The following is a 115,343-nucleotide window of genomic DNA, read 5'->3' on the forward strand; positions in this document are numbered from 1 at the left end:
TAAAGAGATTTTATTTTGTAATTATGGGTAGTTAGCTCAGTCGGTAGAGCAGTTGGCTTTTAACCAATTGGTCACAGGTTCGAATCCTGTACTACCCACCATTATTTATTTTTATAAAAGCATGATCGTTATACATAAACTTATTTTTATGCTGTTAATTTTGCATGTTGATAATAATTTTTTTAGAAAGAAAACATATATGGAAGAAGTTCTTTAATATTTGTTTCTTTTATATCTGTTTTTCTGATATTTGATAATATGATTGGACATTCAAGATCCAAAAGTTCTGACATAACTTGTCGGCAAGCACCACATGGCGAAACTCCTTCTGGAGTGTCTGCAACTACCGCAAGTTTTTTGATATCTTCTTTACGATAACCTTGGGCGTAAGCGTAGAATAATACTGTTCTTTCAGCACAGTTGCATAGTCCATAAGAAGCATTTTCTACATTAGCACCTTTTAAAATAGAGCTATCTTTCATTAATAGTGCAGCACCAACATTAAACTTAGAATATGGAGTATAAGCATTCTCAGCTGCTTGTATAGCTGCATCAATTAGTTTGTTGTTAATATCATTGCTCATTAGTATTTATTTTTCCTTAGTTTTCGAAATTATTTTCAATCGAGTGTTTTATAATTGACATTATATTCTGCATACCTTCATCATATCTGCTTTTATTGACTGATTCTGAGGTTGTTCTCTTTGCTAGAACTGTACATATACAGCTGGCTTGCAAGCCAAAAGTAGCGCATACTGTAAGCAAAGCAGAAGACTCCATTTCTAGATTAAGAACATTCAATTTTCTCCACTCATCTAGAGATTCTCTAAAATGTTTTCTTACATAACCACTATAGCTATCTCTTCTCTCTTGGCCCGGATAAAAAGTATCTGAAGATCCTGTTATTCCACAATGAATATCTATATTTAATGATCTTGCTGAGTTGTATAAAGAACTATTTAACTTAAAGTCAGCAACCGCAGGATACTCTATTGGAGCATAATGATATGATGTGCCATCTAAACGAACAGATGCAGTGGTTAATATTAAATCACCAAAATCAATATTTTCTTGAATAGCGCCGCATGTTCCCACACGTATTAGTTTTTTGATTCCTATCATAGCTAGCTCTTCAATACATATTGCAGTTGAAGGACCACCCATACCAGTTGATATCACAATAGCATTTCTGTCAGCTATTTTGGCCAAATACGATGTATATTCTCTATTAGTAGCAAGAAACTTAGCATTTTTATCTAACATTTTTGCTAAAGGTTCAGACCTTTTAGGATCTCCAGGAAGAATTGCGATTTCTGCGCTATATATCATCTCTTCACTTAACCCTATATGATAAAGGACTTCATCTTTTGCTACGCGTTTATTAGCTATATTTATATTACTCATAACTTTAAATATTCAGATTTACTCATATAAACATTCTACTCTTAATAATTTTAAATAGAATATATTAAGCAATTTTTTTATAATACTTCAAAAAATAAATTTATAAGCTATTATGAAGCAGCAGTATGCAGACTTTGCAACTATTGAGAATTTTTTGTTATGTGAAACACCTGAACAGTGGATACAGAAAGCATTAGCTAATATAGAATTAATGCTGATAGATCATGCTCACTGTGAGATGAAAGCAGCATCTTCAGCTATGACATACATATATAGGCATCCAGACAAATATGAACTAGTAACAAGAATGTCTAAGATCGCTAGAGAAGAGTTAGTACACTTTGAACAAGTGATGCGTATTATGAAAAAGCGGGATATACAATACAAAGCTATATCAGCATCTAGATATGCTAGTCAGTTAATTAAAGCCGCTCGGACAGATAAAGAAGGGCGCTTTATCGATGCTTTGATCATTGGAGCATATATAGAAGCTCGTTCTTGTGAAAGATTTGCAAAAGTTGCTCCATATTTAGATTCTGAGTTACAGAAGTTTTATAATGGATTATTAGAGTCAGAAAAAAGACATTTTACGATATATCTACATTTTGCAGAAAAATATTCTTCTACAGATATTGGCAAAGATATCAAAAGAATAGGTGAAATAGAAAAGGATCTTATATTATCTTCAGATTCAGAGTTTAGATTCCATAGTGGTATTTAGTTATATAGCTGAAATCATCTAAAAGTAGTAGGTTATAGTATAGATTAGAGATCTATTATTAGATAATGGGTAATTTCCATTTATATACTATCGACATAACTCTTATAGTTAATCCAAATCCGATAATTATTGCAGCACTAATATATAAATTCACATCCAAATATATAAAGATAATGTTCATACCTCCAACAACCGCTGCTACAGATGCGTATAATTCTGCCTTGAAGGCAACAGGGATATCATTACAGATCATATCTCTCATAATACCACCAGCTACACCATTAATTATAGCAATAACAATTCCAACTATAAAAACACTAAAGAACTTCATATGAAATACTTCTGTACAAATTTGGTACGCTATACTACTACCTATATATGCAAATGCAATAAGACCAATTGAGTCTAAGATCAAAAATATTTTATAAAACTTATTGATATACTTTTGTGTAAAAATAGCAATAATAGAGAAACATAAACATATCACAATATAGTGAGGATGGAGCATAATCGTTACTGGTAGATTACCGAGTAGCAAATCTCTAACTACACCACCACCTAGAGCCGTTGTTAATGCGATTGCAACTACTCCAAAAGCATCCATGTTTCTTCGAGATGATGAGATTACTCCAGTCATGCTTTCAGCAATTATGCCTATTAGGAACATAATAGTAAAAATAAAAGGGCCTGATATTCCAACGTGGTACATAATTATTTCCAAAAGCTAGAGTTGGCTATATTTTAGAGATTATTTTTAGAATTTAAATCATTTTTTATTATTAGTTTTGCAGAAATGTTTGAAGTTATTTTTTCTTTTAATATATCGAAACCATCAAGGTTATATTCAGCAGTTTTTTCAGTTTCTACATATACTAATGTTTCATTAGGGATATTATGATTTTTTAATATCGATTCTAGAACTTTGGGAATAATATTTTTATTAAATGGAGGATCTAAAAATATAATTAGCTTAGAATTGTTGGCGTCAAAACTTGCAAGGGCCTTTATGCTATCAGTTTTATATATTTCATAATTCTGTATTTCTAATGTATTAATATTTTCTTTGATTTGCTGCAAAGCTTTAAAATTAAGTTCATAGAATATGGCTTTTGAAGCACCTCTTGATATGCTTTCTATACCTAGGCTACCACTACCAGCAAAAGCATCAATGCAAATGATATCATGTATATATGGAGCTAACCAATTAAAGATAGTTTCTTTAAGCTGATCAGAAGTTGGACGTAAGCCATTAACATTGGGAAATTTTAGTCTTCGATTTCTGTATTTCCCAGATATTATACGAATAGTATTTGTCTTCACTTATTCGATATCTCCAACCATTACTGTAATTATGTTATTTTCTTGTATAGCTTGGTAAGCATCATAAATTTGTGTAGCAGTAACATTATTGATATGCTCAACATAAGTATCAAAAAAATCTAAAGGCAGATTTTTATTTGCGATTGAAGATAGCATATTTAGCTTAGAGCTATTTTTTACACAGCTTAATAAATGTGTGCCTTCAATATGCTTTTTAGAGTTTGTTAGAGTTTGTTCATCTATAGTAGAGTTGATGAAATTACTATAGACACTATTTATAGTTTCTAAGGCAAGATTTGGATTGCTTGTTTGAGCAGATATTACAAAGCTACCATAATCAGGATTAATATTAGCTGTGCTTGAGATATTATAAACTAATCCAAGCTCTTCACGAACTTTATTGAAAAGCAGAGAGTTTAGACCACCACCGCCAAGTATTTCATTTCCTAGTTTTAGTGGGAAATATAATGGATCATTAATATCAAGTAACAATTGATGACCTGTTAGTATAGCAGTTTGTTTACTTGAGAACTTATTTTTAATTATTTGAGAGTTGTTTTTTTGTTGAGCAAATTTTTGCGTATTTTTTTTACCTTTTGGTAAAAAACTAACTAGGCTCTGAGAAATATCTTCAGCCTGTATTTTATCAATAGCACCAACTATACATATATTGGCATTATTTGCACAAATATTTTCACTAAAGAAATCTTCAATATCTTTTTTTGATATTTTTTTAATAGTTTCTTTGTAGCCAATTGTTGGCTTGCTATAAGGATTATTTGCAAAAATATGCTTTGAAAATTCAAGTGAAGCCAAGTAGTTAGGCTGTTGATATAAGTAATCAATATGAGTAAGAGTCTGAATCTTTTCTCTTTCTAATATATCAGCATCAAAGTCGGGGAAGGTGAAAATTTCTTGTAGTATATTAATAGTATTATTAATAATATTGAGGTCATTTAATAGACGAATTTTTATATTAAAAAATTCTTTAGTAGTTTCTGAGTGTATAGATATTCCACTATCAGTTATTTTATTTATAAGCTCTTGTTCACTAGATTTTTGAGTTTTTGTAGCGAACATTCCTACTGCTAAATCAGCTAAGCCATTTAGATTGCTATCAAATGCTGATCCAGCTCTAAAGTTAAGCTGAATATCAACTATTGGTAGACTAGGAGATTCTTGGAAATATACTGTTGTATTATCTATATCAAATTTATGGATCATAGTTCCTAATCCTTTAATAAGTGAAGAGATGTAAGATTGTTTTTGCCAAAATACCTATCAAGTACACGGTTAACATCGTTAATTGACACATCATAGAGTTTCTCAAGATACTTATAGTAGTCAACATCTAGATTTATACTAGCAAGAGAGCCTATCAAATTTGCTTGAGTTTCAAGTGAATCCATAGCAAATACTTTATCAGCTTTTATGGTTACTTTTGCTCTATTTAATTGTTCTTGAGTTACGCCATCGTTTTTAAGTTTAGCAATAGAGTCTTCTATTTTATCCTGAATTTTATCTAGGCTTTGATCATGGTTTGCTATTGCTGTGATAGTAAAAATATCTTCTCCTTTTATAAAAGGGGAGTATTCGCTATCTATATGACAACAAAGATTTTCATCTCTAACTAGTTGCTGCTGTAATATTGATGCATCAGCACTACCAATAATATTATTTAGGATCATTAAAGCAAAAGGATCATTATCATGATAATCAGTTGTTAACGAGGGTGTTATGTATCCTAATATCGCAGCATCTGTATCATTTGGTGATTTTTGTACTTTTGAGTGTCTATAGCCAATATTTATTAAGCTTGGCTCTTTTGCTATATTCATCAATTTAGATTTGGGAATACCACCAAAGTAATCTTTTATCATAGGTATAGCAGATGATTTATCAATATCACCTACAAGAACAATACTAGCATTGTTTGGAGCATAGTTTTGTTGGTACCATTTTTTTAGATCATTAAGTGTATAATTTTCAATATCTTCACGCCAGCCAATTATTGGAGTATGTCGAGAGTTATTTTGATATGCAAGTTTCATAAATTGTTCAAAAGCATAACTAAATGCTTTGTCATCTACGCGTAGATTTCTTTCTTCAAGTACAACCTTTCTCTCTGGAATAAATTCATTTTCATCAAATAGTAAGTTTGACATTCTTGATGATTCAATAGATAGGCTTAGTTCTAGATTTTTTTTATGCCAAAACTGATAATAAGCAGTATAGTCAAATCCTGTGAATGCATTTTGCACACCACCATTATTTTCAACTATACTGTTTAGCTCATCTTTAGTATATTTATCAGTACCTTTGAACATCATGTGTTCAAGCATATGAGATATGCCGGTTAGTTTAGTAGGTTCGTATGTTGATCCTACCTTATACCAAATTTGAGCGAGAGCAACAGGTGCTCTAGAGTCTTTTTTTATATATATATTAAGATCATTATCAAGGGAGTATTTATCGATGCTCATATAAGTTTCTTATGTTTCTTTAGATTTTATAAATAGATAAATTAGTAATATCAATGCAATAACTGTAGGACCTGCGGCACCAAGTATAGTTGGTAGGTGTAGAATTAATGCAATTGGACCAAATATTTGGTTAATGATAAAAAATGCAAAACCAAAAAATGCACCTAGTAGTAATTTAAGTATCAGTGTTGATGATCTGGTTGATCCGATACTTAATGGTACAGAAAGTAATATTAATACCATTAATGCTAATGGTTGAAAAATCTCTTGCCAGAATTTTAGTGATATTGAATCTTTAGCTTGGCTATTAGATAACATATATCTAGTCAACTGGGTGAAATTTAGATAATCATTGTCATTGATAGTGATAACTTTGGCTACAGATATTGGTATAGGGTTAGACCAGATAGCTTTATAAACATTCTCTTTAACATCTATATGTTTAACATCTTTATTAGGAAATGTGACGACACTGACATTAAATACATTCGCTGTAGCATCGTTCACATATTCAGCTTTTTCAGCATATCTAACTTCCTGTACTTGGTTATCTTTAGTTATAAACTTTCTTATACCGTATGCTTTTCCTTCATTTGGATTGATGTTTGATATATTCATGAAGCCATCAGGAGTTTTTAGCCATAAATCATGAGTGTTATATGCCACAGTATTTGAATCAGCAAGTTTTTGTAAAACTGGGGCAATATACCCACCAAAAACCATAGTAACTATAGAGCCTATGATACCAACTAGTACAACTCCTTTTGCGATTTGAGCTGTAGAGCGGCCAAAAGATCTCAATACTATTATCTCGGAGTTGTTTGCAAGTAAGCTAAGTCCCATTAGAGCGCCCACCATAGCACAAGCGGGAAGTAGTGTGTATAAAATTCCTGGTAATTGGTATATGGTTATTATAATAAGCTCTATATTACTTGCTCCTGTATCATTGTTACTTACTTGTGCTAGATAAGTAAAAATAAAAAACAAGATACAAAAAATTAAACTTACAATCAGAAAGCTACTAAATACTGTTTTGAATATGTAGCGATCAATACGGTTTAAAAACATTTATTTTTCCTTCTTAGAAGATCCATTATCTTTTCTTATAGTTCTGATAGCATAAATTATAAAAAAGATGTGAGGAAGCCAAAGTCCGACCCAAACTGGTAATTTACCACCAGTCATAAGAGTGTTTACAAACATGTTGCTACACAAATATACTGCTAGAACAACAACTGATGGTAGTAGTTTAGCATATTTGTTCTGTCTTGGTCTTAGCCGACAAAGCGCAAGTGCAAGTAGTGATGCTACTATAACAGAAATAGAGTTGTTAATACGCCCAAAGAACTCTCCGCGAGAGACTGTACCATCATCTTTGTCAGTAAAGTTTTCTATAAGAGTGTGCATATATAATCTATCAACTTTATCATGATTGTAATCACGATCAGATGTATCAAAGATTGTATAGATAGCATTTTTAGCCGTGTCATAAGTATGTTCGTATGTTTTGGGCTCTTTTGTATATATGTGAGCATCATGGAAGTCTACATATGCAGCGCCCTTATCTGTTATAACTTCTGCGACAGGTGCAGTTACTACTTTATACTCATCACTATTATCTGTAGCCATATACAAAAATACATCTTTAAGAGTATTTCCTGATTTACTTTTTATATATATGACTTTTCCGTCAGTAGTTTTAATTATTTTGTCATCGGTTATTGAGGACAAAAGAGCTTTTGCTGTTAGTGAAGCTTGATAAATATCCTGAGTTTGTTTGGATAAGGGGTTAATGTACATTACGGTTAAAAATGTAATGATGGTCAGAGCATACACCGGCTTCATGGTATTTTTGACTATTTGCATCCATGTAACTCCACCTGCTAGAGTTACAAACATCTCATTATTTGCAAAGTACTTACCAAAACAAATCACAATAGCTAGAAATATTGCGATAGGAGCTACTAGACTTACGTTCCCAGGTATTGTTAGTGTCACAAACTTTATAATTGAGTCAATACCTAAACCTTGCGAGTATGCTTGTTGAAAAAGTCGAATAAGTAAGTTAGCCGATACAATAGATATTATGAATAATGTAATCGATGTAAAGGTGTTAACTATGTCTTTATTGTAATATTTTTCAAGAATCAATGTATGTCACTATGTATATATAATAATTATGCTATCTGCAATTCTATATTTTTTATAAGCAAAAGTCAGTAGATAAGAATAGCTAGCTTTTAATTTTAATGCGATAAATATTCTTTTTTGATATTATGTTTATAAAATTGTGTTACAAATAATATAGGATATCTAATGAAAATTGTTGTAAATAATCAGTCGACGTTGTCTGCTGAAGTATTAATCGTTGCTCAAGAAAATCTTAAAAAATTAGTTGCTGAAACAAAGTGCCCAAATTCCAAATCTTTATTGGATAAAAAAGTTTTTAAAGCTGAGTCTGGTGAGGTTCTTCCTTTGCTACATGGTGATAAGGTTGTGATTCTTTTAGGTCTTGGTCTTAGACAAGATTTTATAGCATCAGAATACGATAAGATTATTGCTAAAGCAGCTGAGCAGCTTAAAAAGCTCAATATAAAAGAAGTTTCTGTAAACATAGATTATATATTTGATAATGCTAACGTGAAGCAATTTGCATTAGACACTGTTAGAGCATTTATCTCTGAAACTTATGTTTTCGATCAGCTAAAATCTAAAAAAGAAAATTTCTCATTAGAAGCGATTGAGTTGGTGTATTCAGGCAATCAAGATCTTGAAGATGCTGCTAAGATTGGTTCAGCGATTGCATGTGGTCAAAATTATGCTAAAGATTTACAAAACCTTCCTGCTAATATCTGTAATACTGACTATATGTTAAATGAGGCGAGAGATTTAACATCTAAATATGAAACATTTAATCTTAACTATCTAGATCAAGATGCAATGGCAGAGCTTGGTATGGGTTGTGCTCTAGCTGTAGGTCGTGGATCTGATATGTCTAATTATACTGTTTGTATGGAGTATAATGGTGGAGATGAAGATGAAGCGCCTATAGTACTGGTTGGTAAAGGTTTAGTCTTTGATAATGGCGGTATTTGTATTAAGCCAGCAGCTGGGATGGACTCTATGAAAATGGATATGGGCGGTGCTGCAGCTGTTATGGGTACAATGAAAGCTCTAGCAATGTTAAACCTTCCTATAAATGTTGTTGGAGTTATGGGGTTAGCAGAAAATGCTGTAGATGCTAGATCTTATAGACCTGGTGATGTACTTAAGAGTATGAAAGGTATAACAGTAGAAGTAAGCAACACAGATGCAGAAGGTCGTTTGGTGCTTTGTGATACATTAACTTATATCGGTAAATATAATCCCAAAGCAGTTATTAATATGGCAACTTTAACAGGTGCTATGATTATATCTTTAGGTGATGCTTTTTCTGGATTGTTTGCAAATAGTGATAAGTTAGCTAATAGTCTTCAGCAAGCAGCTGATGTTTCTAATGATTTGGTGTGGAGATTACCTTTGCATAAGCCATACCTTAAGAAATTAGAAAGTAAAGTTGCTGATATGGATAACTGTGGTCGTGATAGATCGGCTGGATCGATAGTTGCTGGATTATTCTTATCAAAATTTACGGAAGATTATGAATGGGCTCATCTTGATATTGCAGGGTCTGCAATGGGAGATTTTGCTAGCTGTAAAGCAACAGGTAGACCAGTACCGCTACTAGTACATTATCTTTTATCTCAAGCTAAATAGTAGATTATTAGCTTATCTATCTCTAGTATATTTTTTCTAATATGATAGAATATTTCTGTAATTAAATATCACCTCTTTTAGATTTTAATTACGGAGATTAAAAATGTTAAGAATTACTCAACAAGCAATCACTTTTGATGATGTGTTGCTTTCGCCTAGATATTCAAACGTACTTCCACATCAAGTAGATTTGAAGACAAATATTACTAGAAATATTCAATTGAATATTCCTTTAGTTTCTGCGGCTATGGATACCGTTACTGAATCTCGTCTTGCTATAGCTATAGCTCAAGAAGGTGGGATTGGTATTATTCATAAAAATATGTCTATACAAGCTCAAGCTCAAGAAGTTAAAAAAGTAAAAAGATTTGAAAACGGAATGGTAATTGATCCAATTACTATAAAGCAAGAAAGTTCAATCAAAGAAGTTATGCAGCTTGCGAAAGAGCATAACTTTTCTGGTTTTCCAGTTGTTGATGATAATAATATGATTATTGGTATTGTTACTAAGCGTGATTTTAGATTTGCTAAAGACTTGGATGAACCAGTAAGTTCTATAATGACGCCTAGAGATCAGTTAGTAACAGTAGCAGAGGATGCTTCTCAAGGCGCAATCAAGAAAAAACTTCATGAACATAAAATAGAGAAGTTGCTTGTAGTTAATGAACAAGGTGAGCTAGTTGGTTTGATAACAACAAAAGATATCGAAAGATCACAAAACAAGCCTAATGCTTGCAAAGATTCGCTTGGCCGTCTAAGAGTCGGTGCTGCTGTTGGTACTGCTGCAGATACAAAAGAGCGTGTTGCTGCGTTAGCAGCAGAAGGTGTTGATATAATTGTGGTTGATACTGCGCATGGTCATTCTCAAGGTGTGCTTGATATGGTTAGATGGGTCAAGGATAACTATCCAAATATTGAGGTTGTAGGTGGTAATATTGCTACAGCAGAAGCTGCAAAAGATCTTGTTAAGGCTGGTGCTGACGCTGTGAAAGTGGGTATAGGTCCTGGCTCAATATGTACTACAAGAATAGTTGCAGGAGTGGGTGTACCACAGATTACAGCGATATCAAATGTTGCTGAAGCTTTAGAAGGCACAGGAGTCCCAGTTATTGCTGATGGCGGTATCAAATTCTCTGGAGATATAGCAAAGGCTATAGTTGCTGGAGCATCGGTTGTTATGATTGGTGGTCTTTTTGGTGGTACTGAAGAGTCGCCTGGTGAGGTTGAACTTTTTCAGGGACGTTCTTATAAGTCATATCGTGGTATGGGGTCACTAGGCGCCATGGAGCAGGGTTCTTCTGATAGATACTTCCAAGGTAATACTGATGCTAAGAAGTTCGTTCCGGAGGGTGTCGAAGGTAGAGTGCCTTACAAGGGTCATCTAGCTGCAGTTATTCACCAGTTAATAGGTGGTTTGAGATCTAGTATGGGATATACTGGTTCAAAAGATATCCAAACAATGCGTACAGAACCTACATTTGTTCAAATTACTGGAGCTGGTTTGAAAGAATCACATGTCCATGATGTAACAATTACAAAAGAGCCACCTAATTATCAGTCTTAAAATTTCTTGATTATTGTCATAGTAAGTTATAATTTACTATTATTTTCTAAATATAAAAACAATGTCACAAGCTATACTGTTCTTAAATGGTAGTATTGATTTATTTTTTTGTGAAAAGTATATTCAGAGCAGTATTAATGATCTTGATATATTTTGTGCAGATGGTTCTTACGAAAAGATCAATAAATCTAAATATTTAAACTCAAAAGTCAAAAAAGTTATAGGCGACTTTGACTCGTTTGCTGTTTTAAATGATGAGCTATTTCTCATTGATAAGGATCAATATTCTACTGATTTTGAAAAATCACTAGAATATATAATATCTCTAGGTGTTTCAAAAATCTATGTGTTTGGTGCATCAGAAGGAGAAATGGATCATTTCTTATGTAATATTACTATTGCTAAAAACTATATGCAAAAGATAGAAATTGAGTTTATAGATATATATTCTAGATATTTCTTTATACCTAAAAAATATACTGTAAGTGGTGTATTGGGTAAGATGTTTTCAGTTATGCCTTTTGGATATGCAGAAAATATATATTATAATGGTCTTAGGTATCCTTTAAGCGGAGCAAGCTTGAGTATAGATACTGGTACAGGTGCAAGAAATTATGCTACAGAGGATAAGGTTGAGATATCTTATTCACGTGGGGATATTTTATTGTTTATATCGCATGCAAAATATAAGGATAGATTAAATGCTATTTTGTAATGATTCTAATAAAGAGCTAAAAGAACAGAAAGTAAGCTTATCGCATGAGTTTGCTACAGATAATCACAGAGTTGAGAAATTATCTTTAAAGTTTGAGAATATATATTTTGATTATTCAAAAAATCTTGTAAATGACAATATATTGAAAACTCTTTTGGAGTCAGCTAGTAAATCTAATCTTAAAAATAAAATCCAGCAGATGTTTGCTGGAGAAAAAATTAACTCTACCGAGAATCGATCGGTTTTACATACTGCATTACGCGATTTGTCTAATTCTCCATTAGTTATAGATGGACAAGATATTCGTAAAGAGGTAAATGAAGAAAAACAACGTGTAAAAGCTCTTGTTGAAAAAGTAACATCAGGAGAGTGGAAAGGTTTTTCAGGTAAAAGAATTACGGATATTGTGAATATTGGAATTGGTGGTTCAGATCTTGGACCTAAGATGGTTGTCAGAGCATTACAACCTTATCATTGTACTGGATTAAAAGTACATTTTGTTTCAAATGTTGATGCTGATTCATTGCTACAAGCTTTGCATGTTATTGATCCTGAGACAACCTTATTTATTGTGGCTTCTAAATCATTTTCAACAGAGGAGACTCTGCTAAATTCTATTTCAGCTAGAGAGTGGTTACTTGATCATTATGAAGATGAAAAAGCTGTAGCTAACCATTTTGTTGCTATATCTAGTAAATTAGATAAAGTAGAAGAGTTTGGTATAAATCTTGAACATTGCTATAAAATGTGGGATTGGGTTGGTGGTCGCTATTCATTATGGTCATCAATAGGGATGTCGATAGCTTTTGCAGTTGGTTATGATAATTTTGAGAAACTTTTAGCAGGTGCCTACTCTATAGATAAGCACTTTAAAGAAACCGAGTTTGATAAAAATATTCCTGTTATTATGGGGCTATTAGCAAGCTACTACTCTTGTGCTTATCAGAGTCAATCACAGGCTTTACTCCCTTATGATGAGAGACTTTGTTATTTTGTCGACTATCTTCAACAGGCCGATATGGAAAGTAATGGTAAATCAGTAAATCTTGCAGGTGAGGGTGTTGATTATCAAACAGGTGTTGTGCTTTGGGGTGGTGTTGGCACAAATGGACAACATGCTTTTCATCAACTTCTACATCAAGGTAATGTTTTTATTCCGGTTGATTTCATTGCTGTAGCGACAAGTCATCATAATTATGATAATCATCAACAGGCTTTACTAGCTAATTGTTTTGCTCAGTCACAAGCGCTAATGTTTGGACAATCTTATGATATGGTTTATAATGAGCTCTTAAATTCTGGTTTGAGTGAAGTTCAAGCAAAACAGTTAGCACCTCACAAAGTGATTCCAGGAAATAGACCAAGTACGACAATTTTACTAGATGAGTTGAGTCCATATACCCTTGGAGCACTTATAGCCTTGTATGAACACAAGATATTTGTTCAAGGAGTATTGTGGGATATCAATAGCTATGATCAATGGGGTGTTGAGCTTGGTAAAAAACTTGGTAAAAATATTTTAAAGGCAATGAGCGATGACTCTTCAGCGGAGTATCAAAATTTAGATGAGTCAACTAAATGGCTTATAGCGAAGGTAAAAAGTAAATAATGGTTATTAGTAAGGGAAAAGGTTTTTCTTTAGTTGAGACAATGGTTGTTATTGTCATTATGACTATATTGATGATGGCAGCAATTAGTTCCTTTTCTTTTTACTATAAAACATTTGCCGAAACTAGATTAACTAATTTACAAAAACTTATTGAGTATGGTGTTATCAAAGCTCGTTCAGATGGCAAGACTGTAATTGTTTGTGCTGCTAATTCAGATAGTTTTGACGGAACGGGTAAGTTAGATAAAAATAGTTTTTCTTGTTTAAACTCAACTTCATGGAATGATGGTCCAATAGTAGCTTTTGAAAGTGCAGATGGTACTGAGTTATATGATGGGAATACCGATGAAATAATAGCTAATCTTCCTCAAGGTAATGGAGGAAATATCTACGTTAATTTAGCAGGTAATTCTGGTTTTATAAGGATATCATCTAATGGATTTATGGCTACGGGCAATGGTAACGTCACATATTGTGATAGAAATAATAAATACCAAGCAGCATTAGTTATTAACTTAGTGGGCAGAGTAGTTTATACTGACAGTCCTACAAGAGAGGGCGGTGGCGCGTATACTTGTGAATAATTTAATTTGTGTGTTATTAAAAGGAGAAAATAAATAATGACAAATGGTAGAGTGCCTATGACTCCAGCAGGAGAACAAGCATTAAGAGCAGAGTTGAGTAGATTAAAGAAAACTGAAAGGCCTGCGATTATTGAAGCTATAGCAGAAGCTCGTGATCATGGGGATCTAAAAGAGAATGCTGAATATCATGCTGCTAGAGAGAGACAAGGTATTATTGAGGGCAGGATTAAAGATATAGAATCAAAATTATCTAACGCTCAGGTTATTGATGTAACAAAACTTCAAGCTAATGGTATGGTCATTTTTGGAGCTACTGTCACAGTTATTAATGTTGATACAGAAGAAGAAACTACATACCAGATAGTGGGCGAAGATGAAGCTGATATAGATAATCATAAGATATCTGTTGTAGCGCCATTAGCTCGTGCTTTGATTAAAAAAGAAGTAGGTGATGAGATTATCTTAGATACTCCTAAAGGTAAAGTTACATACGAAATTGTAGAAGTAGAATATAAATAATCTTTAACCTAATGGATATTCCTCTAAAAAATTCTTTATGAAAAAAATTATCATCAAGGGTGCAAAAACCCATAATCTAAAAAATATCGATGTTGAAATACCTAGAGATAAGCTTACTGTTATTACAGGATTAAGCGGTTCTGGTAAATCTTCACTAGCATTTGATACTTTGTATGCAGAAGGACAAAGACGTTATGTTGAGTCGCTATCTTCCTATGCTAGACAGTTTTTATCGATGATGGATAAGCCAGATGTTGAGCATATAGAAGGTCTATCTCCTGCTATTTCAATTGATCAAAAAACAACATCTCATAATCCGAGATCTACCGTCGGTACTGTTACTGAGATATATGATTATTTGAGGGTATTTTTTGCTAGGGCAGGAACGGCTAAATGTCCAGTTCATCAAATAGAACTTAAAGCACAGACAATCAGTCAGATGGTTGATAAAATCCTAGAGTTTGATGAAAATACACGCTTAATGATATTAGCTCCAATTATTTCTCAAAAGAAAGGTACTCATCATACTCTGTTAGATAAGATATTAGCGCAGGGGTATATTCGTGTACGTATAAATGGAGAGTTTTTTAATTTAGATGAAGATTATCCAGAGTTAGATCGCTACAAGAAACATAACATAGAAGTTGTGGTTGATAGGTTTAAGCCTAAAAAAGATAATGAGCAACGAATTGCAGAGTCTATAGAAACTGCTTTAGATCTTGGTAATGGTATCGTCAAATTAGTAGATATGACTAACGAAACTGCTGATGATATTTTATTCTCATCTAAGCATGCCTGTCCGTTGTGTGATTATGCTCTCAAAGAGTTATCACCAAGAATTTTTTCATTCAATAGTCCGTTAGGAGCTTGTAGTAGTTGCGATGGTCTAGGAGTCAAAGAATTTTTTGATGAGAAAAAAGTAATAATAGATCCAACAATTTCACTTAAACATGGAGCAATTGTTAAGTGGAATAAGACAAATCAGTATTATTACTCACAATTGGAATCTTTAGCTGAGCATTATAAGTTCTCATTAGATGAACCTTTTGAAAAATTATCTAAAAAGATTCAAGAAGTAATCTTATATGGCTCAGGTGATGAGGCTATTAAGATGACTGTTGATTCAATTAGGGGTGGTAGGCAAACTAGGGTCAAGCCATTTGAGGGAGTTATACCTCACTTTGAGCGTAGATACTATGAGTCTGATTCTGATATGGTCAAAAAAGACCTATATGAGCTTATGAGTAATCTCAAATGTAAGTCTTGTAATGGTGCTAGAATTAATGAATATGCTAGAAATATATTTATAGAAGATAAAAATATAGCAGATGTATGTGCTTTGTCTATAGATGATTTATTAAAGTGGCTTGATAAATTAGAATTTGTCGGACAGCAAAAAGTTATTGCAGAGAATTTACTTAAAGAGATTAGATTAAGAGTCGAATTTTTAGCAAATGTTGGTTTGGAGTATTTAAGCCTTTCAAGACAAGCTGATACTCTTTCAGGTGGTGAAGCACAGCGCATTAGGCTAGCTAGTCAAATTGGTGCTGGTCTAGTGGGAGTTATGTATATATTAGATGAGCCATCTATCGGACTTCATCAAAGAGATAATCAACGTCTTTTAGATGCGTTGCATAATCTTAAGGATCTAGGTAATACAGTTATCGTCGTTGAACATGATGAAGATGCAATTAAACAAGCAGATTATATTATTGATATGGGACCAATGGCGGGTGTTCATGGTGGCGAAGTAGTAGCATCTGGGGATTATCAGGCAATTATCAAAAATAAAAAATCTTTGACTGCTGATTACTTAAGTGGTCGTAAGAAGATAGAAGTTCCAAAGACTAGGCTAAAAGCTAGTAAAAATCGTCATATTGAAATAAATGGTGCTACTGGAAATAATTTGCAAGGCGATAATTTAAAAATTCCAGTTGGAGCTTTGACTTGTGTAACAGGGGTATCAGGTTCTGGTAAATCAACTTTGATAAATAGGACACTATACCCTTTGGCATCTAGATTACTAAACAGAAGTACGCTTGTACCTATGGAATATAAATCTCACAAAGGATTTAACCACTTAGATAAGGTTATTGATATTGATCAGTCGCCAATAGGACGTACTCCTCGTTCTAATCCAGCTACATATACAGGCGTTTTTACTCCTATAAGAGAGTTATTTACAGCTACTGCAGAATCAAGATCAAGGGGTTATACTGCTGGAAGATTTAGTTTTAATGTGCGTGGCGGTAGATGTGAAGCTTGTCAAGGTGATGGCGTTATAAAAGTTGAAATGCATTTCTTGGCAGATGTTTATGTTGCTTGTGATGTTTGTGAAGGAAAGCGTTATAATCGTGAAACTCTTGCCGTACAGTACAAAGGAAAAAATATATACGAAGTATTAGAAATGACTGTGGAGGAGGCTCTAGAGTTTTATGAAGCTGTTCCGAGTATCAAAACTAAATTAGAAGCTTTGATGAACGTGGGATTATCCTATATTAAGTTAGGCCAAAGTGCGACTACTTTATCTGGTGGAGAAGCTCAAAGAGTTAAGCTAGCTAAAGAGCTCTCAAAACGCTCAACGGGTAAGACTTTATACATTTTAGACGAACCAACAACTGGGCTACATTTCTATGATATTCATCAACTGCTAAAAGTAATTATGGATTTACGTGATAGAGGTAATACAGTAGTAATTATTGAGCATAATCTTGATGTTATTAAAATGGCTGATTGGATAGTAGATTTAGGTCCAGAGGGCGGAAGTAAAGGTGGGCAGATAATTTTTGAAGGAACGCCTGAGGATATTACTAAATGTAAAAAATCTTATACGGGGAAGTACTTAAGTAATTTACTTTGATTAAGATGTTGAAACTTTATTTAAGTTATTAGGTTTGCAAAGTATCACATAAGCTAAGATAGCTAATAAGCCTAAAAAGTATATAACCTGAACCCATGCAAAAGCAGAAGAAGATATAATAGAATCAAAGCTTATATCTTTAACCCCAGAAAGCATTGCTAAAACCACACTCGCCCATGATATGGCAAATGCATTTGTTAGTTGAATTATTGAACTGTTAACAATTGTCGCAGGACTCATGTGTTCATCATTTTCAATGGAGTTATAAATTCCTGCATTACAAACTATAGTAAACATCCCAAAACAAATACCGATTATTATAAGTAAAACTGAGAATGCAAAAAAGTTAAAGTCAATAAAGACTATTCCTAGGCTCAAATATGTAAAAGCCATTATTGTAAGAGTTATCACAAAAAACTTATAAAAATGTAAGCTGATTAGTACTTTTTTTACTATCTTTTTAACATACCATGCTGGCATTATAAAAAACATTAATGCTAGGCCTGATTCAAAAGCAGAAAAGTGTTGCTTTGTCTGTAAATATAATGGCAGAAGGAAAGACATCCCCATTATCAGTAAGCGAGTCGTAGAGCTTATAATAGTAAGATATTTAAAGCAGTTGTTTTTGAAAATGTTTAGATTAATAACGGCATTATCACCTAATCGTATTGCATGTCGAAGATATACTACAAATAAAATTATAGATGATAAAAGTATTAACCATTTAATATTTGGAAGTATGCTTGCATCAATCATAAGATCAATAAAGAACATTAATAAAGCTATTGATATTCCAAGAATTAGAAAACCTTTAAAATCAAACTTTCTAATTTTTGCTACCGAAATATTAGGTAAGTAGATGCTTATTAGTATTATACAAATTAGCACAATAGGAAAGTTAATAAAGAATATCATTCTCCAGCCAATATAAGTTGTCATCGCACCTCCAACTAAAGGTCCAATAACGGGTCCTAATGTAGCAATAACTGCAACTATTGACATCGCTGTCAGTCGATCATTTTTGAATATTCTAACCATAGCCAAACGAGCAACTGGAGCAGTAAATGCTCCAAAGGCTCCTTGAAAGGCTCTAAATATTACTAAGCTAATAATATTTGTTGATAGTCCACAAGCTACAGAAGAAATAATAAACCCTATTAAAGAGATGATTAGAAGTTTTTTGCAACCTATTTTATCTGAGATCCAACCAGATGCAGGGATAAATAGCCCCAGAGCTAACAGATAAACAGTTACAGCTACCTTAAGAGCTAACGCATTTACTTGAAAATCATTTGCTATTTGAGGTAGGGCAGTATTAAGTGCAGAACCATCAATTAACTCTATGAGAAAAACTATACCAATTGTATAGGCTATTATTTTATTTTTATCCATTATAAATTTAAGAATTACGTTCGTTTTGACAACAATTAAGTATCATCAATAGATTAGTATATATTTATATTGCTCAATATCATATTGATATTTATACAATTATTTGGCAAAACGACTAGCTAATAATCGAATTTTTTACTATAGTATTAGTTGGATTTTAGTATTAAAACTTCATAAGGAAGAAAAAGGTAAAATAAATATATGGCACAAAATAATGATAATAAAAATAATATGCTTAAAAATATTATTTTTTGGATTTTAATCATTGGTGGGATGCTACTGCTTTTCAATGGTATCAATGATACGAATAGCTCATCTAAAAGTATTAACTACTCCTCATTTGTAACTAAGCTAAAAGATAACAAGATTAGCGTAGTAGACGTTGATGGTAGAACTATCACTGGTAAGACAGAAGATGGTGAAAGCTTTGTGACTTATGCTCCGCTACTTGATGGTAGTTTAGTCAATAAGTTAGAGGATAGCAAAGCTGTTATTAAAGCAAAAGCACCTGAGAAGCCAAATATATTTTTAGCATTCTTGCTGAATTGGTTGCCTATGCTACTAATCTTTGGTTTCTTTATCTATATGATGATGAAAGCTGGTGGTGGTAGCAAAGGAGGTCCTTTCTCTGTAGGTAAGAGTAAAGCTAAACTTTTAGGCGAAGATGAAATCAAAGTAACTTTGGAAGATGTGGCTGGTGTTGATGAGGCTAAAGAAGAAGTGGCTGAGATCGTTGATTTCTTACGTGAGCCAAAAAAATATGAAAAAATTGGTGGTAAAATTCCAAAAGGTGTCTTAATGGTAGGACCTCCAGGAACGGGTAAGACACTTCTAGCAAGAGCTATAGCTGGTGAAGCTAAAGTACCATTTTTTTCAATTTCAGGTTCTGACTTTGTAGAGATGTTTGTTGGTGTCGGTGCATCTCGTGTGCGCGATATGTTTGATCAAGCTAAGAAAAAAGCACCTTGTCTGGTATTTATTGATGAGATAGATGCTGTAGGACGTCATCGTGGCTCAGGTATGGGTGGCGGTAATGATGAGCGTGAACAGACTCTAAACCAAATGCTTGTTGAAATGGATGGTTTTGCTGATAATGAAGGCGTTATAGTAATTGCTGCTACTAACAGACCAGATGTTTTAGATAAGGCATTATTAAGACCTGGTAGGTTTGATAGACAAGTAAATGTAGGTTTGCCAACTGTTAAAGGCCGTGAAGCTATACTTAAAGTTCATATGAAAAAAGTAGCTTTAGGCGATGATGTTAGGGCTGATTGGATAGCGCGTGGTACTCCAGGATTTTCTGGTGCTGAACTTGCTAACCTTGTAAACGAAGCAGCACTATTTGCTGCAAGAGAGTCTAAAAATAAGATTAGCATGGCAGATTTTGAAAAAGCTAAAGATAAAATCTTGATGGGCTCAGAAAGAAGAAGTATGGCTATGACTGAAAAAGAGAAAAAGCTTACTGCATATCATGAAGCTGGTCATGCTATTATCGGTAAACTGATGCCTGAACATGATCCAGTTTATAAGGTAAGTATCATACCTAGAGGTAGAGCTCTTGGTGTGACTATGTATATGCCAGAGGGTGACACTGTTAGCCAAAGCAGGCTTATTCTACATGGACGTCTATGCAGTATATTTGGTGGCAGAATCGCAGAAGAGCTTATATTTGGATATGATCATGTTACTACAGGAGCATCTAATGATATTCAAGTTGCTACAGATATCGCTCGTAATTATGTAGCTCGTTGGGGCTTGTCAGATGCTATGGGAACAGTCTTATATGATGTTGAAGATGAGGGTCCATTTGGTGGAAGTGGTGGTAAATCTGTCAAGATGTCAGATTCTACTATCCGTGAGGTAGATACAGAAGTACGTAAATTGATTGATAAGAGCTATAACAAGGCTAAGAAGTTATTGGAAGATAATGTCGATATACTTCATGCTATGGCCGATGCTCTTATGAAATATGAGACTATAGATGCATTACAGGTAGATGATTTGATGGCACGACGCGATGTGCGTGAACCAGGTGAGTATGGAGATAGCTATAAGCCTAGTACTGATGATGATATGGTTATCGCTCCTGCTTTACCCGATGAGGATATTCCTGATTCATCTGATGAATCTAATCCCAGAAATGATCTTTAAATATACAGACTTAAATCTTTTATTAATCAAAACAAACATATTTTAATTCTAGAAATATTCATAACAAAATCCAACATATATGAATAATAATTTTAAAGTTAATACTTTAATTAAAGTTAATGATATTAAAAGCTATAAAATTAAGATTTTTGTGGAATTTATGCTAATATATCTTCAGCGAAATTAAGATAAAGGGAACAGATATGTCATTACCTACTCCTCATATAGAAACATTAAGAAAAGAAGAATTTGCAAAAACTGTAATTATGCCAGGCGATCCTTTAAGAGCTAAATATATTGCAGATAACTATTTAGAAAATGTTACAAGAGTTAATGCTGTAAGAAATATGTTTGGTTACACAGGTACTTACAAAGGCAAAAAAGTAAGTGTTATGGGTTCTGGTATGGGTATGGCGAGCATGGGCATTTATGCTTATGAGCTTTTTAAGTATTATGATGTTGATAATATCATTAGAGTAGGCTCAGCAGGTTCATATAAAGAAGAGTTCAAAGTCTATGATGTAGTACTTGTTGAAGAAAGTTACTGTGAATCTGATTTTGTTGAAATTGTAACTGGTGATAAGGCACGTGATGTTAAGTCTTCAGAAGAGCTTAATAAGGATCTTGAAGAGTCTGCAAAAAGACAAAATATAGAACTTAAAAAAGCAAAAGCACATTGTACAGACGTTTTTTATAGAAAAAATTCTGATGATTATAAAAAAATTATCAAAAAGTATGGCTGTGATTTAGTTGAGATGGAAACTGCTGCTTTATTTGCAACAGCAAATGAGTTGGGTAAAAATGCATCTGCAGTTGTAACTATATCTGATAGCTTCATAACAGGTGAATCAACTACTGCTCAACAAAGAGAGCAATCTTTCACTAACATGATGGAAGTTGCTTTAGGTACTATTACTGAGAAATAGTATATTTATTCTTTTAATTTATTAATTTCTAGTTTTATTTTTTCTAATGCTTTCTTAGCTACTTTATTTGGTGGATTTATATCAGCTTTTTTTGTTTGATGGTTTGAATAGTCTACAACAAGCTCTATTTTCTCAACCCTTGAAAATAGAGTTGTTTGGTTTAATTTTGTAATAAACTGGTTATGTAGTTCTTTTATTTTTGATTTTAGTATTTCTTTGTCACTTTGTACTATTATCTTAGTTGGAGAGTAGAAGACTAGCTGAGTATCTTTTAGGTATGGTAGGTTTAGTTTATGTAATTGTTTATTTGCTACTTCTATAGTAGTACTTAGATTAACAGCTTTTGCTATTAAATCTTTGCTAGCGTAAGTTGATTCAGTAATTTTTTTTCTAGTTCGGTGTGAATCTATATTAGCAACTTTTTCTGGAATAATTTTTATGCTCATAATAATCTAGTATATTTTGGTAGCATTACTTAGTTGAGAATAGAATATTTCAATAGCATTGTCTATAGCGGATTCTCTTCCTTTACTTGAACAAGACTTTACTACATATTGCTTAGGAGCTAATTGGCTAGATAAATTATCAGTTATTTGTAGCTCAATAGTTGTATTGATACAGTAACTATTGTTAATCAATCGGTTATCATAGTCTTTTAATTTTAGAGATATACTGATATTTGCAGAGTTTTTATTATCTGTGGTTATGTAGTTATTTACTTGTAGATATTTTTCTAAAGAGCTATAAAAAAAGCCACTATTTTGTTTATCAATATATATTTGTATAGTTCGCTTAACATTTAAAAGTTCATTATCTATATGATTTAGGGCTTCCATGTAGTCATTAATATCAATACTAGGAGATAACACTACTAGTACTCTTAGGCTAGATTTTATTATTTTGATATTTTTATCTACTTGTTGGGTAATATTAAATCTATAAATAGAGCTTTTGTTATATGTAGTGGAGAGTAGTTGACTTGCTTGTTTGATATTACTACTAATTAAATCTTTTAAGTCATTTATGGTTTGTGATTTATTTATTTGAATTTCTATATAGAATATATTATCGGTTAGTGATTGATTTATTACTTGATAATTTGGAATTGTAACATCTGCAGAAGAAGTAGTGACCTCTTGGATAAGTTTCTGAGATACCTTATTATTGTTAGAAATATTAGTGAAACTTGTTGTTGTTGACACAGTCACCTGAAGTCTTTGAATCATATCAGCTAGAGCATTTTGAGTCGCCTGTTGTGAGGTTTTACCTGAACCAAAGCCATATAAAACTTCATCTGTGTTTAATTGATTTGCTATAAACCATTGTGGAATATATTCTATATTTGTATCTTCTATTTTAGATGGTTTATTGCTAGTTTTTTGCGCCTTTTGAATATCAGCATTTGTTCTAATATCATATTTCTTTTGAGTATTTGTGGAGCAACAAGATGTTAATAGACTTAATGTTATTAACATTGGCAGCTTTAGCTTAAAATATCTCATTATGACAGGTATATGGTCTAAATTCGTACAATTAATGTATCTATCTTAATTTAAATTTCTTATAAACTCTATATAATGTACATTTAGGTTATTATTTTTATTTAAAACTATTAAGTATTTGGTTAGTTAACAATGTTAAATTTAGTACAAAAAATTATAGGTAGTCGCAACGATAGATTCATCAAAAAAGTTTCTAAAACGGTCCAAAAAATTAACTCTTTAGAGACTGAGTTTGAGAAACTTAGCGATCAAGAGTTAAAAGCAAAAACTCAAGAATATAAAGATAGAGTAGCAAAAGGTGAAGCATTAGATAATCTTCTTCCAGAGGCGTTTGCTACAGTTAGAGAAGCTGGTAAGCGTACCAAAAATATGCGCCATTACGATGTGCAACTTATTGGTGGTATAGTACTTCACCAAGGCAAAGTAGCTGAGATGAGAACAGGTGAAGGTAAAACTTTAGTTGCGACGTTACCAGCATATCTAAACGCTTTGACTGGTAATGGGGTGCATGTGATTACAGTTAATGATTACCTTGCAAAGCGTGATGCGGAATTAATGAGTGATATTTATGAATTCCTAGGATTATCAGTAGGTGTGATAGTGGCTGACCTAAATCCTGAGCAACGAAGAGAATCTTATGCTTGTGATATTACATATGGAACAAATAATGAGTTTGGTTTTGACTATCTTAGAGATAATATGGCTTATGATAAAGAACAGCAAGTTCAAAGAAGTCGTAACTATGTAATTATAGATGAGGTTGATTCAATCTTAATTGATGAAGCTAGGACTCCTCTTATTATATCTGGGGCATCTGATGATAGTTCTGAGATGTATAATCTTTTCAATAGATTAGTTCCATTTTTAGAAAAGCAAGAAAAAGAAGAGTTAGACGAGGATCAAGAGCAAAAAGATTTTTATGTTGATGAGAAGTCTAAAAATGCATATTTAACTGAGAAAGGTTATGCAAAAATTGAAAGTATGCTTAAAAAAGAAGGCATCCTTGAAGAAGATGATAATTTGTATAGTCCGCATAATATTACAAAAATGCACTATTTAAATGCATGTTTGAGAGCTCATTCATTGTATCAGCTTAATATTGATTATATTGTGCGTGATCAGGAAATTGTTATTATCGATGAAAGTACTGGTAGAGCTATGCCAGGACGTAGATGGTCAGATGGTTTGCATCAAGCGATAGAAGCTAAAGAAGGCGTCAAAATCAATGCTGAAAATCAGACAATGGCATCTATCACATTCCAGAATTTCTTCAAGTTATATAACAAAATCGCAGGAATGACTGGAACGGCAGATACAGAAGCTTTTGAGCTTCACTCTATTTATGGATTAGAAGTAATAATTATTCCTACTAATAAACCATTAATTAGAAAAGACCATCATGATGAAATCTATGGTAGTGTAAGAGAGAAGTTTGATGCTATAGTTGAAGATATCAAACAAAGAATATCTAAAGGTCAGCCAGTATTAGTTGGTACTGCCTCTATTGAAGCATCTGAAGTTTTATCAACTTTGTTGAAGAAAAAGAAAATTAGACACAATGTATTAAATGCTAAGCAGCATGAGAAAGAGGCTAGTATTATTGCCATGGCAGGTTATCCAGGTAATGTAACGATCGCAACAAATATGGCAGGTCGTGGTACTGATATCATTTTAGGTGGTAATTTGGAAGTTGAGATTGCACAGCTTGAGGATCCTACAGCAGAAGAGGTTGCCCAAATTAAGGCAGAATGGGTTAAGCGTAACGAGGTTGTTAAAAATGCTGGTGGATTATGTATTATTGGTTCAGAAAGACATGATTCACGTAGGATTGATAATCAGTTAAGAGGTCGTGCTGCTCGACAAGGTGATCCAGGTGAGAGTAAATTCTATCTATCAATGGATGATAATCTTTTGAGGATTTTTGCTTCTCAAAGTATGGCTGAAAGAGTTAAGAAAGGTCTAAAAGGTGGTGAATCATTAGCTTTTGGTTTTATGTCAAAAGTTATATCAAAAGCTCAAGGTAAAGTTGAAAGTTATCATTTTGATATCCGTAAAAACTTACTAGAGTATGATAATGTTGTGAATACTCAACGTAAAGTTATTTATGAGCAAAGACAAGCATTTTTAGATTCTGATGATGTTAGTGAAATTCTTGCTGATATTCGTATAGACGTGGCGGAACAGTTATTTCATGATTATGTGCCTGCTGGCTCTATGCATGAACTATGGGATCTTGAGGGTCTAGAAAAGGCACTTAAGTCTGATTTTATGATAGAGATTGACTTACAAAAGCTTTATGAAGAAGATGATAATCTAGGAGAAGAAGATCTTAAGAAGTTTGTAAGAGAGGCTATAGAGTTTGAATTTGCTGAGAAAACTAAAAACTTAGAGGTCGGTGCAGTTAGACAATTTGAGAAGTTCTCATTATTACAGTCATTAGATAGTCACTGGCGTGAGCATTTAAGCTCAATCGATCATTTACGTAATAGTATAAATTTACGTGGTTATGCTCAAAAAGATCCAAAAAATGAGTATAAGAAAGAAGCTTTCGAGTTGTTTTCAACTATGCTAGATAACTTTAAGTATGAGGTTATATCTTCACTTGCTAAGATAAGAATTGCTACAGAAGAAGAAACTCAAAGAGCTCAAGAAGAATGGAAAGAGTCTATGAGTGAAATCAAAGCTGAGCATGAAAGTGTTATTGATAATAACCAATCAGAAGATGATAAAGAGCAAGAAGAAGCACCAAAAGTTCAGCAAGTTAAGAGAGAAGGTCCAAAAATAAAAAGAAATGATCCATGTCCTTGCGGTTCGGGTAAGAAATATAAACAGTGTCATGGTAAAGTAGTCGATTAACTTTTTCTAATTTCATTAAAAAATGATGCGAATATAGATTTTTAAATCCTTGATTTGGTTGTTATTTGAAGTCGATCTGTAGAATCTCGATGAGATTGTAATTTAAATCAAAGTGTGAGCTATATTAATTAATGAGAATTAGATAGTTTGGAGTAAGTATAGAAAGCTTTTAAATAGGAGTACTGTGTGTCTTTAAAGGCGAATTATCTTCTATTTCTACACGAGCACCACTAATAAAGCATGCAATAAAAATATATAAGCTAAGAAGGACTATAATTTCTGTTGATGTTTGATAATCAAAATTAGTATAAAGTTGATTTAATGTTTCATCTGAGACTTTAAAATTGGAACAAAGTTCATCTGCTACTTTACAGATTAAGTTTTCTTCAGTAGACAGATCTGTAACAGTGAAGCTTGATTTTATGATTTCTACGTCCTCGTCTGTTACACCTGAAGCTTTTGAAAGATAATAATGCTGGTAGTTTTCATATTCTGATTTAGTGTTTCTAGCGATTCTTAGTATCCCTATTTCTCTCAGTCTGTCAGGAATTTTTCTTTGATCAGAGTAGATGACAGCAATGAGATCAATCATTTGTATAAAGCCTTGCGGATAACCTGTAGCCATCTTTTTATATAAATTGATATTGGGAAGAGTCTTTAATTTTTCCTGAACATTTTTAGGAAGTGTATCAATTGTTGGGAATTTTATGTCCATAATTTTTATCCTTTATTTGAAACTTACAACAGTTTGTATCTTTGATCTTTTTTACTATTTTATATAGAGACTATATTTTAATATATACCCAACTACACTAACGTATTTACTGGAGTCATAAATATCTTTATTATGTCTTTAATACTATAAATCCAATAATAAACTAGTAAATCTTATAATATGGTAGATAACAAAACAAGGTGCTTTGGCTCAAACTCACAGATATATGCTGACTATCATGATAATGAATGGGGTATTCCTAAATATGATGATAGGGAGCTTTTTGAGCTTTTGATATTAGAAGGAGCTCAAGCAGGTCTTAATTGGGAAACTATTCTAAAAAAACGTCAAGGTTATCGTGATGCTTTTTATAATTTTGATCCTATTAAAGCTACAAGTATGTCAGAATCTGAACTTGAATCTCTTCGAGACAATCCAAATATTATCCGTAATAAATTGAAAATCTATTCTGTTAGAAAAAATGCTCAAGTATTTCTTCAAATTCAAAAAGAGTTTGGTAGCTTTAGTGATTATCTATGGAAATTTGTTAATTTTAAGCAGATTAAGAATAGCTGGAGATCTCGTAGTCAAGTTCCGATATCAACTACTATCAGTGAGAAAATATCAAAAGACCTAAAAAAAAGAGGAATGAGTTTTGTTGGGCCAACTATTATTTATGCTTATATGCAAGCAACTGGCTTAGTTAATGATCATCTAGTTGATTGTTGGTGCTATACTCGAGAGATATAAAAAGTACATTTATAAGATTAAAAATTTATAACTATTTTCCTCAAGCAGGAAGCATTTAATACATAGTCGTAATAGAATCAGGCTTGTGATTTTTGGGTTTTTTGTTATAATATGGTGTCTAGTTTTGTAACTAGGTACTATGGAATAATAACAAAAAGTCAGAAGTCTATTGATTATAGGCAGTTCTGAGGATTTAAAATCTAATAAATGGAGTAATAAATGTACGCGATAATTAAAAATGGCGGTAAGCAATACAAGGTTAAAGAAGGCGAAGTTGTTAAACTTGAGAAATTCGATCTTGGTATTGGCGAAAAAGTTGAGTTTGATACAGTTTTGATGGGTCAAACAGCAGAAGGCGAAGTTAAAATAGGCGCTCCTATTGTAGAAGGTGCTAAAGTTGTAGGCGAAGTTGTAGAACAAGGTCGTAACAAAAAAGTTAAGATCATGAAGTTCCGTCGTCGTAAGCACAGCATGAAGCAACAAGGTCACCGTCAGTATTTTACAGCGGTAAAAGTTTCATCTATTAGTTTATAATTTTATTAAGAATATTTAAGGAGTATACAAATGGCTCATAAGAAAGCTGGTGGTAGTACTAGAAACGGAAGAGATTCAAACCCTAAGTATTTAGGTGTTAAAAGATATGGTGGTGAATTTGTTAAAGCAGGTACAATTATTCTGCGTCAAAGAGGTACTAAGACTCATCCTGGTGTGAATGTTGGTTGTGGTAAAGATCACACTTTATTTGCTCTTAAAGATGGTACTGTTAAGTTCCATGTTGGCGGTGCTTTAAATCGTAAGTTCGTTTCAATTGACGAATAATCTATCTATTTATCTATATCTATCTTTTTGAAAATATCATCATTTCATAATGAGTATTTGCTGAAAAAAGATATTATAATTAATTATTTTCTAGATATAATCTTTACTTTAAAACTTAAAGTTAATTATATGAGTTTCTACATACCTTTGTTTTTATTTTGTATATCATCTACTATTACACCTGGACCAAATAATTTGATGTTGTTGATATCATCGATAAGATTTGGTGTGAGAAAGACATTATCTCATTATTTAGGAGTTTGTCTTGGCTTTCCTTTTATGGTTTTAATCATAGGGATTGGCTTAGAGTCAATCTTTATAAATCATCCAACACTACATACAGTGATAAAAGTTGTAGGCGGTATTTATATGTTATGGCTGGCTTTTAAGATAATTCTATCATCTAATTTTGATGATGAAAAAAGTAGTAAGCCACTAAGCTTTGTTCAAGCAGCATTATTTCAGTGGATAAATCCTAAAGCTTGGATTATGGCAATTGGAGTTGTATCTACTTATACGGTTGTTAGTGCTGATATGAGCTTGATGTTTCAAGTACTTATTATAACAATTATTTATATGATAGTTTCATTTCTATGTACAGGATTTTGGTTATTTGGAGGTAGCTCAGTCAAAAGAATTTTAAATAATGAAAATCATTTAAGAGTATTTAACTTAATCCTAGGATTATTGCTTATACTTTCAATTGTACTTATGATTTTTGAGTAATTACTTTAGCCTTGTCTTTTTTGGAATTTAGCAGAAATAAACATACCAAGTAATACGCCTATTATGATAATTGCTATCATAATTGTCGCTAGGGCATTTATTTCTGGAGTAGGGCCATTTTTGACAGTTGAGTAAATATACATTGGCAGAGTAGGGTTATCACTACCAGCCACAAACTCTGTGACAACTAAATCATCAATAGATAATGTAAATGTAAGTAATGCTGATGTAATCAATGCAGGTATAAGTTGAGGTAAAGTTATTTTAAAGAAAGTCTCTATAGGACCAGCACCTAAATCTAGAGCAGCTTCCTCTAATGATATATCTACACTAGCTATACGTGATTGCATTACTATTGCAACATAAGCTGTACACATTGTTACATGTGCTATAACTACCGTAGTAGTTCCTCTCTCATGAGGCCAACCAATAAGATGCTGTAATGTTGAGAACATTAATAATAAAGCCACCCCAAGAATGATATCAGGTAAAACAAGTGGAGTTGCCACAAGACCATATAAAAAACTTCTAGATCTAAAAAATTTAAATCTAGTCATAGCGTAGGCTACTATAGTTCCAAGTATTGTTGCAATAATTGATGTTATTGTTGCTATCTTTAGGCTAGTAAAAGTGGCATTTATAATATCTTCATCATTAATTACTTCATGATACCAGTCAAAAGTAAAGCCTCCCCATAAGTTTATAATCTGAGAGTCACTAAATGAGAAAACTACTAGGATTACTAGAGGTATGTATAAAAATACCAAGCCAAATACAAGCATTATGCTACTAAATGAAAATTTTTTCATTGCTTATACCCCCTAAACAAAAGTTCTCTTAGCTTGTATACGTTGCATCCACAGAATAGGCAATACTAGAACGACTATTAGTACTACAGATATTGCAGCAGACATACCCCAGTTGTTAGATGTGAAGAACTCTTCCCAAATAACATTTCCTATCATTAATGAATTCATCCCACCCATAATCTGTGGTACTACTACTTCACCAATAGCTGGAATAAATATTAACAAGCTACCGGCAATCAAGCCAGGCATAGATAATGGCAGAGTTATTTTAAAGAATGAGTTTATTGGTTTAGAGCCTAGGTCTTCAGCTGCATCATATATACTAGGATCAATTTTTATCAATGTGCTATAAAGTGGCAATATCAAAAATGGTAAATAACAATAAACCATACCTAAATACATTGAAAAATCATTATATAACAAAGCCATACTTGGTAGACCTAGATCCATTAAGAATTGGTTAAGAGTATGATTGCCTAGTAATGTTACCCAAGCGTAAGTTCTAAGTAAAAATGAAGTCCAGTATGGAATAATAATCAAGACTAAGAAGAAGATTTGAGTATTTTTTTTAGCTCTAGATAAAGCTAAAGCCATAGGGTAACCAATTAAGATACACAAAGCAGTGGTTATAAAGGCAACTTTAAAAGATTTAAGTAATGATATGAATATAAGATTGTAATGAATTAATTCAATGTAATTACTCAGATATAGGGTGAAGTTTACAGTTGAGTCTTTGAATTGCATCAAAGATGTAACTGGTGGAGTACCATCTGTTGGCAATGTAAAACTGATACCTATAACAAATAAGAAAGGTATAAGTAAAAATACCATAAACCATACAAAAGGAACTAAGTACACTAAAGTATGTCTAAAGCTTTTTTCTAAGTTTTGCATTATGAGTATAACACCATGATATTTTCTGATTCCCAAGTGAGATATACTTCATCATCCCAAGATGGATGATCTGCATTTCTCTCAATATTAAAGTCAGTAGACTTAATTATATTGCCATTAGCTGTCCTAACATGGTAAGTAGATAAACCTCCCATATAAGCAATATCTTCAACAATACCTTTAATACAATTTACAGGTTTGTTAGGATTGTAATCTTCTGGTTTGTCTTTACTTATAACAATCTTTTCAGGACGTAACCCAACCCAGATTTCTTGATCTTCAATAGCTTCTATGTTTCTTCTTAACACAAAATTAGTGCCAGCTTGTTCTGAAGTTATGATACTTCGAGTTCTACTTACTGCTTCTACGCGACCTTCAAAAATTGTACTTTTACCAATAAAATTAGCTACAAATCGACTCTTAGGGAATTCATAAATTTCAGAAGGAGTACTTACTTGCTCTAGCCAGCCGTCAGTCATGATACCTATTCGAGTAGACATAGTCATAGCCTCTTCTTGATCATGAGTTACCATTATAAATGTACTGCCTGTCTGTTCTTGAATATCTACAAGTTCAAACTGCATCTGATCACGCAAGTTTTTATCTAGAGCTGATAATGGTTCATCTAGGAGAATTAATTTAGGTCTTTTTGCCAAGCATCTTGCTAGAGCTACACGCTGACGCTGCCCACCAGATAATTGATGTGGTTTTCTTTTAGCAAGATGATCCATTTTTATGATTTTTAGAGCAGCATCAGTAGCTTTTTCTATTTCTTCTTTTTTTAGAGATTTCTCTTGTTTTAAACCGAACATAATATTTTGTTTAACATTCATATGCGGAAAAAGAGCATATGATTGAAACATCATATTAACAGGTCTTTTGTATGGTGGAGTATTAGACATATCTACACCATCAATAATTATTTTGCCATCAGTAGGTCTTTCAAAGCCTGCTAGCATTCTAAGAAGAGTACTTTTACCACTTCCTGAGCCACCTAGCAAAGAAAAAAACTCTTTTGGATAAACATCAAGATTAACAGAATCAACAGCTAAATGACCATCATCAAACTGTTTTGAAAGGTTCTTTATAGAAACCAAAGGTTTTTTTGAAGATTTTTGCATCTTTAGTTCTATATAAATTAGTTAAGATTCTTAATAATAAGCAATTTTTATATAGAAAAAAAGTAAATATTAGAATTAATAACTATTATTTATATTATTGTATCTTTATCGTTTTGTTAAACTAGCTAAGAATAATAAGTATAATGTAAATAGTAGCATTATATTTGGTAGTCAAATATGAACAAATTATCATCAGTTTTTGTTAATGTAGATGAAGAATTTACTAGATATATATTAAAACCTGAAATATCAAACTTACCTGATTGGTTTGATGGAAAGGTTTTGAGAGTCGGGCCAGCTAAATTTGAATATGGGAATATTAAATTGAATCACTGGTTTGATGGACTGGCTATGTTGTATAGCTTTAGATGTAATGATAGGGAAATTTATTTTTCAAATAGATATTTAAGATCTGAGCAATATCTAGCTGCTACTAAAGGACGTATAAAGTTCGATGAGTTTGGTACAATTGTGCCTTATAAATTTGCCAGAATAAGATCATTAATCAAAACTATATTAGGAGTTAAGGTAGAAAAACCAAGTTGTAATGTAAATATCCTAAAAGTGAAAGATAGTTTATTGGCAACTAGTGAAGTAACTACTATGATTGAGTTTGATAAAGATGATCTGCAAACATTAAACGAATTTAGATTTGGTGATAAAATCAAAGGGCAGTTTAGCTGTGCGCATCCTCAATTCGATCCTATAACAAAAGAGCAGTTTAACTTTGTCGTCGATATATCAAAAAAATGTAAATATACTATTTATAAAATTGCGAAAAACTCTTCACAAAGAACAAAAATATATGAGTTCTATGATAATCAATTTATATATAACCATACGCTATTTCTTACAGAGAGCTATGTTGTTTTATATTTAGGCCCATTAAGAGCAAATCCACTTGATTTTTTGACTAAGCCTGTTTCAGAAGTGATCTCCCATGATCCAAATGCAAAATGTAAATTAGTGCTTATCAATCGAAAAAACACATAAAGTGAGCATGTTGGATATTTCAAGTATGGTCTTCCTTCACAGTGTTAATGCTTTTGAACAAAATAACAAAATATATCTAGACTTTATTGAGTATACCGATAATCTTGAACCATATAAGAAGTTCTATTTTAAAAATATTGAGAGTAATGATTGTAGGCTAAAAACACAGCTAACACGGATGGTCGTTGATATCGGTCGTAACACTATAGAGAAAAGTATTATTACAGCTCTTAATGTTGAGTTCCCAAGGATTAATGAGAAATATCTAGTAAAAAACTATCGTTATGTTTATCTAGCTAAGCGTACAGATCAAGCAGAATTTTTTAATAGCATAATAAAAATAGACTTATCAAATAATGATATGGTTGAATATTGCTTTGGAAATGATTTTGTCTCAGAACCTATATTTATAGCTAATCCACAAGCTCAAACTGAAGATGATGGTCTTATATTTGTAAATGTTATCGATACAGACAAGAAACTTAGTTATATTGTCTATTTAAATGCAACTGATTTAAGTTTAGTATATAAAGCATATTTACCAATCTTAATTCCTCCAGCGCTGCATGGGGTATACTTAAAGTAGTATTTTATGAAAAATGTAATTTTTGATTTTGATTCAACATTGATTAAAAAAGAATCATTAGAGTTAATCTTAGAGCCATTATTAGATCAATCTCCTTCAAAGCTAAAAGAAATTGAGCATATTACCAATTTAGGTATGCAAGGAGATATTTGTTTTAGAGAATCTCTTGAAAGAAGATTAGCTATTGCAAGTCCAACAAAGCAAAGTATTAAAGATTTTGCAGATAAGTATTGTCCTGATTTATTGACAAGTGGTATCAAAAAAATAATCGAAACACTTAGAAATAAAGGTTATCAAATATGGATTTTTAGTGGTGGATTAACGGAGAGTATCGAGCCATTTGCAGATTATTTGCATATTCCACGAGACAATATATTTGCAGTAGATATTATTTGGAATGACGATGGAAGCTTTAAGACTCTTGATAACTCTAATGGAGCATGTGATTCAAAGTTAAGTGCTTTTGATAAAGTTAAAGATTTGATAAATGGTGAAATTATAGCTGTTGGTGATGGTTATACAGATTATCAGCTATATGAAAGCGGTTATGTTAATAAGTTCATAGCATATTTTGAACATGTTGAAAGAGAAAAAGTGTCACAATTATCTAAATATATAGCTAGAAATGTAGATGACTTAGAGCTATTGCTTTTCTAACTTTTTGGCAGATATTACCGAGTGAATAAATGCTATAAACAATACTAGTATTCCTATAGAACCACTAAACCATTCTGGAATATGAACGAATATCTTTAGTAATAGTACAGCTGCTAAAAAACCAATAGCGTAGTGAGCACCATGTTCTAAATATATATATTTTGCCAGAGTTTTCTTTTCTACAAATAGTATGGTCAGTGATCTTACAAACATTGCACCAATACCAAGACCAATCATAATTATGATAATATTTGCTGTAATAGCGAATGCACCAATTACACCATCAAAACTAAATGATGCATCTATTATTTCAAGGTAAATAAATCCCATTATGCCGTTGCGAGCAACTGTCGAATTATCTATATGCGATGTATCAAATATGGAGTTAAGCATACCAATGCTTTCATGTACAACTATACCTAAAAAGTAAGCAATTGCTAAACTGCCTTGATAATCAGGTTCTGCATCATAGATGATTATTAAGCCAATAAAGATTGCAAATAGAATATATCCACCATTATAATCACGTATTTTTCTTGTAATCTTATTGTTCTCAATTATAGGTATCCAATGATGACCCTCATTTTCACTGAGAAAAAAGTTCAGAAAAACCATAAGTAAGAAACTACCACCAAAACTGCAAATATAGGGCATCGAATGTTCTAATATATTTTGATACTGTTGAGGATCGTTTAGAGCAAGTGTAACTACGTTAGTAAAATTAATACCACTTGTGACACTTACCAATAAAATTGGGAATAATAAACGCATACCAAAAACGGCAATCGGTAAACCTAAGTAGATAAAGATCTTTTGCCATTTTTGTGACATTTGTCCAAGAATTTTTGCATTGATGACGGCATTGTCAAAACTAAGAGAAATTTCAAGTATGGCCAGAATTAATACCGAGTATATTGTTTCTAATGGAGCAGTTGGATAAATAAATATAGCAATACCGATACCAATAAGAGTTACAAAGAAAGAACCATAGAAGTATTTTAAAATTTTCAAAGCGATCAAAAAGTATGTTTTTAACGAGTAGATTTTAACATATAATGATATTTTACAAGATATTTTCAAGGTAGTTATATGTCGTTAGCATTGTATACGATTATTTTTTTAGGATTATGTTTCTTTTTATGGCGTAATTTTATGAAAAATAAGGAATATGCTGTAGATGTTGCTCAACGTTCAACGGCAAAATATGATTTAGAGTTGCTAGATGAAACTGTTTGTTTACGTAAAATAGATGTTAAGCTTGAGAATAGGCGTTTAGTTTTTTATAGAGTATATTCATTCGACTATAACAGTTCATTATCTGATGACAGATTTAGAGGATATATAGTAATAAGAAACGGTAGGCTTGATGATATTGTTATATCAGAATTTGAGAAGGCTGATGTTATTAGAGAAAATATAGTATCTGAACAATTTGAGGATTCTCAATCAGGATCATCAGTACATAATATTATAAATTTTGATGAAGAAGGAAAATTATGATTATTCATTTACACCAGTTACCAAAGTTAAAAGGCAGAAATTATAGCTGTAGTCCTTTTTGTCTAAAACTTGAACTATATCTAAAAGCTACTGATTTGAGTTATCAGAATCATTTTAGTTTGGAGTTTAATAAGTCACCAACAGGTAAGATGCCATATATAGAAACTATGGGTAAGAAATTCGCTGATAGCAATCTCATTATCGAAATGTTAGATAAGCAAAATCACAATAATTTGGATGAGCATCTAAATTCTGAGCAAAAAGCTATATCTACAGCATTTATAAGATTATGTGAGGATAGCTTGTATTGGATTGGAGTATATAGTCGCTGGGCTGATAAAGATAATTATGCATGGAAGAAAGAGTTTCTAGAATCAACTAAACTACCAAAGGCTATGGCGAGTATAGTTTATCCTGTTGCTAAGAGAAACATTCTGCGTCAACTAAAGGCCGCTGGTGTTACAAACCTAACTAATAATGAAATTTATTCAAAAGCGGAGCGTGATTTAAAGGCTATAGCAGACTATTTGGGTGAAAAAGAGTATTTCTTCAATTCTAAACTATCATTAGTAGACTTGGTAGTCTTTAGCTTTCTAATTAATATTGCTGACGGCAGTTGTGGGCAAAGATTGCAGAACTTTTTGATTAGTCTTAAACTTGATAATTTTATTAAAAATATGCAAGAATCATTTGAGCTTGATTTTTAATCTACGCGACTACTTTTCTACTAAGTAGTACTTTAAAGAGTAATAATTTAACACGATTTACTGTTTGACTAGTTCAAATAGCTTTAAAACAGCTTGTCGCTAATATGAGGAGGATCTGTAAGTGCAGCATATAGAAGAAAAACAAAGAACAAAATATTTTATTTCATTATTTTTGTTACAATTATTTGAAAGGTTTAGTTTTTTTGGTTTCTTTTATATCTTAATATTCTTCTGTATAAATAAGTTAAATCTTACAGAGTCGTATGCTTCAACTTTTGCAGGCTCATTTACTGCGCTTTGTTATGTTTTAAGTTCATTAGGGGGATTTATTTCTGATAAAGCTTTAGGTGTTAGAAGAACCTTAATAGCTGGAGGTATCTGTTTACTATTAGGATATTCATTATTAGCAACTAGCGATATGCTAATGAATTTTTCGATTTATATTGGGTTGGCAATGATTATCGTTGGAGCATGTTTATTTGTGCCTATGACTTTAAATAGTGTGTCTAGATTATATGCAGGAGATCCAGCAAAGCTAGATTCTATATATGCGTATTTTAATATGGCTAACAATATTGGGGCATTATCAGGTGCTATTCTAATACCTTATTTAAGCAGTGCAGATTCATATGGTTTAGAAAATAGACACTATGGAATTGCTTTAGGGGTGTGTGCTTGTGGAGTATTGTTAGCTCTTGGTAATATATTTATGAATAAAAAGCTATTTTCAACAATAGCAGCTCCTGTAGGCAAAAAAACACTTAGTTTTCAGCAGTTAGTTTTAGCTATAGTAGGTATAATATTTTTTGTATCAGTAGTTACAGGATTACTTTATTTTAGTAGTCTAATTATTATCGTGCTGGTTTTAGCAGTAGTTATAATTGTTGGCTATTTTATAAATATTACTTTTCAGCAAGATAAAGAGTATCGTTTGAAAATGTTACTTTTATTAGTATTTATATTTTACGCAACAATATTCTTTATGACCTATGCTCAAAAGACAACGTCATTTTTCTTATTTAATGTTCACCATGTGGATTTGAATGTTTTAGGTATTAAGCTAAATTCGCAAACTGTACCAGGACTATTAAATACTTCAGGGATTTTAATTTTCTCTCCAATTCTTGCTATGTATTTTAACAAGATGGGCGATAGATTAAGATCAACTAGTAAGTTTGCTTTATGTTTATTATTTGCTGGTATATGTTACGCGTTTTTGTACTTCGTTTGTGTATTTAATGATCCATCTTCGAAAGTTTCATTTTGGTGGGAAGTAGTAGCAGTTGGAGTATTTTTTTCATGGGCTGAGATTATGGCAACAGCTGTTGGTTTATCTTTGATAACCCAACTTGTTCCCACTAAGGTAAGAGGCTTTTGTATGGGGATGTGGTTCTTAACTTGGGCTGTTGGGATCAAGCTTGGTGCATACGTGGCTTCGCTTTATGCTAGTAAAGATTTAGCCAACTCTAAAAGCTCTCTACTAGTTGGTCAAGCTAAGATTAATAGCTATTTGGGATATGAAAATTTGTTTATGTGGATAGCTATAGTTACTATAGTTGCAGCTTGTTCACTTCTGGTTTTAAAAAATAAAATTAATAATGTAATTTATAAATAATGTGGGAAATTTATGAATATTCTAAAAATTAGTAAACAAACTTTGAGAAATAACATTAAGATTATTCGAGAATATGTTGGCAACGCTAAGATATGTTTTCCTGTTAAGGCAAATGCTTATGGGCATGGTATAGAAGAGATAGTAGAAAATACGCATGATTTAGTTGATTTCTTTGCTGTGGCTAACTCTCTAGAGGCTTTTAGAGTTACTGCTATCACTAAAAAGCCAGTGCTAGTATTTGGAGTAATATACTATGAGTATCTTGAAAGAATGGTCTCTGAAAATATTAGAGTTAGTATCCAAGATTATGACGATATTGAAAAGCTAGAGCAAATAGCCAAAGAGCTTAATAAAAAGATATATGTCCATATTAATGTAAATACCGGCATGAACCGTATGGGTGTTTGTTACAATGATGTTTGTAGAACTATCAAGAGAGCTTATAATTCTAAATGGATTATACTTGAAGGTGTGTACAGTCATTTGGCGTGTGCTGATAATAGAGATCATCCAACTAATGCTAAGCAGAAGAAAAGATTTTCAGAAATTGTTGAGTATGCTAAAGAGTTATCTCAAGACATAATTTGTCATTTATCAAATTCTTATGGTTTTCTTGGTGACAAAGAAATTTGTTACGATATGGTTAGACCAGGAATCCTCATTTATGGTTTTCTTCCAGAGTTCTATGTTGAAAGATCAATTAGAGAAATAAAACCGATCGCAAGGTTATTATCAAAAGTAGTTAAGATAATCGAATTAGAAGAGGGCGATGGGGTAGGTTACTCTATGATATACAGAGGTTTCGATGGCGAAAAAGTTGCAGTGATACCTATTGGTTATGGTGATGGATTTCCAAGAGAACTTGGAGATCGAGGTTTTGTTAATATTGATAATGTAATGTATCCAATGGCTGGTAGAATGAGTATGGACGGTTTGACAGTCTCATTAGGTCATAATGAGCATAATGTTAAAGTTGGAGATGTTGTAGAGTTAATATCTGATATTCCACGCAATAGAAACAGTGCTTTTTTAATGGCTAAACAAGTCAATACCATTGAATACGACATTATGAGTACACTAAATGATAGAATTATAAGAGAGGTTATATAATAGCTAAAGTATTTACATAGGAGATTATTCGCAGTAAACTCATAGTTACTATTTAGTAATTTGTTAATCAAAGGATAACATGGAAAAGAAGAGTCTTTCTACCATTAGCTTAGTAGCTATGGGTGTTGGTGCTATTATGGGATCAGGATGGATGTTTGCAGCACAGTACACGTCTCAAGAGGCAGGGCCTGGATCTATTCTTTCTTGGGTAATAGGTGCTATTTTAATGGTCTTTATAGCTTTAGTATTTGCCGAGGTTTGTACAATTGTGCCTGTTGAGGGATCTACTTCACGTATTCCTCATATCACACATGGAACTATGACAAGCTATATGTTTGCATGGATTACTTGGATATCATACTTGGTCTTAGCGCCAATCGAAGTTCAAGCAGTTATTCAATATTTAGCAGTATTTTATCCTTCGCTTATCGATGCTAGTAGAGATGGTGCTTTGTCCATGGCTGGATTACCTTTAGCGATAATCTTTCTTTTGGGATTCTGTGTTATTAATTTTTATTCACTTAAATGGTTAGCAAAAATTAATAATATTGTTACTTTATTTAAAGTTGCTGTACCAATATTTATATCTATTGTATTTATTATATTTTGTTTTACATTACCTGCTCTAAAAGATATAAAGACAGAAGAGTTATCATTTATGCCATTTGGTTTTAATGGTGTATTAGCTGCAGTTTCAGTTGGTGGTATTGCTTATGCGTTTACAGGATTTAAGACTATTGTAGAATTAGCAGGTAGCACAAAAAATCCTAAGAAATCAATTCCGGTGGCAACAGTTGGTGCTGTTTTGATTTGTTTGGTTATTTTTCTATTTTTGCAAGCCGCATATTTACTAGTTATGTCAAAATTTGTACATAACAATGATTGGCAAGGTGTTGTTATGCCAGGTGCTACTTCATCTAGTTTTGGACCATTTGCTGTGATGGCTCAAAGTTTTGGAGTTAAGTGGGTTATGTATCCATTGTACTTTGGAGCTATAGTTTTTCCACTTATGGCTGGTTTAATTTACTTTAGTATCGCAATGAAGTCGTTAGGTGCAATGGTACATAATGGTTATCTTCCGAGCATTTTAGGAAAGTTAAGTCCAATCATGCAAAAACCAATTTATGCTATTGCTCTTAATTTCTTGATAGCTTTAGTTATGTTTGCACCATTTCCTGGTTGGAAGGAAATGGCTACTTTCTTAACATCTTTGATAGCACTTACATATATTACTGGTCCAACATCTACTATGGCACTTAGACATCATTTACCTGATATGCATAGACCATTTAGGCTTAAAGGCGCTTATTTGTTGTCAACTTTAGGTATGTTTGCAGCTACTTTAGTATTTTTATGGAGTGGTTGGGCAATAGTTTCAAAGGCTGGTATTGCTTTAATCATTGCTTTGGTTATGCTTGGTGTTTATAGAACGTTTAGAAGGGATAGATCAGAAGAGATTCATTGGAATCTAAGAGAATCTGTATGGTTTTGGATATATATAGTTTTAGTAACATTAGTTTCATACTTTAGTTCATTTGGGGGGACTGGAGATCTCGATTTATACTGGAGTTCGGCAATAGTTCTTGTGATTAGTTTTATTGTTGTTACTGTTGCAAAAAATCTATGCTTACCAGCAGAAGATATGCAAGAAGGAATCAAAAAAGCTATTAGTGATGACAATTATATCTAAATAAATATTTCTATCTTATTATTTCATAATGTATTATATTGTTTAGACAAGCTTATTAATAACATATTATGATTAAAGTATCTTTTCAGGGTGAGCATGGAGCTTACTCTGAGCAGGCAATAACTAGTTTTTTAAATCAACAAAATATCAAAGATTTTCAGACCATTCCGTGTTTCTCGTTTTCTGAAGCTATTGAACACACAATAGCTGGTAAGTCAAATTTTGTCATGATCCCTGTTGAAAACTCATTAGCAGGATCTGTTGTACCAGCTTATGATGAGTTAATCAAAAGTAATTTAAAAGTAAAAGCTGAAGTAGTGTTAAAAATTAAGCATTGCTTAATGGGATTAGAAGGGGTGCAGTTTTCTGATATTAAAAGTGTAATATCTCATCCGCAAGCACTATCACAATGTTCAAAAAGTCTTAATAAATTAAAGCTTGTTCCAGAAGCATTTGTTGATACTGCAGGAGCGGCAAAGTATATTTTTGAGAAAAATATAAAAGATCATTTAGCAATAGCTGGAGAACTTGCTGCAAAAACATACGGATTAAAGATTTTCCAAGATGAGTTTGAAGACGAGCACTTTAATTATACACGCTTCTTATTAATGGGATATGATGATATCCAGCTCGACTCGGATAACAATAAATATAAAACAACATTAATTTTTTCTGTTGAAGATAAGTCAAATGCGCTTGTAAATACTTTGAATGTATTTGGTAAACATAACATTAATCTTACAAAAATAGAGTCTAGACCATCAAGAAATCGAGCTTGGAATTATCTGTTTTTTATAGATTTTGAGGGATCTGAGGATGATGAAAATGTTCAAAAAGCTTTATTAGAAGTACTAAAGAAGAGCACTTTCTTAAAAGTTTTAGGTTCATACAAGAGTTATCATTATAATTAATGGAAATAATTATGAAAAAAATATTTAGTTTTATAATAATTTTTTTTAGTGTTGTTTTTGGATATGCTCAAGATGATATAACAGTTTTATCTTTAAATGACTTTCATGGTCAGGTTGAGCCCAATAAAGACATGGTTGGAGCAGCAAAGATAGCTAGTTTTATCGATGATTACAAAAAAACACATCCGAACTTAGTAGTTGTAGCAGCAGGAGATAATTATCAAGGTACTGGCATATCAAATATCTCACATGGTGATGTTGTCAATGATTTCTTTGATTATATCGGAGTTAAGTACTCTGCTGTAGGTAATCATGATTTTGATTATGGTCAAAAGTGGTTTAAGCACTGGTATGAAAAGAATGGTATCAGATTTTTAGCTGCAAATATTAGTTATAAAGATGACTCTTTATTTGATTATTTTTATAGAAAATATACAAGTCAGGATTCTTTGGCTTATATTAAGCCATTTGGCTACGAAACATTGCCTAGTGGTAAAACAATATACTTTATAGGGCTAGCAACCTTAGAAACTCCTGAAACCACAGCAGAGAAAAATATTTCTAATCTCAAATTCACAGATCCAGTTACAGGCGCTAATAAATGGGTTAAATATATAAGTAACTATAATAGACATAATATTCCAAAACCAGATACGATAGTCTTGCTTACACATATTCCTACTGATCAACAAAACTCAGAAGTCTTTTTCACTAAGAGAGCTGATTTAGGCGATGAGTCAGAAATATATGCAGTAGTAAATGGCGTTGATGGTATTTCAGCGGTATTGACTGGACATAGCCATAAATTTGTTAATGGTATTAAAAATGGTGTTGTAGTAGAGCAAGGAGAGAGTCAAGGTAAAGACATAAGTGTCTTGCACTATGATTGTCACACATCAGATGTATGTAAGGTAACTCCAGAGGTTATTAATCTATCACAAGCAACAAAAAATCTTGAGCCAAATAAGGATGTTAACAATATACTAGCTAAGTATAATGACTCTGTCAAAGCTGAGCTTGATAAGGTCATAACTAATGCCCCTAGAGAGTTGTCAGATGAAGCTCAAGATGGTTATTATAATATCCCTTTAACATATACACTAGCAAATATCATCAAGGGTCAAACAGCTTCTGACTTAGCGCTCGTCAACTCACATGGTGTTAGAAGATCTCTACCTCAAGGTGATATTACTTATGGAATGATCTATGAAACAATGCCTTTTGATAATATGGTTGTTACATTAGATATCAAAGGCACTGATTTGCTTAAGCTTATTGAGCATAGTATACAGCCACTTGGAGATAAACAAGTAGGAGTGCTTGCAGGGTTGAAAGTTTCATTGGATAGCGCCGGTAATATAAATGATGTCTTAATAGATAGTAAACCATTAAATGAAAAGCAAACATATAAGCTTGCAACGATTGATTTTTTAACTACTGGTGGTGATGGTTTTGTATTTGATAATATTAAAAATTATAAAGACAGTAATATTACGATAAGAGATATGATAGCCGATTATTGGTCAAAAAATAGTGCAGATATTGCTCAAGGTTGGCAAAATATAGTAGTAGAATAATTGATGTCATATAAAGTTGATATAGTCTATAAAAATGTTAAAAATCTTAAAATCTCTTTGAGCAAAGATGGTTTAATTACTGTAGTTTCACCGAAAGGTATTGCAAAAAAAGAGATTTTAGAGTTATTACAAACAAAGAAAGCATGGATAGATAAACAAACTCAAAGATTGCAGAACAATCAAAGATTTGACTACAATAATTATAGTTTGAATGATGGCGATCTTATTTATTTTTTAGGTAGAGAGTATCCTATCCAAGTTATTCAATCAAAGCATAATGTAGTTAACTATTATGATGATTACATTGAATTTCTGTTAAATCCCAGTGTTATCAGTAATAAAGAATTTAAATTACAACTGCTAGAAGAGTTTTATAGAGATCAGGCAGATATTATTCTCAATAATCTAGTGGCAAAGTATTTAAAAATCACTAATCAAGAAATCAACAGAGTAACTATTAAAAAAACAAAGACTCGTTGGGGATCATGTAATTATATCAAAAAGACAATTAATCTAAACTTCAACCTTATATTAAGAGATATAGAAGCTATAGAATATGTGGTATTACATGAAATAGCTCATTTAACGCATCCAAATCATTCAAAAGAATTTTATAACTATATTTCATGCTATATGCCTGATTGGAAAGTTAGAGAAAAAAGATTAAAATAAGATATAATTTGAGTGGTTTTATTGTTTTATTTCAGCTTTCTGGAGGAGTTTTATGGAAAGTACTTTTGAGCTTTTTTCTATTGGTGTTGGGCCATCTTCATCTCACACTATAGGCCCTATGAGAGCTGGATGCAATTTTATTGATTTGTATAAAGATAAGTTACCTGAAACTACTAGAGTCCAGATTGATTTGTTTGGCTCATTAGCTCTTACAGGTAAAGGTCACAAAACAGATTATGCAGTTGTTTTAGGGGTTATGGGCTTTTTGCCTGAATCAGTCGATATTGAATTAGCAAAAAAACTTTATGAAACCTGCTTAGAGCAAAAAAAACTTAATCTAGCTCAAAAGTTTGAAATTAAGTTTGATTATGATAAAGATTTAATATTTCACTATAATGAATTTCTTCCAGAACATTCTAATGGAATGCGTTTTTCATTATTCAATGGTGAAGATCTTCTTTGTGAAAAGGAATACTTTTCTATAGGCGGAGGATTTATTGTTGATAAAAAACAAATAAGAAAAGATGAGGTTCCTACAGAAATAGAATGTAATAAACCTTATAGATTCACAAGTATGGCGGAATTAAAAGATATTTGTTATAAAGAGAATATGTCTATTGATGAGATAATGTTTCAGAATGAAAAAACAGCTTATGGAGAACAGTACTCACTAAATAAATTAGCTGAAATTTGGCAAGTTATGGATACATCTATAGAAAAAGGTTTAACTTGTCCAGAAGCAATACTTCCAGGAGGACTTAAAGTTAGAAAAAGAGCTCCAAGTATGATAAGAAAACTTAAAGAGCAAAATATTGTTAATACCGATTTTAACTATTTGAATGCTTTTGCAATTGCTGTGAATGAGCAAAATGCTTGTGGTGAACGGGTGGTTACTGCACCAACAAATGGAGCTGCTGGAGTGATCCCTGCTGTATTGAAGTATTATTTACAGACTCATGAGATTATTAATCAACAGGAACTTAAAAAAGTAGTTAATAAGTATTTACTTGTATGTGCTGCTATAGGTATTTTATATAAATCAGGAGCATCAATATCTGCTGCAGAAGTTGGATGTCAAGGTGAAGTAGGAGTAGCTTGTTCGATGGCTGCTGCTGGTTATTGTGCACTGCTTGGTGGTGACATTGAGTCAATCGAATCAGCAGCTGAAATAGGTATGGAACATAATCTAGGATTAACTTGTGATCCTATTGGTGGTTTAGTACAGATACCATGCATAGAGCGTAATGCAATGGGGGCAGTGCAGGCTATAAATGCTGCAAAGCTTGCTCATTTAGATACCGGTGAGAAGCGTTTTGTTGGGTTGGATTATGTTATCAAAGTTATGTATGAAACAGGCTTGGATATGTCTAGTAAATACAAGGAGACATCTTTAGGTGGTTTAGCTACTAATGTTCCTGTATGTTAATTAATTTTAATTATTTTTCTTAGATCAAAAAAGTATCATTTACTGACAAAGTTATACTAATTTAGTATAATTTAATCGAGTTATATATCTAATTGGACAAATACAATATGTATGATGTGAAAAAAATTCGAGAAGATTTTCCATTTCTTAGTCAAACTATTAACGATAAACCAGTTGTTTTTTTTGATACTGGGGCTTCAGCTCAGAAGCCACAAATAGTTATTGATGCTGTGGCAGATGCATATAAATTTAACTATGCAAATGTCCATAGAGGTGTTTATGAGCTAAGTCAAAAAGCAAGCGATAAGTATGAAAATGTGCGTGTAAAAGTTCAACATTTTATAAATGCTAAATCAGCAGATGAAATTGTATTAACTAAAGGAACTACAGAATCAATCAATTTATTAGCGAGCTCGATTGGTAAATCTATGGTTTCTAGTGGTGATGATATTATTGTTACTGAAATGGAGCATCATGCTAATTTTGTACCATGGCAAATACTTTGTGAAGAGAAACAGTTAGTTTTTAAAGTTGCAAAAGTTGAAGATAACGGTGAACTTAATATACAGAATCTTTTATCTCTGGTTACAAGCAAAACTAAAGTTATAGCACTGACATTATGTTCAAATGTATTAGGAACTATTAATCCTGTCAAAAAGATAATACAAGAAGTCAAAAAAATTAATCCGAAGACATTAATAGTTGTTGATGGGGCGCAAGCAGTAATACACTCAAAGGTTGACGTTCAAGATTTAAACTGTGATTTCTTTGTATTCTCTAGTCATAAATTATATGGTCCAACTGGAGTAGGAGTCTTGTATGGTAAATACGAATTGTTAGAGAAAATGCCTCCGTATAATTATGGTGGAGATATGGTTAATGATGTAACAATCGATAAAACAACATTTGCATTACCGCCGTATAAATTCGAAGCAGGAACACCTGACATAGTTGGTTCTATAGGTTTCGGTGAAGCCATAGATTATGTTAATTCAGTTGGTATGGAAAATATCGCAAGTCATGAAAAAAAATTATTAGAATATGCAACAAATGAATTAAAAAAAATTGATGGTTTAAAAATAATAGGTGAAGCACCAAATAAGGCAGGTGTTATAACATTTGTAGTTGATGGTTGTAATGCCGGAGATATAGGAGAGTTGTTGGCAATCAAAGGGATGTGTGTTAGGACAGGTAAACACTGTGCACATCCTCTACTATACAGAATGGGTGCTACATCAACAGTGCGTATGTCATTTGGTATGTATAATACTATTGATGAAGTAGACTTATTTATTAAAGCATTGAAAAAAGTAATATCTCAATTAAAATAGTCAAATAATTAAAAGGATTAGGTTAGTATGGTTGAAGTTTTTGATCCTAATAATAGTATTTTAGAAGTTACTGTGGCAGCAGCAAAACATTTCGAAAAGCACTTAGCGAAGGATTCTAATAATATTGGAATATATGTAGGCACAAAACTGATGGGATGTTCTGGTTTAGCTTATGATATTGATTTTGTTACACAGCAGCCTGCTGATACAACAGTAGTAGATCAGCAAGGGTTGAGATTTTTTGTATCGAATAAATCTATGAATTTTTTAAATGGTTTAAGAATTGATTATGTTAAACATGACTTTGGATTGTATAAGTTAGAATATACTAATCCAAACGAATCTGCTCGCTGTGGTTGTGGCGAAAGTTTTACAGTTTAGGGAATTATATAATGAAAACAACAGATGTAACTATAGTTAGAAGGCAAGTAAAAGCTGTAGCAGTACCATTTGGTAACGAAATTGAACTTATGCCTGGTCAAGAAGTTTTGGTAACTCAAGATAAAGGCGGTAGTTTTACGCTAAATGTAAATGGTAACTTACTTCACTTGGATGGTAAAGATGCTGATGCGATTGGTAAACAAATAGTCAAATATCCAGTCGATAATTATGATATAAAGCCGGGTGATCCAATAAATATGGATGCTGTTTGGGATCAAATGAGAACAGTATATGATCCGGAGATCCCTGTTAATATTGTCGATTTGGGTTTAATCTACAATGTTGTTACTCGAAAGTTGGAGAGTGGTAATTTTCATGTGATTATAGATATGACTCTTACAGCTCCTGGTTGTGGCATGGGTCCTGTATTAATGACTGATGTTGAAAAACGTGTTGCAATGCTACCAAATGTTGATAAGGTTGATGTTGTTATGGTTTTTGATCCACCATGGAACTCAGAGTTAATGACAGAGGAAGCTAAACTAGAGCTAGGATTATTTTAAGTAAATTATGTCAAAAGTAGCAATTTATCCAGGCACATTTGATCCTATAACAAATGGTCACGTTGATTTGGTTGATAGAGCATTGAATATCTTTGATAAAATAGTGGTTGCGGTATCAACAGCATATGGTAAAAAAACTCTTTTTGATTTAGATACAAGAGAGTTAATGATTAAAGAAGTTTTCAAAGACAATGATAGAGTAAAAGTTGTTAGCTTTGAGGGGCTTCTTGTTGATACGGCGGTGAAGCATGGTGCATGTGCGATTGTGAGAGGATTAAGAGCAGTTTCTGATTTTGATTATGAGTTTCAAATGTCGAGTATGAATAATAAGCTTAATAGTGATATTCAAACTATATTTCTAACTCCTAGTGAAAAATTTTCTTGTATATCGTCTACTTTAGTTAGAGCTGTTGCTATTCATAATTATCAAAGAGTAGGTGAGTTTGTTCCTGAATGTGTATTTGATAGAATAGAATTAAAATATTCAAAGGATTAGTATGGCACTATTAATTACTGATGACTGTATAAATTGTGATATATGTGAACCAGAGTGTCCTAACGAGGCAATATCACAAGGCGAAGAATATTATGAAATTAATCCGGATAAATGTACAGAGTGCGTAGGGCATTTTGAAGAATCTCAATGTACAAAGGTATGTCCTATAAGATGCATAATTACAGATCCAAATCATATTGAAACTCAAGAACAGCTATTGTCAAAATATAAAATATTAACTTCATAAAAGTTAAAAAAAACTTGGAAAGAGTGTTTTAATTTTGTATAATGTTTCAGTCTTATAATTTACTATTAAATAAAATAAAGAGTTTTTAAAGGAGCTTTTGATGAAATTAAAGAACATTGTTATCGCTACGTCAGTACTATTTGGTACAGCTACGTTTTCATTTGCAGCAGGTTCTGACAATATGGATATGTCAGCAGATACAAGTGCAACAGCAACTCAAAATAGTTCAACTAATTCCTTTATTGCTCCTTTTGCTAACACTTATAGCTCTTTAACTAACAAAAATAATACTTGGGGTCCACAAGATAGAACTGGTCAGTGGTACTTTGGTGTTGATGCTAACGGTCTTGCTGGTACACCAAACTCTCCTTCAGGAGCTGGCGCAAATATGATAGTTGGTTATAACATTAATAAGTACTTTGCAGTTCAATATAACCAATTAGTTGGTAGAGTATTTGCTGGTTTGGGTGAAGGCGTTATAAATTTCAGTAATAGCACAATGGTTACTCCATATGCTGCAGGCGGTGCTGGTTGGGCTAATTTAGCTGGTCAAGCTACTGGTGCATGGGATGTTGGTGGTGGTCTTAAATTTGAACTTTCTAGAGATGTTCAGGTGAGTGCTGATTATAGATATATTCAGACAATGGCTCCAAGTGGTATGTCTGGTGCTCAAGGTAGAGCAGGTACTAACATGATTGGTGGAGGTATTACTTGGTTCTTTGGTGGTAAAGATGATACTACTAATGATACTGGTAATATTCAAGATAATGGAGCTACTACAGCAGCAGAAACTACTGCTATGCCAACAATCGATGAGTCTAAGTATGTTTTGCCTCAAGGTATTAAGCAGTGTGAAGGTAACTTTAACTTAACTAAAGAAGGTGTTGCTTGTTATACTGTGAATGGTGATGATGTAACAGTTTATTTAGATACTAAATTTGCTTATGATAGCGCAAACTTAAACTCTAAAGGTAAAGAAGCAATAGCATCATTTGTCAACTTTGTAAAAAATAGTGATATTAAAACTGTAACAGTTAAAGGTTATGCTTCTCAAGGAACTACTGGAAGCGAATTTGAGATCTATAATCAAAAACTTTCTGAGAGAAGAGCGGAAGCAGTTGCTGACTATATGAAACAATTAGGTTTAGATAATGATAGAATTATCACTAAAGGCTTTGGTTATGAAAATACTTTAGATGGTATTCATAAGTCAGATGCTCGTAATCAGCGTGTACAAGCTAGCGTTTCTGCTCCACTGAAGCAAGAATCTTAATTTTATATATTTTTTTATTTAATCTTTTTCTTATTCCTACGCATTTTAGCATTTTTTAGTTTGAATTGTTAGTAGCTAAAATGACTTAAAATAAACTTAATTAGATTTCTATTAAAAACTAGTTAGTTGAAGAATTGGATAGTTATTCCTTAATATATAAGTTTAATTTGTCGTAGTTGTTATTAATATATTTATCTTTTGAGAAGATAAAATAATAAATTTATAATTAGATAAAAATAGATCAAAAGTTTATATAATCACGTTACAATATCGACTAACACTTAACAAAAGAAGATAAAGATTTATTCGAGCCTTTCCAAATAAGTGTGTAAATTCACTTACATAAATCTCTGAATTCTATCTTCAAATTCTATAGCGAAATAAGGCATAGCCTCACTCCAATATCTCACAGGCATAGACCATTTTTTAGTCAAATAATCTATAGTCAAATATAAAGATTTGAACACAGAGTCATCTTTAGGAAATACTTTTTTATTTTTAATAACTTTCCTAAACTGACTATTAAGCGACTCTATCGCATTAGTAGTATAAATTACTTTACGAATTTTTGGAGGGTATTGCAAGAATACAGTCAGATTATCCCAGTTATTTAGCCAAGATTTTGAAATTAATGGGTATTTAGCATCATACTTGCTTGCAAAGTTTTCAAGCTCAGATTCAGCTATATCAATGGTTTCAGCGTCATATATTTTCTTTAGCTCTCTTGCCACTTCTTTTTTATCTTTGTAAGGCACATATTTTAAAGAGTTTCTAATTTGGTGAACAATACAAAGCTGATGTTTTGTTTGAGGGTATACAGCTTGTATAGTATCAGACATACCCTTTAAATTATCTGTACATGCTATAAATATATCCTCTAAGCCTCTATTCTTTAATTCAGTAAAAACTCCTAGCCAATACTTAGAACCTTCATTTTGACTTATCCAAAGACCTAATACATCTTTGTGACCACTTAGTGCAACATATACTGCCTTGTTAATAATACGCTTATCCTCTCTAACTTTAACGACTATGCAGTCAAAAAATACTATTGGGTAAACGGACTCTAACGGTCTATTTTGCCATGCTTTAACATCATTAATAATAGCTTCTGTAACATCACTTATAAAGCTTGTACTTATCTCTGTCTCATACAGCTCAAATAGTTGCTGTTGGATATCTGTAGTACTCATGCCTTTAGCATACAGAGATATGATTTTTTGATCTAAGCCATTTATTTTTGTTACTCTTTTAGGAACTATTTGTGGCTCAAATTCACTTTCTCTATCTCTAGGTACTAATATATCTATATTGCCACTATCTGTAGATAGGCTTTTATTGCTATAGCCATTTCTAGCATTTGAAGAATTGCTTCGTTGATGCTTTGAATAGCCAAGATGACTATTCATCTCTGTATCTAATGCTTTTTCCAATAACCTTTTTGTCAGTTGCTTGAGTAAACCATCTTTCTCAAACATCTGGTTAACATCAACTCTAGAATCTAGTATCTGGTCTGCTAGCATTGAGTAAATATCTTCTGATTTCTTATTTTTAGACATTGTTTTTATCCTTAATATTTTGCTAGAAATAATCTAGCATCTTAATTAAGAATTTACACAGTTAATTGGAAAGAGCCTAATTTTTTTATAATAAATTTATTTTATCCTTATTAATTGCTTTAATTATCTTCTAAAAACCAGATTAGGGTCTTAAATAACTTTACTTTGAGCTCTTTCTAATGAGTATTTAGCTTGGTCTTTGTTTCCCTTTAAAAGTAAAGAATACTTTAATCAAATTTATAGTTATATTTTTTTAAAAAAAAGTAAAATATTCTTAAGTAATGCAATTAGATTTCTTTAGATGATTTATATGTTGCGTCATTGTAAAAGCTCTGTATATCACTTTATTATCATGTTTTTTGTAGAAGGTTAGTACGGCTATAATCTTACAATGCTTAGATTTAAAAACTATACAGTTTGGTTGTAATTCTTTCTGTGATAACTCTAAAGTATTATTATTAGTATCTTTAACTATGAATATTAAATTCTTTAAAAGTATGCTAAATACTCTATCTTGGTTATAGTAACATATGACTAGATTGCCTTTTACAAGTTTCTCTAAAGTAGTAATAAATTGTAAAAGTCATCGTCCTTATTTACTATGGCTAATTTTTATGTGGCTCGTGCTATATTTTATAAATAATTTAATGTTTGTATAAACTCAATCAATCTATTTCCTCTAATTGAAATTGTTCTAATACATCAGACAAAAATGTTATGTGAGTCTTGAAGATTGACATACAAATAAAAAATTAACGTGCATAATAACGAGTATAGAAAATAAAAGTTTCTAATTTTATCCTATTGCATCACCCATTTGGAACATTGGCATATACATACTTACTACAAGGAAACCAACAACTCCACCCAAAACAATCATAATTAGTGGCTCTAACATCGAACTTAAGCTTCCTACAAGCGTGTCAACTTCTTCTTGATACACTCTATTTAAATTTCCAAGCATAGTTTCTAATGCGCCTGATTCTTCGCCAACGGCTATCATTTGTTCTACTAGGAAAGGAAAATTTCCTGTTTCAACAATAGCTTCTTTAAATGATGCTCCTTCACTAATACTTTTTTTAATGTCTATAGCTGCTTGATCATATTTTGCATTACCTGTTGCTAGTGAAACCATGTCTAATGCTCTTGTTAAGCTCATACCAGATTGAACAGTAATTTCTAAAGTGCTGGCAAATCTTGCTAAAGCTGATTTAAAAATAACTTCACCAATTATTGGTACTTTAAGCATAAAATGATCTTGGGCAATTTGTATCTTTGGAAATCTAAATTTTAATGATTTAAATACTGATATTGATACAAATATTACAAGGATAATCTTCCACCATGAATCTTGCATAAAGTTTGATGCATTGACTGTAATTTGTGTAATTGCAGGGAGTGGTTTACCTGAGTTTATAAACATTGCTGAGAATGCTGGAACTGCGAAAGTTAAAAGTATTCCTGTTACCCCAGCAGCAATGACACATACAACAATAGGATAAGAGAGGGCTTTTTTAACTTTCTTTTTTATACTTTCTAATGCTTCACGTTGATCTGCAATTTTATTAAGCATCAAATCTAAATTACCTGACTCTTCACCAGCAGTGATAAGTCCGACGTATAGTTTATCAAATACTTTTGGGAAATTACTCAATGCTTTTGAAAATGATTCTCCACCTTCAATTGCTTGTTTAATTTGAATAGCTAGTATTTTTAGACGAGGATGCTTACGTATACCCATTATAAATACTTCAAATGATTTAATAATAGGAATACCAGCTTTAGTCATTGTAGCTAGCTGACGAGTCATTTCAGTAATATCTTTGTAAGATATTTTCTTAGGGAATAAGTCCTTAGGTTGTTTTTTTACTTTTATATCGGAGTAACCTTTTTGTCTTATTTGAATTTCTGCTTTTTCCTTAGTATCAGCATCAATAACTCCTTTTATCGTTTTACCATTTTTAAGTTTGGCCTTAAAACTCCAAGATATAATAGTTATTTTATTCTTGTTTTTATTTCCAAATAGCATATTTATTCCTTTAACTTACTCTGTAAGCCTCTTCCATAGATGTTAACCCCTCCGAAACTCTCACAAGGGCAGATTGTCTTACTGTAGCAATACCTTCTCTTTGTGCTTGTGTTGCTAGATCCATAGTGTTTTTATCTTCTAGTATCATTCTGGCAATTTCTCTAGAAACAGGCATCACCTCATATAAACCAAGTCTTCCTTTGTAGCCTTTGAAACATCTTGGACAACCTTTAGGATTGGGCTTATATATCTTTGAATTTTGAACTTTTTCAAGTGTTGTACCAAAAGTTTTTATTAAAATTTCATCATTAAGACCACTATCTTGAACAAGTAATTTAAATTCAGTTTCTGTATCTTCTAGTTTACATTTTGGACAAAGTTTTCTAGTTAGACGCTGTGCAATAATTAATGTTACAGAGGTAGCAATATTATATCTAGGCAATCCCATGTCTACTAATCTGTTTAGTGTTTCTGGAGCACTATTGGTGTGTAGAGTTGACATAACTAAGTGACCTGTCTGAGATGCTTTAATCGCAATTGAGCCTGTTTCAATATCCCTGATCTCACCAACCATGATTATATCGGGATCTTGACGTAAGAATGATTTAAGAGCTGCGGCAAATGTTAGACCTTGTTTATTATTAACATTAACTTGGTTGATACCTTTTACAAAAAGCTCAACAGGATCCTCAGCTGTAGAAATATTTTTCTCAGGTTTATTAAGAATGTTAATCCCAGTATATAGAGTAACTGTTTTACCTGAACCCGTCGGACCTGTTACTAATACCATGCCTTGAGGCTGTTTGATGTACTTTAAGTATGTCTCTTTTTGAGTTTCTGAGAAACCTAATTGTTCAATAGGTATTTGAGTTGAGCTAGAGTCAAGGATACGAAGTACAACTTTTTCACCAAAACTTATTGGACATGTACTAACACGAAAATCGATGGCTTTTTCTCGTGAAAGAGAGATTTTAAATTTACCATCTTGAGGAATCCTCTTCTCTGCAATATCTAAACTAGACATGATTTTTAGTCTCGATATGACTTTGGGACCGAGATTTTTTTTAGTATTAAAAGTTTCTATTAATAAACCATCTATTCTATATCTTATACGGAAGTTTTTCTCATATGGTTCAAAGTGTATATCCGATGCTCCTTTTTGTATTGCATCAACAATTGTATTATTAATAAATCTAATAATAGGAGCTTCTTCGTCTTCACCACTTCCTATTATCGAATCACCTTCACGCTCACCCTCATCAACAAAATCAATATCAAGTTCTGCACCTGCATTCATCTGCTCTTCAAGTTTTGACTCGCTCTCGACATGTCCTTCATCTTTTAGATATTGATCATATTCTTCAATTTTCTCTCGAATAAGATTTATTTCTCCAACTACTAGAGTAAAAGAGTAATTATATTTACTACGAAGTTTTTTTAATATTTTTTGACTATCGATAGGGTTTGCTATTGCTACATACACACTTTTTTTTCTTTTGAATAGAGGTAAGCATTTATTTTCATTACAAAATTCGGTATCAAAATAATCTTGAGGTAAAAATTTTACATTTATAGCTGTTAAGTCAATATACTGTAAGCGCAGTAAAGTCGCTGACTCAATCATAAATGATCTACTATCAATCAATTCATTATCTATTAAGTAGTCTAAAAAGTCTTGTTTAGCCAGTGACTTATCTAAGCTTATTTCTTCAAGCTGCTGTCTTGTTATGAGTTTACGATGTAGTAATAAAGAAGCCAGCTTCTTATTAATATACGGACTGTCAATCATTTATACTAAAATAAATCACAAAATTAATGAAAATTATATCATGATTAAGATAATTATTAAAAAACAAAATATTTAATATAAATTAATAAAAAGGAATTATTTTAATAATGTTTTTTGATGTATAATTCGAGTCGAAGTTTAATAATCTTTTTTAACGTATGCGTGTAGATAAATATATTTCTCATAGAGGTGCTAATAGTGATGCTGTTGAGAATACAATAGAAGCTTTTCAAATTGCTAAGAGTGCTGGTTTTAACTGGTTTGAAACAGATGTGCAAATGAGTTCTGATGGAGAATTATTTTTATTTCATGATGATACTCCACAAAGATTTTCTAGTATTTCTGAAAATGTCACAAATATGTTATGGTCTGAACTAAAAGCTATAGAACTTATTCATCCTGTAGTCAAATCAAAGGCAAAGGTATTAGCTTTGAAAGAGTATCTTGAGTGGGCAGAGCATAATAATGTTTTTTTGAATCTAGAAATTAAAGTAAGCAATGAAAACATAAATTATCAAAAGATCTTAGTCAATAAAGTTATAGGGCTTCTTGGAGCTTATCCAAATATGAAATCAAAGATTCTATTATCAAGCTTCTCAAAAGTGGTAATGAGAGAATTAAGAAGACATAAAGATTTTACTCAAGGCAAACTTTTTTATACCACTAACTGGGTTAAGGATTTTGAGTATATTGATGGTAAGCTTTATAGAGACTTTATTAAAAACAGATATATAGCAGTCATAATAAATTATAGTTGCTTAACTCATCCAAGAGTTAAATATTTAAAACGCAAATTTGGTAAAGTTTTTGTTTATTCTGTTTACACAGATGATGAAATTAAACAATTACTTGAATGGCAAGTTGATGCTATATTCATTGATAAAAAAGAACAGTTAAACCTTAGTATTTAAATACTCTTTTAAACGGTGCTCCACATTTATGATAATATCTTCACTATATGGACAGCCTTCAGGGTAAAAATATTTCAGCTCTATGAATCCTTCAGCAATTCTATATTTGAAAGTAACAAATGAATATTTTTCTTTTATAGTTTCAAGCTTTTCGGCAAGCAGGCTCTCACCTATATTATGAATATGCCATCGTTTACGGATTATTTTTCTGTTTTTTGATTTATTGGTTAAACTTAAGGCTTCAAGCATTGGTATACATTCTTTAGGAGGTCCTGGGAAAGCAAATATAAATCTATTAGAATCGAACTCTAGTTTGAATCCATTGGCAGTACCATTTTGATTTATTATAATCTTTGCATCAGTAGGGAACATAGCTTGTTTTTTAGTTCCCAAAGTGATTTTGCCATATTTAGCTAGCATTCTTTTTTCTAATTTATGCCATGATGAATCATCCAAAAGCATGTCTTTTTTGAAGTATTTTGCTATGGACTCTGTGGTTAAATCATCTTCAGTTGGTCCTAAACCACCGATAGTAATAATATTTTTATGATTAGATCTTAGAAAATCAATGCTAGAAATAATATCTTCATAACTATCTTTGCAACTGATATGAAATCCTATTTCAAACCCATTACTTACTAGATATTTAGCAAAGTTACTTGAGTTTGTATTAACAATATCACCGTCAACAATCTCATCACCAATAGCTATAAAGCCAAAGTCATATCTCATATTCTTCCTTATGATTTTTTATTGATTTATTAAAATCCGCTATTCTTGAACATGATTTTTATGTATCATGATTTGTGAAGTATATATTATCTGTATACAACATTGAATATCTAAGGAGTCTTAAATGAAAATACTATCTACTAATGTTTATGTGGGACCTAACATCTATGCAAACTTTCCTGTTATAAAGCATGAGATTGATTTAGGCGTACTTGAAAACTGGCCATCTGCGAAGATTGGTGAGGATTTTATAAATCGACTTGTGGATAGTTTACCAGGATTGGAAGAGCATGGTTGTTCTTATAGAGAGAAAGGCGGATTTATCCGCAGATTAAGAGAAGATGATGGAACTTGGATGGGACATATTTGGGAGCATGCAATACTTGAGCTTCAAGATATGGCTGGTAGTGATGTTACCTATGGTCGTACAAGATCGACAGGCGAAGCAGGTCACTATAATATGGTTTATGAATATAAACAGAAAGATGTTGGTCTAAGAGCTATGGAGTTAGCTAGAGACTTATTAGTATCTTTATTACCTGAAGAGCTCAAGAAACAAGTAGAACATAAGAATGAAGACTTTGATTTTGAATATGAGAAGGTTAGATTTATTAAATTTGCTCAAAGCAAAGAGTTTGGACCAAGTACAGCCTCATTGATTGAAGCTGCTAAAAAAAGAGATATCCCATATCTTAGACTAAATGATCAGTCATTAGTGCAATTTGGTTATGGTAAATATCAACAGAGAATTCGAGCAACAATAACTGGTAAAACAACTAGTATTGCGGTTGATTTATCATGCGATAAAAATCAAACTAATACTATATTAGAAGGTCTAGGGCTTCCTGTTCCTAAGCAGAAAATGGTAACTACAGATGAAGGTGCTTTAAGAGCAGCAAAAATTTTAGGATTTCCATTAGTAGTTAAGCCTTTAGATGGTAATCATGGTCGCGGTATATCTATTAATCTAAAGACTATGCAAGAAATTAAAGATGCGTTTGTTGAAGCAAACAAAGTATCAAGATATGTTATAGTAGAACAGTTTGCTACAGGCTTTGATCATAGAATGTTGGTAGTTGATGGTAAGCTTGTTGCAGTTGCAAAAAGAGTACCTGGACATGTTGTGGGTGATGGGAAGCATAACATAAAAGAATTAGTTGATATCGTGAATGAAGATCCGCGTAGAGGTGTCGGACATGAGAAAGTCTTAACAAAATTAGAGTTAGATTATCAGGCTAAGACTTTGTTAAAGGCAGCGGGATATGATGAAAACACTATCCTTAAAGAAGGAGAGATTTTCTATTTAAGATCTACAGCTAATCTTTCAACTGGTGGTACTGCTATAGATGTGACGGATATAGTCCATCCGGATAATAAAGATATGGCTGAAAGAGCTATAAAGGCTATAGGACTTGATGTTGGAGGAGTTGATTTCTTGATAGATGATATTTCTCAATCATACCATGATATTGGTGGTGCTATTTGTGAGTGTAATGCTGCTCCAGGATTTAGAATGCACGTAGCTCCTAGTGAAGGTAAACCAAGAGATGTAGCGGGAGCTGTTATTGATATGCTAATTCCTAAAGAGTATGGTAACGCTAGAATTCCTATTGCTGCTATCACAGGAACAAATGGTAAAACTACAACTTCGCGCATGGTTGCCCATATGTGGAAAAATGCTGGTAAGATCGTAGGCTTAACAACTACTGATGGTGTATATATCAATGGTAAGTTGACAGTTGCTGGAGATACTACAGGCCCAACTTCTGCACAGATGGTTTTAAAAGACCCATCAGTAGAAATGGCAATCTTAGAGACAGCTAGAGGTGGATTACTAAGAAGTGGTATGGGATATGATTATTGTAATGTTGGAGCATGTCTAAATGTTTCATCTGATCATTTAGGTCTTAAGGGGATAAATACACTAGAAGATTTGGCTAAAGTCAAGAGTATTGTTCCTCAAGCAGCAAAAGATGTTGCAGTATTAAATGCTGATGATCCAAACGTACTTAAGATGTCAGCTAAAGTAACAGCAAAGCACATATTATATGTAACGATGAATCCAGAACATGCTTTAGTCAAGCAACATATACGTGCTGGAGGAAAAGCTTGTATCATCGAGAAAGGTGTTAATGGAGACATGATTACAATTTTTGATAATAATGTTCACATACCAGTTTTATGGACTCATTTAATACCAGCTACTATGGAAGGCAAAGCTATTCATAATGTTCAAAACTCTATGTTTGCTATTGCAATATGTTATAGTATGGGTATGAGTTTAGATGATCTTAGAGATGGTCTAAGAACGTTTGTTACATCATTTTATCAAGCACCAGGGCGTATGAACTGGTTTGAAGAGCATCCATTCAAAGTGCTTATGGACTATGGCCACAATCCTGCTGCAATCAAACTTGTAAGTCAGATGATTGATAATATGGAATTTTCTGGTAAGAAAATATGTGTATTAGCATCACCAGGTGACAGACGAGATCAAGATGTCTACGAGATAGCAAAAACAGCAGCACCTTATTATGATTATTTTATATGTAAAGGTGATGATGATACTCGTGGAAGAGCAGATGGTGAAATTCCTAGAATGCTTAAAGAGGGATTGATTGAGGCTGGTGTTGATGCTTCTAGAATTGAAACTATTCAAAGTGAGCAGAAGGCTGTAGATCATGCTCTTAGTATTGCACAGGATGGCGATTTGGTTGTTATATTTGCTGATAAGCTCAAGAGAACTTGGAAACAAATCATTTATTTTAACAAGAATGAAGATGATGATAAGAAAGAGCACAAAATTGAAAAAAGAGAGATGTTCTCTGCTTCAGTAATAGCTCAAGATCCTAGTCTATCATTGGAGATCTCTGAGGTTATCAAAGCTGGTGTTATAGCTGATGAAAGTGGTGTTAGAGTTATTTTCGATGAAGAAGATAATGACTAATTGTTTGGTTTTTATTATTTAATGGAGCCTTTGTATGATTCCTGAAGGTTATTCACGTAGACTTGTTGGACCTAATCTGTTTTTTAAAGAAACTGGAACAGTTCTAGATGTACCACTTATAGATAATCGCGATAAATTAACAAAACTTTTCTACCAAGAGGCAGAAAGGATACTTCCAGCTCTTGGTTGGGAGTATATAAAATTGACACATAAGTTTTTTAATAATGGTGTCCGTTATGCGATGGTCGCGCCTGTAGATATTACTATGCCAGCGTGTGATGTTATTGACTTTATTTGGTTATCTGTCAGAGAAGGTTTTGAAACTGGTGTTTTTAAGTCTCTTGATGAGGCGAAAGACAAGTTATTACCTTTGATAAATGAAGATAAGAACTTAACTTATAGAAAACTCTATGATTTAGCTAAATCTAAAGGTTTTAATGCTTTTAGAGATAAAAATAAAGCTTTTGTTGGTTCTGGTACTGGTTGTTATGAGTTTGATCTAGACAACGACAAAATTGAAGATGTTGACTGGTCAAAAGTTTATGATATTCCAGCTGTAATTGTGACAGGTACTAACGGCAAGACAACTACAGTTAGATTGACTGATTATATTTGTCGCACTGCTGGTAAGCTTACTGGTTACACATCTACAGATTGGGTTAAAGTTAATGATGAGTTGATAGATGAGGGAGACTATTCTGGTCCAACAGGTCATCAATTTGTTTTGACAAACAAAAAAGTAGAAGTTGCTTTGCTTGAGTCTGCTCGTGGAGGTCTCCTAAAGAGAGGCTTGATAGAGACTTATGTAAATGCAGCAGCTGTTACCAACGTTTCTGCAGATCATCTAGGTGAAGATGGGATTGAAACAGTTGCAGAACTAGCAGAAGCGAAAGCGATTGTATTTCGAACAATGGGCAAAGACTCTCATGCTGTAATCAATTTAGATAATTTCTATATGAAACAGCAGTTTGATAAATTAAGTTGCGCTAAAATCATTGTTACACAAGATCCTGATCAACATGATATGGATTACTACTTGTCAAAGGCTGATTATGCTTGTGTAGTGGAGAATGGTATTTTCACATGGATTGATAAAAAATCTAAAAAGCAAATTCTTCCTGTGGTGGATGCTCCTTTAACAGTTAAAGGCTTTGCTAAGCATAATATTGAAAATGCTATGATTGCTATAGCTTTATCATTTAAGCTTGGCATTGATTTTGATTATATTGAAAAGGCGCTTAGAAGCTACAAGAATGATCCTAAAGTTAATAGAGGCCGAGCAAATATTTTTGAATTTGATAATAAAGTTGCTGTTCTTGATTACGCCCATAATGAAGCTGGTATGGAAGCTTTATTAAATATGATAAAAGCCTACGATAAAGGTGGTAAGAAATATTTAATGATAGGAACCACAGGGGATCGCAAATACTTAATTTCTGGAATTAATGACATTATACTCGAACATGGTATAGATTTCGTGGTTATCAAAGAAACTGAGAAGTATCTTAGAGGAGCAAAACCTCTTGAGTTACCTACGCTAATCCGTGATGATTTAGAAAGAAAGGGCTTTGACATCTCAAAAACTTATATTTCACATGGAGAGTTAATAGGGGTTAAATATATACTAGATATGCTTGAAGATAATGATATAGGTATTTTTTGTTGCCAAGCAGAGCTAGAAGAAGTTGCAAATTATCTTGAAAATTTAGCCGATAAATAACTATCTATTTAGTAGGCAAACAACATGTGTTGCGATGCCTTCTTTCCTACCTATAAATCCTAGTTGTTCAGTAGTTGTTGCTTTTATGTTTATTTGATTAATTTGTATTTCAAGTACACTTGCCAAGCAAGCTTTCATTTTTTCTATATGAGGAAGCATTTTAGGTGCTTGTGCAATGATGGTACAATCAATATTGCTTATCGAGTATTCTTTGTCATCCAGCATTTTTTTTATTTCAGCTAAGAAAAATTTACTATCAGTATTTTTATACTCCATATCAGTATCTGGAAAATGTTTACCTATATCTCCAAGACTTAATGCGCCTAAAATAGCATCACAAAGAGCATGAATTAATACATCACCATCAGAATGAGCTTCTAGTCCCATTTCATATGGAATCTCGATTCCACCAATAATAATATTTTTCTTTGAAGATGTGAACTTGTGCACGTCATAACCATGACCTATACGAAATGACATTATATAAATCCTAATCTTGTGTTACAGGGAAGTTATTATTTAACCATCCATTGATTCCACCTTCTACAGATATAATATTTGTATAGCCCATACTTTTTAAGCTTTTAGCTGCTAATGCTGATCTGAAGCCACTACCACAGTATAAATATATTTTTTGATTTTTATTTGGAATTAGACTTTCAATTTTAACTTCTATTTGTCCTTTGCTAAGATGGGTAGCACCTTGGATATGGAATCTATTGAACTCAGAATCTTCTCTAACATCAAAAATCACACCATCTAGCTCATTAGAGTTTATCTTATCGTATAAATCTGTTACAGAGCATTCTTTGATATCAGATTTAGCATTATTGACAAGCCTTAAAAACTCATGAGGTCTAGCTTGATTAGGTGATTTAGTAGGATAGCCTTTAGCATTCCATGCTCTCCAACCACCATCAACAGAGATTACATTTTTATAACCCATCTCACGTAGTTTATCAGCTACGATAGCAGACCTAAAACCACCACCACAATAAAAATACATCTTTTGATTTTTGTTAGGAACTGCTGACTCAATAGCACTTTCGATAATTCCTTTACTAATATGAATAGCATTAGGAATGTATCCATTTGCAAATTCTGACTCTTCACGTGTATCAATAAGCAAACCATCAAGAGTTTCTGTTTCATTCATTTTGTTGATATCATCAACTGTACATTCTTGTATTCTACTTTTTGCATCGTTTACTAAATCTAAAAAACCTGACGTGTGTTGCATATCTATACCTTATAGTTTTGTGATTAAATAACTATTTATATTTTATATTTTTATTTGCTTAAAGAGAATATTTAAAGAATATAATCAATAATTTGGAATACAATAATAATAATGGCAATAGCTAGAGCAAAGTTGTTAAGCTTACTATTTTTCATTGATTTGTAAATTATTTCAAAATTACGGTTACGAAGTATTCTAACCATATTTAGTGGACACGAAACAAGCATTATTAGAGAAAATAGTCCAACAACAGATAGTGCTATTAAAAAAAGCTTTTTAAAATAATAGTTCAGGATTATAGGTAGCATAAAAAGCAGAAAGCTTAATAATATGTTTTTGCTTAGTGTTGATAGGTTGTTCATTTTGAATCTATCAAGTATTAGATCTTTTAATGCTAATGATAGAGTTATAAAAGCAGTTGTTACAGAAATTGTAATAAAGGTATAAATTAAAGTTATAACCTTAGAGGACTGAATATTAGCTTTGAGGATATATATAAGTTGAGTTACACTATCTTCAGAGCTAAGGGATTTTAAGAATTCAGCAAAACTATTTTTATCACCATAGATAGCTATATTGCCAAATATTGATACTATCCAGCATACATATATTACTAATATTATTAGAGATGCAACTATAATAATTCTTCTAATATCTTTTGGATGTGGTCCAACATAGTTGACAACACTAGGAACAATTATATGAGCTGAGAATGTTGTAGCTAGTATTGGTAAAGTAACTATAACTTCTTTGAGAGTACCAAAACTATAACTATCTAGCTTGGAGATACTTATAGACTTGAAAAGTAATAATATTGTAAATAATATGATAATAAGCTTTATGGTAAGAAAAACCCTATTAAGCCATTCTGCAGGTCCTGTACCTTTTAAAATAAATCCACCAAAAAGTATAACAAAACTAATTTCTATAATAATATAATTTATATCTAGTAGGCTTTCAAAAGATGAGCCTATTGCAGAGATATATGCTGCAAGCATTCCGTAAAGTATTCCAAAAGCACATATATAAACCAGAATGACTCCTGGTTTTTTAAAGAGTTTATGAGCAAGTCCTAGATAACTAATACCACTTTCAAAATGTAGGCATGCTTCTGCAACAGCTAATGTTGAATATGTCATTAAAAGCCACATCAAAAACATTATGATGCAACCAATAACAACACCAAAGCTTGAAAGAATCATAGGAATAGCAAGGATACCTCCACCCAAAGAAGTACCTATAATTAAGAAAATACTACCAATTTGCTTATTTATACTTGTCAATTTTCAGAATAGTAAGTTTTATGTTTGAATAAATTAAAGCATATAAATCAACGATTATAAATTAATAAATGAAAGAAATAATTACCAAGCTGGTATAGCAGCACCATTCGGATAAAGTTTTTCAGCTAATTGTTTAACTTCATCTGTATTAAATGCTTGTACATACTCTTTAAGTTTAGGATTATCTTTTTGTGATTCTTTAACGGCAATGACATTTGCAAATGGAGAATCTTTAGGTTCTACAAAAAGAGCATCTTTTAGACTTAATCCTGCTTTAGGGATATAGTCATTATTTACAATACCAAGATCGACATCTCCTAGGTTATTAGGGATTTGATCTGCTTGTAGAGCTATAATTTTTAGATTTTTTGGATTACTAGCTATGCTATCTGTAGTGGCTTTCCAAGTTATACCATTTTTAAGTTTGATTAATCCAGCATCTTGAAGAATCATTAGTGCTCTACCTTGGTTAGTAGGGTCATTAGGGATTGCTACTGTAGCGCCGTTTGGAATATCTTGGATATTTTTATATTTTTTAGAGAACATTCCCATTGGGTATAAGAAAGTCTTACCAATATAAGTAAGTTTATAACCAAACTGTTTGATTTGATTTTCTAAGAATGGAATGTGTTGGAAGACGTTTGCTTGCAACTCACCATCATTAAGTGCTCTATTAGGAATATTGTAATCACCAAATGTTACTAGATTTACGTCAAGATTATATTTTTCTTTAGCTATTTTTTTACTTAGCTGCATGATTTTATCTTGAGGAGGACTGGTAATATATCCTACAGTTATTTCATTTGTATTGGTAGTAGCTGCAGCATTTACATACAGCTGTGTACCACATGCACTCAATAGAATAGCTGTAATAATCCAAAGTGAAGTTAACTTCTTGGCTGTAACTAGATAGTTGCCGTATGATTGTGTAATTTGAACAAGCATAACTAACATAATTACACCACCAAGTAATAAAGTGTAATTACCGTAATTATAACCTTTGAAGTAAGTCAAATCACCTAGGCCACCACCACCAACGATACCAGCCATAGCTGAGAAACCGATTAGTGAAATACATGTTAAAGTAGCAGCATCAATTAACAAATTTTTTGATTCAGGAAGTAATACTTTAAAAATAATCTGTCTTTTAGTTGCTCCCATTGATTTGGCTGCTTCAATAAGCCCGTTATCAACTTCACGCAAAGCTGATTCAGTTAGTCGAGCATAAAATGGCAGAGCAGCAATAGCCAGAGGTACTATTGAAGCGGTAGTCCCTATTGTTGTGCCAACTATAAGTCTTGTTAGAGGGTATAGAAGTATTAGCAATATGATATATGGGATACTTCTAGTTATGTTTATAATAATACTGAATGTTTTGTTAAATCCTTTAACGGCAACATTTTTACTATCTTGTGTGATATACAGTAATATGCCTAATAATATACCACCTATAACAGCTACCAAAGTGGCTATAAAAACCATAAAAATGGTTTCCCATGTTGACTGAGCTATTATGCTAAGCTCATGTAAACTAAATATTGTCTGCTGTTGCATAACCTAACACCTTTAAATTAACATCTTGGTTTGAAAGAAATCTTAATGCATTTTCCCAGTCTTGACGCTCACCTGTAATATGACAAATGGCAATTCCAACTATCTGTTCTTGGATTGTTTCTATATTCGCTTGGATAATACTTGCTGTAGCATTAAACTGACGAGAAATTTCAGCAATGATAGGCATCTTACCTTTGTCTCCATAGAATGTTAGTTGTACTACTGGGTATGTATTATCATAACTGTAAGGATTATCATAAATTCTTTTAGCAATAAAATCTGGGACTTTTGTATGTATGCTTGTCTCAACAAAAGATTTTGTTACAGGAGCTTGAGGATCTAGGAATATGTCTAATGTTTTGCCCATTTCTGCAATACGACCTTTATCAATAATTGCTACACGATCACAGATTTTTCTTACAACATCCATTTCATGTGTAATCAAAACTATTGTTAAGCCAAGTTCTTTATTTAATCTTTTAAGAAGTGCCAAAATCTGTTTTGTAGAAGTTGGATCTAGTGCCGATGTCGCTTCATCAGATAATAAAACTAAAGGATCTAAAGCTAAAGCTCGAGCAATAGCAACTTTTTGTTTTTGACCTCCACTAAGCTCTTGAGGATATGCATTTGCTTTATTTGGAAGCTCTACCAGCTCTAAAAGCTCAAAAACTCTTTTTTTGATTTCAGCTTTTGGTATTCCTTGAATCTCAAGTGGAAGGGCAATATTCTCAAAAACATTGCGAGATGATAGCAAGTTGAAATGCTGAAATATCATTGAAACTTTTTTGCGAAATTCTCTAAGCTGTTTTGGATTCTTCTTTGTAATATTCTCATCAGCAATGAATATTGAACCATCAGTAGGTTGCTCTAGAAGATTTAAGCATCTTAAAAGTGAGCTTTTACCGGCACCACTATGACCGATTATACCGAATATCTCGCCTTGCTTAATATCAAGGTTTATATTGTCAAGCACGAGATTGCTAGTATTATTTGATCTGTACTCTTTTTTTAAATTTTTAATTTGAATCATTTTTCGCCTTTGCTTTATCGCCAATTTTACTTTCTTGACCGCTAATTAATCTTTGGATATTGCCTTTATGTTTTACAAGTATAATTATTGCTATTATCAAAAATGGCGTTGCTACCTGCAAATCAGATGTAAATATTACTGAAAAACTTGCTATAACAGTAGCTACTAATGCTGATAAAGATGAATAACGAGTAATCACAGCAACACATAACCAAGTAACAACAAATATTAAACCTAAAATCCAGCTAAATCCAAATAGTGTACCTATTAAAGTTGCAACACCTTTGCCTCCTTTGAAGCCAAAAAATATTGGGAATATATGGCCAAGAATTGCATATAATGCAGTACATGCAGTTATAAATTCATTACCAGTTAATACTTTAGCTAAAACTACAGGCACTAGACCTTTTAGTATATCAAAAGCAAGGGTGATGATTGCTGGAACCTTGCCACCTATTCTTAGAACATTTGTAGTTCCTGGGTTGCCAGAGCCAACACTTCTTGGAGATGGTAATCTAAATATATAACAGACAATAATTGCACTATTAATTGATCCCAAAAGATAAGCAAACACTAGCATGCTAAAATTTAAAAAGTTCATTGTTTTCCTTGATGATTTTAAAACTATTTGAGTTATTATAAGAGATAATACTATCTAGGCAATATCTTCGCTAGCTATTTTTATAACTTTGTTATAGGATTAGTAGCTTAAAAAACTTATTCATTAATTTCTGTTTCAAAAGGTTAAATTTTATGACTGTAATGAAGTTCGACTTGATCAAAAAAGAAGGCAAAGCTAGAAGAGGAAAAATAAGCTTCCCAAGAGGAGATATTCAGACTCCTGCATTTATGCCAGTAGGGACTTATGGAGCTGTTAAATCACTATCTCCAGTTGAGTTAAAAGAAATGGGTGCTGATATTATCTTGGGTAATACATTTCATTTATGGTTACGTCCTGGTACTGAAATTATCAAAAAACATGGTACTTTACATGATTTCAACGGTTGGGATAAGCCTATACTTACAGACTCAGGGGGATTTCAAGTCTTTAGTTTGGGTAAAATGCGTAAGCTTACAGAAGAAGGCGTTACATTTAAATCACCAATTAACGGTTCAAAAGTTTTTTTATCTCCTGAGATATCAATGCAAGTCCAAAGAGATCTTGGCTCTGATATTGTAATGTGTTTTGATGAGTGCACACCATATCCAGCTACTGAAAAAGAAGCAAAAGATTCTATGGAACTATCTATGCGTTGGGCAAAAAGATCAAAAGATGCTCATGGAAATAATCCATCTGCATTATTTGGAATTATTCAGGGTGGAATGTATGAGCATTTACGTGATGAGTCTCTAAAAGCTTTAAAAGAAATAGATTTCGATGGTTTTGCTATAGGTGGATTATCTGTTGGTGAGCCTAAGGAAGATATGATTAGAATCCTTGATCATACTGCTCATCAGATGCCAGAAGATAAGCCGAGATACTTGATGGGTGTTGGTACGCCAAAGGATTTAGTAGAGGCTGTTTATCGTGGTGTTGATATGTTTGATTGTGTAATGCCGTCACGCAACGCTCGCAATGGTCATATGTTTACATCAGAAGGTGTTGTTAGAATTAGAAATGCCAAACACAAGGATGATGTGTCTCCATTAGATCCAAACTGTGATTGTTATACTTGTCAAAATTTTAGTCGTAGTTATTTGCACCACCTAGATAAAACTCAAGAGATATTAGGTTCAAGATTAAATACAATCCACAATTTAACATATTACCAAAATCTGATGAAAAATATTCGCCAAGCTCTAGAAGAGGGTAGGTTTGAAGAGTTTAGGAAGGAGTTTTTGGAGAACTATAAAGGCTAAATTTTATAGAAAATTTTATGTAGCATTATAAACATAGAGTTAAAAATAAGAACTCAATAATTTTTTAATAATATCAAAATTAGTTGTTTCAGAATCTCTAGCCAAAAGATAATAGGATTTTCCAGTGTGATAGCTTTTTTGTGGTGGTACATAAAGAAATCCATTTTTGATGTGTTCCTGAATTAAAAGTCTATCTGTAACAAAAAATCCAATACCTGAAAAGCAAGCCTGAATTGCTTGAAGAGAATTTTTGAAGATTATATTTTTGTTAGGCTTTTTTAAGATGTTGTTGTGCTGTGCCCAGAGTTGATAATCATCAATACGAATTTTATCATCTACATAAATTAACTTTTGTTTTGATGTTATTTCTGAGTAACTTTCACCAAAGTGTTTATTATTGCAAACTAGTATTAATTCGCCATCTGCTAGTTTGAATTTGTGCTTATTATTAAAATCACTATCTATACCATATTCTATGCTTATATCTATATCATCATAATTAAAATCGACTTTTTTACCCAAAGTTACAAGTTGTATTTCAACGTTTGCTAAAGAGTCTATTAAGTCATCTAGTTTTGGGATTAGCCAATTTGCACAAAGTGTAGTCATACAGTTTATTGATAATTTTTTAGCACGTTGTTTTTTTAGTACCTCTGTTGCATTGTGAATTTCTGATACTAGAGGGTCTATCATTGTGTAGTATTCTTTGGCTAAGTCAGTAATAACTAGATTTCTTTTATCCGTGATAAATAGTTTTTTATTTAGGTGGTTTTCTAATTTTTTTATAGATTGGCTTACAGCAGAGTGAGTCATAAATAGCTGTTCTGCAGCTTTAGTATAACTTTGTGTTTTCATTACTGCTATAAATACTGGTAATGAGTTTAAGGGAGGTAAGTCATTTTTTTTAATCATATTGTGTAAGAAAAACTTACTTATAATGTAAGAATAAAGCGTTTTACAGATTGGTGCAAGAGTTATATTATTCTTATATCTTAAATTCATGGAGTAAAGAAAAATGAACCGAATAAATAATTTTATAAGCTTATGGTTTATGACAGTTTCTGCAGCTCTTATAGCTTTTGGCTCATTTGCACGCAAGTATCTGATACAAATAGATGGGATCTACTTAACCATGTTAGTTTCATTTGTTGGTGGAGGCATACTTATGTGGTGGGTTGTAAGTATTTCTTCCTTTTCAAGGGTTGCTCCTTTCGCTTGGCGTTCAATATTTATTAGGGTGGTGTTTAGTCTATTTGCACAGTTATTTTTCTTTATAAGTTTAAGTAATGGCTCATTATTGATTACCATTTTACTATTTAATACTAGTCCTTTATTTATTCCAGTTATTAGGTTTTTGTTTTATAAGCAGAGTGTTAGTTACTTTAATTTTGCTTGTATTATTATTAGCTTTTTGGGAATTTATCTTATACTGGGTGTTGGAGAAGGTAATGTTAATACATATAATCTTTGCGCTCTTTTTGCGGGAGTTTTAAATGCAGCATCTCAAGTTGTTTTATACAATGCAAGCAAAAAAGAAGATGTGTTTATTATAAATCTTTGGATATATACATTTATAGGAATATTTTTATTGTTATTGCTACCGTTTAACATGTCTGCTATATCTAGCTTAAATGAGGTGTCAATGAAGCCTGTAGTCATTTGGGTATCAGTAGCTATAATTATATTTGGCATTAGTTCACAGATTTTTAGAGTAAAAGCCTTTAAGTACACTAAAGATCCTTCACTAATAGCCCCAGCTATGTATTTTTCAGTAATAGTTGCAGCACTGTTAGATGTTGTGTTTTATGATGGCTCTATAGGTTATATGGAGATGATAGGAATTTTGATGGTGTGTGTTTCGAGCATATTGTCTTTAATAAGAAAATAATAAGAGGAAAAGAAATGAAAAATAAAATCGTGATTGTTGCAGACTTTATAAATGAGATAGTCGATGAGAAAGGTGTTTTTGGAGCTCATAACGCTAAGAGAGTTAAAGATGATAAAACTATGGAAAAGGCAAATCAATTAATTGCATGGGCAAGAGAGAATAATATTATGATTGCTCATGTTAAAGTTGGTTTTAGTAAAGATTATAAGGAGTGTTCAAAAGTTTCTCCTATGTTTAAACAAGCTCCTGAATATGGTGTTTTGCAGTTAGATACTTGGGCAACAGATTTTCATCCAAATATGGACGTCCAAGAACATGATATGATAATTACAAAGCATCGTGTAAGTGCATTATATGGAACTAATCTTGAAGTTATATTACGAGCAAATAATGTTCGAGATGTTATTATTTGTGGAGTATCGACTAGTTATGTGATAGAGTCTACAGTTAGAGAACTACATGATCGTGATTACAGTGTTACAGTTGTAGGTGATGCTTGTAATGCCAGTAGCCAAGAAGCGCATGAAGCAAGTTTGTCAAATCTAAATAAAATTGCTAGAATTATATGCGTAGATAATTTATTGAAGGGAGAGTGTTTTGGTAATTAAACTTACTCCCTTTTTGCTGTACCATGATATAATACACCGTATTGCATATAGAGAGTAAATAATATGAAACAAATAACTTCTTTCTTTGTTGGGACAATGATCTCAATTTCATTATTCAGTTTCTCGTATTCATTCAATGATACTGAGAATTTGCTGTATCTTCAGGCTTACTATAACAAACAAAACGTTGAAAAAGTTAATACTTTTAAGCAAGGTTCCAGAATGTCTAGATATTCAACAAATTTGAAAGTTGACGATTATAGATAATTGTAGTCATAAAATTTTTAAAGCTATTCCAAAATAAAAACTACTCAATTAATCTAATAAGTCTTCCGGTTATCTTAATTTAGCTATATAGTATTTAGTTGATAAAACTATTTATATGGGTATTAATTTAGCTAAGGACTTGTTATGGCATCTATAGATATATCTCCAGATATTAAAAAAAGTTTGTTTGATAAAGATATCGATCGTAAAAAGGCTATACTTCTTACGTTTGTAGCATTTTTGTTTACTGGTTTTCAGTGTGCTATTTATGGCATGTTGACAGTACCGATTTCACAGCATTTTAATATTGATTCTAATACTATTATATTTTTTGATGGTTTCGGTTTATGGGGGCAGATTTTAGCAATGGCGACTGGAGGCATCCTTATCAAAAAATTTAAAGGCAAAAATACTTTAATAGTTGCTGCGTTATTTATGATTATAGGGTCAATTTTATCGATATTTGCTCCAGATATTTATGTTTATACAGCAATGACTTTTATATGTAATATGGCTGTTGGTTATGTGTTAGTCTCATGTAACTATATTGTGATGGGAACTGTAGAGAAACAAGGTGAATCTGAAGGTAAACTTAGCCTTTTAAATGTATTTTTTAGTCTTGGCTTTTTATCTAGTGCTTTTATAGTTGGGAATATTCTTTTTTATACTAGTTGGCAGTCAGTATTTGTGGTTGTCATGGTTTTATTTATCATATTTATATTATTTTTGTTATCTCTTCGAATTAATGAGAAAATTGAACAGGGCGTAATCACTAAAGCAGGAAACACATCACAGCCTAGATTCATATTTTTGTCTAAGCCTATTATTTTAATGGCTATAGCACTATTTTGTATAGTTTATACAGAGCAGATAATGAACTACTATAATCAACCGCATTTACATTTTGATTTGGGCTTTAATATGAAAGATGTAGGTCTGCTAGTGGCTGTTTATACAGGTTCTCAACTTTTGGGTAGGATCTTTTTTGGTAAATTTTTATTACCTAGAGTAAGGATTGAGCGTTATCTTGTGGTGTCAGGGTTAGTTTTTGCTTTTGCGATATTCATTTTCATATATACAAAATCATTTGTCCTAGTACTAATTTTAATGGCTATACTAGGGCTTAGTGACTCATGTATATATCCATCTGTTTTAGGTTATGCAATGGATAAACTTCCACATGTATCAAGTGGAGCAACATCATTTTTAGTAACTGTAGGTGCAATAGGTATTCCGTTAGGAACATCCCTATCTGGTATGCTTGGTAACTTATTAGGGCGTGAGCCTGCAATGTTAGTAGGGCCAGTTATGCTTTTGGTATTGGTTACATTGGTAGTGATTGTACACAATTTAAAAGTCGTGAAATAGTGGGAGTGTTATGTCTAATATAGATCAGATAAAAAAATTTATTCAAAGCTCAAAATGTGTATACAAAAATATAGAGATACCAGAGGGTGGTAGTATTAACTATATGAATGAGGATTTGAAGCCTATCCTTGAAAATAAACTTACATCTGCTCAAGCAAAAATCATACTAAATAAATATCATAAAGCTTTTGATATAGGTTTAACTAAGACAGGTTTTCCTAAAGCAGCGGAAAGAGATACAAACGATGATGCTACAAACTATGATGCTGTATGGGTGCGTGATGCAATTTGGGTGTATTATTACTTTAGTGAATTTAGAGAAAGTGATGCTAAAACTCTAATTAACAAGCTTTATGAATATTATGATTCGCCGGCACAACAGAGACGTTTTGAAGATATCATAGCAAATTTAGAGTTAGCAGCAGATAAAATGGCTGTTCCTCATATCCGTTTTGATAGCTCTAGTGATTGCTATGATGATGTGATGATAAATGGTAAACCACAAATATGGAACCATAAGCAGATGGATGCTCATGGACTTTTTTTGTTAGCTCTAAAGGATGCTTATCAAAAACAGATATTTAATTTAAATGATTCAGAATTGTTAGCGTTTTTAGAGAGGTTTTTTGGCTTCTTAAAGGCAATAAAATATTATGAATATGCTGATGCAGGTGCATGGGAAGAAATTGATAGGGTAAATACAAGTAGTATTTCTTTGGTGGCGAATGCTGCTAGGCAATGGAAAAGTATTTTAGATAATAAAAACCTTAAGTTATCAGTAAATTTACAACAGCTAAGTGATTTAGGTATAAATAAAGTTAAAACTCAAATAGCTAGAGGTGGTGAATCACCACTTTATGATGCGGATGATATTTGTTACCGTGAGAGTGATGCTGCGATGTTGCATATTTTTACACCATACTTTAGTGATGATTTAGAATTTGCTGAATATCAAAAAACTTTAGCTCTAGTAGGAGATCTTGTCCGTGATTATGGAGTGATACGTTACAAAGGGGATAGTTATCAATCTGGTAATTTTTGGTTTGAAGATGATAGTATAGCAAAAGAAAGCTTAACAGATGATGCCTCAAGTGTAGAAGAATTTGCAAAAAGAGCTAAAGGTAGATTTGAAGATTCTGAAGCGCAATGGTTTTTTGATAGCATGTTAGCTTTAGCGATGATGAATCTATATGATAAATATTCACAAGAATTTAACAAAGATAAGTATTTTAATAAAGTTGCTTGGCATCTCAAAAGAGCTTTAGCTCAAATGACAGCTAGTGATTATATAACAGCAGATGGACAGCCCGTTAATGCAGAACTGTTACCCGAGAGTATAAATGTTATTATTTTTGATGAGAAAAGGTATTATTTACCATCTCCTATTACTCCACTTAATTGGGCGAAAGCTTCATTAGCAACAGCGCTTAAAAAATTTAGTAATTATAATATTGAATAAAAGCCAAAAATTAGAATGTCCAACTTTCTAATAAAACACTTATTCTAATCTTATTATTAGTCTTTAATTGATTAAGTACTACTACTAATGTAAAATTCCTACGTTTAAAAATTAAAAATTTTCGGGAGAAAAAATGAGAAAGTTACTATTATCATTATCTGCAATTGTATTATTTGCATCAACTTCATTTGCAGAAGGTGCTGAGCAAGCAGCTGGTAGTCCAATAAGCTCAATCTTAATGCTTGTGGTATTTTTTGCAATATTCTGGTTCTTGTTAATCAGACCGCAACAGAAAAAAAATAAAGAACTACGCAAAATGTTATCTGAGCTTTCAAAAGGTGATGAAGTTGTCACAAATGGTGGTATGATAGGAAAAATCGCTAAAATTGATGAGTCTTTTGTAGACTTAGAAATTGCAGAAAATGTTGTTGTTAAAATTCAAAGAAACGCAGTAGCTAATATTTTACCTAAAGGTGCTACAAAAGCTTAATAAGCTAAATTTCTATAAAGTCTTTTAATTTTTTTCTTTTTAGTAAAGGAATTTTCAATGAGTAATAACAGAAGCCTACCTATAAATCAATTTCCTTTATGGAAGAATCTTTTGATAGTGATTGTATTAGCTCTAGCACTTTTCTATGCCTTACCAAATGTGTTTGGTAAAAGTCCAGCTTTACAGATATCTCAGAAAGATGGTAATGTAAGTGCACAGCTTGTCAAAAGTATCGAAGATACTCTTAATACTGACAAAATTGTATATCAAAAAGCTGAACTATCCGATGATAAAAGTAATGTTGCCATTATCTTCAAAGATGTCGAAGAGCAGCTAAAAGCTAAAAAAGCTCTGAAAGAAAGCCTAGGGGATCAGTATATTATAGCGATGAATATGCTTTCGAATTCTCCAAGCTGGTTGTCTGCGCTAGGCGCTAACCCTATGAACTTAGGATTAGATTTACGTGGTGGTATGTATTTGATGTTAGAAGCTGATACAAATACTGCGATTAATGCTCAGTTAGATAATTCTTTAAGTACAATTCTAAGTACTGCGAAAGATAATAATATAAATATTGTTGGCTCTACAAAAGCTGAAGAGAAATCAATAGTAAAAGCTCCACAAGATTATATAGATAATGGTTTTGTTTCTGTTACTATGGCAAACTCAACAGGTGTTGATCAGCTAAAACAATATTTGAATAATGAATTTAGAAAAACGCAAGACCCTAATATAATTTATAGTGTAAAAGATAATACGGTATTTATATCTTATAATAGTGCAAAAATTTTACAACTTAGACAAGATGCTATATCACAAGTTGTGACAGTTATGCGTAATCGTATTAATGCTTTAGGTGTTGCAGAAGCATCTGTGGCTCAGGCTGGTGATAATCGTGTAGTAATTGAAATACCAGGTATGCAAGATGCGACTCAGGCTAAGCAAATTCTAGGTGGTACATCCACAGCTAGTTTTTATTTAGTTAGTCCTGTTACAGATAGGTTAGCTGCAGAAGAGCAGGGTTATAAGGTTTATGCTTTAGATAATGGTAGAGGCTATCAAAGTTACTATAGTCTAAGAGGAGCACCTGTAGCTGGAGGAGCTGATATTATTGGCGCAAGTCCTTCTATCGATCATCAGACGGGTACTCCGATTGTTATGGTTGAGTTAGATAGAAGTGCAGCAAGCCACTTTAGACAAATAACAGGTAAGAATATTGGTAACCCAATGGGTGTAATGCTTGTTAATACAACTTATGAAAAAGTTAAAGATAAAGATGGTAAAGAGAATAATGTAGTAAATAAAACTGAAAAGCTAATCAACGTTGCTACAATTCAGTCAGCACTAGGATCTCAGTTCCAAATTACAGGATTAAATCAAAAAGAAGCAAATAATCTTGCGTTGATGATTAAATCAGGTGCGCTACAAGTGCCAGTACATATAGTACAGGAAACACAAATTGGTCCAAGCTTAGGTAAAGATAATATCGAAAAAGGTATGTTATCTATTGTGGTAGCTCTGATTGCAGTTATAGTCTTTATATTAGTTTATTATAGAGTCTTTGGTGTTATAGCTAATATAGCTCTTGTAATGAACTTAGTATTGATTGTTGCTGTGATGTCAATCATACCAGGTGCTACACTTACATTACCTGGTATAGCAGGTATTGTACTAAACTTGGGTATGTCAATAGATGGTAACGTGCTTATATTTGAGAGAATCAGAGAAGAAATTAGAGCAGGTATGCCACGCCAAAGCGCGATTCATATTGGCTACGAAAAAGCATTTACAACTATTGTAGATTCAAATATTACAACTTTGATTGTTGCTGTTATTTTATTCTTCATAGGTAGTGGTGCAGTCAAAGGTTTTGCTATAACTCTAATGATAGGTATTGTAACATCTATGTTTACATCAGTAACTGTCTCTAGAGCAATGACAAACTTTGTGTATGGTAAGAGAAAGAAATTAGAAAAAATTTCTATAGGTATATAATTTTAGGTTGGATTTATAATGGAATTTTTTAAACAAAAAACAAATATAGACTTCTTAGGAATAAAAAAATATACAACAGCTTTCTCTGTTCTAATGATTGTTGTGTCATTATTTTTCATATTCACAAAAGGACTAAATCTTGGTTTAGATTTTACAGGTGGTTATCAGGTACAGATTCAAGCAACTAGTGTACAAAACTCAGCAACAATATCTGAAAAATTGGCTAAAGTTGGTTTTGAACATACTACAGTTACAACTTTTGGCGAAAATAGTAATTATCTTATTAAGTTCACACCAGATGAAATTAATTCAAAAACTAGTAGTTTAGATAGTGCTCAACAGTATCTTAAACAACAGGTTGAGAGCTCTCTAGATGCTAAAGTTTTGAGTGTTAATTATATCGGTCCACAAGTAGGTAAAGAGCTTGCTAGTAATGGTGTTTTAGCAATCATAATTGCGATGGTATGTATTTTGATATATATCAGTGCTAGATTTGAGATGAAATTTGGTATTAGTGCATGTGTTGCGTTGATACATGACCCTATTGTGATTCTGGGCATATTTGCAGCATTTCAACTAGAATTTGATTTGACTGTGTTAGCAGCTATATTAGCAGTGATAGGTTACTCACTAAATGACACAGTTGTAATCTACGATAGAGTGCGTGAAAACTTTAGAAAAATGCGTAATGCCAATGTAGTTGAAGTAGTTAATAAAAGTATTAACGATACTTTATCTAGAACAATTTTAACTTCTGGATTAACGATGTTGGTTGTAGTTGTGCTTTATCTATTCGGTGGTAGCTCTGTGCATAACTTCTCATTAGCTTTAATTTTGGGTATTGTAGTTGGAACATACTCATCTATATATGTTGCAGGTGTTGTGGCTGTAGCACTAGGTTTAAATAGAGAATCTTTGCTTCCTAAGCAAGTATCAAAAGAAGATATGCCAATACTTTAATATTTATTAATGTCTCTTATATAGTCAAATAGTGTATAATTTAAATGAGAAATTGAATTAAGGATTAATAAATGAGAAAAATAATATTAGCTTCGTTAGCTATATCTTTGGGTATGTCATCTAGTTTTGCAATGTCAAAGAGTGAACCTGCACAAGCTCCTAAAGTTATTGAGGCTTCGCAACAGTCAGACAAGCTTGTAGACATATATGCAAAGGATGATCAGTCTTCTGAAGTGACTGGGCAAATTTATTTCAAAAGCCAAGATAATTACAACATTTTTTATTGTAAGCAAAATAACTGGTGTGAAGTGGTTAATAAAGACAATGGCAATACTGGTTGGATAAGCTTGGAGCAGTTAAAACAAGCTCAACAAAAAGTTGCTAAAATAATGCAGAAGAAAAATGCAGTTAAAAGATTAGAGGAGTATATGGTTATTCAAGATCAAAAAATTGCTCAATTATATGCGATGATGACTCAACAACAGCAAGAATTTGCTAAAATTATAGAGCAACAACAAGCTCAAATCAATCAGTTGAAGCAGGCATATTACTACCGATAGTATATTCTTGTCTTATGGGAGCTATATGACCACAAAAAAATTATTACCAGTTGCAAAAGGCAAATCGTTACCAGTTGTATCTGATAATAACCTAAATTCATACCTTAACTTTGTTAACTCATTGCCGATACTATCTGTAGAAGAAGAGCAGGAACTTGCTAGACGCTATAAATATCAAAAAGATTTAGATGCGGCACAACAACTTGTTTTATCGCATCTACGTTTTGTTACTAAAATCGCGCGTAATTTTTCGGGTTACGGCTTATCGATAGCAGATCTTATCCAAGAAGGTAATATTGGTCTTATGAAAGCTGTGAGTAAGTTTGATCCAGATCAAGGTGTTAGATTAGTATCATTTGCAGTGCATTGGATTAAAGCAGAGATGCATGACTATGTTCTTAAAAACTGGAAGATTGTTAAAGTAGCTACTACAAAAGCTCAGCGTAAGCTATTTTTTAACCTCAGAAGTAGTAAAGATAAGATTGGTTGGTTAAGCTCAGAGGATATCAAGCAATTAGCAGAAGAGCTAGGTGTCAAAGAAGAAACTGTTATCGAAATGGAAAAGAGAATGTGTCAAGGTGATGCAAGTCTTGATTTACCATATACTGATGATGAGGGTGGGCAGTCTAATCAGCAAAGCTTATATCTAGAAGATAAAACATCAAATATAGAACATCAAATAGTTCAACAAGATTATTATGATAATTTTAAAGCAATAGTAAAAGATGTAATAAGTGGTTTTGATAAACGTACAAAAGATATTATCATATCGCGCTATTTACTTGATACAAAAGCAACTTTACAAGATCTGGCCGCTAAGTATAATATTTCTGCCGAAAGAGTACGACAAATCGAAGAAGAAGCGCTTGTTAAGCTCAGAAAAGCTATCAAAAATAAGTCTTAGTTTTTATTATTGTGGATGGTTAATTATTCAAAAAAATAGTACCACTTATGTTAATATAATCATCAATATAGTTTTTATTTATTTGTTAAATGAAAGATTTTATACCTAAAGTAAAATCAAAAGTAAAACACTCAGTCTATCTAGATGGTTCAAAGAGTATATCTAACAGATCTTTGATAATTGCTGCTATGGCACAAGGTCAAACAACATTTGAAAATCTGCCTAATAGTGCTGATGTATTAGCATGTGTCGGCGCGTTAAAAGAGCTAGGCTGCCAACTAAAGCATAATCAAGAATCTAAAACTTTGGTTATCCAAGGGTGTATTGGAAAATTTGCCAACTCGAATGCAAAAATATTTTGTAATGAGTCAGGTACTTTGACAAGATTTATAATTCCTATGTTGGCTATACAAACTGCAGGTCAGTACTATGTATATGCAAAGCAAAGAATGATGGATAGACCGTTAGCAGATCAGTTAATACCACTTGAAAAGCTAGGCATGTCAGCACTTTATCATCAAAAAGAGCATGCTATGCCTCTTACAATTGAGGCGAAGTCTTTAAATGGTGGAGATATCGAAGTAGATGGTGCTAAGAGTTCTCAGTTTGCATCAGGTTTGCTTATGGCAGCACCATTTATGACAAAGGGCTTGCAACTAAACTCTATCACAGATCATAAACAACCATATTTAGACATGACAGCTAAAGTAATGGCTGAGTTTGGTATAAATGTAAATATTGATGGAAATATTTATAGTGTAAATAACTCTAGTTATGTTTCTCCAGATAAATATGTTGTTGAGCCTGATGTTTCGACTGCATCGTATTTTTGGGCGTTTGCAGCTATTACAGGTTCAGCTATTAAGGTTATGAATGTTACTCAAAAATCTAAGCAAGGCGATATTAAATTTTTAGAAGTGCTAGAGAAAATAGGTTGTCAGGTTAATTACTTTGATGATGGTATAGAAGTTATAGGTACAGATAGTTTAAGTGGTATAGAAGTTAATATGCGTAATTTTTCTGATACCTTTATGACACTTGCTGCCATTGCATGCTTTGCAAATTCTGATACTCATATTTCAGGACTTAGTCATACTAGAGGACAGGAGTCAGATCGTGTCGATGCTATAGCAGAAGGACTAACAAAGCTTGGTATCTATGTTGAGACAACTCAAGATAGTATCTTAATATCCTCAACAAGAAGTAAATTTAAGCCAGCTGAAGTTGATAGTCATAATGATCATCGTATCGCTATGTCGTTAGCATTGTTAGGATTAAGATATGATGGTGTTGTGATAAATAATGCAGGGGCGGTTAGCAAAACATGTCCTGACTATTTTGATAGAATGAGAAGCTTAGTAGGTTCGTGATGACAAATAAAGAGCGTATTATCACCAGATACTTGAGTCAAAGATGGTATAAGAAGGCTCTTATTATCACAGCTAAAGAGCAAAACTATTTTTATAAGATAAATGTTCTGAAGCTCGTGGCTTGTTCGGGCTATCTAAAAAATGAGCCTCCGCTCGGGTGTGTATTTGATGTTGAGGCTTGGCCCTTTGAGCATAAGTTTTTTGATCTTATCATATTAGATGAGAGTTTTATAAATTGTCCTGCTTTAATGAAAGCAATATTCAATCAGCTTCATTTCTGTCTAGCAGATGATGGTGAAGTTATTGTCGCTTGTTCAGGCAGTATTAGCCTATACAGTTTATTATCTAGATTTATCTCAAATGGTTTTATTAGTAAGCGAGTTAGGTTAATAAACTATACTGGTAACTTTATAGTAAATATTTTCAAAAGAATTTTTAGTAAATATTTTGTAGTGGTTTTTAAGAAAGATAATTACTTCTCCGTTGATCCGCTTAGTGTCGGAGAGCTAATCAAAGAACCTACAAAGTCAGAAGTGGCTAAAATATACAGTGGTGGTTGTGCTAAGGAAGTATATGGGAATTTTCACAAAGAAAAATAATGTAATTGCTTATACAGATGGAGCATGTAAAGGTAATCCAGGTATAGGTGGTTGGGGAGCTATCTTGAGTTATAACGGTGTTGATAAAGAGATTTATGGTGCCGAAAAAGATACAACAAATAATCGAATGGAGCTAATGGCAGCAATCAAAACTCTACAAGCGCTAAAAAGAAAATGCGATATAACAATCTATACAGACTCTAAGTATCTTCAAAATGGTATTAACCAATGGTTAGCAAATTGGAAGGCTAATGGTTGGAAGACAGCAGCTAAAAAAGAAGTCAAAAATAAAGATCTCTGGCAAGAGCTAGATAGTTTGACAACTAAACACAATGTAACTTGGAGCTGGGTAAAGGGTCATAGTGGTAATCAAGGTAATGAAAAGGCTGATGAGTTGGCAAATAAAGCAATCGCTGAATTGACAGGAAAATAAATATGAATAATTACTCTAATAAAAAAATTCTAGTTTTATATACTGGTGGTACTATCGGGATGATTAGTACTGAGCAAGGCTATGATGTTGAAGCAGGCTATCTGACAAAAACAATCGCTGGGATTAGAGATTTTTATCATTATGATATGCCAGAGTTCGAGATCAAAGAGTATAGTGATCTTATTGATTCATCAAATATTGATCCTAAAAGATGGATTTCGCTAGCACAAGATATATTGGATAATTATGCTAATTATGATGGTTTTGTGATTTTGCATGGTACAGATACTCTTGCTTATACGGCATCAGTATTATCTTTTATCTTGGATGAAATTGATAAACCAGTTATTGTTACAGGCTCACAAATACCAATCTCCAAAATCAGGTCAGATGCTATAGCAAATATCCTTAATAGTCTAATTTTTGCATGTAATGATAATATCAAAGAAGTTTGTGTCTATTTTAATCAAAAGCTAATGCGTGGTAATAGAACTACGAAAATATCAGCGACAGATTTTGATGCTTTTGGATCTCCGAATTATCCTACTCTAGCAAAAGTTGGTATAGACATCGCAGTCAAGCAAAAGAGATTATGGCAGAGACAAGAGTCATTTGTTGTACCAAATTTAGATACATTTACAATTCCTAAAGTTGCAATATTACAAGTTTATCCTGGTATGAATAGTAATATGCTATCAGCTTTTGTTGAGCAACCACTACAGGGATTAATCCTCAAGACTTATGGTTCTGGTAATATGATGAATGATCCAGAAATTTATGCGACTCTCAAGAAGGCTAGTGATAGGGGTATTGTGATAGTGAACTGTACGCAGTGCTTGTATGGTAGTGTCAAAATGGCTACATACAAAGTTGCAAGAGGGCTGATTGATGTTGGTGTGATTTCAGGTCATGATATGACTGATGAAGCAGCGTTTGCTAAGCTTTTTTATTTACTAGGTCAGTCTAATATTTCTCTACAAGAGATCAAAAATGCTTTTGATACTTCTTTGCATGGCGAAGTAACATTGCTATAGCAATTATAAAAAATTGTTTATTTTATAGTACTAATATAGTATATTAATACATGAAAAAAAATTCACTTATATATAAGGGGACTAATAATGAGCAATATTTCTGAATTAATTAAAGGCAACAGAGCTTGGGCTGAACAAATCAAAAAAACTAATCCTGAGTTTTTTGAAACTCTATCAAAAGGCCAATCTCCAGAATATTTTTGGATAGGTTGTTCTGATAGTCGTGTACCTGCTAACCAAGTTTGTGGTTTGGTTTCTGGTGATGTTTTTGTACATCGTAATGTTGCAAATGTTGTCTCACTTACAGATTTAAATTGTTTGTCGGTGTTGCAGTACGCGGTAGAAGTTTTAAAAGTCAAAAAAATTATAGTATGTGGTCACTATGCTTGTGGTGGTGTTGAGACTGTTGTTAAAGATAAGAGCTATGGCTTGATTGATAACTGGCTAACATCTATACATGAAGTTAAAGAACAGAATAAAGAATTTATTGAAGAAGCTCTAGCTTGCTATAAAGGTAATGAAGAAGAGTATATGAAGAAAAAAGTTGACATGATGTGTGAGTTAAACGCGATTCATCAAGCTTTAAATCTTTGTAAAACTACAGTTGTTAAGAATGCTTGGGCAAAAGGTCTTAATTTCACAATTCATGCAGCTATTTATGGCGTAAGTGATGGTAAATTATTTGAAATTGGTGGTGGGGTAGGCTCCAGAGAAGAGATGGATATTATCTATGTAGAAGCTCTCGAAGCTATCAAATCTAGATATTGTCAACCTGAAGCTTGCTCACTGTAACTCTTAATTTTCTATAGAAAAATCCTATCATTAATCATATTATATAAAATATAATGTGATTAAAAATCTCCCAAATGTCATATTCTGAAGCAGATACTAAAGCAAAATTATAAAATAAATATACATATTGCTTCAGGTTTGGTTATGCTTGGGAGAGTTCAAAATGAGCTACCAATAGAGTTTTTTGATACTTTTGAAAGAAATAATATTATTTTTACAATAGAATATGTTGATTATACAATAGCTATAAGCTTTAAAACGTTGTTTGATGAGTGGGTTAATGAGATTAGTCACAAAGATAATCAGATGTTTAATTTTTAAAATACAAATAGAAAAAACATTTCTTTTTTTCTAAGGTGTTTCTTATTTTCTCAGCCTTTTTAGTTATATTTGGGGGGGATAGGCTTATTTAATATCAACAGTTATACAAAAGTTTTTATAAAAAAATTAATGAATTTGCAAAATTACTCATCAATATTATTAACTGAAAAAGATAGAAAAGAATATAAAAATTTATAAGACAAAGAAAAAATATAAATTGATAAAATCTATCTTTGTATTTGTGGCTAACTTAGTTATAGGCACACTACTTACAGTTTTAGCAAATAAGTTTTTTAGGATGTATAAATCCATTTCGACTCTAATTATAAAAATGAGGGATTGCACTTACGAAAAATCCTACCCCGTCAGCTAGCGACTGCTACCCCTTCAATATTTTAATGGGAATTGGTTTTTAGCTAAAATTTGAGTTATTCCCCTTCGAGTGTCGAAGGGGTGGCCGCGAAGCAGGTCGGGGTAGTTATAAATCAAGCAAAATACCGCTGAGATAGATAAGCTAATAAACGAGATTGAAAGTATTCTATAGAGATATTATTTTTCTATCTAATATTTTATACAAAATATAGGCTATTAAAGCTGTTGTAATATTGATAAAGAACACAGCTTCAACGTATTGGCTGTAAATCTGACCACTAAATAGCGTAAGAGCATCTAATAATGTATAAATAGCAAAAAATATTAAACAAGCCGCTTTGAACTCTCTACTTTTAAATAGTGCTAAAATTGAGAATAAAAAAATTGCTAACTCAAAGATTCCAATCTGAAAAACAGCAGGGGTATAAATCCATCCTTGAAATTTACTAATACTATCCCCATCTACTAAATATGTAAAACTGTTGATACAAGAGTACAGGCTTATATTGGAAACAATAAAGTAGTTAGCATAGATGTTTGCATGATGTTTACCATATATAATACTAGAGTGTAAAAATGCTATTATAAAAGGTGATATTAATAAACAAATACTTATAATTACAGTTACCATAAGTCGCTTAAATTTGTAGAAAATAGCTAGATTTTACAACAAATGCTTTGGCTTGTCATATATTTAATAATAAACATATAGACAATCTAATAGATGATAGTTAAAATTTGCTACTAGAAAATCGTTAAATAAATAAAAGGAAAACTTAATAATGCAAGTTACTGTAGAGAAGAAAGAAGGTATCCATTGTTCACTATTGATCGAAGTACCAGCTAATGAAGTTGATAGTATCGTTACAAAAGAAATTAACAAAACAGCAAAAACTATCAAGATGGATGGTTTCAGACCTGGTAAAGTACCTGCTGGTATGGTTGAGAAGAAGTATGGTGAGCAAATCCGTATGGAAGTAACCTCTGACTTGATTCCTCAAAAATACTCAAAAGCTATTCAAGATGAGAAATTAGCTGTAGCTGGTATTGAAGTAGAGTTAAAAGAAAATAAAAAAGGTGAGCCTCTTAAGTTTGTTGCTAATCTTGAGCTTTTCCCAGAGTTTGAAGTTACTGGTTTTGAAAAAATTGAAGTCCAAAAGCCTGTTGTTGAGCTAACTGACAAAGAAGTTAAGCAAATGATCGAAAATCTTAGAAAACAGTTAGCTACATTCTCAGAAGTAGAAAGAGCTGTTCAAAAAGATGATAAAGTAGTGATTGATTTTGTTGGTAAGAGAGATGGCGAAGTGTTCGAAGGTGGTTCAGCTAATGATCAAGAATTAGTAATTGGTTCTAGTCAAATGATCCCAGGTTTTGAAGATGGTATCATCGGTATGAACAAAGATGAGCAAAGAACTATCACAGTTACTTTCCCAGAAGAGTACCAAAACAAAGATCTAGCTGGCAAAGAAGCTACTTTTGATATCACTGTTAAGAAGATTCAAGAAGCTCAATTACCAGAAGTTGATGATGAGTTTGTTAAGAAGTTTGGTGTTAAAGGTGGCGTAGATACTTTTGAAGATGAAATCAAAGAAAATATGCAACGTGAGCTTAAGTTCATTTTACAAAGAAAAGTAAAAGATCAAGTCTTCAAAGGTTTAAGAGAAATCGCTGAGTTTGAGACTCCAAAAGCTCTAATCAAAAGAGAAATTGATGCAGCTAAACAAAATTTAGTTAAACAAATGGGTGGCGGTCAAAACTTTGATGTTAACCAATTACCAGATAACTTATTTGAAGCTAATGCTAAGCAAAAAGTTGAGACTAGTCTAATACTTGACAGTATTATAGAGTCTCAAAAATTCCAAGCTGAAGATGCAGAAGTTGAGAGCTTATTAGATGAGTTAGTTCAAGCTTATGAAGAACCAGAAAAAACTAAAGAGCAAATCAAAAAGAATGATAGAGAAATTTTAAATCTTAAAGGCTTAGTAATTGAAAATAAGCTAACTGATTGGGTACTATCTCAAGCTCAAGTAACTGAAAAGCAAGAAGATTTCTTCGAAGTTATTAAAGAAAATATGCAAGCTCAACAAGCTGGTTTCTAAACTAGCTTATAAAGAGAGGTTATAAATGATAACTAACAACTTAGTTCCTACTGTGATCGAAAAAACAGCTGGTGGTGAGAGAGCTTTTGATATTTATTCAAGACTATTAAAAGAGCGCATAGTTTTTTTAAATGGTGAGGTAAATGATCATTCAGCTAACTTAGTGATTGCACAGCTACTTTTTTTGGAGTCAGAGGATCCTGACAAAGATATATATTTCTATATCAATTCTCCGGGTGGTATGGTTACAGCTGGTATGGGTGTGTACGATACTATGCAGTTTATCAAACCAGATGTGAATACTATTTGTATCGGTTTGGCTGCTAGTATGGGATCATTACTATTAGCAGGTGGCGCAAAAAGTAAAAGATATAGCTTACCAAGTTCACAGATCATGATTCACCAGCCACTAGGTGGTTTCAGAGGTCAAGCTTCTGATATAGAAATTCATGCAAAAAATATTCTGCGTATCAAAGATAGATTAAATAAAGTTCTAGCTCATCATACTGGGCAGGATTTAGAAACTATAGTCAGAGATACTGATAGAGATAATTTTATGATGGCTGATGAAGCAAAAGAATATGGTCTTATCGATCATGTGATTGAGTCTCGTGAAGCAATTATTAAATAATTAAAGGAAGTCTAATTTAATAAGATGGCTAAAATTCTATACTGTTCTTTTTGTGGTAAATCACAACAAGAAGTCAAAAATATTATCGCAGGCCGTGATGGCAATATCTGTAATGAATGTGTCAGTAAATGTGCAGATAAAATCCATAATGCGACAGGAACTTCTGCAGAAGATGTATCATTTGAGAAGTTACCTAAGCCAATTGAAATCAAAAAATATCTAGATGATTATATTATTGGTCAAGATAATGCTAAGAAAGTATTATCAGTTGCTGTATATAATCACTACAAAAGAATTACTTCAAATACTACAAAGGATGATGATACAGAGCTTAAGAAAAGTAATGTATTGTTAATAGGTCCTACAGGTTCTGGTAAAACATTATTTGCCCAAACATTAGCAAAGCTTTTGAATGTTCCTTTTGCTATAGCTGATGCGACTACTCTTACAGAAGCTGGTTATGTAGGTGATGATGTTGAGAATATCATTGTTCGCTTATTACAAAATGCTGATTTTGATGTTGCCAAAGCTCAAAAAGGTATTATCTATATTGATGAGATAGATAAGATCGCACGTAAGTCTGAAAGTGCATCGATAACTCGTGATGTATCAGGTGAAGGTGTTCAACAAGCACTATTGAAGCTTATAGAGGGAACAGTGTCATCTGTACCTCCTAAAGGTGGTAGAAAACATCCAAACCAAGATATGATTCAGGTTGATACTTCAGATATATTGTTTATCTGTGGTGGAGCTTTTGCTGGTATCGAAAAAGTTGTTAAGCATAGAATGGATAAAGTTAGTATTGGATTTAATGCGGATGTTATCCAGCAAAAAAATAGCCTAGATACTGAAAAATTAATGCAGAAAGTAGAAAGTGAAGATTTGACTAGATTTGGCCTTATTCCTGAGCTTATTGGGCGTTTACCAATTGTTACAGTTCTTAATGAGCTTAAAGAAGAAGATTTGGTTAAAATTCTTACAGAACCTAAAAATGCTTTAATCAAACAATACGTCAAACTGTTTAAGTTTGATGATGTGGCTATTGAATTTAGTGATCAAGCTCTTGTTGAGATAGCTAAAAAAGCAATAGCTAAAAAGACAGGTGCGAGAGGCTTGAGAACAATTCTTGAAAATGTGCTTCTTGAAGTAATGTTCCATGTACCATCATCGGATGATATTGAGAAAGTTATCATTAATGATAAAGTCATATTAGAACAAGAAGAGCCAATTCTTGTGACAAAAGCACAACAGCAAAAACAATTAAAAGAGATAATCTAAAAAATCTACAGGAGAATGTAAGTTTATGTCAGAAGTCCTAAATGTCGTTCCTGTTATTCCTTTAAGAGATGTGGTTATATATCCTTCGATGACTCTGCCTCTAAACGTAGGTCGTAAGAAGTCTATAGAAGCTGTCAAGCAGGCATCTAATAGTTATAATAATTATATCTTATTAGCTACGCAAAAGAATGGCTCTAGCTCAGGTGATGTTGTAGATAATATCTATGATATTGGTACTTTAGCTAAAGTTGTTCAAATTATGAAACTTCCTGATGGTAGTTTGAAAATCATAGTTGAAGGTATAGCTAAGAGATTGGTAGCTAAATATGAAAGTATTGATGGATGTATCTATGCAAATTTAGATAGTCTTCATATTGATGATAATTATGATCCAAGTCAGATTGATAAAGAGCTAAAAGCGATTTTGTTATCAATAACTGATTCACTTAAAAAATTTGTTGATATCAGTGGTAAAGTATCAAAAGAATCTTTAGCTACGCTTATAAATACAGAAGAGCCTCATAAGTTTATATACGAGATCTCAACTATTCTAAATACTGAGATTGCCAAAAAACAAAAAATTCTAGAAGCTACAGATATTAAAAATAAAGCTCTATTACTTTTATCTTGTTTATATGAAGAGTTAGAAATTCTTGAATTAGAGGCTAAGATCAAAGATAGAGTTAAGTCTCAAGTAGATAAAAATCAGCGTGAATACTATCTAAATGAACAAGTAAAAGCTATTTACAAAGAACTTGGCGAAGCTGATGAAGAGTCAGAAGTAACGGCGCTTAAGAGTAGAATAGAAGCTACTAAGATGTCAAAAGAAGCTAAAGAGAAGTGCTTAAAAGAGCTTAAGAAGCTTAAAGCAATGCCACCTTCTTCATCTGAATCTGCAGTGTCTAGAAACTATATTGAAACTATACTTTCATTACCATGGGGCAAAAAAGCAAAAGTTAAAAAAGATATTAATTTAGCTGAAAAGGTTCTAGAGAAAGATCATTATGGTATCAAGAAGGTTAAAGAAAGGATTCTTGAGCATTTAGCTGTTCAGATCAAAAGAGATACTAATGCAAAAGCGCCTATTCTTTGTTTAGTAGGACCTCCAGGAGTTGGTAAGACATCTATTGGACAGTCTATTGCTAGAGCAACAGGGCGTGAGTATGTGCGTATGGCTTTAGGTGGCGTGCGTGATGAATCAGAAATTAGAGGTCATCGTCGTACATATATCGGCTCTATGCCTGGTCAAATTATCCAAAAGATAATTAAATCCAAAACTGAGAATCCTCTTTTCTTACTTGATGAGATAGATAAGATTTCGTCAGACTTTAGAGGAGATCCATCAGCAGCATTATTAGAGGTGCTTGATCCAGAGCAAAATAGTACATTTAATGATCACTATTTAGAAATTGATTATGATTTATCTAAAGTAATGTTTGTTGCTACAGCAAACTCACTTGATATAGATCCTGCATTACGCGATAGATTAGAAATTATCCACTTATCAGGCTATACTGAAATTGAAAAGCAAGCGATTGCTAAACAATATCTAGTACCAAAAGCATTAGAAAATAATGGCTTAACAAAAAATGAGATTAATTTCACACCTAAAGCAACGCTTGATATTATTCGATACTATACAAGAGAAGCTGGTGTAAGAAATTTACAGCAAAAAATAGACGGCGTGTGTCGTAAGGCTGTTAAAAATCTTCTTAAAGATCCTGAGCATGGTAAAGTCTCTATTACTCAGAACAATCTTGAGGATTATCTTGGTGTACATCAGTTTGATTATGGTATCAAAAATGCTAAACCTAAGGTTGGTCAAGTCACAGGTTTAGCATGGACATCTGTTGGCGGGGAGCTATTAACTATAGAAGCTCTGGCAATGCCTGGCAAGGGTAAAGTCAAATATACTGGTAGTCTTGGTGATGTAATGAAAGAATCCATTGATGCTGCTTTTAGTGTTGTACGTTCGATATCGAAAGACTATAAGTTAGAAGATGATTTCTACGAGAAAAAAGATATACACATACATGTTCCTGAAGGTGCTACACCAAAGGATGGTCCAAGTGCTGGTATAGCAATGACTACAGCTTTGGTCTCTGTATATACAAACAAGCCTGTTAGAAATGATATTGCGATGACTGGAGAGGTTACTCTACGTGGAGATGTCTTAGCAATAGGAGGTCTTAAAGAGAAGCTTTTAGCTGCATTAAGGGGAGGAATTAAAGAAGTTTTGATTCCTAAACAGAATATAAAAAATTTAGCTGATGTTGATAAAGAAATACTCGAAAAACTCGAAATTACACCTGTAAACAACATAAAAGAGGTTTTAGAGAGAGTTTTTTGATGTTAAAGTATTGAAACACCACATTTTTAGTGTTATAAACTTAAATGACACTTGTCGATTATGTATAAATAAAGGAGTTTAAGACATGAATAAGAGTGAATTAGTAAGTGCTATAGCTAAAGAAGCAGATGTTACTAAAGAAGTTGCGAGCAACACTCTAGATGCTACTATTGCTGCTGTAACTAAAGCTTTAAAAAACGGTGATAGCGTTACTCTAGTAGGTTTTGGAACTTTTCAAGTAAAAGAAAGAAGTGCTAGAGAAGGTAGAAATCCTAAAACAGGTGAGACGATTAAGATCGCAGCTTCTAAAGTTCCAAGCTTTAAAGCAGGTAAAGGTCTTAAAGACGCTGTAAAATAATAAAAAATTACAAAAAAAGTAATTTTTTGAAAGGCATGCTTAACGGTATGCCTTTTTTTTATCTATAATATCTATAGTTTAATAAAGCAGTAATTATTTAAGGTTGATAAAATGTTACAGTCTTTCAATGATAGGCTCAAAGGTCCATTTACATGGATCATCATTATTTCGATAAGTTTTATATTTGTCATATCTGGTATGACATTTTTTTTCACGAATATTGGCTCAAGTAGATCTTATGTTGCAAAAGTAGGTGATAATGAAATAGGTTTACAACAGTTTCAGCAGTATGCTCAAAATGCTACAACCGAATCACAAAAGAGAGCTGTTTTAGATCAAATGATAAATCAGTATTTAATCCTTGCAGATGCTCAACGCCATAATATTGTTGTGTCTAAGTTAGCTTTACAATCCGCTATATTTACAAATCCAATGTTCTTTGATAAAGATGGTAAATTTTCTGCAGATAAACTTAAGCAAGTTGTTGAATATATTGGAGATATGAATAGATTAGAACAGATTCTAAGTCAAAATATTCAAGCAACAATGATTCCTAAAACTATAGCAGATACAGTAATCACTACAGACTATGAAAAGAAGCAACTAGCAAGTATTTATTTGGTTAATAAGAAAATAGAGTATTTGAAGCTATCTCCTGTAGATTTTCAATCCCAAGTAAAGCCTAGTCAGCAAGATTTAGAGAGTTATTATAATGCGCATGAAAATGATTATATAAATCCAGCTCAGAAGAATATTAGTTATTTTATAATTAGTAAGGAAGATTTTGTAAGTAAAAATAATATCAATAACGATGAGTTACAAGAGTATTATGAAACTCACAGAGAATTATTTAAAGATTTTGATAATAATACCAAAGCATCAATTCAAAAAATAATTCAAAATAGAAGAGCTTTAGAGCAGTTTAATAATTATTCTCAAAATATTGACAGCGTGAAATTTGCTGAATTAGAAAAAACTTTAGGTAAAGCTAAAACAGCTAGCATTGTAAATAATGATGAATCAACAATATCTGCGCTTACTAATGCTCAGTTTTTTGTAGATAATGACAAATATTCAAGTATCCCATTAGCTAATAATGAGCTTCTAGTATATCAAGTAGATAAGTCTCAACAAGCAAGTCAGCAAAAACTAGCTGATGTTAAAGATAAAGTATCTGAAGCTTTTGTTGCACAAAAATCCCAACAATTAGCTATAGAAAAATCGCAAAAATTACTTGATGACTTGGTTAGCAATAAAAAAGTAAGTATTAGCTTCAAACAAACAACTGTTGATAGTGACTCGAAGTCATTTAATAAAGAGTTTAATGATTATGTGATGTTTAATACTAATAACCAGTATCATAGCTATCAAGCAGATAATGGTGATATATATATTTATAAAGTTACTAAGGTTGAACCTCTTAATAGTAAAAATGCCAAGTTACCTGGTCAGGTATTAAATGCAGCTAAGGAAGAAGAGTTAAACTTCTATTTACAAGTAGTTAAGCAAGAAGTTCCGGTTAAAGTTAATTACAAAAATATCTAAATGAATAAACTAATCTATGGTCTTGCGGGACCAACAGCATCTGGTAAAACTTCTTTATCAATATCTATTGCAAATAAAATTAATGCTGAAATAATTAGTGTTGATTCATCACTTGTCTATAAAGGTATGAATATTGGTACAGCTAAGCCAACTTTGGATGAGCAAGGTGGTATTAAACATCATTTAATAGATATAATTGAGCCAACAGAGAGTTTTTCAGTTGCTGATTTTATTACAAATGTTAATAAAATTAAAAAAGAGATTTGGAGTAGAGGAAAAGAGGTTTTACTTGTAGGTGGAACAATGCTTTATTTCAAAGGTTTGATAGAAGGCTTATCATCTTTGCCTGAATCTCAACTAGAGATAAGACAAACTTTAGAATTAGAAAGAAAAGCAAAAGGTTTACAATATCTTCATCAGCAGTTAAATAAAATGGATCAAGAATCAGCTCAGAAAATTAATCCTAATGACCAGCAAAGAATATTTCGTGCTTTAGAAGTAATTATGCTAACTGGTAAAAAATATTCTGAGCTTGTTAAGACATCTAAAGTTGGTGGATTAGAAGAGCAATTAAAACTATGTGCTTTGGTACCTAATGATAGGTCAATTCTACATAATAATATTGAATTAAGATTTAAACAGATGCTTGATCAAGGATTTCTAGATGAAGTTCAAAGTTTACGCAAAAATCCTAAGCTTACTAAAGAAACTACAGCCATCAGAAGTGTTGGTTATCGTCAGGCATGGGAATATTTAGATGGAGATATTAGCTATGAGGAGTTTGTTAAAAAAGGAATTGTAGCCACTCGCCAACTTGCAAAGCGTCAACTTACATGGATTCGTAATTGGAAGGGTGAGATTAATTTAGTTGAGGCTGAAAGCCAGAGTAAAGAACAACAGATTCTAGAATATTTTGATTGTAAGAGAAGTTAAATAAATGAAAAAGATAATAGCAGTAATTTTAGTGTCTTTAATAATCTCAAGCTGTAGTATTTTGTCAAAATCAACATCAGATATAACAACAATAAAAATAGATTATAAGAAAAATATTTTAGAAGTCGATAACTATAATGGTAATAATTTTAATATTGAGATCATTAATAAAAAAACTAATTCAAATAAATATTATGCTAGTGAGAATATAGTAGTTAAAAAAGGATCACATGATTATAGGCTTAGATTTAACCAATTAAGTCAGAAGCTAGTTGATGATTTATTAAAAAATCCAAAACTTAATACTACGTATATTTATACCTCTTTAGAGCCTAGTAAGGATTTTAAAAATGCTTATTCATTAGTTTACAAAAACCTATCAATAGTTGATTTAGGTAATCTTAAAGGTGAAGTGTTATTTAATTCACTTATTACAGATAATTTTTTTAAAGTTTCCGGCATTAGCTCTAGCAGGGATGGTGGAGTTTCAAATTTAGAAATATCAACACTAGTTGCACTAGATTCAGATAAAACTATTACAATTGGGGGTATTCCAGAATTTAAAGAATCTACACGAGAGATAAGTCCTCTTGAATGTGCTAGTATGGGTACTGCATGTGATGATGGGCGTAATCATTAAATAAAATTTGCTGATAACTCTAAATATTGTTAGAATATACCGCGAAGTTTAATTGTTAAACTTGATAAAATAATAACTATAACAAAATAATTAAAAGGAAGTGAGACAATGTCAAGAATATCATCTTTACAAGACCCGTTCTTAAACGCTCTAAGAAAAGAAAAAGTTAGCGTATCTGTATATCTAGTTAACGGGATCAAACTACAAGGTCAAGTAGAAGCTTTTGACCAATTCTGTATCGTACTTAGAAATACTGTAAACCAAATGGTTTACAAGCATGCTATTTCTACTATAGTACCAGCTAAGAGTGTAAGAATGGTTTATAGCTCTTTTAACCCGTATCATCAAAATGCAAATGATGATCAAGATGAGAATGTAGATGATATTCATTCTGATGAGCTTGAAGTTCAAGAAAATCAAGAAAACATAAACGAATAATAATCTCTATTCTTTTTTCTTTAATAATTCCATTCGGAGTAATGTAAATGGAATTTTTCGAATCTTATGAAGCAGGTAGTAAATGCTTGCTTGTAAATATAAATTTTAAATATCGCCGCGAACTAAATGCTGATTTAACTGAGCTTGAAGGTTTAGTTTTAGCAGCTGATAAAGTTGTGTTGGAAAGTTTAGATTTCAATCACCCTGAACCTGATATCAAATATTTTTGTGGTATGGGTAAAATGGAGATGATCAAAAATAAACGTGATGAGTTAGAAGCTGATCTTGTTGTGTTTAATCATCCATTAAGCCCATCTCAAGAGAGAAATATTGAGAAGTTTCTTGAGTGTAAGATTATGGATAGAACGAGGCTAATTCTTGAAATATTCTCACTTCGAGCAAAAACTCATGAAGGTAAACTTCAAGTTGAATTAGCGCAACTAAACTATCAGTCAACACGTCTAGTCAAAGGTTGGACGCACTTAGAAAGACAAAAGGGTGGTATTGGTGTACGTGGTGGACCGGGTGAAACACAGCTTGAGATCGATAGGCGTCTAATTAGACAAAGAATTAAACAAATTACTCAAAAGCTAGAAAAAGTAAAACATCATCGTGATTTAAGTAGGTCGTCACGAAAGAAAAATAATATTCCGACAATATCATTTGTTGGTTATACCAATGCTGGTAAGTCAACGTTATTTAATAAAATAACAAATGCAGATGTTTTAGCTAAAGATCAGCTCTTTGCAACACTTGATCCTACTTTGCGTAAAGTAATCGTGCCCAAGCTAGGTGAAGTTATTTTCTCAGATACAGTAGGTTTTATTAAAAATCTACCTCATGATTTGGTAGAAGCTTTTCATGCTACATTAGAGGAAGCTATAGAATCAGATCTATTAGTCCATGTCATAGATTATGCAGATGAGGATTATAAAAGTTATATTGAGCAAGTAGAAAAAGTTCTAAATGAAATAGGTATCGCAGATAAAGAGATGATCTGTGTTTATAACAAAATCGATAAAATTGAGAATGCTTATGCTGGATTCGTTCCGATGGATGATTCAGACTCAAGTGTGGTTGGTAGAGTATATCTGTCTGCTCAGACTGGAGATGGTATTGAAGAGTTTTATCATGCGTTGGCTACATTTTTTAATAAAACATGGGTTAGTGAAACTTTAGAATTACCACCTAAATATTCAAAGGTTAGAGCTATGATGTATGAGCTTGGAGCTGTTGATGCCGAAGATGTTTCTGAAGAAGGTAACTATTTGCTTAAAATAAAAATTTCAGAAGATGATTTTGAAAGATTTAAAAGGGAATTTGATTTAGACTTAGAAGAGTTCTTCGTTAAATAGTTTCAATCTTATTTGTACTCAGGAACTTCAATTGGATCTTTAAATATTCCAGCCCCTATGAATTTAGAGATAACTGGTGTAGATGATATTTTAACTGTAATAGTCGATAAATACTTTTTGACTATTTCATCTGAAACAGCCACAGACAAGTTAGTAAGCCCAACTTTTTGCTTTCTAGCTATTATGTCTTTTAGTCGATGTTGCCACTGATCAAAAGCAATATTATGATCACCTTTTGCTTTATGAAGTTCGCCCGCTAATACATAAGCCTCAACAATTGCAAATATACTTCCTAGCCCCATTAGTATAGATGGGCAAGCAGCAGAGTCGCCAACTAATGCAACTCTTCCTTTATGCCAAGTATCCATACGTATTTGGCTAACTTTATCAAAATAAATTTCTTCTACATCATCTAACTTATTAAGTATATCTGGAGTTTCCCAGCCAAAGTTATTGAAAGACTTTTGTAGTAACTCTTTTTTTTGCTCTAAAGTTGCTGGGAATTGTTTTACTAGGTCAGCATCTAATGTAAACATGATTAAAGTTTCATCTTGGTCTAGACACACTCTAGCTACTTGTCGTTTCTCACCAACGCTTAGAGCATAAGTATATTTCTCATAATGATCGTAACTTTTGAGAGAAAGAGCAGCTACATACTTATCTAAATCATATTCTTGATATTCTGATTTATCAAAAGCGATGTTGCGTATATGAGAGTGTAAGCCATCAGCACCTATAACTAAATCAAAGTCTTCTTTAGTTCCATTACTAAGATGAGCAGTTATAGCCTTATCTTTTTCTTCTATTTTTTCGATAGATGTACCAAACCTAATATCTATACCTTCGCAGGCTTTATAAGTGGTCTCTGCAATATCTCCGCGTTTCACACTTAGAAATTCATCATAATTATCAGTAATCAGTGAAGAAATATTAACTTTAGAAGATCTTCTACCATTTTCATCAAAACAGTGAATGTTTTTGATTTGATATGACTTTGCTTTAAGTTGCTCAAAAAGTCCCATCTTTTTCATTATTTCACAAGCTGGACCCCAAAAATCTACTAAATATCCACCAGCTCTGAATTCTGGAGCTTTTTCAAAAAGAGTAGGTTGAAATCCATATTCTCTTAACCACCATGCTAAAGTTGTACCTGCTATACCAGTACCATTGATTGCAATTTTTTTCATTTTCATATCCCTAAGAAATGTATCTCTAATATAGATTTTAGAGTTATATTGATAGTTATTCAATACAGCTTTACTGTGCATTTAGCATTTATTTGTAGATAGTGCAAAAAATATAGGAAAATTTATATATAATAGTTATGGTAAAAAAATATTTAACGTTATTTTGAATTAAAAATTATAGGAATAATTACTTATGATAAAAAGGCTAAAACAGAAGTGGTTTTGGAGTAAAAACTCTGAGCAAGGACCACCAGATTTAGAAGAAATGATTAAAAAGTTCTTTGGCAAAAAGTCAAAAAAGAACAATGATGATAATGAGAGTATTTATTCAAAAAATGCTAATAAAAATAAACCAATGTTTGAAAAACCTCCTGTAGCTAAAATAGCGTCTATAGTTATAGCATTACTAATAGTTGCGTGGGTTGGTTTTGGTTTTTATGTAGTACAACCAGCTGAGCAAGCTGCTGTACTTAGATTGGGTAAATTCTCTAAAATGGTAGAGCCTGGTCTACACTGGCATCCTATTGGTATCGATAAGGTATATAAGGAGAATGTCCAAGAGCTTAAAACTACATCGTTAAAGCGTGATATGCTTACATCTGAAGAGAATATTGTCCATATTTCCTTTACAGTTCAGTATCGTATTGTAGACTTAGAAAAATACTTATTTGCAAATGTTAATACAACACAGTTATTGCAACAAGCTCTAGAAAGTGCAGTTAGACAGGTTGTTGGTGAAAATAAACTAGAGCAGATATTAACTACTAATAGAGCTGTGATTACGCAACAAGTTCGTAAAGAGATGGAAGCACTGTTACAGTCTTACAATACTGGTATATATATTAGTGAAGTGATCATGCAGCCAGCTCAGGCTCCAGAAGCTGTTAAGAGTGCATTTGATGATGTAATCAAAGCTCGTGAAGATCGCGAAAGGGAGCAAAATGAAGCCGAAGCTTATGCTAACAGAGTTGTACCCGTTGCTCAAGGTAAAGCTCAAAGAATTGTTGATCAAGCAAATGCTTATAAGCAAAAAGTAGTTTTAGAAGCACAAGGTGAAGTTGCTCAGTTTGAACAGTTATTGCCTATATACAAAAAATCTCCTGATATAGTTATGAACCAAATGTATTTTAATACTATCTCTAATGTACTACAGCACAATAAGATCTTCTTGATTGATGGTGATGGTGCAAAAAATATTTTTTATGGTTTAGATAATGCTCAAAAGCAAGCATTATTACCAAACGCTCAAGGAGGTAACTAAGATGAGTAAATTTCTAAAAATATTCTTAGTACTTGTAATAGTTATATCTGTTGTGGTGTTAAGTACTAAATTTATTGTTAAGCAAGGATCAGAGGCAGTTATCTTAAGACTAGGTGAGCTAGTAAAAGATAAAAATGGTAAAGCAGTTGAGTATGAGCCTGGCTTACATGTTAAGATTCCATTTGTTGATACAGTTAAAACTTATGATATGCGTAATAGAGTATTAGAAGCAGATTCAGCTCGTGTGGTGACTAAAGAGCAAAAAGATGTTTTGATTAACGCGTATGTGGTGTGGAAGATAAGTAATAACAATATTTCAACATTCTATACGAGTACAAGTGGAAGTGTAGAACGAGCGGAAACTCTATTGAAACAATTCTTAGAATCTTCTTTGAGAGCAGAAGTCGGTAATAATGATATTCAAAGCTTGATTAATAATAATCGTGATAAGTTAATGATTGCTTTGACAAATAGTGTCCAAAAGCAAGCTAAACAAATCGGTGTTGATGTCATAGATGTAAGAGTTAAGCAGATTGATCTACCAGATACTGTTACAGATTCTATCTATCAAAGAATGAGATCTTCACGTCAGAAAGTTGCTGCCTCAATTAGAGCAGAAGGTAAACAGTTAGCTGAAAAAATTAATGCAGCAGCAGATGCTAAAGTTACTGTAACAATGGCGGAAGCTGAGAAAGAATCTAAGATTATAAGAGCAGAGGCTGATGCAAAAGCTGCTAAAATTTTCACAGAAGCTTACTCAAAATCTGTTCCATTGTATGAATTCTTAAAGAGTATGAACTCTTATAAAGAAAGCTTTAATGGTAAAAATGAAGTTGTATTTATGCTAAAACCGGATAGTAAGTTTTTCCAAGGTTTTAAATTAGAGCCAGATAGTAAGCTTGCTGAAGATATGAAGGAAGCAAAATAAAAATGAATAAAGTGAAAGTGCTTTTTGTGTGCAAAGGTAATATTTGTAGATCACCAACAGCTCATGGAGTTTTTAGAGATATTGTCAAGAAAAATGCTTTAGAAAATCATATCCATGTTGCATCGTGTGGCACAAGTTCACGTATGTGGGGACATGAAGGGCATGGAGCTGATTTACGCTCTGTGGAAATGGCTAAAAAATATGATTGTGATCTTTCAGATCAAGTTTCTCAGCAATTAGAAGAGTCTGATTTTGTAGAGTATGATTATATTGTTGCGATGGATCAAGAAAATATTGATACAATGAGAGAAATGTTTCCAAAGGCAAACTTTTCGAAAGTATCAAGGATGTTACAGTATGCTCCTACCATTGAACTAACTGATGTTCCAGATCCATATTATGAAAGTAATTTTGAAAAGGTCTTTTTGATGATAGACACAGCTTGTCACGGACTTTTCGAAAAAATAAAATTAGAGTACAAATTATGAATTACACTAAAGCAAAATATATAATGGGTGCAGCAAAAGTTTCTCAACTTCCTGAAGATACAGGAGTAGAGGTTGCTTTCGCTGGACGCTCAAATGCGGGTAAATCGAGTGCGCTTAATACTCTTACAGACCAAAAAGGTCTTGCTAGAGTAAGTAAGACTCCAGGTAGAACTCAATTGATTAACCTATTTGACTTAGGGGATAATAAGAGATTGGTTGACTTACCTGGTTATGGTTATGCAAAAGTTTCTGAAGCTATCAAAAAACAATGGCAAAGTGAGATGGAGAACTATTTGACAACTCGTAAATGTCTTGGTGGTATAGTACTTTTGGTAGATTCTCGCCATGAGTTAAAAGAGTTTGATTCTTTGATGATTGAAATGGCAATATCTTTTGATTTAAATTTACATATTCTTTTAACAAAAGCTGATAAATTAAATAATAAAGAAAGAGCGCAAGCAAATAAAATGATAGAAAGTTTTTTAAAAACTTTTATCCGTACAGATAAAATTTCATATCAGTTATTTTCTTCACTAAGTAAAATGGGCTTGGATAAGTTAAAAGAAAAACTTGATATATGGTATCAGTAATATTCAAAATATTCTTTTCATATATACTATTATCAATAGTTACATAATTAATTAAAATAGCCTATATAGAATATTCAATTCTAAGTTAAAATACTTTAGTATAAAGTAGATCTAAAATCTTTTATAAAATATGAGGTAATTCTAAAGAATGTATAAAATATTAAACTTTTACACCAAAGAAGAAGTTTCTACAGATAGTTTTGTGTTTGCTGGGGAGAATGAGCCTTGGGAAATTCAGATGGATATTGATGAGATTAGTAAGAAAATTAACAAAGACTATTTTACTCAAGCATCACCATGTTTATCTAAATATATACCATTTATGCCGATAAAAGATCCATCTAGTTTTGTATCTTTAAGAGAAGCAGCTACACCATTGCTTAAGAGTAAAATAATAGGTAAAGAGTTAGGAATTAATCTATATTTTAAGGTTGAGGGTAAAAATCCTACAGGCTCGTTTAAAGATAGAGGATCTGCAGTTGATATAACAGTTGCAAAAGAGCTTGGAGCCAAGGGTATTGTGCTAGCATCTACTGGTAACATGGCGGCTTCATGTGCTTGTTATGCAGCAGCAGCTAAAATGCCTTGTTTTATTATTGTTCCAGAAGGTGTTGCAGCTTCAAAATTAGCTCAAGTTATGTCTTATGGTGGTAAAATAGTTCAAGTCAAAGGTAGTTATAATGAAGCTGCAAAATTAGCTTATGATATTGCAAAATCAAAAGATTTCTTTTTGGCTGGAGATTATGCATTTAGAGTCGAGGGTCAAAAGACAGCGGCATTTGAACTTATAGATCAGTTATTATTCCAAGTGCCAGATGAGGTTATAATACCTATAGGCTGTGGTACAAATATGACTGCTTATTATAAAGGTTTTTGTGAGTATAAAGAGTTAGGTTTTATTAATTCTTTGCCTAAACTTACTGGTGTTCAGTCTACTGAAGCAGATACATTAGCTAGAGCATATCAAAAGAATCAAAATAGAATTGAGCCTCTAAAAACAGCTAATACAATTGCAACTGCAATAGCTGTACCATATCCTATTGATGGTGATAAGGCTATAGATGCTATATATAGTACTGGTGGAGAGTCTACTGCAGTTACAGATATGAAAATGTTGGAGGCTCAATATTTGCTATCTACTAAAGAAGGGCTGTTTGTGGAACTGGCATCAGCGTCAACTATTGCACATTTACTCAAAAAATATGAAGAAGGTAAACTTCAAAAAGGAAGTACAGTAGTATGTGTACTATCCGGAGAAGGTCTAAAAGATCCTGCAGTAGTTCTGAAATCTGCTATTCAGCCACCAATTATATATCCTGCAGAGGCTGATTTTGACAGACTTTATAATAGTCATTTCTTTGATAATAAGACAATGTTATTCATAGAGCAAAATGAAGTAATATTTGATCAAGTTCCAACTCTTGAGGAAGTTAAAAAAACTCTTGGCAAATTGTTCGGAGCAAATTATGATCAGAATTTCTTAGCTAAGGTTAGAGAGCTGATTGAGAGATTCTTAGTCAAGGGTAAATCAATTAATGTCTCTGATATACAAGATATTATCCAAGATGCTACTGAGATGGCAGATGCCATTAGTAAAGATATCTTAGATGTACAGTCATTTAAGGTAAATGTAGAGCTAGATCAAAAATCTGTAGCTGAAGTTACTGTTAAGGTTGCAGACCAGTTATACTTTGCATCAAGTTCTGGTGTTGGACCTGTAGATGCTGTTTTAAATGCTTTATGTAAAGCTTGCCCGAGTGATATTAGCTATAAGCTAACGGACTATAAAGTGAAAATACGTGGACAAGGTGCAGATGCTGTTGTTTATGTAGAGATGAGCTTAGAAAAAGAAGGTATTAAAAGTATTGGTAAAGCAGTTTCTCCAGATATAATCCAAGCATCTGTAGAAGCATTTATAGATGCATACAATATTGCGTATGCATAAATTTTTATGAAAGGTGGAACGTTATGACAAAAGTGTTGAATAAATATAGTAGAAGATTAACAGAAGATAAGTCTCAAGGTGCCTCTCAAGCGATGCTATATGGTACAGGTATGAATGACAATGATATGCACAAGCCACAAATAGGTATTGCTAGTGTATGGTATGAGGGAAATACTTGTAATATGCATCTAAACCAGCTTGCTCAGTTTGTCAAAAATAGTGTTGAAAAAGAGAACCTCAAAGGTATGAGATTTAATACTATTGGGGTTAGTGATGGTATTTCTATGGGTACTGATGGTATGAGCTACTCATTACAGTCTAGAGATCTTATTGCAGACTCTATTGAGACTGTAATGTCAGCACATTGGTATGATGGATTAGTGTCTATACCTGGTTGTGATAAGAATATGCCAGGATGTATGATGGCTTTAGGTAGACTTAATAGACCAGGATTTGTGATCTACGGAGGTACTATCCAAGCAGGTGTGATGCGTGGCAAGCCTATTGATATCGTTACAGCTTTTCAAAGTTATGGAGCATGTCTATCTGGACAGATTTCAGAGCAGGAGCGTCAAGAGACTATCAAAAAAGCATGTCCAGGTGCTGGGGCATGTGGTGGTATGTATACTGCAAATACTATGGCATGTGCTATAGAAGCTTTAGGTATGAGTTTGCCATTTAGCTCATCAACACCAGCAACTTCTGTTGAGAAAGTACAAGAATGTGACAAAGCTGGAGAGACAATTAAAAACTTATTAGAACTTGATATCAAGCCAAGAGATATTATGACTCGCAAAGCTTTTGAAAATGCGATGGTCCTTATCACTGTAATGGGAGGCTCTACTAATGCAGTGCTTCATCTATTGGCTATGGCAAGTTCAGTAGATGTTGATTTAAATATTGATGATTTCCAAGAAATAGCTAATAAAACACCAGTTCTAGCAGACTTTAAGCCTAGTGGTAAATATGTGATGGCTGATTTGCATGCTATAGGCGGAACTCCAGCAGTGATGAAAATGCTGTTAAAGGCTGGTATGTTGCATGGTGATTGTTTGACTGTAACCGGTAAGACTTTAGCAGAAAATCTTGAGAATGTTGCAGATCTTCCAGAAGATAATACAATCATACATAAATTAGATAATCCTATTAAAAAGACAGGACATTTACAAATCTTAAAAGGTAATGTTGCACCAGAAGGATCTGTAGCTAAGATTACAGGTAAGGAAGGCGAGGTTTTTGAGGGAGTTGCAAATGTTTTTGATTCAGAAGAAGAAATGGTCGCTTCAGTAGAAGAAGGAAAAGTTAAAAAAGGTGATGTAATAGTTATTCGTTATGAAGGTCCTAAGGGTGGTCCTGGTATGCCAGAGATGCTTAAACCAACATCACTCATAATGGGCGCTGGCTTAGGTCAAGATGTCGCTTTAATCACAGATGGTCGTTTTTCGGGTGGTTCACATGGTTTTATTGTAGGGCATATAGCTCCAGAAGCATATGAGGGTGGCATGTTAGCATTACTAGAAAATGGCGATAAAATTACTATCGATGCCATCAATAACGTTATAAATGTAGACTTATCAGATCAAGAGATTGCTCAAAGAAAAGCTAAGTGGGAAGCACCTAAGCAAAAGGCAACTAGAGGAACTCTTAAGAAATATATAAAAACAGTTTCATCTGCTTCAACAGGTTGTGTTACAGATTTAGATTAAAATTTTGTAAAAAAACTACTAAATATACTTTTTCTATTTAAAAATTTCAAGTCCATGTTTATAATGATCTAACATTTAGGGTATTAATAGTATTTCTAAATGATGTTAAGTGTTAAAATTATTCATATTAAAGGAGAGTGCTAAATTATGAAAATAACTGGCTCTCAAGCTATTGTTAAGTCGTTAGAAGCTCTTGGGGTTGATTGTATTTTTGGATATCCTGGTGGAGCAATTATGCCTACGTATGATGCTTTACATGAGGCAAAAGATACAATTCATCATGTACTTGTCCGTCATGAGCAAGGAGCTGTACATGCGGCTGTAGGCTATGCTAGGGCTACTGAAAAAGTAGGGGTGGCTATAGCAACTTCAGGACCGGGGGCAACAAATCTTATAACAGGAATTGCTGATGCTCAGATTGATTCTGTTCCTCTTGTTTGTATTACAGGTCAAGTTTTTAGTCCATTATTAGGTACAGATGCATTCCAAGAAGCAGATATTATTGGTATGTCTGTAGCAGCAACCAAATGGAACTATCAAATTACAGATCCCAACGAGATCCCAGAAATATTCAAAAAAGCATTTGAGATAGCATCAAATGGTAGACCAGGTGCTGTGCTTATTGATATTACAAAAGATGCACAAGTCGGTATGATGGAGTATAAGGAAGCAGTTGGTAATAAGCTAGGTAAATGGTTGCATAAGCCTACTATAAATATGGATGATATTTTAAAAGCATCTGAATATATTAACAATGCTAAAAAACCTATTTTAATTACAGGTCATGGAGTAATGCTTTCTGGAGCAGAGGAAGCAGTATTGAAATTAGCTGAGAAGGCAAATATACCTGTTGTGAGTACTTTACTAGGCTTGTCAGCATTTCCTTATAATCATGAGCTGTATAAAGGTATGTTAGGCATGCATGGTAATTATGCAGCAAATGTTCTTTGTAATGAAGCTGATGTAGTAATTGCTGTGGGTATGAGATTTGATGATAGAGTAACTGGTGATTTGAATCATTATTTACCAAATGCGAAGATTATCCATATAGAAATTGACCCTTCTGAAATTAACAAAAATGTTAAAGCTGATATTGGTATCAATGCTGATGCGAAAGAGGCACTAAATTGTTTGTTACCATATATAGCTAATAATTCTCATAATGAATGGCATAACGAGTTTGCATCTGAGCATCAAAAAGAAGTAGATGCTGTAATAAGAGATGAAACTATGCCGACGGAAGGTGAATTGAAAATGGCTGAAGTAATAAGTCTTTTATCTAAAGCTACAGACGGTCGTGCTATAATAGTTTCAGATGTTGGTCAACATCAGATGATTGCTGCTAGATATTATCAGTTTTTAGAAACTAACTCTCATATTAGTTCTGGTGGTTTGGGAACTATGGGATTTGCTCTTCCGGCAGCAATTGGTGCAAAGATGGGGGTTAAGGATGGTAGAACTGTAGTTGCTGTAATAGGCGATGGCGGTTTTCAGATGAATATACAAGAGTTAGCTGTGCTTAACCAAGAAGGAATTAATGTTAAAATTCTAATTCTGAATAATTCATTCTTGGGTATGGTTCGCCAGTGGCAGGAATTATTTTTTGAGAGTAGATACTCTTATACAAAAATATCATCACCAGATTTTGTGAAAGTAGCAGAAGCATATGGAATACAAGCTAAAAGAGTAAAAGAGAGAAAAGATCTAAAAGATGCTATAGAAAGATTTCTTAATTCTGACAGTTCATATTTGCTTGAGGTAATGGTAGAAAATCAGGAAAATGTTTTTCCTATGGTTCCAGCTGGTGAATCAATTAGTAACACAAAGCTAGGTAGAGAGGAGTAGAGCTATGAGCGAAAATATATATTTTATAACAATGAATACTGAAAATACTCTTTGTGTGTTACAAAGAATTTCTTCTGTTTTATCACGTAATCGTGTAAATATAGAACAGTTAACAGTTTTTGAAACGGCAAATAAAGGTATTTCTCATTTCAATTTGGTAGTACATAGTACACAAGATAAGATAGAAAAAATCGTAAAAAAACTGGCAAATGTGATCGAAGTAATAGATATTAATATTACAAACTGTTTACCTATGCAGGGAGCTGTAGTGAGTGAAATTCCACAAAATGTAAAAACAGTTAGTCAAAGAAAAGCAGCTTAATTAAAATTTAGGAGAATATAATAAATGGCAAAAATGAAATTTGGTAGTGTAGAAGAAACAGTTGTAACACAACAAGAATTTACTTTAGAGAAAGCTTTAGAAACTCTAAAAGACGAGACTATTGCAATTATTGGTTATGGAGTACAAGGACCAGCTCAAGCTCTTAATTTAAGAGATAATGGTTTTAATGTAATAATCGGGCAAAGAGAAAACTCTAAATCATGGGACAAAGCTATCGAAGATGGTTGGGTTGCTGGTAAATCTCTATTTAACATTGCTGAAGCTACTGCTAAAGGTACAATTGTTGTTAACTTGTTATCAGATGCTGGTCAGATTGCTTCTTGGAATACTATTAAAGAGAACCTTAAGTCAGGTGATTTATTAATGTTCTCTCATGGTTTTGGTGTGACTTATAATGAAAAAACTAGCATTATTCCACCAGCAGATGTTGATGTTGCTTTAGTAGCACCAAAAGGTTCTGGTACTAGTGTTAGAAGATTATTCTTAGCTAAGAAAGGTATCAACTCAAGCTATGCAATCTATCAAGATGCTACAGGTAATGCTGAAAAAAGAACTTTAGCTTATGGCATAGGTGTAGGTTCTGGTTATTTATTTGAAACTACTTTTGAAAAAGAAGTTTATAGTGATTTAACTGGTGAGAGAGGTGTTCTTATGGGTGCTCTTGCTGGAATTATTGAAGCTCAATATGAAGTTTTACGTGCAAATGGACACTCTCCAAGTGAAGCTTTCAATGAGACTGTTGAAGAGTTAACACAAAGTTTAGTACCTTTAGTTGCTGAAAATGGTATGGACTGGATGTTTGCAAACTGTTCTACTACAGCTCAAAGAGGTGCTTTAGATTGGGCTCCTAAATTTAGAGATGCTACTAAAGGTGTGTTTGCTGAATTGTATAATGAAGTAAAAAATGGTAATGAAGCACAACGTACTATTGATAAAAACAGTCACGCTGATTATCGTAAAGATCTTGAGAAAGAGCTTGAAGAACTTAGCCAAAAAGAAGTATGGCAAGCTGGTAAAACAGTTAGATCTCTTCGTCCTAATAAGTAATTAAATTATAAAACTATCATCTCTAATATTTATCTATAAAAATTTATAAATTTACTTAGAATTATATAATAGATATATCCTTTGATTATTAGGCTATTTTTTTCAAAAAATTCTCTATAAACTCTATTCTTTGTTCAGCAGTTTTAGTATTTTTTGTGATAAGTATATCTTGTTCTTTTGTGATTCTAAAATCAGCAGGCTGAGCTTGAATTAGCTTTATTAGCTTTTGAGGCTCAAATTTAGTAGTATTAGCAAAATTAATCTTACCAGATGTGGCAAACATTTTTATTTGTCCAATGCCTAGACTTATAGCATCAATTTTGATGTGAGCAACTTTTAGAAGATATAACACTTCAATAGGTAGCCTACCAAAACGATCAATAAGTTCAATTTTTATATTTACTAATTCTTTATGATCGGCTTTTGAAATTCGTTTATAAATGTTTAACCTAGTATTTACATCACTAATATAGTAATCAGGAATTAGTGTTGGAATATTAAGTTCAACTTCACAAACAGTTGAGTTAATGACATCTTCAATATTCAGCTCCTTCCCAGCTTTAAGATTAGCAATCGTTTTATCTAAGAGGTCCATATATAGATTTAGACCTATACCATCAATATTACCACTTTGTTCTTGTCCAAGAATCTCTCCAGCTCCACGAATTTCTAAATCATGATTTGCGAGTGTAAAGCCACCACCAAGTGAATCAGTGCTACCAATAGCCTCTAACCTTTTTGTAGCATCTTTTGTAATACTACCTTCACTAGGAACTAGCATATATGCGTAAGCTTGATGGTGTGAACGACCAACTCGACCTCTTAGTTGATGTAATTGAGCTAGACCTAGATTGTTAGCATCTTCGATAATTAAAGTATTAGCATTTGGAATATCGATACCTGTTTCAATAATTGTGGTACAAAGTAATATATGATATTTATTATGCTTAAAGTCAAACATTATCTTTTGAATTTCTTTTTCACTCATCTGACCATGAGCAATAGCTATTCTCAAACGAGGGAATAATTCTTGAAGAATTTCTTTTTTCTTTTGAATAGTATCGACTTTATTATAAAGATAGAAAATTTGTCCCCCACGAATGGTTTCACGACTTACAGCTTCACGAATTATGTTATTATCATATTCCTTAACAAATGTTTTTACAGATAAACGTTTTGCAGGGGGAGATGCAATAATTGATAAGTCACGAAGTGCTGAAAATGCCATACTTAAACTACGTGGAATAGGAGTTGCTGACATTGTTAGAATATCTATTTCAGCTTTCAGGGCTTTTAATTTTTCTTTTTGCGCGACACCAAAGCGATGCTCCTCATCAATAATTAATAATCCCAAGTTATTAAAGTCAATTTTTGAGGATATAAGCTTATGTGTACCAATTATTATATCAACTGTACCTTTTTTGAGATTATCAAAAAGCTCTTCTTGTGCTTTTGCTGTTTTTGAACGAGTTATAACCTCTATATTTACAGCAGTATTAGCAAACCTGTCTTTAAAACTATTATAGTGTTGTTGAGCTAAAATAGTTGTAGGTACTAGAATAGCTACTTGCTTTTGATTCTGAGTTGCTAGAAATGCTGCTCGCATCGCAATTTCTGTTTTTCCAAAACCAACATCACCACAAATAAGTCTGTCCATTGGCTTAGCAGATATCATGTCTTTGAAGACATCATTTATCGCTAAGATTTGATCAGGAGTCTCTTCATATGGAAAATCTGCACAGAATCGTAGGTATTCTTCTTCATCTAAAGAATTGCTGAATCCTTGTCGCATTTCTCTTCTTGCATATATTTCTAAGAGATTTGCAGCAACATCGATAATCTTTTTGATAGTCTTTTCTTTTTGCTTTTTCCATTTATCTGAACCAAGTTTATTTAATGCTATTTTTTCAGTAATAGAAGAGTTATAAATAGAAATTAGATTTAATGAAGTGATTGGCACATAAATTTTTGCATCATTTGCATATCTTAGAAGTATAAACTCATCTTTTTTACCATTTAATTCAATACTTTCTAAGCCTTCGTATCTACCAATACCATGATCAATATGGACTACATGCATTCCGGGCTTTAGATCAGTCAGATCTTTAAGGTCAACAGTAGGGTGATGATCATGTTCTGATATTTTAGAAGAATTTTGAATATGCTCAGGAAAAAGATCTGATTCAGTAATTAATATGATTTTCTTATCAATTATTACACCTTCTTGAAAAGGTGAGATAATTAAGCAAAATTTATCTTTGATTTTAAGAGCATCGTCAAAACTTTTTGCAATTCTTATATTTAACTGTAATTTATTCAAATGTTCTAAAAGTATTTCACCACGTCCATTCGAATCAGTTGAAAATATAACTTTATCAAAATTAGAGCTATCTATTAATTTTTGTAAATCCCTAAAAGGATTAGCTAATTTATAGTTTGCTGAGATTTTTTCTAGATGATCTATATTTAGAGTTTTAGACTTAGATTTTGGTTGTTGGAACCATTTGGTATGTTGATGTTTTTCATACAGATCTTTGACTTCTTTTTGTGAATAAAAAAGTTCTTGATATGGTAAAACAGGTCTATCAATATCATGCTTTAACTCGTTATATCTATATTTAACCTCTTCTGAGAATGCTTCAATTGAGTTGCTAATATTGTCAATAAGGTGGATATTTGCAGACTTTGGTAAGTAGTCAAATAGACTAACAAGTTCAGGATAAAATAATGGTAAATAGAACTCTATACCACTAAAGTATTCATTATTTTTTATATATGTTGCAATAGTTGAATTTTGCGATTGTTCACCACATAGTATTTTGAGTTTTTCTAATGCTAAAGAAGTATTTTGTGAATTATAAATCAGCTCATGTGAAGGCATAATATTTATAGATTTTATTTCTTTGCCAGAGCGTTGAGTTTCTGTATCTAACTCTTTGATTGTATCAACTTCATCATCGAAAAGATCAATTCTAAAAGCTACTTTTGATCCAACTGGGAAAATATCAATAATACTACCACGAATACTAAATTCACCTTTTTCAAAAACATTGTTTACTAAAGTATATCCAGCTTCGGTTAGTAATACTTTTTGTTTAGTTATATCTAAGCTATCACCTATCTTAAGTATGAAACTATGTTCTTTGATAAACTTGGCAGGTGGAAGTTTTCTTAATGTATTTGAAATACTTGTTATTACTAGAGTATTTTTAGGATTTTGTGTAAGTTTATGCAATATTTCTTGTCTTCTTGAGATAATGTCTATTGCTGCAGAGAATCTATCATAAGGTAGTATTTCTAAGTTAGGAAAATAGAATACCTCTATTTTTGAGTCTTTATTTAGATACTTTAATTCATCATAAATTCTATGTGCTTGTTGAGAGTCTTCAGCAACTATTAGATTAAAGTCGCGATTTTGTTTAAGATATTCGTTAAACAAAATGCTAAAAGAAGAACCATAAGCATTAGACACAATAGTATCTTTTGCAGATATTTGATTGTTGAGCATTAAAATTTAGTAGATTAGAAATTATTAGAATAAATAATAATATAAATTAGTCTCTATCGCCAGCTACAGCACCAAAGATTTGTAATAGAGTTACGAAGATATTAAATAGAGAAACATATATGTTAACAGTTGCTAAGATATAGTTAGTTTCTTCACCTCTTACGATAGCATTTGTTTGCCATAAGATAAATCCACCAGAGATAAATGCAAACACTAATGAAATCACGAAACCTAAAGCTGGTATTTGTAAGAAGATATTAAGCACTAGAGCAACTATTGCAACAATAGCGCCTATAGCACAGAATGTTCCCACTCTATTAAAGTTTCTAGCAGGGCTCATAGCAACTACAGATAGGCCTAAGAAAATTAGACCTGTAGTACCAAAAGCCATCATTATAAGTTCAGCACCATTTGAAAATGCTTGGATGTAATGATTTAATATTGGTCCTAGCGAGTAGCCTAAGAGTCCTGTTAATGCAAAAGTCAAAACTATGCCCCAAGGCGAGTTTTTAGTAGCATTAATACCAAATAGTATGCCAATGTAAACTACTAGTAAAATTATTGGATTAAGCATAAAGCCAGCACCACTAGAAGCTTGTACAAATGCGATATAAGCAGTAAATGCACTAAATAGTAGAGTCATTGATAGTAACCAGTATGTATTTCTAAGAACCTTGTTAGCTCTTAGTGCAGACTCTTGTGATAGAGAATCTATTACACGAGTATTGTTTTCAAAGTTATTCATTTTTTCTCCTTTTTTAAATGTTTTATATATGAATAAAATTCAATCAGCTAAGATTATAGCATAATTGTATATTCTTAAATATGGGGTACGAAGTTAAAATTACAAGAAAATTATTTATAAACTAATAGAGATATCATATAAAAAAGAGACAAATATTAAAGAAGAAAATATTAGATACAATAAGCTAGTTGTGATAACTTCATTTCTACCGCCAGCAAGTATCTTACCAAGTGAGAAATATATCGGGACAATAAAAATATTTAAAACTAAAGCTAATATAGTGGCAAAAATCAAAGCTAAATTGCAAAAAAGAACATTGTTGGTAAAAATAGCTATCATTAAAATAAAAACTCTAAAAGTTTCTATATATAGCATAGTTTTTATGATATGAGATTTGGTAATTGATTCTATGCGTAATGTTATTAGTTTGAATCTCCATCCGAAATATATGATTATACATATAAAATACCCAGCTAGTAGAAATAGTGATGTACTTAATGGAGAATTGAGATATTTTGGATTCATAACATTTTCATATCTAAGAAAGCTAAGATAAAAGATTTTATTTACTGCGAGAAGACCTAAGCTAAAATATACATATTTTAGAAGGTTTATACCACTTTCTTTATTGTTTGAAATAGTAAGAATATGCAGATAAATCAAAGATAGTGGTAAGATAACCAAGTTTAGACTACTAAAGACATTAAGATTCTGTAGCAAATAGAATAAAATAAATGAAAATATAAAGAAAATTAATAATACCCCATAAAAGCTGATATTAAATCGTTCAGTCTGATTAGTTAGAGAAGTGTTTAGTTTATAGCTATTTTTTAAGAAAAAAACTAATAAAAATATAGTTATAAATAGATAAAATATTTTAAAATTATACATATCTTTAAAGATTGTAATATAAGAGATAATCCCTATTGCAATGCCAAGTAAAGCACTAGAGTAGACACCTATAAAACCATAAATTCTACGTAAATCAGTTTTTAGATAAAAAGCACTTAAGTTGAATAGAAGATTAACAATAACAATTGCTACTCCAATCCATAATACCGAGCAACTAAATAATATGATATTATGTATAAATGACAGAATCATAGCGATGATTATGAGCTGTAGTCCATGAACTATTGATTTGGTTGAACCAAAGAGATAATTACTGATACAACCAAAAATTCCAGCAAAAAAGATTACAAAGAGATAGTCATTTCTATTATAAAATAAGTCAATATCACCGTAACTATTTAAAATAGTCATAAAAGGTCCGATACATAAACATATGCAAAATGTCATAAATGCTATAATATGCAGACCTTTGGGTTGATTGAAGTGAATATTTACTTTAGATATTTTTTTAATATTTCTCATTATCTAAGCACTAACTCTTGTAATTTTGTTAAATAATTTTGCTCATCTGGTAGAGTATTATATTTCTGTGATAGCCACATTTCCTCTGCTAGATAGTCTATCATAAGATGATGTACTTTATGCTCATCATTGTTATATTTACTAAGTAGCTGATGATACGTGGTATTTATCCCAACAGGGCGATTAGTTTGTACTTGTTCAATAATTGCTAAATGAAGGCTAATATGCAAAAAAGGATTTATTTGTCCCATCTCAGGCGAATAATCTTTATCAATGTTTTCAATAGTAATTTGCTTATGATATTCAGGGTGTAACTCTATAATTCTAGATATTTGTTCTTCAATAGCTGTTAGTGGTTGTTTATTTAGAAACTTATTCCAGCTATCTATAAAAAGTTTGCGAAGCTGATATCTATCATGAGAGAAAATCATAAATATTTTTCCTTATCCTTAAATTCACAGTACTGAAAAATTATACAATTACGACATTTAGGTTTTTGAGCTATGCATATATATCTACCATGTAGTATTATCCAATGATGTGCATCTTGAAGATACTCTTTAGGAATTACACGTAAGAGTTTTTTTTCAACTTCATTGACATTTTTACCTTTTGCTAATGGTATACGATTAGCAAGTCTAAAAATATGAGTATCAACCGCCATAGTTGGTTGATTAAATGCTGTGTTAAGAACTACATTTGCAGTTTTTCTACCGACACCCGCTAGAGATATTAGATCATCGAAGTTATCAGGCACTTGGCTATTAAATTTTTCGATTAAATCTTTACATGTTGCGATCACATTTTTTGCTTTAGTTTTATATAACCCAATAGATTTAATATATTGGGCTAACTTTTGTTCACCAAGAGCATATATTGCTTCAGGAGTATTGGCAATTTTATATAAAATTTGAGTAGCCTTATTCACACTGACATCAGTGGCTTGAGCTGATAAAATAACTGCAATCAATAGTTCGAAGTTAGAGTTATATTCAAGCTCAGTCGTCGGATGAGGATCATTTTTTTTCCAAGTTTCAAAAATTTGGATTCTCTTCTGTCTATTCATTATTTGGTGTAGACTTTTTTCTATTTTTATATTTCGCTAATGAAGCAGCAATATAAGCTTTTTTATCTATTTCTTGAGCAGTAGCAATATTTTTATAAACGGCTCTTTGCTTAGCTTTTGTTTGATTTACTCTATACTTATGATATTCATATCTATCTCGGTAATGATTTTTTTGTTGAGTATATTGCTTCTCATCTAGATTACTAGGTTGCATATCTGTAGCTAAATCAACTAGAGATATACAATCCATCGGACATGGTTCAATACAAAGTTCACAACCAGTACATTCGGATTCAATTATAGTGTGCATGAATTTTTTTGAACCTACAATAGCATCAACTGGGCATGCAAGTAAGCATTTCTCACAACCAATACACATTGATTCATCAATCTTTGCTACAGCACGAAGCTTGTATTCTCCAAGTGAGCTATCTAGTGGTATTTCAGGTTTATTTAAAAGTTTTGATAATTCTTTTAAAGTCTTTTCTCCACCAGTTATACACTTGTTGTGCTTTTCACCATTTGTAATAGCTTTAGCATAACTATAACAGTCATCATAAGTACATTTTTGGCATTGTGTCTGTGGTAGTATTTTATCAATTGCTTCTATGGATATAATCATCTTAATATAGTTCTATATTTGTTTTGGTTTCGATATTTTTTATGTAATTGCTAATATTATTAGGAATCTCAAGCAAATCCCTAGCCATAGTTAGTATGAAAAATACTGGAAAAATATTTATATCATCCCAAGAGAAGTTATCACCATTGATGAAAGGAGTTTTAACAAAGGGAGCTATTTCTCTAAGAATTTTATTTATCGCTATAATTGAGTCGTAGGGAGGATTTCTAAGCAGAGCATCAAAATCACCAATATATTGAGATTTTTTATTTATAAAATAATCTTTAGCACTTTGTGTTGGGAAATCACATTCATTACGAGGATGATGTGGAATACGAGGATATACTATTCTGCGATAATGCTCAGCTAGTTTAGCAACAGACTCTTTGGCGTAATTATCAATCGTTGATTCTGCTATCTCAAAATTTTGAGTTTTTGCTATAAACTTACAGATTTCATCACTTTCTTTTATAAATGTTCCGTCATCTTTCTCTAAGAAAGGAACCTGCTTAGAACCAATTCTGTCTATATGAGATTTCTCATCATCATTTGCTAAGATTATCATCTCATAGTCTAATTTGCTTAGATCTGCCACTAGTCTAACTTTTATACAATAGGAGCAGTGATGGTAAAGATATATTTTCATATTTTATTAGTATTTTCAAACCTATGAGGCTAATTATATCATTTATCACAATTAGATAAATGTCTTAAAACATTATTGATATGAGATATTTTTAGTGATTATAATTATTTTTAATAGATATTAAAAAGTTATATTGGCCGGAGAGTGTTTCCAATAGTCTTGACTTTTACCCATTTTATAGCCTAATTCGTATAACTGATTCATTTCTAGATTATCAAATGGTTCTTGTGATATCGGATTGTAACTATATGGGATGTATGTGAAATTATATTTAAAACCATCTTTCATACTTAGGTAATATATTCTGAATAAATCACCTACACCTTGAGATGTAGTTAAAGTGAATAGCGCTTTAGTTCCTATTGATAAAAAACTTTGATCAACAGGAACATAATCTTTATGAATTTTAC

109 protein-coding genes and 1 tRNA gene (1 of these 110 cut by a window edge) are annotated in these 115,343 nt (G+C 32.3%); 73 read left to right on the plus strand and 37 right to left on the minus strand.

What is annotated here, in order from left to right; translation table 11 throughout:
• Nucleotides 1-25 precede the first annotated feature (25 nt).
• Nucleotides 26-101 (plus strand) — tRNA-Lys (locus IMS64_RS03005).
• Nucleotides 102-182: 81 nt separating this feature from the next.
• Here the strand turns inward: IMS64_RS03005 and IMS64_RS03010 are convergent.
• Together IMS64_RS03010 and udp are read right to left on the minus strand one after the other, a co-directional pair.
• Nucleotides 183-584, minus strand: coding sequence for a cytidine deaminase (locus IMS64_RS03010; protein WP_211490863.1), 402 nt, complete (start codon nucleotides 582-584; stop codon nucleotides 183-185).
• Nucleotides 585-600: 16 nt separating this feature from the next.
• On the minus strand, nucleotides 601-1,404 hold the full coding sequence (udp, locus tag IMS64_RS03015; protein ID WP_211490864.1) for a uridine phosphorylase: 804 nt from the start codon (nucleotides 1,402-1,404) through the stop codon (nucleotides 601-603).
• Nucleotides 1,405-1,513: 109 nt separating this feature from the next.
• On the opposite strand from udp, the gene IMS64_RS03020 reads away from it, so the two are divergent.
• Complete coding sequence (locus IMS64_RS03020; RefSeq protein ID WP_173405921.1) at nucleotides 1,514-2,125, plus strand: MiaE family protein; 612 nt, start codon at nucleotides 1,514-1,516, stop codon at nucleotides 2,123-2,125.
• A 58-nt stretch (nucleotides 2,126-2,183) separates the two neighbouring features.
• Here the strand turns inward: IMS64_RS03020 and IMS64_RS03025 are convergent, their stop codons facing one another.
• From IMS64_RS03025 to lptF, 6 genes are read right to left on the minus strand one after another with little or no spacing between them, the layout of a single operon-like run.
• Nucleotides 2,184-2,834: a trimeric intracellular cation channel family protein gene (locus IMS64_RS03025; RefSeq protein ID WP_004288058.1), complete on the minus strand. Its 651-nt coding sequence runs from the start codon at nucleotides 2,832-2,834 to the stop codon at nucleotides 2,184-2,186.
• 32 nt (nucleotides 2,835-2,866) lie between these two features.
• The gene (rsmD, locus tag IMS64_RS03030) at nucleotides 2,867-3,445 is read right to left on the minus strand and encodes a 16S rRNA (guanine(966)-N(2))-methyltransferase RsmD (RefSeq protein ID WP_211490865.1); all 579 of its coding nucleotides are present in this window, start codon (nucleotides 3,443-3,445) and stop codon (nucleotides 2,867-2,869) included.
• The gene (locus IMS64_RS03035) at nucleotides 3,446-4,669 is read right to left on the minus strand and encodes a M16 family metallopeptidase (protein ID WP_211490866.1); all 1,224 of its coding nucleotides are present in this window, start codon (nucleotides 4,667-4,669) and stop codon (nucleotides 3,446-3,448) included. It lies immediately after the preceding gene.
• 5 nt (nucleotides 4,670-4,674) lie between these two features.
• Nucleotides 4,675-5,928 (minus strand): M16 family metallopeptidase, encoded by a 1,254-nt coding sequence (locus IMS64_RS03040; RefSeq protein ID WP_211490867.1) that lies wholly within the window; start codon nucleotides 5,926-5,928, stop codon nucleotides 4,675-4,677.
• A gap of 9 nt (nucleotides 5,929-5,937) precedes the next feature.
• Nucleotides 5,938-6,996, minus strand: a complete 1,059-nt coding sequence (lptG, locus tag IMS64_RS03045) for an LPS export ABC transporter permease LptG (protein WP_211490868.1) — start codon at nucleotides 6,994-6,996, stop codon at nucleotides 5,938-5,940.
• Entirely contained in the window at nucleotides 6,997-8,079 is a 1,083-nt protein-coding gene (gene lptF, locus IMS64_RS03050) for an LPS export ABC transporter permease LptF (RefSeq protein ID WP_211490869.1), read from the minus strand.
• Nucleotides 8,080-8,244: 165 nt separating this feature from the next.
• Between lptF and IMS64_RS03055 the strand changes: the two genes are divergently transcribed.
• The 7 genes from IMS64_RS03055 to uvrA all read left to right on the plus strand — a co-directional run bounded on the left by IMS64_RS03055 (nucleotide 8,245) and on the right by uvrA (nucleotide 17,535).
• Complete coding sequence (locus tag IMS64_RS03055) at nucleotides 8,245-9,684, plus strand: leucyl aminopeptidase (protein ID WP_200156728.1); 1,440 nt, start codon at nucleotides 8,245-8,247, stop codon at nucleotides 9,682-9,684.
• Between the two features lie 103 nt (nucleotides 9,685-9,787).
• Entirely contained in the window at nucleotides 9,788-11,248 is a 1,461-nt protein-coding gene (gene guaB / locus IMS64_RS03060) for an IMP dehydrogenase (RefSeq protein ID WP_211490870.1), read from the plus strand.
• A 61-nt stretch (nucleotides 11,249-11,309) separates the two neighbouring features.
• Nucleotides 11,310-11,963, plus strand: coding sequence for a thiamine diphosphokinase (locus IMS64_RS03065; protein ID WP_211490871.1), 654 nt, complete (start codon nucleotides 11,310-11,312; stop codon nucleotides 11,961-11,963).
• Nucleotides 11,950-13,572 (plus strand): glucose-6-phosphate isomerase, encoded by a 1,623-nt coding sequence (gene pgi, locus IMS64_RS03070; RefSeq protein ID WP_211490872.1) that lies wholly within the window; start codon nucleotides 11,950-11,952, stop codon nucleotides 13,570-13,572. Before IMS64_RS03065 ends, pgi begins: the two co-directional genes overlap by 14 nt.
• Entirely contained in the window at nucleotides 13,572-14,156 is a 585-nt protein-coding gene (locus IMS64_RS03075; protein ID WP_012279695.1) for a GspH/FimT family pseudopilin, read from the plus strand. The genes pgi and IMS64_RS03075 overlap by 1 nt, the downstream gene beginning before the upstream one ends.
• Nucleotides 14,157-14,192: 36 nt before the next feature.
• Nucleotides 14,193-14,675, plus strand: a complete 483-nt coding sequence (gene greA / locus IMS64_RS03080) for a transcription elongation factor GreA (protein WP_014715204.1) — start codon at nucleotides 14,193-14,195, stop codon at nucleotides 14,673-14,675.
• Nucleotides 14,676-14,712: 37 nt separating this feature from the next.
• On the plus strand, nucleotides 14,713-17,535 hold the full coding sequence (uvrA, locus tag IMS64_RS03085; RefSeq protein WP_211490873.1) for an excinuclease ABC subunit UvrA: 2,823 nt from the start codon (nucleotides 14,713-14,715) through the stop codon (nucleotides 17,533-17,535).
• Here uvrA and IMS64_RS03090 read toward each other — a convergent pair whose 3' ends face one another.
• Nucleotides 17,536-18,927 carry an MFS transporter gene (locus IMS64_RS03090; protein WP_004288045.1) on the minus strand — a complete coding sequence of 464 codons (1,392 nt, stop codon included), beginning with the start codon at nucleotides 18,925-18,927 and terminating at the stop codon, nucleotides 17,536-17,538. It abuts the gene before it with no gap.
• A 201-nt stretch (nucleotides 18,928-19,128) separates the two neighbouring features.
• Here IMS64_RS03090 and ftsH point away from each other — a divergent pair, with 201 nt between their 5' ends.
• The gene (gene ftsH, locus IMS64_RS03095; RefSeq protein WP_211490874.1) at nucleotides 19,129-21,078 is read left to right on the plus strand and encodes an ATP-dependent zinc metalloprotease FtsH; all 1,950 of its coding nucleotides are present in this window, start codon (nucleotides 19,129-19,131) and stop codon (nucleotides 21,076-21,078) included.
• A gap of 203 nt (nucleotides 21,079-21,281) precedes the next feature.
• Nucleotides 21,282-22,004, plus strand: coding sequence for a purine-nucleoside phosphorylase (gene deoD / locus IMS64_RS03100; protein ID WP_004288043.1), 723 nt, complete (start codon nucleotides 21,282-21,284; stop codon nucleotides 22,002-22,004).
• 5 nt (nucleotides 22,005-22,009) lie between these two features.
• Here deoD and IMS64_RS03105 read toward each other — a convergent pair whose 3' ends face one another.
• Together IMS64_RS03105 and IMS64_RS03110 are read right to left on the minus strand one after the other, a co-directional pair.
• Nucleotides 22,010-22,450: a hypothetical protein gene (locus tag IMS64_RS03105; protein ID WP_200156744.1), complete on the minus strand. Its 441-nt coding sequence runs from the start codon at nucleotides 22,448-22,450 to the stop codon at nucleotides 22,010-22,012.
• 6 nt (nucleotides 22,451-22,456) lie between these two features.
• On the minus strand, nucleotides 22,457-23,506 hold the full coding sequence (locus IMS64_RS03110; protein WP_211490875.1) for an LPP20 family lipoprotein: 1,050 nt from the start codon (nucleotides 23,504-23,506) through the stop codon (nucleotides 22,457-22,459).
• Nucleotides 23,507-23,638: 132 nt separating this feature from the next.
• Here IMS64_RS03110 and secA point away from each other — a divergent pair, with 132 nt between their 5' ends.
• Nucleotides 23,639-26,362: a preprotein translocase subunit SecA gene (secA, locus tag IMS64_RS03115; protein ID WP_211490876.1), complete on the plus strand. Its 2,724-nt coding sequence runs from the start codon at nucleotides 23,639-23,641 to the stop codon at nucleotides 26,360-26,362.
• A 169-nt stretch (nucleotides 26,363-26,531) separates the two neighbouring features.
• Here secA and IMS64_RS03120 read toward each other — a convergent pair whose 3' ends face one another.
• The gene (locus tag IMS64_RS03120; RefSeq protein WP_211490877.1) at nucleotides 26,532-27,077 is read right to left on the minus strand and encodes a carboxymuconolactone decarboxylase family protein; all 546 of its coding nucleotides are present in this window, start codon (nucleotides 27,075-27,077) and stop codon (nucleotides 26,532-26,534) included.
• A 180-nt stretch (nucleotides 27,078-27,257) separates the two neighbouring features.
• Here IMS64_RS03120 and IMS64_RS03125 point away from each other — a divergent pair, with 180 nt between their 5' ends.
• The 4 genes from IMS64_RS03125 (at nucleotide 27,258) to IMS64_RS03140 (ending at nucleotide 29,372) form a co-directional block, all read left to right on the plus strand.
• Nucleotides 27,258-27,827, plus strand: a complete 570-nt coding sequence (locus IMS64_RS03125) for a DNA-3-methyladenine glycosylase I (RefSeq protein WP_211490878.1) — start codon at nucleotides 27,258-27,260, stop codon at nucleotides 27,825-27,827.
• A 219-nt stretch (nucleotides 27,828-28,046) separates the two neighbouring features.
• Nucleotides 28,047-28,361, plus strand: a complete 315-nt coding sequence (gene rplU, locus IMS64_RS03130; RefSeq protein ID WP_004288036.1) for a 50S ribosomal protein L21 — start codon at nucleotides 28,047-28,049, stop codon at nucleotides 28,359-28,361.
• A gap of 30 nt (nucleotides 28,362-28,391) precedes the next feature.
• Nucleotides 28,392-28,646 carry a 50S ribosomal protein L27 gene (gene rpmA / locus IMS64_RS03135; protein WP_004288034.1) on the plus strand — a complete coding sequence of 85 codons (255 nt, stop codon included), beginning with the start codon at nucleotides 28,392-28,394 and terminating at the stop codon, nucleotides 28,644-28,646.
• A gap of 129 nt (nucleotides 28,647-28,775) precedes the next feature.
• Nucleotides 28,776-29,372 (plus strand): LysE family translocator, encoded by a 597-nt coding sequence (locus tag IMS64_RS03140; protein WP_012279686.1) that lies wholly within the window; start codon nucleotides 28,776-28,778, stop codon nucleotides 29,370-29,372.
• Nucleotides 29,373-29,377: 5 nt separating this feature from the next.
• Here IMS64_RS03140 and IMS64_RS03145 read toward each other — a convergent pair whose 3' ends face one another.
• The 3 genes from IMS64_RS03145 to IMS64_RS03155 are packed head-to-tail and all read right to left on the minus strand — an operon-like array spanning nucleotide 29,378 to nucleotide 32,196.
• A complete protein-coding gene (locus IMS64_RS03145) occupies nucleotides 29,378-30,181 on the minus strand; it encodes an ABC transporter permease (RefSeq protein WP_012279685.1) in 804 nt (267 codons plus the stop codon).
• A 12-nt stretch (nucleotides 30,182-30,193) separates the two neighbouring features.
• Nucleotides 30,194-31,075 carry an ABC transporter permease gene (locus IMS64_RS03150; RefSeq protein WP_035722638.1) on the minus strand — a complete coding sequence of 294 codons (882 nt, stop codon included), beginning with the start codon at nucleotides 31,073-31,075 and terminating at the stop codon, nucleotides 30,194-30,196.
• Complete coding sequence (locus IMS64_RS03155) at nucleotides 31,075-32,196, minus strand: ABC transporter ATP-binding protein (RefSeq protein ID WP_003015139.1); 1,122 nt, start codon at nucleotides 32,194-32,196, stop codon at nucleotides 31,075-31,077. The genes IMS64_RS03150 and IMS64_RS03155 overlap by 1 nt, the downstream gene beginning before the upstream one ends.
• 177 nt (nucleotides 32,197-32,373) lie before the next feature.
• Between IMS64_RS03155 and IMS64_RS09880 the strand changes: the two genes are divergently transcribed.
• The 3 genes from IMS64_RS09880 to IMS64_RS03165 are packed head-to-tail and all read left to right on the plus strand — an operon-like array spanning nucleotide 32,374 to nucleotide 34,432.
• The gene (locus IMS64_RS09880) at nucleotides 32,374-33,189 is read left to right on the plus strand and encodes a carotenoid oxygenase family protein (RefSeq protein WP_284040906.1); all 816 of its coding nucleotides are present in this window, start codon (nucleotides 32,374-32,376) and stop codon (nucleotides 33,187-33,189) included.
• Nucleotides 33,190-33,196: 7 nt separating this feature from the next.
• Nucleotides 33,197-33,775, plus strand: coding sequence for a carotenoid oxygenase family protein (locus IMS64_RS09885; protein WP_284040907.1), 579 nt, complete (start codon nucleotides 33,197-33,199; stop codon nucleotides 33,773-33,775).
• 6 nt (nucleotides 33,776-33,781) lie between these two features.
• Nucleotides 33,782-34,432: an HAD-IB family phosphatase gene (locus IMS64_RS03165; protein WP_211490879.1), complete on the plus strand. Its 651-nt coding sequence runs from the start codon at nucleotides 33,782-33,784 to the stop codon at nucleotides 34,430-34,432.
• Here IMS64_RS03165 and IMS64_RS03170 read toward each other — a convergent pair.
• Nucleotides 34,418-35,443, minus strand: a complete 1,026-nt coding sequence (locus IMS64_RS03170) for a DUF475 domain-containing protein (protein WP_211490880.1) — start codon at nucleotides 35,441-35,443, stop codon at nucleotides 34,418-34,420. The genes IMS64_RS03165 and IMS64_RS03170 overlap by 15 nt on opposite strands.
• A 78-nt stretch (nucleotides 35,444-35,521) precedes the next feature.
• On the opposite strand from IMS64_RS03170, the gene IMS64_RS03175 reads away from it, so the two are divergent.
• The 15 genes from IMS64_RS03175 to IMS64_RS03245 all read left to right on the plus strand — a co-directional run bounded on the left by IMS64_RS03175 (nucleotide 35,522) and on the right by IMS64_RS03245 (nucleotide 49,931).
• Complete coding sequence (locus IMS64_RS03175) at nucleotides 35,522-35,932, plus strand: DUF3301 domain-containing protein (RefSeq protein ID WP_004288025.1); 411 nt, start codon at nucleotides 35,522-35,524, stop codon at nucleotides 35,930-35,932.
• Nucleotides 35,932-36,639 (plus strand): glutathione S-transferase family protein, encoded by a 708-nt coding sequence (locus IMS64_RS03180; RefSeq protein WP_211491082.1) that lies wholly within the window; start codon nucleotides 35,932-35,934, stop codon nucleotides 36,637-36,639. The genes IMS64_RS03175 and IMS64_RS03180 overlap by 1 nt, the downstream gene beginning before the upstream one ends.
• 121 nt (nucleotides 36,640-36,760) lie before the next feature.
• Nucleotides 36,761-38,254 (plus strand): peptide MFS transporter, encoded by a 1,494-nt coding sequence (locus tag IMS64_RS03185; RefSeq protein ID WP_012279678.1) that lies wholly within the window; start codon nucleotides 36,761-36,763, stop codon nucleotides 38,252-38,254.
• A gap of 12 nt (nucleotides 38,255-38,266) precedes the next feature.
• Nucleotides 38,267-39,364 carry an alanine racemase gene (alr, locus tag IMS64_RS03190; protein WP_200147791.1) on the plus strand — a complete coding sequence of 366 codons (1,098 nt, stop codon included), beginning with the start codon at nucleotides 38,267-38,269 and terminating at the stop codon, nucleotides 39,362-39,364.
• Between the two features lie 79 nt (nucleotides 39,365-39,443).
• A complete protein-coding gene (locus tag IMS64_RS03195) occupies nucleotides 39,444-41,054 on the plus strand; it encodes an APC family permease (RefSeq protein WP_211490881.1) in 1,611 nt (536 codons plus the stop codon).
• Nucleotides 41,055-41,122: 68 nt separating this feature from the next.
• On the plus strand, nucleotides 41,123-41,965 hold the full coding sequence (pheA, locus tag IMS64_RS03200) for a prephenate dehydratase (protein ID WP_042518757.1): 843 nt from the start codon (nucleotides 41,123-41,125) through the stop codon (nucleotides 41,963-41,965).
• A gap of 11 nt (nucleotides 41,966-41,976) precedes the next feature.
• Nucleotides 41,977-43,542 carry a bifunctional metallophosphatase/5'-nucleotidase gene (locus IMS64_RS03205; RefSeq protein ID WP_244972915.1) on the plus strand — a complete coding sequence of 522 codons (1,566 nt, stop codon included), beginning with the start codon at nucleotides 41,977-41,979 and terminating at the stop codon, nucleotides 43,540-43,542.
• A 3-nt stretch (nucleotides 43,543-43,545) separates the two neighbouring features.
• Nucleotides 43,546-44,214, plus strand: a complete 669-nt coding sequence (locus IMS64_RS03210) for a M48 family metallopeptidase (protein ID WP_211490883.1) — start codon at nucleotides 43,546-43,548, stop codon at nucleotides 44,212-44,214.
• Between the two features lie 52 nt (nucleotides 44,215-44,266).
• The gene (locus IMS64_RS03215) at nucleotides 44,267-45,640 is read left to right on the plus strand and encodes an L-serine ammonia-lyase (RefSeq protein ID WP_211490884.1); all 1,374 of its coding nucleotides are present in this window, start codon (nucleotides 44,267-44,269) and stop codon (nucleotides 45,638-45,640) included.
• Nucleotides 45,641-45,747: 107 nt separating this feature from the next.
• Nucleotides 45,748-46,971 (plus strand): aminotransferase class V-fold PLP-dependent enzyme, encoded by a 1,224-nt coding sequence (locus IMS64_RS03220; RefSeq protein ID WP_035735387.1) that lies wholly within the window; start codon nucleotides 45,748-45,750, stop codon nucleotides 46,969-46,971.
• A gap of 27 nt (nucleotides 46,972-46,998) precedes the next feature.
• The gene (locus IMS64_RS03225) at nucleotides 46,999-47,352 is read left to right on the plus strand and encodes a HesB/IscA family protein (protein ID WP_004288012.1); all 354 of its coding nucleotides are present in this window, start codon (nucleotides 46,999-47,001) and stop codon (nucleotides 47,350-47,352) included.
• 11 nt (nucleotides 47,353-47,363) lie between these two features.
• Nucleotides 47,364-47,915, plus strand: a complete 552-nt coding sequence (sufT, locus tag IMS64_RS03230; protein ID WP_004288011.1) for a putative Fe-S cluster assembly protein SufT — start codon at nucleotides 47,364-47,366, stop codon at nucleotides 47,913-47,915.
• A 7-nt stretch (nucleotides 47,916-47,922) separates the two neighbouring features.
• A complete protein-coding gene (gene coaD / locus IMS64_RS03235; protein ID WP_004288010.1) occupies nucleotides 47,923-48,411 on the plus strand; it encodes a pantetheine-phosphate adenylyltransferase in 489 nt (162 codons plus the stop codon).
• A 1-nt stretch (nucleotide 48,412) separates the two neighbouring features.
• Nucleotides 48,413-48,658: a YfhL family 4Fe-4S dicluster ferredoxin gene (locus IMS64_RS03240; RefSeq protein WP_004288009.1), complete on the plus strand. Its 246-nt coding sequence runs from the start codon at nucleotides 48,413-48,415 to the stop codon at nucleotides 48,656-48,658.
• Between the two features lie 100 nt (nucleotides 48,659-48,758).
• Nucleotides 48,759-49,931 (plus strand): OmpA family protein, encoded by a 1,173-nt coding sequence (locus tag IMS64_RS03245; RefSeq protein ID WP_211490885.1) that lies wholly within the window; start codon nucleotides 48,759-48,761, stop codon nucleotides 49,929-49,931.
• A 338-nt stretch (nucleotides 49,932-50,269) separates the two neighbouring features.
• Here the strand turns inward: IMS64_RS03245 and IMS64_RS03250 are convergent, their stop codons facing one another.
• The 3 genes from IMS64_RS03250 to pilB all read right to left on the minus strand — a co-directional run bounded on the left by IMS64_RS03250 (nucleotide 50,270) and on the right by pilB (nucleotide 55,308).
• On the minus strand, nucleotides 50,270-51,454 hold the full coding sequence (locus IMS64_RS03250) for an IS256 family transposase (RefSeq protein ID WP_430886730.1): 1,185 nt from the start codon (nucleotides 51,452-51,454) through the stop codon (nucleotides 50,270-50,272).
• Between the two features lie 832 nt (nucleotides 51,455-52,286).
• Nucleotides 52,287-53,519, minus strand: coding sequence for a type II secretion system F family protein (locus tag IMS64_RS03255; RefSeq protein ID WP_004288007.1), 1,233 nt, complete (start codon nucleotides 53,517-53,519; stop codon nucleotides 52,287-52,289).
• A 10-nt stretch (nucleotides 53,520-53,529) separates the two neighbouring features.
• Nucleotides 53,530-55,308, minus strand: a complete 1,779-nt coding sequence (pilB, locus tag IMS64_RS03260) for a type IV-A pilus assembly ATPase PilB (protein WP_211490887.1) — start codon at nucleotides 55,306-55,308, stop codon at nucleotides 53,530-53,532.
• Nucleotides 55,309-55,466: 158 nt separating this feature from the next.
• On the opposite strand from pilB, the gene IMS64_RS03265 reads away from it, so the two are divergent.
• Nucleotides 55,467-56,219 (plus strand): glycerophosphodiester phosphodiesterase family protein, encoded by a 753-nt coding sequence (locus IMS64_RS03265; protein WP_211490888.1) that lies wholly within the window; start codon nucleotides 55,467-55,469, stop codon nucleotides 56,217-56,219.
• On the opposite strand, the gene IMS64_RS03270 is transcribed toward IMS64_RS03265, so the two are convergent.
• Complete coding sequence (locus IMS64_RS03270) at nucleotides 56,202-56,951, minus strand: competence/damage-inducible protein A (protein ID WP_211490889.1); 750 nt, start codon at nucleotides 56,949-56,951, stop codon at nucleotides 56,202-56,204. The genes IMS64_RS03265 and IMS64_RS03270 overlap by 18 nt on opposite strands.
• Before the next feature lie 124 nt (nucleotides 56,952-57,075).
• On the opposite strand from IMS64_RS03270, the gene cphA reads away from it, so the two are divergent.
• A complete protein-coding gene (gene cphA / locus IMS64_RS03275; protein ID WP_211490890.1) occupies nucleotides 57,076-59,898 on the plus strand; it encodes a cyanophycin synthetase in 2,823 nt (940 codons plus the stop codon).
• 34 nt (nucleotides 59,899-59,932) lie between these two features.
• The gene (locus tag IMS64_RS03280) at nucleotides 59,933-61,618 is read left to right on the plus strand and encodes a Mur ligase family protein (RefSeq protein WP_004287519.1); all 1,686 of its coding nucleotides are present in this window, start codon (nucleotides 59,933-59,935) and stop codon (nucleotides 61,616-61,618) included.
• Here the strand turns inward: IMS64_RS03280 and ispF are convergent, their stop codons facing one another.
• From ispF to plsY, 6 genes are all read right to left on the minus strand, one after another.
• Complete coding sequence (gene ispF / locus IMS64_RS03285) at nucleotides 61,619-62,098, minus strand: 2-C-methyl-D-erythritol 2,4-cyclodiphosphate synthase (RefSeq protein WP_211490891.1); 480 nt, start codon at nucleotides 62,096-62,098, stop codon at nucleotides 61,619-61,621.
• A gap of 10 nt (nucleotides 62,099-62,108) precedes the next feature.
• Nucleotides 62,109-62,858, minus strand: a complete 750-nt coding sequence (locus IMS64_RS03290) for a rhodanese-like domain-containing protein (RefSeq protein ID WP_211490892.1) — start codon at nucleotides 62,856-62,858, stop codon at nucleotides 62,109-62,111.
• Between the two features lie 71 nt (nucleotides 62,859-62,929).
• Nucleotides 62,930-64,141: an aromatic amino acid transport family protein gene (locus tag IMS64_RS03295; protein WP_211490893.1), complete on the minus strand. Its 1,212-nt coding sequence runs from the start codon at nucleotides 64,139-64,141 to the stop codon at nucleotides 62,930-62,932.
• Nucleotides 64,142-64,222: 81 nt separating this feature from the next.
• A complete protein-coding gene (locus IMS64_RS03300) occupies nucleotides 64,223-65,695 on the minus strand; it encodes a MetQ/NlpA family ABC transporter substrate-binding protein (RefSeq protein ID WP_211490894.1) in 1,473 nt (490 codons plus the stop codon).
• Nucleotides 65,673-66,725, minus strand: coding sequence for a methionine ABC transporter ATP-binding protein (locus tag IMS64_RS03305; protein ID WP_035735407.1), 1,053 nt, complete (start codon nucleotides 66,723-66,725; stop codon nucleotides 65,673-65,675). The genes IMS64_RS03300 and IMS64_RS03305 overlap by 23 nt, the downstream gene beginning before the upstream one ends.
• Complete coding sequence (gene plsY / locus IMS64_RS03310; RefSeq protein WP_004287525.1) at nucleotides 66,712-67,326, minus strand: glycerol-3-phosphate 1-O-acyltransferase PlsY; 615 nt, start codon at nucleotides 67,324-67,326, stop codon at nucleotides 66,712-66,714. The genes IMS64_RS03305 and plsY overlap by 14 nt, the downstream gene beginning before the upstream one ends.
• A 152-nt stretch (nucleotides 67,327-67,478) precedes the next feature.
• Between plsY and tgt the strand changes: the two genes are divergently transcribed.
• Nucleotides 67,479-68,585, plus strand: coding sequence for a tRNA guanosine(34) transglycosylase Tgt (tgt, locus tag IMS64_RS03315; protein ID WP_211490895.1), 1,107 nt, complete (start codon nucleotides 67,479-67,481; stop codon nucleotides 68,583-68,585).
• A 39-nt stretch (nucleotides 68,586-68,624) separates the two neighbouring features.
• Here tgt and IMS64_RS03320 read toward each other — a convergent pair whose 3' ends face one another.
• Complete coding sequence (locus IMS64_RS03320) at nucleotides 68,625-69,497, minus strand: LysR family transcriptional regulator (protein ID WP_144402823.1); 873 nt, start codon at nucleotides 69,495-69,497, stop codon at nucleotides 68,625-68,627.
• A gap of 103 nt (nucleotides 69,498-69,600) precedes the next feature.
• Between IMS64_RS03320 and IMS64_RS03325 the strand changes: the two genes are divergently transcribed.
• The 16 genes from IMS64_RS03325 to IMS64_RS03400 all read left to right on the plus strand — a co-directional run bounded on the left by IMS64_RS03325 (nucleotide 69,601) and on the right by IMS64_RS03400 (nucleotide 83,633).
• Nucleotides 69,601-70,473, plus strand: a complete 873-nt coding sequence (locus tag IMS64_RS03325) for a DMT family transporter (protein ID WP_211490896.1) — start codon at nucleotides 69,601-69,603, stop codon at nucleotides 70,471-70,473.
• A 14-nt stretch (nucleotides 70,474-70,487) separates the two neighbouring features.
• Entirely contained in the window at nucleotides 70,488-71,081 is a 594-nt protein-coding gene (locus IMS64_RS03330) for a cysteine hydrolase family protein (RefSeq protein ID WP_211490897.1), read from the plus strand.
• A gap of 63 nt (nucleotides 71,082-71,144) precedes the next feature.
• Complete coding sequence (locus IMS64_RS03335; RefSeq protein ID WP_211490898.1) at nucleotides 71,145-71,348, plus strand: hypothetical protein; 204 nt, start codon at nucleotides 71,145-71,147, stop codon at nucleotides 71,346-71,348.
• Between the two features lie 144 nt (nucleotides 71,349-71,492).
• A complete protein-coding gene (locus tag IMS64_RS03340; protein ID WP_211490899.1) occupies nucleotides 71,493-72,716 on the plus strand; it encodes an MFS transporter in 1,224 nt (407 codons plus the stop codon).
• Nucleotides 72,717-72,726: 10 nt separating this feature from the next.
• Nucleotides 72,727-74,175: a hypothetical protein gene (locus tag IMS64_RS03345; RefSeq protein ID WP_211490900.1), complete on the plus strand. Its 1,449-nt coding sequence runs from the start codon at nucleotides 72,727-72,729 to the stop codon at nucleotides 74,173-74,175.
• 133 nt (nucleotides 74,176-74,308) lie between these two features.
• Nucleotides 74,309-74,665 carry a preprotein translocase subunit YajC gene (gene yajC, locus IMS64_RS03350; RefSeq protein WP_004287533.1) on the plus strand — a complete coding sequence of 119 codons (357 nt, stop codon included), beginning with the start codon at nucleotides 74,309-74,311 and terminating at the stop codon, nucleotides 74,663-74,665.
• A 57-nt stretch (nucleotides 74,666-74,722) separates the two neighbouring features.
• Nucleotides 74,723-76,660, plus strand: coding sequence for a protein translocase subunit SecD (secD, locus tag IMS64_RS03355; RefSeq protein WP_211490901.1), 1,938 nt, complete (start codon nucleotides 74,723-74,725; stop codon nucleotides 76,658-76,660).
• Nucleotides 76,661-76,678: 18 nt separating this feature from the next.
• Nucleotides 76,679-77,620 (plus strand): protein translocase subunit SecF, encoded by a 942-nt coding sequence (gene secF / locus IMS64_RS03360; RefSeq protein WP_211490902.1) that lies wholly within the window; start codon nucleotides 76,679-76,681, stop codon nucleotides 77,618-77,620.
• Between the two features lie 71 nt (nucleotides 77,621-77,691).
• On the plus strand, nucleotides 77,692-78,180 hold the full coding sequence (locus IMS64_RS03365; protein WP_211490903.1) for a hypothetical protein: 489 nt from the start codon (nucleotides 77,692-77,694) through the stop codon (nucleotides 78,178-78,180).
• 25 nt (nucleotides 78,181-78,205) lie between these two features.
• Entirely contained in the window at nucleotides 78,206-79,084 is an 879-nt protein-coding gene (gene rpoH, locus IMS64_RS03370; RefSeq protein ID WP_211490904.1) for an RNA polymerase sigma factor RpoH, read from the plus strand.
• An 89-nt stretch (nucleotides 79,085-79,173) separates the two neighbouring features.
• On the plus strand, nucleotides 79,174-80,454 hold the full coding sequence (aroA, locus tag IMS64_RS03375; RefSeq protein ID WP_211490905.1) for a 3-phosphoshikimate 1-carboxyvinyltransferase: 1,281 nt from the start codon (nucleotides 79,174-79,176) through the stop codon (nucleotides 80,452-80,454).
• Nucleotides 80,454-81,053: a class I SAM-dependent methyltransferase gene (locus tag IMS64_RS03380; RefSeq protein ID WP_211490906.1), complete on the plus strand. Its 600-nt coding sequence runs from the start codon at nucleotides 80,454-80,456 to the stop codon at nucleotides 81,051-81,053. The genes aroA and IMS64_RS03380 overlap by 1 nt, the downstream gene beginning before the upstream one ends.
• Nucleotides 81,028-81,486 (plus strand): ribonuclease HI, encoded by a 459-nt coding sequence (gene rnhA / locus IMS64_RS03385; RefSeq protein ID WP_035722521.1) that lies wholly within the window; start codon nucleotides 81,028-81,030, stop codon nucleotides 81,484-81,486. The genes IMS64_RS03380 and rnhA overlap by 26 nt, the downstream gene beginning before the upstream one ends.
• A gap of 2 nt (nucleotides 81,487-81,488) precedes the next feature.
• A complete protein-coding gene (ansA, locus tag IMS64_RS03390) occupies nucleotides 81,489-82,520 on the plus strand; it encodes an asparaginase (protein WP_211490907.1) in 1,032 nt (343 codons plus the stop codon).
• 87 nt (nucleotides 82,521-82,607) lie between these two features.
• A complete protein-coding gene (locus IMS64_RS03395; protein ID WP_004287542.1) occupies nucleotides 82,608-83,312 on the plus strand; it encodes a carbonic anhydrase in 705 nt (234 codons plus the stop codon).
• Nucleotides 83,313-83,456: 144 nt separating this feature from the next.
• Nucleotides 83,457-83,633, plus strand: a complete 177-nt coding sequence (locus IMS64_RS03400) for a hypothetical protein (RefSeq protein ID WP_211490908.1) — start codon at nucleotides 83,457-83,459, stop codon at nucleotides 83,631-83,633.
• 538 nt (nucleotides 83,634-84,171) lie between these two features.
• Here IMS64_RS03400 and IMS64_RS03405 read toward each other — a convergent pair.
• Entirely contained in the window at nucleotides 84,172-84,636 is a 465-nt protein-coding gene (locus tag IMS64_RS03405; protein WP_211490909.1) for a DUF6790 family protein, read from the minus strand.
• 151 nt (nucleotides 84,637-84,787) lie between these two features.
• On the opposite strand from IMS64_RS03405, the gene tig reads away from it, so the two are divergent.
• The 10 genes from tig (at nucleotide 84,788) to hflX (ending at nucleotide 95,632) form a co-directional block, all read left to right on the plus strand.
• Nucleotides 84,788-86,104, plus strand: coding sequence for a trigger factor (tig, locus tag IMS64_RS03410; protein ID WP_211490910.1), 1,317 nt, complete (start codon nucleotides 84,788-84,790; stop codon nucleotides 86,102-86,104).
• Between the two features lie 25 nt (nucleotides 86,105-86,129).
• Nucleotides 86,130-86,735 (plus strand): ATP-dependent Clp endopeptidase proteolytic subunit ClpP, encoded by a 606-nt coding sequence (gene clpP / locus IMS64_RS03415; protein ID WP_014715261.1) that lies wholly within the window; start codon nucleotides 86,130-86,132, stop codon nucleotides 86,733-86,735.
• 24 nt (nucleotides 86,736-86,759) lie between these two features.
• Nucleotides 86,760-88,013: an ATP-dependent Clp protease ATP-binding subunit ClpX gene (gene clpX, locus IMS64_RS03420; RefSeq protein ID WP_035735441.1), complete on the plus strand. Its 1,254-nt coding sequence runs from the start codon at nucleotides 86,760-86,762 to the stop codon at nucleotides 88,011-88,013.
• Nucleotides 88,014-88,038: 25 nt separating this feature from the next.
• The gene (lon, locus tag IMS64_RS03425) at nucleotides 88,039-90,363 is read left to right on the plus strand and encodes an endopeptidase La (protein WP_211490911.1); all 2,325 of its coding nucleotides are present in this window, start codon (nucleotides 88,039-88,041) and stop codon (nucleotides 90,361-90,363) included.
• An 85-nt stretch (nucleotides 90,364-90,448) separates the two neighbouring features.
• Nucleotides 90,449-90,721 (plus strand): HU family DNA-binding protein, encoded by a 273-nt coding sequence (locus IMS64_RS03430; protein WP_004287553.1) that lies wholly within the window; start codon nucleotides 90,449-90,451, stop codon nucleotides 90,719-90,721.
• A 111-nt stretch (nucleotides 90,722-90,832) separates the two neighbouring features.
• Nucleotides 90,833-92,266, plus strand: coding sequence for a SurA N-terminal domain-containing protein (locus IMS64_RS03435; protein WP_211490912.1), 1,434 nt, complete (start codon nucleotides 90,833-90,835; stop codon nucleotides 92,264-92,266).
• The gene (gene miaA / locus IMS64_RS03440) at nucleotides 92,267-93,199 is read left to right on the plus strand and encodes a tRNA (adenosine(37)-N6)-dimethylallyltransferase MiaA (RefSeq protein WP_211490913.1); all 933 of its coding nucleotides are present in this window, start codon (nucleotides 92,267-92,269) and stop codon (nucleotides 93,197-93,199) included.
• Nucleotides 93,200-93,203: 4 nt separating this feature from the next.
• Nucleotides 93,204-93,839, plus strand: a complete 636-nt coding sequence (locus IMS64_RS03445; RefSeq protein ID WP_211490914.1) for a hypothetical protein — start codon at nucleotides 93,204-93,206, stop codon at nucleotides 93,837-93,839.
• A gap of 108 nt (nucleotides 93,840-93,947) precedes the next feature.
• Entirely contained in the window at nucleotides 93,948-94,277 is a 330-nt protein-coding gene (hfq, locus tag IMS64_RS03450) for an RNA chaperone Hfq (RefSeq protein ID WP_004287556.1), read from the plus strand.
• A gap of 47 nt (nucleotides 94,278-94,324) precedes the next feature.
• Nucleotides 94,325-95,632 (plus strand): GTPase HflX, encoded by a 1,308-nt coding sequence (hflX, locus tag IMS64_RS03455; protein WP_211490915.1) that lies wholly within the window; start codon nucleotides 94,325-94,327, stop codon nucleotides 95,630-95,632.
• Nucleotides 95,633-95,640: 8 nt separating this feature from the next.
• Here hflX and IMS64_RS03460 read toward each other — a convergent pair whose 3' ends face one another.
• Entirely contained in the window at nucleotides 95,641-96,819 is a 1,179-nt protein-coding gene (locus tag IMS64_RS03460; protein ID WP_211490916.1) for an FAD-binding domain, read from the minus strand.
• 193 nt (nucleotides 96,820-97,012) lie between these two features.
• Between IMS64_RS03460 and hflK the strand changes: the two genes are divergently transcribed.
• The 9 genes from hflK to ilvC all read left to right on the plus strand — a co-directional run bounded on the left by hflK (nucleotide 97,013) and on the right by ilvC (nucleotide 106,972).
• Complete coding sequence (hflK, locus tag IMS64_RS03465; RefSeq protein WP_211490917.1) at nucleotides 97,013-98,080, plus strand: FtsH protease activity modulator HflK; 1,068 nt, start codon at nucleotides 97,013-97,015, stop codon at nucleotides 98,078-98,080.
• A 1-nt stretch (nucleotide 98,081) separates the two neighbouring features.
• Nucleotides 98,082-99,008: a protease modulator HflC gene (gene hflC, locus IMS64_RS03470; RefSeq protein ID WP_004287560.1), complete on the plus strand. Its 927-nt coding sequence runs from the start codon at nucleotides 98,082-98,084 to the stop codon at nucleotides 99,006-99,008.
• Nucleotides 99,009-99,010: 2 nt separating this feature from the next.
• The gene (locus tag IMS64_RS03475) at nucleotides 99,011-99,496 is read left to right on the plus strand and encodes a low molecular weight protein-tyrosine-phosphatase (RefSeq protein WP_211490918.1); all 486 of its coding nucleotides are present in this window, start codon (nucleotides 99,011-99,013) and stop codon (nucleotides 99,494-99,496) included.
• Complete coding sequence (gene yihA / locus IMS64_RS03480; protein ID WP_012280867.1) at nucleotides 99,493-100,086, plus strand: ribosome biogenesis GTP-binding protein YihA/YsxC; 594 nt, start codon at nucleotides 99,493-99,495, stop codon at nucleotides 100,084-100,086. The genes IMS64_RS03475 and yihA overlap by 4 nt, the downstream gene beginning before the upstream one ends.
• Before the next feature lie 148 nt (nucleotides 100,087-100,234).
• On the plus strand, nucleotides 100,235-102,031 hold the full coding sequence (gene thrC / locus IMS64_RS09900) for a threonine synthase (RefSeq protein WP_004287563.1): 1,797 nt from the start codon (nucleotides 100,235-100,237) through the stop codon (nucleotides 102,029-102,031).
• Nucleotides 102,032-102,054: 23 nt separating this feature from the next.
• Nucleotides 102,055-103,737: a dihydroxy-acid dehydratase gene (gene ilvD / locus IMS64_RS03490; RefSeq protein WP_211490919.1), complete on the plus strand. Its 1,683-nt coding sequence runs from the start codon at nucleotides 102,055-102,057 to the stop codon at nucleotides 103,735-103,737.
• A 147-nt stretch (nucleotides 103,738-103,884) separates the two neighbouring features.
• On the plus strand, nucleotides 103,885-105,582 hold the full coding sequence (ilvB, locus tag IMS64_RS03495; RefSeq protein ID WP_211490920.1) for a biosynthetic-type acetolactate synthase large subunit: 1,698 nt from the start codon (nucleotides 103,885-103,887) through the stop codon (nucleotides 105,580-105,582).
• 4 nt (nucleotides 105,583-105,586) lie between these two features.
• A complete protein-coding gene (locus IMS64_RS03500) occupies nucleotides 105,587-105,904 on the plus strand; it encodes an acetolactate synthase small subunit (protein WP_004287566.1) in 318 nt (105 codons plus the stop codon).
• Nucleotides 105,905-105,928: 24 nt separating this feature from the next.
• On the plus strand, nucleotides 105,929-106,972 hold the full coding sequence (ilvC, locus tag IMS64_RS03505; protein WP_004287567.1) for a ketol-acid reductoisomerase: 1,044 nt from the start codon (nucleotides 105,929-105,931) through the stop codon (nucleotides 106,970-106,972).
• Between the two features lie 88 nt (nucleotides 106,973-107,060).
• On the opposite strand, the gene mfd is transcribed toward ilvC, so the two are convergent.
• From mfd to IMS64_RS03545, 8 genes are all read right to left on the minus strand, one after another.
• Nucleotides 107,061-110,480 carry a transcription-repair coupling factor gene (gene mfd, locus IMS64_RS03510; RefSeq protein WP_211490921.1) on the minus strand — a complete coding sequence of 1,140 codons (3,420 nt, stop codon included), beginning with the start codon at nucleotides 110,478-110,480 and terminating at the stop codon, nucleotides 107,061-107,063.
• 46 nt (nucleotides 110,481-110,526) lie between these two features.
• On the minus strand, nucleotides 110,527-111,225 hold the full coding sequence (locus IMS64_RS03515) for a Bax inhibitor-1/YccA family protein (protein ID WP_211490922.1): 699 nt from the start codon (nucleotides 111,223-111,225) through the stop codon (nucleotides 110,527-110,529).
• Between the two features lie 114 nt (nucleotides 111,226-111,339).
• Nucleotides 111,340-112,599 (minus strand): hypothetical protein, encoded by a 1,260-nt coding sequence (locus IMS64_RS03520; RefSeq protein WP_004287570.1) that lies wholly within the window; start codon nucleotides 112,597-112,599, stop codon nucleotides 111,340-111,342.
• A complete protein-coding gene (locus IMS64_RS03525; RefSeq protein ID WP_211490923.1) occupies nucleotides 112,599-113,030 on the minus strand; it encodes a DUF1841 family protein in 432 nt (143 codons plus the stop codon). Before IMS64_RS03525 ends, IMS64_RS03520 begins: the two co-directional genes overlap by 1 nt.
• Complete coding sequence (gene nth / locus IMS64_RS03530; RefSeq protein WP_211490924.1) at nucleotides 113,027-113,665, minus strand: endonuclease III; 639 nt, start codon at nucleotides 113,663-113,665, stop codon at nucleotides 113,027-113,029. The genes IMS64_RS03525 and nth overlap by 4 nt, the downstream gene beginning before the upstream one ends.
• A complete protein-coding gene (locus IMS64_RS03535) occupies nucleotides 113,658-114,287 on the minus strand; it encodes an RnfABCDGE type electron transport complex subunit B (RefSeq protein ID WP_211490925.1) in 630 nt (209 codons plus the stop codon). The genes nth and IMS64_RS03535 overlap by 8 nt, the downstream gene beginning before the upstream one ends.
• Nucleotide 114,288: 1 nt before the next feature.
• On the minus strand, nucleotides 114,289-114,933 hold the full coding sequence (grxB, locus tag IMS64_RS03540; protein WP_211490926.1) for a glutaredoxin 2: 645 nt from the start codon (nucleotides 114,931-114,933) through the stop codon (nucleotides 114,289-114,291).
• 120 nt (nucleotides 114,934-115,053) lie between these two features.
• On the minus strand, nucleotides 115,054-115,343 hold the 3' end of the coding sequence (locus tag IMS64_RS03545) for a patatin-like phospholipase family protein (protein ID WP_244972916.1). Its footprint extends 856 nt past the window's final position; the window shows 290 of its 1,146 coding nt (coding positions 857-1,146); its start codon lies off the right edge, out of view — the gene reads right to left on this strand; its stop codon occupies nucleotides 115,054-115,056.

Origin of the sequence: Francisella philomiragia (assembly GCF_018135955.1) — a bacterium.
In the GTDB taxonomy this organism is placed as follows: domain Bacteria; phylum Pseudomonadota; class Gammaproteobacteria; order Francisellales; family Francisellaceae; genus Francisella; species Francisella philomiragia.

Excerpts from the sequence above, each read along its gene's own strand:
- IMS64_RS03010 (WP_211490863.1), bottom strand. The coding sequence starts at position 584 with ATGAGCAATGATATTAACAACAAACTAATTGATGCAGCTATACAAGCA.
- udp (WP_211490864.1), bottom strand. The coding sequence starts at position 1,404 with ATGAGTAATATAAATATAGCTAATAAACGCGTAGCAAAAGATGAAGTC.
- IMS64_RS03025 (WP_004288058.1), bottom strand. The coding sequence starts at position 2,834 with ATGTACCACGTTGGAATATCAGGCCCTTTTATTTTTACTATTATGTTC.
- IMS64_RS03035 (WP_211490866.1), bottom strand. The coding sequence starts at position 4,669 with ATGATCCATAAATTTGATATAGATAATACAACAGTATATTTCCAAGAA.
- IMS64_RS03040 (WP_211490867.1), bottom strand. The coding sequence starts at position 5,928 with ATGAGCATCGATAAATACTCCCTTGATAATGATCTTAATATATATATA.
- lptG (WP_211490868.1), bottom strand. The coding sequence starts at position 6,996 with ATGTTTTTAAACCGTATTGATCGCTACATATTCAAAACAGTATTTAGT.
- IMS64_RS03055 (WP_200156728.1), top strand. The coding sequence starts at position 8,245 with ATGAAAATTGTTGTAAATAATCAGTCGACGTTGTCTGCTGAAGTATTA.
- guaB (WP_211490870.1), top strand. The coding sequence starts at position 9,788 with ATGTTAAGAATTACTCAACAAGCAATCACTTTTGATGATGTGTTGCTT.
- IMS64_RS03065 (WP_211490871.1), top strand. The coding sequence starts at position 11,310 with ATGTCACAAGCTATACTGTTCTTAAATGGTAGTATTGATTTATTTTTT.
- pgi (WP_211490872.1), top strand. The coding sequence starts at position 11,950 with ATGCTATTTTGTAATGATTCTAATAAAGAGCTAAAAGAACAGAAAGTA.
- IMS64_RS03075 (WP_012279695.1), top strand. The coding sequence starts at position 13,572 with ATGGTTATTAGTAAGGGAAAAGGTTTTTCTTTAGTTGAGACAATGGTT.
- greA (WP_014715204.1), top strand. The coding sequence starts at position 14,193 with ATGACAAATGGTAGAGTGCCTATGACTCCAGCAGGAGAACAAGCATTA.
- uvrA (WP_211490873.1), top strand. The coding sequence starts at position 14,713 with ATGAAAAAAATTATCATCAAGGGTGCAAAAACCCATAATCTAAAAAAT.
- IMS64_RS03090 (WP_004288045.1), bottom strand. The coding sequence starts at position 18,927 with ATGGATAAAAATAAAATAATAGCCTATACAATTGGTATAGTTTTTCTC.
- ftsH (WP_211490874.1), top strand. The coding sequence starts at position 19,129 with ATGGCACAAAATAATGATAATAAAAATAATATGCTTAAAAATATTATT.
- deoD (WP_004288043.1), top strand. The coding sequence starts at position 21,282 with ATGTCATTACCTACTCCTCATATAGAAACATTAAGAAAAGAAGAATTT.
- IMS64_RS03105 (WP_200156744.1), bottom strand. The coding sequence starts at position 22,450 with ATGAGCATAAAAATTATTCCAGAAAAAGTTGCTAATATAGATTCACAC.
- IMS64_RS03110 (WP_211490875.1), bottom strand. The coding sequence starts at position 23,506 with ATGAGATATTTTAAGCTAAAGCTGCCAATGTTAATAACATTAAGTCTA.
- secA (WP_211490876.1), top strand. The coding sequence starts at position 23,639 with ATGTTAAATTTAGTACAAAAAATTATAGGTAGTCGCAACGATAGATTC.
- IMS64_RS03120 (WP_211490877.1), bottom strand. The coding sequence starts at position 27,077 with ATGGACATAAAATTCCCAACAATTGATACACTTCCTAAAAATGTTCAG.
- IMS64_RS03125 (WP_211490878.1), top strand. The coding sequence starts at position 27,258 with ATGGTAGATAACAAAACAAGGTGCTTTGGCTCAAACTCACAGATATAT.
- rplU (WP_004288036.1), top strand. The coding sequence starts at position 28,047 with ATGTACGCGATAATTAAAAATGGCGGTAAGCAATACAAGGTTAAAGAA.
- rpmA (WP_004288034.1), top strand. The coding sequence starts at position 28,392 with ATGGCTCATAAGAAAGCTGGTGGTAGTACTAGAAACGGAAGAGATTCA.
- IMS64_RS03140 (WP_012279686.1), top strand. The coding sequence starts at position 28,776 with ATGAGTTTCTACATACCTTTGTTTTTATTTTGTATATCATCTACTATT.
- IMS64_RS03145 (WP_012279685.1), bottom strand. The coding sequence starts at position 30,181 with ATGAAAAAATTTTCATTTAGTAGCATAATGCTTGTATTTGGCTTGGTA.
- IMS64_RS03150 (WP_035722638.1), bottom strand. The coding sequence starts at position 31,075 with ATGCAAAACTTAGAAAAAAGCTTTAGACATACTTTAGTGTACTTAGTT.
- IMS64_RS03155 (WP_003015139.1), bottom strand. The coding sequence starts at position 32,196 with ATGCAAAAATCTTCAAAAAAACCTTTGGTTTCTATAAAGAACCTTTCA.
- IMS64_RS09880 (WP_284040906.1), top strand. The coding sequence starts at position 32,374 with ATGAACAAATTATCATCAGTTTTTGTTAATGTAGATGAAGAATTTACT.
- IMS64_RS09885 (WP_284040907.1), top strand. The coding sequence starts at position 33,197 with ATGTTGGATATTTCAAGTATGGTCTTCCTTCACAGTGTTAATGCTTTT.
- IMS64_RS03165 (WP_211490879.1), top strand. The coding sequence starts at position 33,782 with ATGAAAAATGTAATTTTTGATTTTGATTCAACATTGATTAAAAAAGAA.
- IMS64_RS03175 (WP_004288025.1), top strand. The coding sequence starts at position 35,522 with ATGTCGTTAGCATTGTATACGATTATTTTTTTAGGATTATGTTTCTTT.
- alr (WP_200147791.1), top strand. The coding sequence starts at position 38,267 with ATGAATATTCTAAAAATTAGTAAACAAACTTTGAGAAATAACATTAAG.
- IMS64_RS03195 (WP_211490881.1), top strand. The coding sequence starts at position 39,444 with ATGGAAAAGAAGAGTCTTTCTACCATTAGCTTAGTAGCTATGGGTGTT.
- pheA (WP_042518757.1), top strand. The coding sequence starts at position 41,123 with ATGATTAAAGTATCTTTTCAGGGTGAGCATGGAGCTTACTCTGAGCAG.
- IMS64_RS03205 (WP_244972915.1), top strand. The coding sequence starts at position 41,977 with ATGAAAAAAATATTTAGTTTTATAATAATTTTTTTTAGTGTTGTTTTT.
- IMS64_RS03210 (WP_211490883.1), top strand. The coding sequence starts at position 43,546 with ATGTCATATAAAGTTGATATAGTCTATAAAAATGTTAAAAATCTTAAA.
- IMS64_RS03215 (WP_211490884.1), top strand. The coding sequence starts at position 44,267 with ATGGAAAGTACTTTTGAGCTTTTTTCTATTGGTGTTGGGCCATCTTCA.
- IMS64_RS03220 (WP_035735387.1), top strand. The coding sequence starts at position 45,748 with ATGTATGATGTGAAAAAAATTCGAGAAGATTTTCCATTTCTTAGTCAA.
- IMS64_RS03225 (WP_004288012.1), top strand. The coding sequence starts at position 46,999 with ATGGTTGAAGTTTTTGATCCTAATAATAGTATTTTAGAAGTTACTGTG.
- sufT (WP_004288011.1), top strand. The coding sequence starts at position 47,364 with ATGAAAACAACAGATGTAACTATAGTTAGAAGGCAAGTAAAAGCTGTA.
- coaD (WP_004288010.1), top strand. The coding sequence starts at position 47,923 with ATGTCAAAAGTAGCAATTTATCCAGGCACATTTGATCCTATAACAAAT.
- IMS64_RS03240 (WP_004288009.1), top strand. The coding sequence starts at position 48,413 with ATGGCACTATTAATTACTGATGACTGTATAAATTGTGATATATGTGAA.
- IMS64_RS03245 (WP_211490885.1), top strand. The coding sequence starts at position 48,759 with ATGAAATTAAAGAACATTGTTATCGCTACGTCAGTACTATTTGGTACA.
- IMS64_RS03250 (WP_430886730.1), bottom strand. The coding sequence starts at position 51,454 with ATGCTAGCAGACCAGATACTAGATTCTAGAGTTGATGTTAACCAGATG.
- IMS64_RS03255 (WP_004288007.1), bottom strand. The coding sequence starts at position 53,519 with ATGCTATTTGGAAATAAAAACAAGAATAAAATAACTATTATATCTTGG.
- pilB (WP_211490887.1), bottom strand. The coding sequence starts at position 55,308 with ATGATTGACAGTCCGTATATTAATAAGAAGCTGGCTTCTTTATTACTA.
- IMS64_RS03265 (WP_211490888.1), top strand. The coding sequence starts at position 55,467 with ATGCGTGTAGATAAATATATTTCTCATAGAGGTGCTAATAGTGATGCT.
- IMS64_RS03270 (WP_211490889.1), bottom strand. The coding sequence starts at position 56,951 with ATGAGATATGACTTTGGCTTTATAGCTATTGGTGATGAGATTGTTGAC.
- cphA (WP_211490890.1), top strand. The coding sequence starts at position 57,076 with ATGAAAATACTATCTACTAATGTTTATGTGGGACCTAACATCTATGCA.
- IMS64_RS03280 (WP_004287519.1), top strand. The coding sequence starts at position 59,933 with ATGATTCCTGAAGGTTATTCACGTAGACTTGTTGGACCTAATCTGTTT.
- ispF (WP_211490891.1), bottom strand. The coding sequence starts at position 62,098 with ATGTCATTTCGTATAGGTCATGGTTATGACGTGCACAAGTTCACATCT.
- IMS64_RS03290 (WP_211490892.1), bottom strand. The coding sequence starts at position 62,858 with ATGCAACACACGTCAGGTTTTTTAGATTTAGTAAACGATGCAAAAAGT.
- IMS64_RS03300 (WP_211490894.1), bottom strand. The coding sequence starts at position 65,695 with ATGCAACAGCAGACAATATTTAGTTTACATGAGCTTAGCATAATAGCT.
- IMS64_RS03305 (WP_035735407.1), bottom strand. The coding sequence starts at position 66,725 with ATGATTCAAATTAAAAATTTAAAAAAAGAGTACAGATCAAATAATACT.
- plsY (WP_004287525.1), bottom strand. The coding sequence starts at position 67,326 with ATGAACTTTTTAAATTTTAGCATGCTAGTGTTTGCTTATCTTTTGGGA.
- tgt (WP_211490895.1), top strand. The coding sequence starts at position 67,479 with ATGACTGTAATGAAGTTCGACTTGATCAAAAAAGAAGGCAAAGCTAGA.
- IMS64_RS03320 (WP_144402823.1), bottom strand. The coding sequence starts at position 69,497 with ATGATTAAAAAAAATGACTTACCTCCCTTAAACTCATTACCAGTATTT.
- IMS64_RS03325 (WP_211490896.1), top strand. The coding sequence starts at position 69,601 with ATGAACCGAATAAATAATTTTATAAGCTTATGGTTTATGACAGTTTCT.
- IMS64_RS03330 (WP_211490897.1), top strand. The coding sequence starts at position 70,488 with ATGAAAAATAAAATCGTGATTGTTGCAGACTTTATAAATGAGATAGTC.
- IMS64_RS03335 (WP_211490898.1), top strand. The coding sequence starts at position 71,145 with ATGAAACAAATAACTTCTTTCTTTGTTGGGACAATGATCTCAATTTCA.
- IMS64_RS03340 (WP_211490899.1), top strand. The coding sequence starts at position 71,493 with ATGGCATCTATAGATATATCTCCAGATATTAAAAAAAGTTTGTTTGAT.
- IMS64_RS03345 (WP_211490900.1), top strand. The coding sequence starts at position 72,727 with ATGTCTAATATAGATCAGATAAAAAAATTTATTCAAAGCTCAAAATGT.
- yajC (WP_004287533.1), top strand. The coding sequence starts at position 74,309 with ATGAGAAAGTTACTATTATCATTATCTGCAATTGTATTATTTGCATCA.
- secD (WP_211490901.1), top strand. The coding sequence starts at position 74,723 with ATGAGTAATAACAGAAGCCTACCTATAAATCAATTTCCTTTATGGAAG.
- secF (WP_211490902.1), top strand. The coding sequence starts at position 76,679 with ATGGAATTTTTTAAACAAAAAACAAATATAGACTTCTTAGGAATAAAA.
- IMS64_RS03365 (WP_211490903.1), top strand. The coding sequence starts at position 77,692 with ATGAGAAAAATAATATTAGCTTCGTTAGCTATATCTTTGGGTATGTCA.
- rpoH (WP_211490904.1), top strand. The coding sequence starts at position 78,206 with ATGACCACAAAAAAATTATTACCAGTTGCAAAAGGCAAATCGTTACCA.
- aroA (WP_211490905.1), top strand. The coding sequence starts at position 79,174 with ATGAAAGATTTTATACCTAAAGTAAAATCAAAAGTAAAACACTCAGTC.
- IMS64_RS03380 (WP_211490906.1), top strand. The coding sequence starts at position 80,454 with ATGACAAATAAAGAGCGTATTATCACCAGATACTTGAGTCAAAGATGG.
- rnhA (WP_035722521.1), top strand. The coding sequence starts at position 81,028 with ATGGGAATTTTCACAAAGAAAAATAATGTAATTGCTTATACAGATGGA.
- ansA (WP_211490907.1), top strand. The coding sequence starts at position 81,489 with ATGAATAATTACTCTAATAAAAAAATTCTAGTTTTATATACTGGTGGT.
- IMS64_RS03395 (WP_004287542.1), top strand. The coding sequence starts at position 82,608 with ATGAGCAATATTTCTGAATTAATTAAAGGCAACAGAGCTTGGGCTGAA.
- IMS64_RS03400 (WP_211490908.1), top strand. The coding sequence starts at position 83,457 with ATGCTTGGGAGAGTTCAAAATGAGCTACCAATAGAGTTTTTTGATACT.
- IMS64_RS03405 (WP_211490909.1), bottom strand. The coding sequence starts at position 84,636 with ATGGTAACTGTAATTATAAGTATTTGTTTATTAATATCACCTTTTATA.
- tig (WP_211490910.1), top strand. The coding sequence starts at position 84,788 with ATGCAAGTTACTGTAGAGAAGAAAGAAGGTATCCATTGTTCACTATTG.
- clpP (WP_014715261.1), top strand. The coding sequence starts at position 86,130 with ATGATAACTAACAACTTAGTTCCTACTGTGATCGAAAAAACAGCTGGT.
- clpX (WP_035735441.1), top strand. The coding sequence starts at position 86,760 with ATGGCTAAAATTCTATACTGTTCTTTTTGTGGTAAATCACAACAAGAA.
- lon (WP_211490911.1), top strand. The coding sequence starts at position 88,039 with ATGTCAGAAGTCCTAAATGTCGTTCCTGTTATTCCTTTAAGAGATGTG.
- IMS64_RS03430 (WP_004287553.1), top strand. The coding sequence starts at position 90,449 with ATGAATAAGAGTGAATTAGTAAGTGCTATAGCTAAAGAAGCAGATGTT.
- IMS64_RS03435 (WP_211490912.1), top strand. The coding sequence starts at position 90,833 with ATGTTACAGTCTTTCAATGATAGGCTCAAAGGTCCATTTACATGGATC.
- miaA (WP_211490913.1), top strand. The coding sequence starts at position 92,267 with ATGAATAAACTAATCTATGGTCTTGCGGGACCAACAGCATCTGGTAAA.
- IMS64_RS03445 (WP_211490914.1), top strand. The coding sequence starts at position 93,204 with ATGAAAAAGATAATAGCAGTAATTTTAGTGTCTTTAATAATCTCAAGC.
- hfq (WP_004287556.1), top strand. The coding sequence starts at position 93,948 with ATGTCAAGAATATCATCTTTACAAGACCCGTTCTTAAACGCTCTAAGA.
- hflX (WP_211490915.1), top strand. The coding sequence starts at position 94,325 with ATGGAATTTTTCGAATCTTATGAAGCAGGTAGTAAATGCTTGCTTGTA.
- IMS64_RS03460 (WP_211490916.1), bottom strand. The coding sequence starts at position 96,819 with ATGAAAAAAATTGCAATCAATGGTACTGGTATAGCAGGTACAACTTTA.
- hflK (WP_211490917.1), top strand. The coding sequence starts at position 97,013 with ATGATAAAAAGGCTAAAACAGAAGTGGTTTTGGAGTAAAAACTCTGAG.
- hflC (WP_004287560.1), top strand. The coding sequence starts at position 98,082 with ATGAGTAAATTTCTAAAAATATTCTTAGTACTTGTAATAGTTATATCT.
- IMS64_RS03475 (WP_211490918.1), top strand. The coding sequence starts at position 99,011 with ATGAATAAAGTGAAAGTGCTTTTTGTGTGCAAAGGTAATATTTGTAGA.
- yihA (WP_012280867.1), top strand. The coding sequence starts at position 99,493 with ATGAATTACACTAAAGCAAAATATATAATGGGTGCAGCAAAAGTTTCT.
- thrC (WP_004287563.1), top strand. The coding sequence starts at position 100,235 with ATGTATAAAATATTAAACTTTTACACCAAAGAAGAAGTTTCTACAGAT.
- ilvD (WP_211490919.1), top strand. The coding sequence starts at position 102,055 with ATGACAAAAGTGTTGAATAAATATAGTAGAAGATTAACAGAAGATAAG.
- ilvB (WP_211490920.1), top strand. The coding sequence starts at position 103,885 with ATGAAAATAACTGGCTCTCAAGCTATTGTTAAGTCGTTAGAAGCTCTT.
- IMS64_RS03500 (WP_004287566.1), top strand. The coding sequence starts at position 105,587 with ATGAGCGAAAATATATATTTTATAACAATGAATACTGAAAATACTCTT.
- ilvC (WP_004287567.1), top strand. The coding sequence starts at position 105,929 with ATGGCAAAAATGAAATTTGGTAGTGTAGAAGAAACAGTTGTAACACAA.
- mfd (WP_211490921.1), bottom strand. The coding sequence starts at position 110,480 with ATGCTCAACAATCAAATATCTGCAAAAGATACTATTGTGTCTAATGCT.
- IMS64_RS03515 (WP_211490922.1), bottom strand. The coding sequence starts at position 111,225 with ATGAATAACTTTGAAAACAATACTCGTGTAATAGATTCTCTATCACAA.
- IMS64_RS03520 (WP_004287570.1), bottom strand. The coding sequence starts at position 112,599 with ATGAGAAATATTAAAAAAATATCTAAAGTAAATATTCACTTCAATCAA.
- IMS64_RS03525 (WP_211490923.1), bottom strand. The coding sequence starts at position 113,030 with ATGATTTTCTCTCATGATAGATATCAGCTTCGCAAACTTTTTATAGAT.
- nth (WP_211490924.1), bottom strand. The coding sequence starts at position 113,665 with ATGAATAGACAGAAGAGAATCCAAATTTTTGAAACTTGGAAAAAAAAT.
- IMS64_RS03535 (WP_211490925.1), bottom strand. The coding sequence starts at position 114,287 with ATGATTATATCCATAGAAGCAATTGATAAAATACTACCACAGACACAA.
- grxB (WP_211490926.1), bottom strand. The coding sequence starts at position 114,933 with ATGAAAATATATCTTTACCATCACTGCTCCTATTGTATAAAAGTTAGA.